The organism is Arthrobacter globiformis (genome assembly GCF_030815865.1).
GTDB lineage: Bacteria > Actinomycetota > Actinomycetes > Actinomycetales > Micrococcaceae > Arthrobacter > Arthrobacter globiformis_B.
Window position 1 is genome coordinate 4,270,457 of record NZ_JAUSXI010000001.1, and the last position, 114,947, is coordinate 4,385,403.

At 64.8% G+C, this 114,947-nt stretch carries 101 protein-coding genes and 6 pseudogenes (2 of these 107 running past the window's edge); 54 read left to right on the forward strand and 53 right to left on the reverse strand.

All coding sequences use genetic code 11. The annotated features are described in order from the left end of the window. The 4 genes from QFZ33_RS19870 to QFZ33_RS19885 form a co-directional block, all read right to left on the reverse strand. Window positions 1–1,725, reverse strand: the 5' portion of a protein-coding gene (locus QFZ33_RS19870; RefSeq protein ID WP_307030238.1) for a PhoX family protein. 357 nt of this gene lie to the left of the window's left edge; the window shows 1,725 of its 2,082 coding nt (coding positions 1–1,725); its start codon is at window positions 1,723–1,725; the stop codon falls past the left edge of the window. A gap of 194 nt (window positions 1,726–1,919) precedes the next feature. Continuing rightward, window positions 1,920–2,918, reverse strand: coding sequence for an o-succinylbenzoate synthase (locus QFZ33_RS19875; RefSeq protein WP_307030240.1), 999 nt, complete (start codon window positions 2,916–2,918; stop codon window positions 1,920–1,922). Window positions 2,919–3,040: 122 nt separating this feature from the next. Next, window positions 3,041–4,432, reverse strand: coding sequence for a sensor histidine kinase (locus tag QFZ33_RS19880; protein ID WP_307030242.1), 1,392 nt, complete (start codon window positions 4,430–4,432; stop codon window positions 3,041–3,043). Next, a complete protein-coding gene (locus tag QFZ33_RS19885) occupies window positions 4,425–5,999 on the reverse strand; it encodes a BTAD domain-containing putative transcriptional regulator (protein ID WP_307030243.1) in 1,575 nt (524 codons plus the stop codon). The genes QFZ33_RS19880 and QFZ33_RS19885 overlap by 8 nt, the downstream gene beginning before the upstream one ends. Window positions 6,000–6,486: 487 nt before the next feature. Between QFZ33_RS19885 and QFZ33_RS19890 the strand changes: the two genes are divergently transcribed. The 4 genes from QFZ33_RS19890 (at window position 6,487) to QFZ33_RS19905 (ending at window position 9,819) form a co-directional block, all read left to right on the forward strand. Further along, complete coding sequence (locus QFZ33_RS19890) at window positions 6,487–8,160, forward strand: sensor histidine kinase (protein WP_307030245.1); 1,674 nt, start codon at window positions 6,487–6,489, stop codon at window positions 8,158–8,160. Continuing rightward, on the forward strand, window positions 8,157–8,858 hold the full coding sequence (locus QFZ33_RS19895; protein WP_307030247.1) for a response regulator transcription factor: 702 nt from the start codon (window positions 8,157–8,159) through the stop codon (window positions 8,856–8,858). Before QFZ33_RS19890 ends, QFZ33_RS19895 begins: the two co-directional genes overlap by 4 nt. A gap of 114 nt (window positions 8,859–8,972) precedes the next feature. Further along, on the forward strand, window positions 8,973–9,446 hold the full coding sequence (locus QFZ33_RS19900) for a hypothetical protein (RefSeq protein WP_214846427.1): 474 nt from the start codon (window positions 8,973–8,975) through the stop codon (window positions 9,444–9,446). Between the two features lie 55 nt (window positions 9,447–9,501). Then, complete coding sequence (locus QFZ33_RS19905) at window positions 9,502–9,819, forward strand: hypothetical protein (RefSeq protein ID WP_307030249.1); 318 nt, start codon at window positions 9,502–9,504, stop codon at window positions 9,817–9,819. A 126-nt stretch (window positions 9,820–9,945) separates the two neighbouring features. On the opposite strand, the gene QFZ33_RS19910 is transcribed toward QFZ33_RS19905, so the two are convergent. Further along, complete coding sequence (locus QFZ33_RS19910; protein WP_307030251.1) at window positions 9,946–10,341, reverse strand: hypothetical protein; 396 nt, start codon at window positions 10,339–10,341, stop codon at window positions 9,946–9,948. 63 nt (window positions 10,342–10,404) lie between these two features. After that, window positions 10,405–10,578, reverse strand: coding sequence for a hypothetical protein (locus tag QFZ33_RS19915; protein ID WP_307030253.1), 174 nt, complete (start codon window positions 10,576–10,578; stop codon window positions 10,405–10,407). A gap of 125 nt (window positions 10,579–10,703) precedes the next feature. On the opposite strand from QFZ33_RS19915, the gene QFZ33_RS19920 reads away from it, so the two are divergent. The 7 genes from QFZ33_RS19920 to QFZ33_RS19950 all read left to right on the forward strand — a co-directional run bounded on the left by QFZ33_RS19920 (window position 10,704) and on the right by QFZ33_RS19950 (window position 17,163). Continuing rightward, window positions 10,704–11,666 carry a phosphatase PAP2 family protein gene (locus tag QFZ33_RS19920; protein WP_373427301.1) on the forward strand — a complete coding sequence of 321 codons (963 nt, stop codon included), beginning with the start codon at window positions 10,704–10,706 and terminating at the stop codon, window positions 11,664–11,666. Window positions 11,667–11,863: 197 nt separating this feature from the next. Beyond that, on the forward strand, window positions 11,864–12,721 hold the full coding sequence (locus tag QFZ33_RS19925) for a class I SAM-dependent methyltransferase (protein ID WP_307030255.1): 858 nt from the start codon (window positions 11,864–11,866) through the stop codon (window positions 12,719–12,721). Then, a complete protein-coding gene (locus QFZ33_RS19930) occupies window positions 12,718–13,989 on the forward strand; it encodes an aminotransferase class I/II-fold pyridoxal phosphate-dependent enzyme (protein WP_307030257.1) in 1,272 nt (423 codons plus the stop codon). The genes QFZ33_RS19925 and QFZ33_RS19930 overlap by 4 nt, the downstream gene beginning before the upstream one ends. Beyond that, the gene (locus QFZ33_RS19935) at window positions 13,986–14,570 is read left to right on the forward strand and encodes a carboxymuconolactone decarboxylase family protein (protein ID WP_307030259.1); all 585 of its coding nucleotides are present in this window, start codon (window positions 13,986–13,988) and stop codon (window positions 14,568–14,570) included. Before QFZ33_RS19930 ends, QFZ33_RS19935 begins: the two co-directional genes overlap by 4 nt. Before the next feature lie 549 nt (window positions 14,571–15,119). Then, window positions 15,120–15,485, forward strand: coding sequence for a hypothetical protein (locus QFZ33_RS19940; RefSeq protein ID WP_307030260.1), 366 nt, complete (start codon window positions 15,120–15,122; stop codon window positions 15,483–15,485). Window positions 15,486–15,544: 59 nt separating this feature from the next. Continuing rightward, a complete protein-coding gene (locus QFZ33_RS19945; protein WP_307030262.1) occupies window positions 15,545–16,129 on the forward strand; it encodes a hypothetical protein in 585 nt (194 codons plus the stop codon). A gap of 356 nt (window positions 16,130–16,485) precedes the next feature. Beyond that, window positions 16,486–17,163, forward strand: a complete 678-nt coding sequence (locus QFZ33_RS19950; protein ID WP_307030264.1) for a hypothetical protein — start codon at window positions 16,486–16,488, stop codon at window positions 17,161–17,163. Window positions 17,164–17,275: 112 nt separating this feature from the next. Here QFZ33_RS19950 and QFZ33_RS19955 read toward each other — a convergent pair whose 3' ends face one another. Then, entirely contained in the window at window positions 17,276–18,487 is a 1,212-nt protein-coding gene (locus tag QFZ33_RS19955) for an MFS transporter (RefSeq protein ID WP_307030266.1), read from the reverse strand. Between the two features lie 214 nt (window positions 18,488–18,701). Here QFZ33_RS19955 and glgX point away from each other — a divergent pair, with 214 nt between their 5' ends. The 4 genes from glgX to QFZ33_RS19975 all read left to right on the forward strand — a co-directional run bounded on the left by glgX (window position 18,702) and on the right by QFZ33_RS19975 (window position 23,173). Then, window positions 18,702–20,867: a glycogen debranching protein GlgX gene (gene glgX, locus QFZ33_RS19960; protein ID WP_307030268.1), complete on the forward strand. Its 2,166-nt coding sequence runs from the start codon at window positions 18,702–18,704 to the stop codon at window positions 20,865–20,867. 206 nt (window positions 20,868–21,073) lie between these two features. Further along, window positions 21,074–21,325 (forward strand): hypothetical protein, encoded by a 252-nt coding sequence (locus QFZ33_RS19965; RefSeq protein WP_307030270.1) that lies wholly within the window; start codon window positions 21,074–21,076, stop codon window positions 21,323–21,325. 246 nt (window positions 21,326–21,571) lie between these two features. Then, window positions 21,572–22,501 carry a hypothetical protein gene (locus tag QFZ33_RS19970; RefSeq protein ID WP_307030272.1) on the forward strand — a complete coding sequence of 310 codons (930 nt, stop codon included), beginning with the start codon at window positions 21,572–21,574 and terminating at the stop codon, window positions 22,499–22,501. 9 nt (window positions 22,502–22,510) lie between these two features. Then, window positions 22,511–23,173 carry a class F sortase gene (locus QFZ33_RS19975; RefSeq protein ID WP_307030274.1) on the forward strand — a complete coding sequence of 221 codons (663 nt, stop codon included), beginning with the start codon at window positions 22,511–22,513 and terminating at the stop codon, window positions 23,171–23,173. Between the two features lie 207 nt (window positions 23,174–23,380). Here QFZ33_RS19975 and QFZ33_RS19980 read toward each other — a convergent pair. Then, a pseudogene (locus tag QFZ33_RS19980) lies at window positions 23,381–25,364 on the reverse strand (amino acid transporter). Window positions 25,365–25,775: 411 nt separating this feature from the next. Between QFZ33_RS19980 and QFZ33_RS19985 the strand changes: the two are divergent. Both QFZ33_RS19985 and QFZ33_RS19990 read left to right on the forward strand, forming a co-directional pair. Next, window positions 25,776–27,314, forward strand: a complete 1,539-nt coding sequence (locus QFZ33_RS19985) for a TrkH family potassium uptake protein (protein WP_307030277.1) — start codon at window positions 25,776–25,778, stop codon at window positions 27,312–27,314. After that, window positions 27,307–27,999: a potassium channel family protein gene (locus QFZ33_RS19990; RefSeq protein WP_102971311.1), complete on the forward strand. Its 693-nt coding sequence runs from the start codon at window positions 27,307–27,309 to the stop codon at window positions 27,997–27,999. The genes QFZ33_RS19985 and QFZ33_RS19990 overlap by 8 nt, the downstream gene beginning before the upstream one ends. Window positions 28,000–28,032: 33 nt before the next feature. Here QFZ33_RS19990 and QFZ33_RS19995 read toward each other — a convergent pair whose 3' ends face one another. Then, window positions 28,033–28,407, reverse strand: a complete 375-nt coding sequence (locus QFZ33_RS19995; protein ID WP_307030280.1) for a hypothetical protein — start codon at window positions 28,405–28,407, stop codon at window positions 28,033–28,035. 185 nt (window positions 28,408–28,592) lie between these two features. Then, window positions 28,593–29,414 (reverse strand): hypothetical protein, encoded by an 822-nt coding sequence (locus tag QFZ33_RS20000; RefSeq protein WP_307030281.1) that lies wholly within the window; start codon window positions 29,412–29,414, stop codon window positions 28,593–28,595. Window positions 29,415–29,805: 391 nt separating this feature from the next. Between QFZ33_RS20000 and QFZ33_RS20005 the strand changes: the two genes are divergently transcribed. The 6 genes from QFZ33_RS20005 (at window position 29,806) to QFZ33_RS20030 (ending at window position 34,526) form a co-directional block, all read left to right on the forward strand. Beyond that, a complete protein-coding gene (locus tag QFZ33_RS20005) occupies window positions 29,806–29,982 on the forward strand; it encodes a CsbD family protein (RefSeq protein ID WP_307031918.1) in 177 nt (58 codons plus the stop codon). 298 nt (window positions 29,983–30,280) lie between these two features. Beyond that, the gene (locus QFZ33_RS20010) at window positions 30,281–30,523 is read left to right on the forward strand and encodes an Lrp/AsnC ligand binding domain-containing protein (RefSeq protein WP_373427361.1); all 243 of its coding nucleotides are present in this window, start codon (window positions 30,281–30,283) and stop codon (window positions 30,521–30,523) included. A gap of 352 nt (window positions 30,524–30,875) precedes the next feature. Next, complete coding sequence (locus QFZ33_RS20015; protein WP_307030285.1) at window positions 30,876–31,655, forward strand: hypothetical protein; 780 nt, start codon at window positions 30,876–30,878, stop codon at window positions 31,653–31,655. A gap of 170 nt (window positions 31,656–31,825) precedes the next feature. Next, a complete protein-coding gene (locus QFZ33_RS20020) occupies window positions 31,826–32,467 on the forward strand; it encodes a hypothetical protein (RefSeq protein WP_307030287.1) in 642 nt (213 codons plus the stop codon). Window positions 32,468–32,469: 2 nt separating this feature from the next. Further along, the gene (locus QFZ33_RS20025; protein ID WP_307030289.1) at window positions 32,470–33,177 is read left to right on the forward strand and encodes a class F sortase; all 708 of its coding nucleotides are present in this window, start codon (window positions 32,470–32,472) and stop codon (window positions 33,175–33,177) included. A 302-nt stretch (window positions 33,178–33,479) separates the two neighbouring features. Next, complete coding sequence (locus QFZ33_RS20030) at window positions 33,480–34,526, forward strand: glycoside hydrolase family 3 N-terminal domain-containing protein (RefSeq protein WP_307030291.1); 1,047 nt, start codon at window positions 33,480–33,482, stop codon at window positions 34,524–34,526. Window positions 34,527–34,615: 89 nt separating this feature from the next. On the opposite strand, the gene QFZ33_RS20035 is transcribed toward QFZ33_RS20030, so the two are convergent. Further along, the gene (locus QFZ33_RS20035) at window positions 34,616–35,581 is read right to left on the reverse strand and encodes a polysaccharide deacetylase family protein (protein ID WP_307030293.1); all 966 of its coding nucleotides are present in this window, start codon (window positions 35,579–35,581) and stop codon (window positions 34,616–34,618) included. Between the two features lie 48 nt (window positions 35,582–35,629). Beyond that, window positions 35,630–37,160 (reverse strand): annotated as a pseudogene (locus tag QFZ33_RS20040) (purine-cytosine permease family protein). 226 nt (window positions 37,161–37,386) lie between these two features. Here QFZ33_RS20040 and QFZ33_RS20045 point away from each other — a divergent pair. From QFZ33_RS20045 to QFZ33_RS20065, 5 genes and pseudogenes are all read left to right on the forward strand, one after another. Then, a pseudogene (locus QFZ33_RS20045) lies at window positions 37,387–37,605 on the forward strand (PucR family transcriptional regulator ligand-binding domain-containing protein); the annotation flags it as partial. A 493-nt stretch (window positions 37,606–38,098) separates the two neighbouring features. Continuing rightward, window positions 38,099–38,827 (forward strand): PucR family transcriptional regulator, encoded by a 729-nt coding sequence (locus tag QFZ33_RS20050; protein WP_307030295.1) that lies wholly within the window; start codon window positions 38,099–38,101, stop codon window positions 38,825–38,827. Window positions 38,828–38,833: 6 nt separating this feature from the next. Beyond that, a pseudogene (locus tag QFZ33_RS20055) lies at window positions 38,834–38,968 on the forward strand (cupin domain-containing protein); the annotation flags it as partial. 453 nt (window positions 38,969–39,421) lie between these two features. Further along, entirely contained in the window at window positions 39,422–40,117 is a 696-nt protein-coding gene (locus tag QFZ33_RS20060; RefSeq protein WP_307030297.1) for a maleylpyruvate isomerase family mycothiol-dependent enzyme, read from the forward strand. 225 nt (window positions 40,118–40,342) lie between these two features. After that, entirely contained in the window at window positions 40,343–41,749 is a 1,407-nt protein-coding gene (locus QFZ33_RS20065; RefSeq protein WP_307030299.1) for a cation:dicarboxylate symporter family transporter, read from the forward strand. A gap of 320 nt (window positions 41,750–42,069) precedes the next feature. On the opposite strand, the gene QFZ33_RS20070 is transcribed toward QFZ33_RS20065, so the two are convergent. Then, a complete protein-coding gene (locus QFZ33_RS20070) occupies window positions 42,070–42,276 on the reverse strand; it encodes a hypothetical protein (RefSeq protein WP_307030301.1) in 207 nt (68 codons plus the stop codon). A 118-nt stretch (window positions 42,277–42,394) separates the two neighbouring features. Here QFZ33_RS20070 and QFZ33_RS20075 point away from each other — a divergent pair, with 118 nt between their 5' ends. Beyond that, entirely contained in the window at window positions 42,395–42,826 is a 432-nt protein-coding gene (locus QFZ33_RS20075; protein WP_307030302.1) for a hypothetical protein, read from the forward strand. A gap of 102 nt (window positions 42,827–42,928) precedes the next feature. Here QFZ33_RS20075 and QFZ33_RS20080 read toward each other — a convergent pair whose 3' ends face one another. Beyond that, complete coding sequence (locus tag QFZ33_RS20080) at window positions 42,929–43,387, reverse strand: hypothetical protein (RefSeq protein WP_307030304.1); 459 nt, start codon at window positions 43,385–43,387, stop codon at window positions 42,929–42,931. Window positions 43,388–43,544: 157 nt separating this feature from the next. Between QFZ33_RS20080 and QFZ33_RS20085 the strand changes: the two genes are divergently transcribed. Further along, window positions 43,545–44,096 carry a dihydrofolate reductase family protein gene (locus QFZ33_RS20085; protein ID WP_307030305.1) on the forward strand — a complete coding sequence of 184 codons (552 nt, stop codon included), beginning with the start codon at window positions 43,545–43,547 and terminating at the stop codon, window positions 44,094–44,096. A 35-nt stretch (window positions 44,097–44,131) separates the two neighbouring features. Here the strand turns inward: QFZ33_RS20085 and QFZ33_RS20090 are convergent, their stop codons facing one another. Further along, window positions 44,132–44,692 (reverse strand): NADPH-dependent FMN reductase, encoded by a 561-nt coding sequence (locus QFZ33_RS20090; RefSeq protein WP_307030307.1) that lies wholly within the window; start codon window positions 44,690–44,692, stop codon window positions 44,132–44,134. A 406-nt stretch (window positions 44,693–45,098) separates the two neighbouring features. Here QFZ33_RS20090 and QFZ33_RS20095 point away from each other — a divergent pair, with 406 nt between their 5' ends. From QFZ33_RS20095 to QFZ33_RS20105, 3 genes are all read left to right on the forward strand, one after another. Further along, window positions 45,099–46,460 (forward strand): MFS transporter, encoded by a 1,362-nt coding sequence (locus QFZ33_RS20095; protein WP_307030309.1) that lies wholly within the window; start codon window positions 45,099–45,101, stop codon window positions 46,458–46,460. Window positions 46,461–46,495: 35 nt separating this feature from the next. Continuing rightward, window positions 46,496–47,752, forward strand: a complete 1,257-nt coding sequence (locus QFZ33_RS20100; protein WP_307030311.1) for an aminopeptidase P family protein — start codon at window positions 46,496–46,498, stop codon at window positions 47,750–47,752. A 172-nt stretch (window positions 47,753–47,924) separates the two neighbouring features. Continuing rightward, on the forward strand, window positions 47,925–48,767 hold the full coding sequence (locus QFZ33_RS20105; protein ID WP_307030313.1) for an IclR family transcriptional regulator: 843 nt from the start codon (window positions 47,925–47,927) through the stop codon (window positions 48,765–48,767). A 67-nt stretch (window positions 48,768–48,834) separates the two neighbouring features. Here QFZ33_RS20105 and QFZ33_RS20110 read toward each other — a convergent pair whose 3' ends face one another. Beyond that, the gene (locus tag QFZ33_RS20110) at window positions 48,835–49,137 is read right to left on the reverse strand and encodes a helix-turn-helix domain-containing protein (protein WP_307030315.1); all 303 of its coding nucleotides are present in this window, start codon (window positions 49,135–49,137) and stop codon (window positions 48,835–48,837) included. A gap of 65 nt (window positions 49,138–49,202) precedes the next feature. Here QFZ33_RS20110 and map point away from each other — a divergent pair, with 65 nt between their 5' ends. Further along, window positions 49,203–49,979 carry a type I methionyl aminopeptidase gene (gene map, locus QFZ33_RS20115; protein ID WP_307030317.1) on the forward strand — a complete coding sequence of 259 codons (777 nt, stop codon included), beginning with the start codon at window positions 49,203–49,205 and terminating at the stop codon, window positions 49,977–49,979. A gap of 46 nt (window positions 49,980–50,025) precedes the next feature. On the opposite strand, the gene QFZ33_RS20120 is transcribed toward map, so the two are convergent. Continuing rightward, window positions 50,026–50,517: a nucleoside deaminase gene (locus QFZ33_RS20120; protein ID WP_307030318.1), complete on the reverse strand. Its 492-nt coding sequence runs from the start codon at window positions 50,515–50,517 to the stop codon at window positions 50,026–50,028. A gap of 195 nt (window positions 50,518–50,712) precedes the next feature. Then, on the reverse strand, window positions 50,713–52,080 hold the full coding sequence (locus QFZ33_RS20125; RefSeq protein WP_307030320.1) for a M23 family metallopeptidase: 1,368 nt from the start codon (window positions 52,078–52,080) through the stop codon (window positions 50,713–50,715). Window positions 52,081–52,663: 583 nt separating this feature from the next. Between QFZ33_RS20125 and QFZ33_RS20130 the strand changes: the two genes are divergently transcribed. From QFZ33_RS20130 to QFZ33_RS20150, 5 genes are all read left to right on the forward strand, one after another. Then, window positions 52,664–55,882 (forward strand): bifunctional cytochrome P450/NADPH--P450 reductase, encoded by a 3,219-nt coding sequence (locus QFZ33_RS20130; RefSeq protein ID WP_307030322.1) that lies wholly within the window; start codon window positions 52,664–52,666, stop codon window positions 55,880–55,882. Between the two features lie 342 nt (window positions 55,883–56,224). Continuing rightward, window positions 56,225–56,791: an RNA polymerase sigma factor gene (locus QFZ33_RS20135; protein WP_307030324.1), complete on the forward strand. Its 567-nt coding sequence runs from the start codon at window positions 56,225–56,227 to the stop codon at window positions 56,789–56,791. Beyond that, window positions 56,788–57,624, forward strand: coding sequence for a hypothetical protein (locus QFZ33_RS20140; RefSeq protein WP_307030326.1), 837 nt, complete (start codon window positions 56,788–56,790; stop codon window positions 57,622–57,624). The genes QFZ33_RS20135 and QFZ33_RS20140 overlap by 4 nt, the downstream gene beginning before the upstream one ends. Window positions 57,625–57,742: 118 nt before the next feature. Further along, the gene (locus QFZ33_RS20145; protein WP_307030328.1) at window positions 57,743–57,979 is read left to right on the forward strand and encodes a hypothetical protein; all 237 of its coding nucleotides are present in this window, start codon (window positions 57,743–57,745) and stop codon (window positions 57,977–57,979) included. 13 nt (window positions 57,980–57,992) lie between these two features. Further along, window positions 57,993–58,898: a diacylglycerol/lipid kinase family protein gene (locus QFZ33_RS20150; protein ID WP_307030330.1), complete on the forward strand. Its 906-nt coding sequence runs from the start codon at window positions 57,993–57,995 to the stop codon at window positions 58,896–58,898. Between the two features lie 9 nt (window positions 58,899–58,907). Here QFZ33_RS20150 and QFZ33_RS20155 read toward each other — a convergent pair whose 3' ends face one another. Both QFZ33_RS20155 and QFZ33_RS20160 read right to left on the reverse strand, forming a co-directional pair. Further along, complete coding sequence (locus QFZ33_RS20155) at window positions 58,908–59,471, reverse strand: GNAT family N-acetyltransferase (protein WP_307030332.1); 564 nt, start codon at window positions 59,469–59,471, stop codon at window positions 58,908–58,910. A 35-nt stretch (window positions 59,472–59,506) separates the two neighbouring features. Then, window positions 59,507–60,148 (reverse strand): ABC transporter permease, encoded by a 642-nt coding sequence (locus tag QFZ33_RS20160; protein WP_307030334.1) that lies wholly within the window; start codon window positions 60,146–60,148, stop codon window positions 59,507–59,509. Here QFZ33_RS20160 and QFZ33_RS20165 point away from each other — a divergent pair. After that, window positions 60,147–60,566 carry a hypothetical protein gene (locus tag QFZ33_RS20165; RefSeq protein WP_307030336.1) on the forward strand — a complete coding sequence of 140 codons (420 nt, stop codon included), beginning with the start codon at window positions 60,147–60,149 and terminating at the stop codon, window positions 60,564–60,566. The two genes, QFZ33_RS20160 and QFZ33_RS20165, sit on opposite strands and share 2 nt — an antisense overlap. On the opposite strand, the gene QFZ33_RS20170 is transcribed toward QFZ33_RS20165, so the two are convergent. Then, window positions 60,563–60,784, reverse strand: a complete 222-nt coding sequence (locus tag QFZ33_RS20170) for a helix-turn-helix domain-containing protein (RefSeq protein WP_307030338.1) — start codon at window positions 60,782–60,784, stop codon at window positions 60,563–60,565. The two genes, QFZ33_RS20165 and QFZ33_RS20170, sit on opposite strands and share 4 nt — an antisense overlap. Continuing rightward, window positions 60,784–61,233, reverse strand: a complete 450-nt coding sequence (locus QFZ33_RS20175) for a DUF2975 domain-containing protein (RefSeq protein WP_307030339.1) — start codon at window positions 61,231–61,233, stop codon at window positions 60,784–60,786. Before QFZ33_RS20175 ends, QFZ33_RS20170 begins: the two co-directional genes overlap by 1 nt. Before the next feature lie 145 nt (window positions 61,234–61,378). On the opposite strand from QFZ33_RS20175, the gene QFZ33_RS20180 reads away from it, so the two are divergent. Continuing rightward, window positions 61,379–61,972: a hypothetical protein gene (locus QFZ33_RS20180; RefSeq protein ID WP_307030341.1), complete on the forward strand. Its 594-nt coding sequence runs from the start codon at window positions 61,379–61,381 to the stop codon at window positions 61,970–61,972. A gap of 136 nt (window positions 61,973–62,108) precedes the next feature. Continuing rightward, complete coding sequence (rox, locus tag QFZ33_RS20185; protein ID WP_307030343.1) at window positions 62,109–63,551, forward strand: rifampin monooxygenase; 1,443 nt, start codon at window positions 62,109–62,111, stop codon at window positions 63,549–63,551. Between the two features lie 22 nt (window positions 63,552–63,573). Here the strand turns inward: rox and QFZ33_RS20190 are convergent, their stop codons facing one another. After that, entirely contained in the window at window positions 63,574–64,173 is a 600-nt protein-coding gene (locus QFZ33_RS20190; RefSeq protein WP_307030345.1) for a dihydrofolate reductase family protein, read from the reverse strand. 436 nt (window positions 64,174–64,609) lie between these two features. Between QFZ33_RS20190 and QFZ33_RS20195 the strand changes: the two genes are divergently transcribed. Further along, complete coding sequence (locus QFZ33_RS20195) at window positions 64,610–65,350, forward strand: hypothetical protein (RefSeq protein WP_307030347.1); 741 nt, start codon at window positions 64,610–64,612, stop codon at window positions 65,348–65,350. A gap of 290 nt (window positions 65,351–65,640) precedes the next feature. Here the strand turns inward: QFZ33_RS20195 and QFZ33_RS20200 are convergent, their stop codons facing one another. From QFZ33_RS20200 to QFZ33_RS20210, 3 genes are all read right to left on the reverse strand, one after another. Continuing rightward, on the reverse strand, window positions 65,641–66,915 hold the full coding sequence (locus QFZ33_RS20200; protein ID WP_307030349.1) for a S1C family serine protease: 1,275 nt from the start codon (window positions 66,913–66,915) through the stop codon (window positions 65,641–65,643). 251 nt (window positions 66,916–67,166) lie between these two features. After that, window positions 67,167–67,580 carry a hypothetical protein gene (locus QFZ33_RS20205; protein WP_307030352.1) on the reverse strand — a complete coding sequence of 138 codons (414 nt, stop codon included), beginning with the start codon at window positions 67,578–67,580 and terminating at the stop codon, window positions 67,167–67,169. 604 nt (window positions 67,581–68,184) lie between these two features. After that, window positions 68,185–68,502 carry a hypothetical protein gene (locus QFZ33_RS20210; RefSeq protein ID WP_307030354.1) on the reverse strand — a complete coding sequence of 106 codons (318 nt, stop codon included), beginning with the start codon at window positions 68,500–68,502 and terminating at the stop codon, window positions 68,185–68,187. 311 nt (window positions 68,503–68,813) lie between these two features. Here QFZ33_RS20210 and QFZ33_RS20215 point away from each other — a divergent pair, with 311 nt between their 5' ends. Continuing rightward, window positions 68,814–69,020: a hypothetical protein gene (locus QFZ33_RS20215; protein ID WP_307030357.1), complete on the forward strand. Its 207-nt coding sequence runs from the start codon at window positions 68,814–68,816 to the stop codon at window positions 69,018–69,020. A gap of 390 nt (window positions 69,021–69,410) precedes the next feature. Here QFZ33_RS20215 and QFZ33_RS20220 read toward each other — a convergent pair whose 3' ends face one another. From QFZ33_RS20220 to QFZ33_RS20245, 6 genes are all read right to left on the reverse strand, one after another. Then, window positions 69,411–71,612 (reverse strand): S8 family serine peptidase, encoded by a 2,202-nt coding sequence (locus tag QFZ33_RS20220; RefSeq protein ID WP_307030359.1) that lies wholly within the window; start codon window positions 71,610–71,612, stop codon window positions 69,411–69,413. Between the two features lie 973 nt (window positions 71,613–72,585). Next, entirely contained in the window at window positions 72,586–74,106 is a 1,521-nt protein-coding gene (locus tag QFZ33_RS20225) for a polysaccharide pyruvyl transferase family protein (RefSeq protein ID WP_307030361.1), read from the reverse strand. Window positions 74,107–74,244: 138 nt separating this feature from the next. After that, a complete protein-coding gene (locus tag QFZ33_RS20230; RefSeq protein WP_307030363.1) occupies window positions 74,245–75,033 on the reverse strand; it encodes a glycosyltransferase in 789 nt (262 codons plus the stop codon). Then, a complete protein-coding gene (locus QFZ33_RS20235) occupies window positions 74,945–75,235 on the reverse strand; it encodes a glycosyltransferase family 2 protein (RefSeq protein WP_307030365.1) in 291 nt (96 codons plus the stop codon). The genes QFZ33_RS20230 and QFZ33_RS20235 overlap by 89 nt, the downstream gene beginning before the upstream one ends. 201 nt (window positions 75,236–75,436) lie before the next feature. Then, the gene (locus QFZ33_RS20240) at window positions 75,437–80,305 is read right to left on the reverse strand and encodes an S-layer homology domain-containing protein (RefSeq protein WP_307030367.1); all 4,869 of its coding nucleotides are present in this window, start codon (window positions 80,303–80,305) and stop codon (window positions 75,437–75,439) included. Between the two features lie 243 nt (window positions 80,306–80,548). Next, a complete protein-coding gene (locus tag QFZ33_RS20245) occupies window positions 80,549–81,652 on the reverse strand; it encodes an acyltransferase family protein (RefSeq protein WP_307030369.1) in 1,104 nt (367 codons plus the stop codon). Window positions 81,653–81,856: 204 nt separating this feature from the next. Between QFZ33_RS20245 and QFZ33_RS24045 the strand changes: the two are divergent. Then, a pseudogene (locus QFZ33_RS24045) lies at window positions 81,857–82,330 on the forward strand (flagellar basal body rod C-terminal domain-containing protein); the annotation flags it as partial. Between the two features lie 77 nt (window positions 82,331–82,407). Further along, window positions 82,408–82,956: a hypothetical protein gene (locus QFZ33_RS20255; protein ID WP_307031991.1), complete on the forward strand. Its 549-nt coding sequence runs from the start codon at window positions 82,408–82,410 to the stop codon at window positions 82,954–82,956. 300 nt (window positions 82,957–83,256) lie between these two features. On the opposite strand, the gene QFZ33_RS20260 is transcribed toward QFZ33_RS20255, so the two are convergent. From QFZ33_RS20260 to QFZ33_RS20290, 7 genes are all read right to left on the reverse strand, one after another. Next, window positions 83,257–83,736, reverse strand: coding sequence for a hypothetical protein (locus QFZ33_RS20260; protein ID WP_307030371.1), 480 nt, complete (start codon window positions 83,734–83,736; stop codon window positions 83,257–83,259). 48 nt (window positions 83,737–83,784) lie between these two features. Continuing rightward, window positions 83,785–84,390 (reverse strand): signal peptidase I, encoded by a 606-nt coding sequence (locus tag QFZ33_RS20265; protein WP_307030373.1) that lies wholly within the window; start codon window positions 84,388–84,390, stop codon window positions 83,785–83,787. A gap of 97 nt (window positions 84,391–84,487) precedes the next feature. Further along, a complete protein-coding gene (locus QFZ33_RS20270) occupies window positions 84,488–85,099 on the reverse strand; it encodes a TasA family protein (RefSeq protein WP_307030375.1) in 612 nt (203 codons plus the stop codon). A gap of 739 nt (window positions 85,100–85,838) precedes the next feature. Next, a complete protein-coding gene (locus QFZ33_RS20275; RefSeq protein ID WP_307030377.1) occupies window positions 85,839–87,554 on the reverse strand; it encodes a choice-of-anchor G family protein in 1,716 nt (571 codons plus the stop codon). Then, window positions 87,551–88,180 (reverse strand): hypothetical protein, encoded by a 630-nt coding sequence (locus tag QFZ33_RS20280; RefSeq protein ID WP_307030379.1) that lies wholly within the window; start codon window positions 88,178–88,180, stop codon window positions 87,551–87,553. Before QFZ33_RS20280 ends, QFZ33_RS20275 begins: the two co-directional genes overlap by 4 nt. 28 nt (window positions 88,181–88,208) lie before the next feature. Continuing rightward, the gene (locus tag QFZ33_RS20285) at window positions 88,209–88,847 is read right to left on the reverse strand and encodes a signal peptidase I (protein WP_307030381.1); all 639 of its coding nucleotides are present in this window, start codon (window positions 88,845–88,847) and stop codon (window positions 88,209–88,211) included. Window positions 88,848–88,866: 19 nt separating this feature from the next. Next, entirely contained in the window at window positions 88,867–89,574 is a 708-nt protein-coding gene (locus QFZ33_RS20290) for a hypothetical protein (protein WP_307030383.1), read from the reverse strand. A gap of 514 nt (window positions 89,575–90,088) precedes the next feature. On the opposite strand from QFZ33_RS20290, the gene QFZ33_RS20295 reads away from it, so the two are divergent. Continuing rightward, window positions 90,089–90,232, forward strand: a complete 144-nt coding sequence (locus tag QFZ33_RS20295; protein ID WP_307030385.1) for a hypothetical protein — start codon at window positions 90,089–90,091, stop codon at window positions 90,230–90,232. Between the two features lie 174 nt (window positions 90,233–90,406). On the opposite strand, the gene QFZ33_RS20300 is transcribed toward QFZ33_RS20295, so the two are convergent. Next, entirely contained in the window at window positions 90,407–90,844 is a 438-nt protein-coding gene (locus QFZ33_RS20300) for an acyltransferase family protein (protein ID WP_307030387.1), read from the reverse strand. 727 nt (window positions 90,845–91,571) lie between these two features. Between QFZ33_RS20300 and QFZ33_RS20305 the strand changes: the two genes are divergently transcribed. Continuing rightward, entirely contained in the window at window positions 91,572–93,287 is a 1,716-nt protein-coding gene (locus QFZ33_RS20305) for a VCBS repeat-containing protein (protein ID WP_307030389.1), read from the forward strand. A gap of 65 nt (window positions 93,288–93,352) precedes the next feature. Here the strand turns inward: QFZ33_RS20305 and QFZ33_RS20310 are convergent, their stop codons facing one another. The 3 genes from QFZ33_RS20310 to QFZ33_RS20320 all read right to left on the reverse strand — a co-directional run bounded on the left by QFZ33_RS20310 (window position 93,353) and on the right by QFZ33_RS20320 (window position 97,767). After that, on the reverse strand, window positions 93,353–94,000 hold the full coding sequence (locus QFZ33_RS20310; RefSeq protein WP_307030391.1) for an FG-GAP repeat domain-containing protein: 648 nt from the start codon (window positions 93,998–94,000) through the stop codon (window positions 93,353–93,355). Continuing rightward, window positions 93,951–95,471, reverse strand: coding sequence for a hypothetical protein (locus QFZ33_RS24050; RefSeq protein WP_373427302.1), 1,521 nt, complete (start codon window positions 95,469–95,471; stop codon window positions 93,951–93,953). Before QFZ33_RS24050 ends, QFZ33_RS20310 begins: the two co-directional genes overlap by 50 nt. Window positions 95,472–95,634: 163 nt before the next feature. Further along, window positions 95,635–97,767, reverse strand: coding sequence for an FG-GAP-like repeat-containing protein (locus QFZ33_RS20320; RefSeq protein WP_307031919.1), 2,133 nt, complete (start codon window positions 97,765–97,767; stop codon window positions 95,635–95,637). A gap of 265 nt (window positions 97,768–98,032) precedes the next feature. Here QFZ33_RS20320 and QFZ33_RS20325 point away from each other — a divergent pair, with 265 nt between their 5' ends. Continuing rightward, the gene (locus QFZ33_RS20325) at window positions 98,033–98,158 is read left to right on the forward strand and encodes a hypothetical protein (RefSeq protein ID WP_307031993.1); all 126 of its coding nucleotides are present in this window, start codon (window positions 98,033–98,035) and stop codon (window positions 98,156–98,158) included. Between the two features lie 572 nt (window positions 98,159–98,730). Here QFZ33_RS20325 and QFZ33_RS20330 read toward each other — a convergent pair. Continuing rightward, window positions 98,731–99,897, reverse strand: a pseudogene (locus QFZ33_RS20330) (S8 family peptidase); the annotation flags it as partial. Window positions 99,898–101,329: 1,432 nt separating this feature from the next. Here QFZ33_RS20330 and QFZ33_RS20335 point away from each other — a divergent pair. Both QFZ33_RS20335 and QFZ33_RS20340 read left to right on the forward strand, forming a co-directional pair. Continuing rightward, entirely contained in the window at window positions 101,330–101,698 is a 369-nt protein-coding gene (locus tag QFZ33_RS20335) for a hypothetical protein (protein WP_307030395.1), read from the forward strand. Window positions 101,699–102,556: 858 nt separating this feature from the next. After that, window positions 102,557–103,495 carry a hypothetical protein gene (locus QFZ33_RS20340; protein WP_307030397.1) on the forward strand — a complete coding sequence of 313 codons (939 nt, stop codon included), beginning with the start codon at window positions 102,557–102,559 and terminating at the stop codon, window positions 103,493–103,495. Window positions 103,496–103,518: 23 nt separating this feature from the next. On the opposite strand, the gene QFZ33_RS20345 is transcribed toward QFZ33_RS20340, so the two are convergent. Then, window positions 103,519–103,710, reverse strand: coding sequence for a hypothetical protein (locus QFZ33_RS20345; RefSeq protein ID WP_307030399.1), 192 nt, complete (start codon window positions 103,708–103,710; stop codon window positions 103,519–103,521). A 153-nt stretch (window positions 103,711–103,863) separates the two neighbouring features. On the opposite strand from QFZ33_RS20345, the gene QFZ33_RS20350 reads away from it, so the two are divergent. Further along, window positions 103,864–104,709: a hypothetical protein gene (locus tag QFZ33_RS20350; protein WP_307030401.1), complete on the forward strand. Its 846-nt coding sequence runs from the start codon at window positions 103,864–103,866 to the stop codon at window positions 104,707–104,709. An 11-nt stretch (window positions 104,710–104,720) separates the two neighbouring features. On the opposite strand, the gene QFZ33_RS20355 is transcribed toward QFZ33_RS20350, so the two are convergent. From QFZ33_RS20355 to pdhA, 8 genes are all read right to left on the reverse strand, one after another. Continuing rightward, window positions 104,721–105,341, reverse strand: a complete 621-nt coding sequence (locus tag QFZ33_RS20355) for a hypothetical protein (RefSeq protein ID WP_307030403.1) — start codon at window positions 105,339–105,341, stop codon at window positions 104,721–104,723. Window positions 105,342–105,477: 136 nt separating this feature from the next. Further along, on the reverse strand, window positions 105,478–106,719 hold the full coding sequence (locus QFZ33_RS20360; protein WP_307030404.1) for a MinD/ParA family ATP-binding protein: 1,242 nt from the start codon (window positions 106,717–106,719) through the stop codon (window positions 105,478–105,480). A 266-nt stretch (window positions 106,720–106,985) separates the two neighbouring features. After that, window positions 106,986–107,138 (reverse strand): hypothetical protein, encoded by a 153-nt coding sequence (locus QFZ33_RS20365; protein ID WP_307030406.1) that lies wholly within the window; start codon window positions 107,136–107,138, stop codon window positions 106,986–106,988. A 427-nt stretch (window positions 107,139–107,565) separates the two neighbouring features. Continuing rightward, window positions 107,566–107,829 (reverse strand): hypothetical protein, encoded by a 264-nt coding sequence (locus QFZ33_RS20370; RefSeq protein ID WP_307030408.1) that lies wholly within the window; start codon window positions 107,827–107,829, stop codon window positions 107,566–107,568. Window positions 107,830–107,923: 94 nt separating this feature from the next. Next, entirely contained in the window at window positions 107,924–108,739 is an 816-nt protein-coding gene (locus QFZ33_RS20375) for an MBL fold metallo-hydrolase (RefSeq protein ID WP_307030410.1), read from the reverse strand. A 329-nt stretch (window positions 108,740–109,068) separates the two neighbouring features. Then, a complete protein-coding gene (locus tag QFZ33_RS20380) occupies window positions 109,069–110,601 on the reverse strand; it encodes a dihydrolipoamide acetyltransferase family protein (protein ID WP_307030412.1) in 1,533 nt (510 codons plus the stop codon). A gap of 3 nt (window positions 110,602–110,604) precedes the next feature. Further along, window positions 110,605–111,717, reverse strand: coding sequence for an alpha-ketoacid dehydrogenase subunit beta (locus QFZ33_RS20385; RefSeq protein WP_307030413.1), 1,113 nt, complete (start codon window positions 111,715–111,717; stop codon window positions 110,605–110,607). Beyond that, on the reverse strand, window positions 111,714–112,988 hold the full coding sequence (pdhA, locus tag QFZ33_RS20390; RefSeq protein ID WP_307030415.1) for a pyruvate dehydrogenase (acetyl-transferring) E1 component subunit alpha: 1,275 nt from the start codon (window positions 112,986–112,988) through the stop codon (window positions 111,714–111,716). Before pdhA ends, QFZ33_RS20385 begins: the two co-directional genes overlap by 4 nt. A 160-nt stretch (window positions 112,989–113,148) precedes the next feature. On the opposite strand from pdhA, the gene QFZ33_RS20395 reads away from it, so the two are divergent. Both QFZ33_RS20395 and wecB read left to right on the forward strand, forming a co-directional pair. After that, a complete protein-coding gene (locus QFZ33_RS20395; RefSeq protein WP_307030417.1) occupies window positions 113,149–113,613 on the forward strand; it encodes an Lrp/AsnC family transcriptional regulator in 465 nt (154 codons plus the stop codon). A gap of 311 nt (window positions 113,614–113,924) precedes the next feature. Continuing rightward, a protein-coding gene (gene wecB, locus QFZ33_RS20400; protein ID WP_307030419.1) for a non-hydrolyzing UDP-N-acetylglucosamine 2-epimerase crosses the window boundary here: on the forward strand, window positions 113,925–114,947 show its 5' portion. The gene runs 126 nt beyond the window's last position; the window shows 1,023 of its 1,149 coding nt (coding positions 1–1,023); it begins with the start codon at window positions 113,925–113,927; the stop codon falls past the right edge of the window.

Sequence of the window (114,947 nt, forward strand, 5' to 3'; positions counted from 1 at the left end):
CGAGACCTGGTCGGCCGGGAAGCCGGAAAAGTAGGTGACGTCGCCGGTGGAGGGATCGCCGCAGACCATCAGCAGGTTCCACGTGAACTTGGTGGAGGTCTGGTCGCCGGTCTCCGTGATTTCGACGATGTGGCCGTCGCGGTTTTCGTTGCGCGGGTTGACCTCTGTGGCGCCTTCCTTGCCCGGCTTGCCGCGGTCCGAGTTGTTGGTGCAGGCCACGTAGACCTTGCCGGTGTGCAGGCTGGGCTGGACGTCTTCGCAGCGGTCCATCTTGGTGGGGCCCACCTTGTCCGCGGCCAGCCGCGTGTACACGAGGACTTCCTCGACGGACATGCCGGCAACCATGGACCTGCCGCCGACCACCAGGGGCAGCCATTCGCCGGTGCCGTCGAAGGAGCCGTCCGACGGAACCGAGCCCTTGCCGTCAATCTCAGCGGCCGGGGCGCTGCCGGCGAACTTCGCAACGTAGAGGTCGCCCTCGGAGAGGAGCGTCATGTTGTGCCTGCGGTCGCCCTCGCGGTACTTGGCCTTGGAGACGAACTTGTAGAGGTAATCGAAGCGCTCGTCGTCGCCGGAGTAGGCAACCACGTGGCCGGACTCGGCCACGATCACGTTGGCGCCCTCATGCTTGAAACGGCCCAGGGATGAGTGCTTCTTCGGCGTGGACGTGGGGTCGAACGGGTCCACCTCCACAATCCAGCCGAAGCGGTTGGTTTCATTTTCGTAGCCGGCGTTGTTGGCGTTGAAACGCGGGTCGTCCAGCTCCCACTGCCGCGCCGTGGCCTTGTTGGTGAGGCCGTAGCGCTTGTCCGAGGCGGACGTGCCCGGAGCGACGAAGTAACCGTTGAAGTTTTCCTCGCCCGAGAGGATGGTGCCCCACGGGGTGGTTCCGCCGGAGCAGTTGCCCAGCGTGCCGTTGATCCAGCGGCCCTCGGGGTCGGCCACGGTCTTGACCAGGTCCGAGCCGGCGACGGGCCCGGTCAGCTCGTAGCTGGTGCTGTTTAGGTAGCGGCGGTTCAGCGGGGCGCCCTGGACGTAGCTCCAGGGCTTGTTCTTGTTCTTGCGCTCCAGCTCGACGACGGTGAGGCCGTGGGCAGCCGCACCCACCGCCCGCACCTGCTCGGCGGGCATGCTGGCAGGGAACATGATGTTCTCGTTGGTGTATTCGTGGTTCGCGAAGAGCAGAGCGCGCCGGCCCTTGCTGCCGGGGATCTCGAGGATGTCCGAGTAGTCGTTGTTGTAGCCGAACTGGCGCTCCTGTGCTGCTGCGGTCTGGTTGCCCAGCTCGAGCGCCGGGGCGTCCTTGAAGATGGGGTCACCCCAGCGAATCACCGGCTGCCAGGTGAATCCTGCCGGCACCGTCACGGCGTCAACGTCGGACGCAATGGAAGGGATGGCGGTGAACTGCAGCTTGGACGCGCCCGGGCTAAAACCGTTTCTGGCGGCGGACAGTCCCGTCCCGCCGTCGGCGACGGCCTTCTCGGTGGACGTCACGGCACCGCCGAGGACGACGGCGAGGGCACCGGCGGCGCCGAAACCCAGGGCGGCGCGGCGGGACAGCGTGGTGGAGGCAATGTCGCGGAAGTAGCTGTTGGAGCTCGTGTTGCAGACGTCGCCCGCGCAGGCGTTGTCGCACTTGAGGGCGCAGGTGACAGGGCTGCGCTTGCCTTTGGTGTGGCCGAGCATGGGCAGCAGGGCGAACTTGCGTCCGGAGATTTCAGACATGGGAGAGAGACCTTCCAAGGGTTTAGATGCGGCACCGCCACCCTGCCAGGGAAAGCCAACCGGAAGCCGACACTCAGATGAAGATCCGGTGAACTCGGCACGCGGATGAGGAAGCGTTCCGGGAAACCCTCAGGACATGAGGAAGCGTCGCCGGAAAACCCGCAGGACCTGAGGAAGCGTTTGTTGGGAGGGGGTTAGGCCGGGGCCGGGAGCGCGGCGTACGCGCGGCGGAGCCGGGCGAGCCACCATTCCCGGCGCCCGGACGGGGCGGCGTACTGCTCAAGCAGCCCCTCGTCGGCGACGGCATCGCGCAAGGTGATGGCGCCGTCGTCGGCCACCAATGGTTCGGTAATCACGTCCGCGGCGAGCAGCGAAACCGTTCCCAGCCCGCATGCATAGGGCAGTTCCGGCAGTGCGGCAGCGAGCGCGAGCCCGGCACGGATCCCCACGGAGGTATCCAGGGCGGAACTCACGACGGCGGGCATCCCCGCCTGCGCGACCAATTCCAGCGCCCGCCGGACTCCCCCGAGCGGCGCCACCTTCACGACGAGGAGATCTGCCGCACCTGCCCGCGCCACCTTGAGGGGATCGTCTTCCTTGCGGACACTTTCGTCGGCCGCGATCAGCACAGCCACGCCCGCCGCACGGAGCCGCCGCCGCACCTCCGCCAGGCCCTCAATCTCCGGCACGGGCTGCTCGGCGTACTCCAGCCCTACTTCGGCCAGCCGGGTCAGCGCCGCCACCGCCGCCGGAACGTCCCAGCCGCCGTTGGCGTCCACGCGGATGGCAGCGTCCGGAAGCGCGGCACGGACAGCAGCGACGCGGGCAGCGTCGTCGGCGAGCGTCTGGCCGCGTTCTGCCACCTTGACCTTGACGGCGTCCACGCGGCCGAATCTGGCCAGTATCTCGGGAACTCGCTCCGCTTCAATGGCGGGCACGGTCGCATTGACGGGGATGCTGGTCCGCAGGGGCTCCGGGAAACCGTGCCAGCCGGCCTCGATGGCGGAGGCAAGCCAGCGGGAGGCCTCGGCGTCGCCGTACTCGGGGAACGCGCCGAACTCGCCCCATCCCATCGGACCGCGGAGGAGCAGCGTTTCGCGTTCCAGGATCCCGCGGAACTTCACGCGCATGGGCAGAACCACCACGCGGGCGCTTTGCAGCAGTTCCTCGAGGGGCGGGTGCGGGAGAGGCATGAATTCACTGTACCGGCGTGCCCGCCACCGATCGGCCAAGGCGAAAACCAGCGAACAGAACTACGCCGGCCCCTACGCCATTGGAGGGGTCGGCGGCCTTTGGGTGGCGGTTCATCTGGGAGTCATACCGAGGGGACCGGTTCCTGTTCGTGCTCGACGACGGCCGGAACCTTGGTGCCCCCGACTCCGAAGCGCGCGATCACCGTGGTGCCCCGTCCGGGAGCGGAGATCAACTGGAGCGTGCCGCCGGCCTCGCCGATGGTGTCCTTCATGATGCGCAGGCCGAAGTGTCCTTCCGGCGACCCCTGGCTCTGGTCGAAGCCGCAGCCGTCGTCCTGGATGCGGATCTCCGAACGGCGGCGGTCCTGATGGAGATGGAGCTCAGCCCTCGTCGCTTTGGAATGCTTGGCGGTGTTGGCCAGGGCCTCACGGGCCACCCGGTAGAACAGCGCCGCGCGGTCCCGGTCCAGCTCACACTTCTCCGGCAGGTCCAGCTCCAGGCTGATCCCGCGTTCTTCGAGCGGATCGCCGAGCCGGGCAAGTGCGCCGGAGAGGCCGAGGCGGTTCAGGTCCGGCGGGTACAGCTCGCTGGTCATAGCCCGCAGGCTGCGGACGTTGTCCTGCAGGATCCGCCGGGCGTCGGAGAACAGCGCACGTTGGCCCACCGGGCTGTGCAGTTCCTCGGACTCCATCACGTAGGACAGCCCCGAGAGCTCCTGGATCACCTCGTCGTGCAGGTCCCGGGCAATGCGCTGGCGCTCGAGCTCGGAGGCTTCGATGGCCCGGCGAAGCAGGCGGCTCCGGCCGGCTTCGTAGGCCTGGATCCTGCGTGCCAGCTGGACTGCCGGGAACAGCTGGGCAAGCTGGAGGACTGCAAGTGATAGCAGGAACGGCGGGACCATGCCGAACAGAACGGCAGCCTGCTCCTGGCGGACACCGTCGTCGTCGTAATAGGTCTCAAACACCAGCTTTTGCCCGTCGGGGGCAGTGACGGGCACGTAGACCTCCACGAGCTCGCCGTTTTCGACGTTGGGCGTGTTGACCTCGTCCTTCTGCATCTCGAGGTTGGCCGGGACGTCCCCGCCGTCCAGGATTTCTTGCGCCTCGTGCGGCAGGCCGAAGGTGTGGCCGATGAGCTTGAGGTCGTCCGAGTAGACGATGCGCCCGTTTTTGTCCCAGAGCCTGATCTCGAATACCGAGGACTCCCCCATCCAGGGGCGGAGGCGCTCCTCCAGCCGGTCAACCGCGGTGGGCTCGCCGGACAGGACTTCCTCGTCCAGCAGCGGCCCCACCACGTTGTTGGCCAGGTGGTCGGTGGCCTCCTTGGAGTTCTCCAAAGCATGGCGTTCCGCCTCGGACCAGATCCAGAAGGCCACCGGGGTGGTGACCACCACCAGGGCAACCAGCCCCATCAGCAGGAACCTCCGGACGGCCTTGAAAACCTCGGAATTGTGGTAGGCCGGCGATTCGAACGGGCGGAACAAGGCAGGTTTACGGAGCGATGGTCTAGCCATTGGACGGCTGCTCGAGCATGCCGCGCCGTGACGCTTCCATGACCGATTCCAGCTGCGAGTGGGTTCCGAGCTTGGCGAAGATCGCCTTCACGTAGCCGCGGCAGGTGTTGAGGGAGATGTCCAGCTTGCTGGCCACTTCCTTCGACCCGTGGCCACCGGCCATAAGCCGAAGCACATCTAGTTCCCGGGGGGTCAGGACGGGTCCGCCGGGCTCCATTTCGCGGGCCACGGGGGCCGGAGCGGGGGTGGACATGCCCAGCTGCGCCACCAGGGAGGGGTGCACAACCATGTTGCCTGCCCGCGCGTAGCGGAGGGTGTCCAGCAGGGTGGATAGCGATCCGCCCTTGGGCAGGAAGGCGCAGATGCCCATGGAGGCGGCGGTCCGCAGCGCTTCCGGCGTCGGGTCGCCGGTGAGCATGACGATCCGGGTGTTCGGGGCGTCAGCCAGGATGCGGGCAGCGGCGGTGAGGCCGTCACCGTCGGGGAGGTGGAAGTCCATGATCACGACGTCGGGCTTGAGGGCGATGCTCTGCTCCACGCCGCTCTTGGCGGTGGTGGCCGAGGCGACGCTCCGCAGGTCGGGCTCGCGGTCGAGGGCTGCTGTCAGCAGTTCGGTGAACGTGCTGTGGTCGTCGATGGTCAGGATGCTGATTTCCCGGGTGACTTGGGAAGTTGCCGGGAGCTGAGCACCCGAATCATTGAGGTCCATGTCATCCTCACTGGCGGCTGTTGCCTGGAGCAGCCGGGCGTGCGCTTCCCGAAGCTGGCGTCCGGGGAGGCAGCCGATCTCCTGGTCCATGACCCGGCGGCAGCGCCCGTAGGCCCGCAGTGCTTCCATGTATTGCCCGGATTCTTCCAGGCCCAAGATCAAGGCGGTCCAGGCTCGCTCGTTGATGGGATCGTCCACGAGCAGTTCGCTGGCGAGGGCCACCGCGCGCTCCGGGTGTCCGACGGCGACGGCGGCTTCAGCGGCCCGTGCCTTAATGCTCGCGACGCGGGCTGAGTGGAGCGAACGCTCTTCCTCTGCCCAGCCGGCCATCAGCTCATCCCCGAGCAGTGGCATGGAGGCGATGCCGAGGGCCTTCTCGAGCAGCCGGAAGGATTCCTCGGGTGAGGCGTGCCCGGCCTGCTTCAGAAGCTCGTCGAACCGGTCAAGGTCCAGGTCAACCATGCTGCGGTCGATCATGTAGCCTCCGGTGACTGTGCGGAGGGCTCCGCCCTTGCCGCTTCCGGGCTGAAGGTGGCGGCGCAGGACGCTGACGTAGCTTTCCAAAGTGGATAGTGCCTCGGACGGCGGCTGGCCATTCCACAAAACTTCGATCAGGTGGTTCTTAGAGACCGGGGTCCCCAGCTTGAGCAACAGGATTTCAAGGACCTGGCGGGGCTTGGGCCCGCCGAGCTCGTGGGATCCGATCTCCACGCCGCCGCGGCGGACACGGAGCGGCCCCAGGATGTTGATGGACAACTTCGTCGTTGTTCCACCGGTGTCTTCCATTGAGTTCGGAAGGTACTCGTCGTCGTTAACCCTCCGGGTCCAACGAGTATCTTCTGCAACAGTTTGTACCATTTTGTGCACCTACTATTCCCCATGAACTGCATTCCCCATGAATGGCTTGGATTCATACTTGTCACTCGGGCAAGTATGGGCACGAGTAGCGAGTACTCGAATTTCGGCGGGGCCACTACTTGGTTGGTTTCGCACCAAGTGGCCCATCACCAGGTTGGGGTGGCCCGCGGCTCCCCTGGAACCCCTTGCCGGGAATGCAGCGGCACCGCAAACACCAAGTTTTTCCCAAGAACCCGGGGCTAGATTCGTATTACCGCAGTAATAGCGGTGTGATTGCGATCCTCGTCCCCGGAGGACCGCCGAATCAGCGTGAAATGGGTGATCGAATGAGACAGACCATGGCCGGGCCGGGTACAACCAAGTATTCCGAGTACTCGGCGATGAGCGTCTTTGCCGACGGCCCCGGATTCGAAAAAAATTTTGCGTGGCCGGCCCTGCCTCGCGACGTATTACGTGCATCACACATCAGATTCGGCCAGGTGGACCAATGAACACGGCGGGCGCACTGCGCACGGAAGTACGTTCCGTCCGCTTCCGGCTGCTGGCCACGCTGCTCGTCTTCATGGCTGTGGGCCTGTTTGTCGCCGGCGCCGCCACCCATGCCGCCCAGCTGAACAGCCTCAATGACCGCGTCAACGCCGAGCTGCAATTGCCGCGCAAGAACCTGGACGAGCTCGCCAAGCGCGGCCAGCCCAATTCCGGCGCAGCTTACGCCTCCCTGAACAACCTCTTTACAACTTATCTGCGCAACGGGGCCCCCGGGGGCTACGAGTCAGTGATGACCGTGGTCCGCGGCCGCGGCGTCATCCTGCCCGCCGGAACGCAGCCGACCAATCTCAACACGGCCGCTATCACCGGCAACATGTGGGATTGGAGTGTGCCCCGTCAGACCGTAATGCGGGACATCGACCTCGACGGCCGGCAGGTCCGCCTGGCCATTACATCGGTGTCCCTCGCGGGTGGCCGCCCAGACCAGGGTCTTCTGATTGCCTCGAGCGAGATCGGAGCCCAGCGCGCGGAGGTTTTCGGTTCGATGTGGACCTTCGCTCTGGCGTCCATCACCACGCTCGCAATGACCGGTCTGGTGGGCTTTCTGGTCACCGGGCGGCTGCTGCGCCCCGTGCGGCGGCTCCGCGAGGCCACAGAGGCCACCACATTTGAGGACCTGACCAAGCGGGTGGAAGTGCCGGACAGCACCGACGACATCGCTCAGCTGGCCATGAACTTCAACCGAATGCTCGAACGGCTGGAGTCCGGATCCGACAACCAGCGCCGCTTCATCCACGACGCCAGCCACGAACTGCGCACCCCCATGACCATCATCCGCGGCTACCTGGAGCTGCTCCGGGCCGGGGACCCCGACGACGTGGACCAGACCCGCGAGCTGCTCCTGGACGAGCTCGACCGGATGCAGGAGCTGGTGGATGACCTGCTGATACTTGCCGGCAGCGGACGGCCCGACTTCGTGACGCCCGGCTGGGTGGAGGCGGATGACCTCCTGGAGGACGTCTTGAACCGCGTCCGGGTCCTCGGCGAGCGCCAGTGGCGGCTGGAGGCCAGGCCCGGCGGCCTCATCCGCGCTGACCGCCGCCGACTCACCCAGGCGCTGGAGCAGCTCGCCGCCAACGCGGTCAAACACACCTCCGCGTCGGACCGGATATCCATTGGCGGCGCCTGGGTAGAGGACGACGACGGTGCTCCCCAGGGCGGGCGGGCAGTAGTTGTGCGGGAGCTGGAAGCGCGGGACTCCGCATCGAGGGAGCTGGAAATCTGGGTCTCGGACACCGGCACCGGCATTCCGGCGGACGAGCATGAGCGCATATTCGAGCGCTTCGGCAAGGGCCGCAACTCGGCGGCCATGGAAGGCTCGGGCCTGGGCCTTTCCATCGTCAAAGCCATCGCCGAGGCACACGGCGGCACTGTGCTTCTGGAGTCGGAGGAGGGCAAAGGCAGCCGCTTCGCCCTCCGGATACCCTCCGGCGGCATAGATGAGAGCGATGAAACGGATGGCTCCGCCGCCGCGGACACCGGCGGCGGCACCGAGGGCTTCGACGCCAGGGATGATGCGCGACCCAAAAAACGGCGCGGCGGCGGCAAACCGAAGCTGGCCGGACCGGCGTCGGGCATTGAACTGGCCATCCGGACGGGAGGTACGCCTTGACGCGGATCCTGATCGCCGACGACGAGCCCCGCATTGCGGCCTTCCTCGCCAAGGGCCTCACAGCGGCCGGCTACACCACCACCCAGGTCTTCGACGGGGTGAAGGCGTTGGATTACGCGACGTCCGGGGAGTTCGACCTCCTCATCCTGGACATCACCATGCCGAGGATGGACGGTCTTACCGTCCTCAAGAACCTCCGGAACATGCACTCGACGATTCCAGTGATCGTGCTGACGGCGGCGGACAGCCTTGAGAGCACTGTGGCGGCGCTCGACGGCGGTGCGGACGACCACATGACCAAACCCTTCCGGTTCGAGGAACTGCTCTCCCGCATCAAGCTCCGGCTCCGCGGGGCGCAGGTCGTTCCTTCCGCCCCGACGTTCGTTTGCGGCGACCTGTCGCTCGACGTGAACCTCCGCACGGCCGAGATCCGCGGCCGCGTGATCGACCTGTCCGCGAGGGAGTTCGTCATGGCGCGGACATTCATGGAGAACTCCGGCAAGGTGCTCAGTCGCGAGCAGCTTCTGAGCCGGGTGTGGGGCTACCACTTTGAGGGGTCGTCCAACGTGGTGGACGTATACGTACGTTACCTGCGGCACAAGCTCGGCGCGGACCGCATCCAAACCGTCCGGGGTGTGGGCTACCGTCTCGTGTGCCTTGCCGCTGATGACACGAACGGCCATGGCGATCCGGTTTAAACCCCTTAACCGCGCTAGACTCGCCCCCGCCCGGCGATGAGAAGACTCTCATCTGCGTCTCATCCCTGCCTCACCTTCACACTTCAAAGTGAAGACACGAAGGAGGGCCGGCCCATGAAGAAGTGGTCGTTGCTGAGCATTCCGCTGGTGGGTTTCGCCGGAATAACTGTCTGGGCGCAGGCCGTTGCGGGGGCTCCGACAGGTACGGAACCCGGCGTGACTGTTACCGAAGGGGCCCCCCGCCACTCGGTCCAGAAGCTTGACGGATCCACGGAAAATCGGCGGCTGTCGCCAGCCACCGGCCCCACTGCCTCACCCAAGGCCACGTCGCCGGCGCTTAAATCGGCTCCGAACGATGCCACCTCCTCCCCGCTCTCCACGAAAGCAGCAAAACCGGCCCAGACGGCGCCGGCGCCCGATGACCCTTCCGCCGATTCCACCGAGGAGTCCGGCGTCGAGTTTGTGGAACCGGCCCAGGTCACTTCCCCGGTATCGGCACCCACCGACGATTCAACGTCCTCGAGCCAACTCGATGACAAAGGCGGTCTCTCCAGCAACAACGGCAGGAGTGGCAGCAGCAATGGCTAGGCGTACCCCGCGGCAATCCGAAGAAGCAGTTTCTCCCCGCAAGAAGGAGCCAGTGATGCACACGGAATTCCGCGACCTGTATGAACCCATCCCGCCGGAACGATGGGGGTCGACGGTGGACGCCCCCTTTGGCCAACCCACGACTGTTATGGTGGACGACTCAGAGCTCCATCAACAGGTCCTGGATATCATCCACAACGTGCTCGCCACGGCTGATCCGCGATCGGAGGTCCGACGCCGGCTCCTGCGCCATCTGGCAGAGAACCCCGGACATCCCGAACAGGCGCTGCTGGACCACCTGCGGGACCGGAACCGGCGCGGCGGACGTTCCGCACACAGCGGCCGGGCTGCAACAGCGGATCCGCACGTCTAGCAGACGAACAGCGCAGCACAGGCTGCCCCACAGACCGGGTACCCGCCGCGGCACGGGTACCCGACGTATGTCCGGCCCGGGTTGGTTATCGGGCTTGGTCCACCCAGTCCCTCAGAAGCCAGTCCCTCAGAAGAGCAGCAGCACGAAGCCACCGACGGTGCTCACGATGCCCACTCCGGTGAGGATCCAGCCGAGGACCAGGATGACGTTGTCGTGCTTGGGCGGTTTCAGGCCCCAGCGTGAAGGGTGGCAGAGGTCGTAGTGGAGCTCCACCTGGGTGCCGGCCACGAGGCCCCGCGCGACGTCGGAGTCCACCAGGGTCTGGCGCGAGACGTTCTCCTGGTCGGTCCAGCGAAAGCCGGTGAAGCCGCCGGCGGTGTAAACCTCACCCGTGGTCTTGGTCCAGGCGCAACGGCGCCGTTCGATAATTAGTCCCCACGCGAGCAACGGCACGCCGGGGAGGAAGCCCACCCACGTCATCATTTCCAGGATGGGGCCAAGTACATCCACGAGACCGCCCATGCACCAACTTTAGCCGTCAGCCAGCCTGCGTTTAGCCCCCGGGACAGCCCCCGGTTCAGGGCGTCAGCTGCCGGTTTCCTCGGGGTGCTCCCGGGCGCGCTTCGCTTCGGGGGTCTCGCCTTGCTGCGGGATGAAATCCGGGTCCAGCTTGGTGCTGAGATCGGTTTCGTCGCGGTCTGTTTCTGCGCGACCGGACTCTTCGGAAACAGCGCGGGACTCGTCTGGTTTTTCGGTCATGCCCCCAACGTAATCCCCCTGCCCAATGGAGTCGAGCATCCGGCAGGGCCGGGAAGGCCGGGCGAACAGCATGCACCCACCGGCCGGACAGGCGCCTCCCAGCAAACTGTGACACCCTTGTGACGATGACTTTCCAGCTCAGGGACCCCCGCCGTAAGAAGCAAGGCCGCCAGCAGCAGGGCCGTCAGAAGCCCCGCCGGCCTGCCGGACGGATGCGCCTCGCGGCGGGCACCGGCTTCCTCTTCGCCGTGGCCACCCTGGCCTGCGCCACGGGGCTCGCGGCCACCTACTACTACTTCGTCCGCACCACGACGGGCCAGTTCATCGACGAGTCCGCCCTGGTGGAGGCCGTGGAAATACACGGGCCCGCGGGCAAGGTCACCACCCGGTTCCTGGACTGGCTGCCCACCATCTCCCTGCTGATGGCCGCCGTCGTCGTTCTTCTAGTAACGGTGATTCACCGCCGATGGCGGGCCGCAGGCATTGCCGTGGCGGCGTGCGTCGCGGCGAACATCGCAACGCAGGTACTCAAGGACTTGCTGCCGCTGCGGCCGTTCCGGGGCGTAGAGACGCTGGAGCTGAACTCGCTGCCGTCCGGTCACACCACGCTGGCGGCGTCCGCGGCGGCGGCCGTGTTCCTGATGTCGTCACCGCGGTGGCGGCCGCTGGCCGGCTTTGTCGGCGGTACGTTTGCCATCGCTTCCGGGATGTCCACACTCGTGAACCAGTGGCACAGGCCGGCGGATGTGGTGGCGGCGTTCCTGGTGGTGGGCTGCTTCATGATTCCCGCGGGCTGGCTGATTCTCCGCAACGACGGCCACGAGTGGAACGTCTGGGACGGATTCGGCGGGCACTGGGGTTCGGCGCGGCTGTGGATCGGGCTGCCGATGGTGCTGGGGCTGGCCTCGGCTGCGGTGTCCGTGTATTCGCTGGTCATGATCGCTCCGGGCATCGGCCACGAGGGCAGCACCACCAACTACTTCTGGGCGGGCATCTCACTGATCGTGATCTCCGGGTACCTGGCCACCGTGGCCACGACGTCGCTGTTCGCGTATGCCGTCCGACGCCGGGACTCCCCTGGGCGCTGACCCCCCGCCCCTGTTCCCACCCAAGTAAGTAGCAGCAGAGGGCGTTCTGAGCCCTGGGAACGCCCTGTGCTGCTACCCAGTTGGGGTGGGCGGCCTTTACAACCGCAGCCCGGGAAGCCCACAATGAGTCGCACCACAGCCTCCACTGATTCAACAGTGCGCTGAAACTGGACCTGCGAAAGCAGAGGTGCGCGGAAATGAACGACCAGGCCGGGGCGGACAAAGCCCTGAAGGAAAAGCACCGGGCCATGTGGGCGCAGGGCGACTACCCTGCCCTCGCCAGCGAGCTCATAGCGGATCTGGGCGCCATCCTGGTGGAAGCCTGCAACATCAAACCGCGCCAGCGCGTCCTGGATGTCGGCGCGGGCGCCGGCAATGCGGCCATCCCCGCGGCCATGATGGGTGCCCGGGTTATAGCCAGCGACCTCACCCCGGAGATGTTCGATGCCGGCCGGCGGCAGGCTGCCGACCGCGGTGTTGAGCTCGAGTGGGTGGAGGCCGACGCCGAGAATCTCCCCTTTGCGGACGCCGAGTTCGACGTCGTCATGTCCTGCCTGGGCGCCATGTTCGCCCCGCACCATCAGGCGAGCGCCGACGAACTAGTGCGTGTCTGCAGGCCGGGCGGGACCGTCGGGCTGCTGCACTGGACCCCGGAAGGCTTCATCGGCCAGATGTTCGCCGCCATGAAACCCTTCGCGCCGCCCCCTCCGCCCGGCGCGGAGCCTCCGCCGCTGTGGGGCAGTGAGGACCACGTCCGTGAGCTGTTCGGCGACCGGCTGGGCAACATCCGGGCGCAGAAGCGGACCGTTGCCATCACGAGCTTCCGCCAGCCTGAAGACTTCCTGCACTATTTCAAGTCGCACTACGGCCCCACCATCTCCGTGTACAAGTCTCTGTCCGGCGACGACGGGAAAGCCAAGGCCCTGGACGACGCCCTCACGGAACTTGCCAGCACGTACATCGAAGCCCACGGCGATACGCCCGCCCAGATGGAATGGGAGTATCTGCTGCTCACGGCGAAGGCCAATGCCAAGCCCCAGGTAACCGGGCTGTGACGGACTCCCCCGCCTCGCGCCGCGCCCTTGAGGTGGCCTCCATTCCGTCCTTCCAGAGGATCAGCGAGCACCTCAACCATTCCACCTACGCCCGCCGCAAACATCTTCCCGGCATCTGCGACTTCACGCTGGGCAACCCGCACCAGATGCCGCAGGACGCCTACGTGGACGCCCTCCGGGACGCGCTCCACCCGCACGACGACCAGTGGTTCGCATACAAGACCAACGAGGTGGATGCCCGGGAGGCGGCAGCGGAGTCGCTGAGCCGGCTGCTCGATGTTCCGTTCGAACCCGAGGATCTGTACCTCACCACCGGCGGCTTCACCGCAATCGCCCTCGCGCTGAAGGCGGTTACCGACCCTGGCGACGAGGTCATCTACAGCCTGCCGCCCTGGTTCCTCTATGAACCGCTCGCTGTGGAGGCCGGACTGGTCCCGGTCAAGGTCCGGATCGACCTCGAGACCTTCGACCTCGATCTGGCGGCCATTGAAGCGGCCATCACGGAGCGGACCCGTGTGGTGATCATCAATTCGCCGAACAACCCCACCGGCAGGATCTACCCGCCGGAACTCCTCCGCCGGCTGGCAACCCTCCTCGACGAGGCGTCGGCGCGGATTGGGCGGCGGATCTACCTGGTGTCCGACGAGCCCTACAACAGGATCGTCTTCGACGGCGCCCGCTTCCACAGCCCCGCGGAGTTCTATCCCTACACACTGCTGGCCTATTCGTACGGCAAAACGCACTTGTCTCCGGGCGAGCGGATCGGCTACCTAGCGCTGCCGCCGAGCATGCCGGACCGCAAGGAACTCGGCAGGTCAGTAGAGGCGATGCAGTTGGCCATGGGCTGGATTTACCCCAACGCCGTGCTGCAGTACGCGCTTCCGCGGCTGGAGACGTTCACCATCGACGTCGGCCAGCTGCAGCAGAAGCGGGACCGGCTGGTCCAGGAGCTGGGCGGGATGGGATACCAGCTCCGGCCGCCCGAAGGCACCTTTTACCTGTTCATCCATTCCCCCATTCAAGACGACGGGGCCTTCACCGAGGCGCTCGGCCAAGAGGACGTCTTTGTGCTTCCGGGCGTCCTGTTCGAGACACCGGGGTTTTTCCGGATGTCCCTTACGGCCAGCGAGGACATGGTGGAGCGCAGCCTGCCCCACTTCCGGGCGGCCATCGAACGGGCGGGGCAGGACCGCCCCGAAGACGCCGAAATCAAGCTCCCCACGGGCCTTATCCCCATCATTCCAGCCAACCCAAGGAAACTGCCATGACCGTCCTGCGGACCACTCCGGAAAGTGAGGCGACCGGCCTCACCGCCAAGATTTACGACGACGATGTCCAGTCGCTAGGCTACGTCACCACGCACACCAAGACCATGGCGGTAAATCCGGAAGCTTATGAGGCGTTCGAGGCCCTCCTGGGCACGATCACAGCAGACATGGACCTCCGCCGTTACGAGCTGGTCACCCTGGCGGCAGCAGCAGCCATCGGATCCACGCACTGCAGGTTGGCCCACGGACGCAAGGCCCTGAAGACAATTCCGGAGGCGGAACTGCTGCTGATCGCCCGTGATTTTCGGAACGCCGGGTTGCCGCCGGCTGAAGTAGCCATGATGGAGTACGCAGAGAAGCTCAGCAGTAATGCTGCGGAAATGACCAAGGCAGACGGCCTCAGGCTTCGCGAGCACGGCTTCAGCGACAAGGAAATTATGGACATCACGCTGGCGGCGGCGGCTCGGAACTATCTGAGCCGTTCCGTGCTGGCCCTCGGCGTCGAGCTCGACCGGCCTCCCACATTGAGCTCAGAGTTGCAGGACGCCCTCTTGGCTTCGATGGAAACGCGCCGGGCCTAGCTGTATTACTGAATTACCGACCGGTCTGCCGTTAGCAGAACACAAACTACGGGACACTGATCCCGGCGGCGGTGCCGCCGGGAGTCACCGTCTTCCATAAGTTCGGGCTGCTGACCGGCGGCGGCGGGTCCCCGACAGAGTTGCGGGTTGCGGGCCGACGGACCCTAAAGGATTGGGGTTGCCGGCCCGGCACGTCAGGGGGGTGCAGTGCCGGGCCGGCCAGCTGGCTGAACGACCACTCGCGGCTGTGGCTTCGGACCAGATGGAAAAAGAGTGCCAGCGGTTCCTAGGGAAATCCCATTCAACCTTGGAGAACCGAGACCCCCCAATCCGGCGACGGCTACCCGCGTGTTCGCACGGCGAGGCCCGTTCCCGGCTGGGGGGACCTCGCCCTCTTCGGCGGTCCAAGGTTCACCGGTAAATCCACCATGACCTGGCGCAACAATTGCGGCAGACGGTACTTCCCCTCACCGGGATTGCCGGCAACGCCGCCGGTCTCAGCGCATGCCGGAAGGGCCCGCGGGGCGGCGCAGGTGGAAGGTGAATAAGATGATGACAACGGACCCGTACTCAGGCGGTGACAGCCACTGGCAGTCCCGCAAGCCGGAGAGGCTGCCTGCTCATCAGGCTGCCGGAGGACCCGCAGCAGTTACAGGAGGGACACGTTCCGGCGAAAAGCCCCTTCAACAGCCAGCGCACGATCCCGCCGCAGTCACCCCGCGGCGGCCCGCCCAGTGCGCTCCCCAGGGCGGCATACTGCAGCGCCAACTGATGCGGCTCATCGGCGAAATCCTCGGTGACGAAGGTCTGAGATCGGACCTCCGGTTGTCACTGCTCAGGCACATCTCCGAGCATCGAGGTCACCCCGAACAGGCAATGCTGGCGCATTTGCACGAGATCCAGGACAAAGGATGATGCCCGCCGCTTCCTGACTTCCCAACACGCAATTTTTCCAACGACCCCTGGAGTGGTCCATGAAAACCAGAGCAGCCCTCGCGCTTTCCGTGGCCGGGATCCTCGTGACCGGATCCGCCGCCCTCGCCGTCAATACGCAGGTACTGAGCACCACGCCGTCTGGTACCGGCAACGCGAACAGCGTCCTCCTGCCGAACAACTCCAGCAGCACTGCGGCACCGATCGCCGCCGTCAGCGCGAAAGCTACGCCGAACGTAACGTCCGTGGTGGACGGCGGCAGCACAGTTCCCGCCCCCGCGAAGACTACCGGGGCGCCGGAATCCGGTGACGGCAAGGGCGGCCGGCGGACGACGCCGTCGCCGTCGCCGTCACCGTCGTCCGAGCCTGGTGACGCTGGGGACCATAAGGACGGCACTGCGACGCGTACGTCCGACGCCGGCCCTGCCGTGTCCCAGCCCGGCGGCACCTTCGGTTCCCCGTCAGGGGGCACCGTCGCTGCCGGAGATCCCGCCGTCGTCGCCGCCCAGCCGGGCGACGACAAAGGCGGCCTGCGGACCGTGCGGGAACCGGGCCATGACAAGGGCGGGCAGCGCAACGCTTCCGAGCCCGGAGAAGACAGCGGCGGCCACGGTTCGGACGACTAAAGCGCAATTTACCTCGGGGCGAAAGCCCCCGTAGCGGGCCTTCTGCACTCAAGCGGGAGGCCCGGTCGCATTACCCGAAATAAGCCGGAATTTAGAACCGCCACGCCGCGGAATAGGAAACTCGTTCTTTGTCTAATCCACAAATCAACCTGTATCGTATTCATTTAGGTAGACCGAAATTCCTCTGGAGCCACAACCTCCAGGGACCTCGCCCTGCATCGCAGCGCGCCAGCCACTCTCGGCCCCAAAAAAATCCCCAAACAACCCAGCAATTCCGTGCTGTCCGGAACTACCCGGCCAGCCCAGCTCCCGGCACCATTCTCAGGGGAGCACAACAGTGATGAAAGGCCGGCTTTATGTTCGCCGACACCCGCACCACCTTGACCCGCCCTGAAACCCGTACCGCGACAAACTCCGCACCCAGGTATCAATCCCAGCGCCGTTTCCCGGCCCGCCGTAACCGCGCCGCACTGAGGACTCCCACGTCCCGCAAGCAGACCGTCCGGCTGTTCCTGCTGGGCGTCCTCTGCACCGCCGGCTGGCTCGCGTCCCTGCTTGCGGGGCACTTCGCGGAGTTCGGTCCGGAACTGCACCGCATCGGGCTTGCCGCCCACATCCTCGCCCTGGTGCTGTCCTTCGGCACCATCCTCGTTGTCGACTGGCTGGGCCTGCTGTGGCTCATGGGCAAGGTGCACATGCACGAATCGCCCAAGCTCGAGGCCGCGGCCAAGCCGCTGATCTGGGGCGGCCTGGCACTTCTGCTGGCCTCCGGAGCCCTCATCCAGCCCGACATCACCAATCCTGTGACCGCCGTGAAGCTCGGCTGCGTGCTCGTCCTGATGCTGAACGGCCTGAGCATCGCGCCGGCCATGCACAAGATGTTCGCGCTTCCGCGGGAAACACGCTTCAGTGAACTGGGCCGCCGGCTGCGCCTCAGGCTGCTGATCGCACTCAGCATCTCGCAGGCGTGCTGGTGGACGGCTGTGCTGATCGGCCTCGTGAATAGCACGCTCCGCCGCTGGACGGGGATGTAACCCAGAAGCCGAACGGCCCACACTCCCCTGCGCAGGCCGCCAACTAACTCGCAGTTGTTGTCGTTTTCGAGGCTGAAAACGACAACAACTGCGAGTCAGTTGGTTAGGTATGTCAGTAGTTGCGGCGGTGTTTGAGTCTGGGAAGCACGACGGCGAACACGCCTGCCGCCGCGAACCCCAGTACCCCGGTGGCCGTCACCCCGGCGCCGAGGGAGGCAGCGGCAGTCACCGCGGAGAGGAGCACCGGCCCGCCGGTGGAGCCGGCGTCAGCCATGAACCGCCAGAGGCCCAGGAACTGCCCGCGGCCGCGGTCGGGCGAGAAGTCGGCACCCAGCGTCATCACCAGGCCCGAGCTGATGCCGTTGCCGAAGCCGATCAGCAGGGCCGCCAGCAGCAGGCTGGTGAACCCGGCGGTCAGCGGGATCAGCACCAGCGCGGCGCCCATGATCAGCGTGGACGGGATGGCCACCCACTGCCGCCCGCGCCGGTCCATCACCTTGCCCGCGGGATAGAAGACCAGCATGTCGATCGCACCGGAGAGCCCGTACACCAGCGAAGCATGGGTGGGGTCGAGGCCCAGGTGGTCAGCCCACAGCGGGATCACCACCTGTCGGGAGGCGCGCAGGGCGCTGAGCAGCAGGATGCCCATTCCGGCAGTCAGGAAAACGCCCGCATATGAGACGGCCACGCCGCGCAGTGTGGGTTCCGGGCCGGCCTTGCCATCAGATCCGTGCACCGCCACCAGGTCGGGGACTGCCACGGCGAGGACGGCTGCCGCCGCCATGCCGGCCACGCCCACCCAGTACGCGCCGCTGATGCCAACGAATGCCATTGCGGCGGCGCCGATGAACGGCCCAATGAAAGTTCCGATGCGGCTCACGCCGCCCAGCGTGGACAGGGCACGGGCGCGGAACTCCACGGGAACAGCTTCGGTGAGGTACTTCTGCCGGGCCAGGCTGAAGACGGCAGCGGACATCCCGACGACGGCCATCGCCACCGCGAGCAGCCAGAGCCCGTTGCCAATCACCAGCGACAGCCCGCCGGCCACCAGGGCGAGCGACCCCGCGGCGGCCGCACCCACGATGGACCACCGTTCGCCGAACTTCAGAGTGATCATCGACGCCGGCAGGTTGAAGAACCACGCGCCCAGCCCCATGAGCGTGACGATCAGAGCGGCCACGGCAACGGATGCGCCCAGTTCACGGGCGGTCAGCGCCACAACCGGCAGGATGGCGCCCTGGCCAGTGCTGAACAGGAGGGCAGGGCCGAACGCCGGAACAGCGATGCCGCGAAGGCTGAAGGGCGGCGGGCTGTTCGGAGTCATCCCCATCATCGTAGGCGGGGGCCGGGGCGGCCCGGCGAAAACGCGGGCTCCACGAGGCCAGAATCACAACGATTTGATTTACAAGGCGCCCGGACCTGAATCGAGCTTGGCGAAAGTACTAGGTGTGCTTAGCCTTGAGTCAGGGCGAGGCGCGCGGACCCCAACTGGACATCGAGCATGGTTCCGAAACAACTGAACAGCCGCAGGAGTAATCATGGAAGTCTGGCCGGGCAGCGCGTATCCACTGGGTGCGACCTTTGATGGGATGGGGACAAACTTCGCGCTCTTCAGCGAAGCGGCCACCGCCGTCGAGCTGTGTTTAATAGGTGGCGACGGCACCGAAACGCGCGTCGAGCTCCTCGAAGCAGACGGGTATGTGTGGCACTGCTACCTGCCCCAGATCCAGCCCGGGCAGAAGTACGGATACCGGGTCCACGGGCTCTATGACCCCGCCAGGGGCCAGCGCTGCAACCCCAACAAGCTGCTTCTGGACCCCTATGCCAAGGCCGTCGCCGGGCAGGTGCACTGGCACCCGGCCATGTTCTCCTACAGCTTGGGAGACCCCTCCTCCCGCAACGATCAGGATTCGGCGCCGCACACCATGCTGGGCGTGGTCATCAACCCGTTCTTCGACTGGGCCGGGGACCGGCCGCCCCGGATCCCCTACCACCGCTCCGTCATCTACGAGGCGCACGTCAAGGGTCTCACCGAGCTGCACCCCGAGGTGCCCAAAGAGCAGCGCGGCACCTATGCCGGCGTCGCCCATCCTGCCGTCATTGCGCACCTGCAGCGGCTGGGCATCACGGCCATCGAGCTCATGCCGGTGCACCAGTTCGTCAATGACGGGACGCTGCAGGAGAAGGGCCTGAGCAACTACTGGGGCTACAACACCATCGGCTTCTTCGCACCGCAAAACACCTACAGCTCGATCGGCCAGATGGGCCAGCAGGTCCAGGACTTCAAGGCGATGGTCCGCTCTCTGCACCGTGCGGGGATCGAGGTGATTCTCGACGTCGTCTATAACCACACGGCGGAAGGGAACCATCTGGGGCCCACCCTGAGCTTCAGGGGGATCGACAACGCCGCGTATTACCGTCTGGTGGAGGACGACAAACAGTACTACGTCGATTACACGGGCACCGGAAATACCCTGAATGTCCGGCAGCCCCACTCCCTGCAGCTGCTGATGGATTCGCTGCGGTACTGGGTCACCGAGATGCACGTGGACGGGTTCCGCTTCGATCTCGCCTCCGCTTTGGCCAGGGAGTTTTACGACGTCGACCGGCTCTCCACGTTCTTTGAACTGGTGCAGCAGGACCCGATCGTGTCGCAGGTGAAGCTGATCGCGGAGCCGTGGGACGTTGGCCCGGGCGGTTACCAGGTGGGCAATTTCCCGCCGCAGTGGACGGAGTGGAACGGCAAGTACCGCGACACCGTGCGTGACTTCTGGCGGGGAGAGCCGGCCACGTTGGGCGAGTTCGCATCGCGGCTGACCGGCTCCGCCGACCTGTACGAGCGGTCGGGGCGGCGGCCGGTGGCGTCCATCAACTTCGTCACGGCGCACGACGGCTTCACCCTCCGGGACCTGGTCTCGTACAACGAGAAGCACAATGAAGCCAACGGCGAGGGCAACCGCGACGGCGAATCGCACAACCGCTCGTGGAACTGCGGCGTGGAGGGCCCGACGACGGATCCGAACGTGCTGGCGCTCAGGGCCCGGCAGCGGCGGAACTTCATCGCCACCATGCTGCTGTCGCAGGGCGTGCCGATGATCGCGCACGGCGATGAACTGGGCCGCACCCAACAGGGCAACAACAACGTCTACTGCCAGGATTCCAAGCTCAGCTGGGTCGACTGGGACGCCGTCGACATGCCGCTCATGGACTTCACTTCAGCCGTGAACCGGCTGCGCGCCCAGCACCCCACGTTCCGGCGCAGCACATTCTTCGACGGCCGCCCGGTGCGGCGCGGCAAGGGCGAGAAACTGCCGGACATCGTGTGGCTGAACGAGGACGGCATGGAGATGCTCCCCGAGGACTGGGGCCGCGGCTTCGGCCGGACCATCGGCGTGTTCCTCAACGGGGACGGCATCCAGGGCCGGGACGACCGCGGCCGCCGGATCACAGACGTGAACTTCCTGCTGTACTTCAATGCGCACGACGACGACATCAAGTTCACGCTCCCGGCCGTTGAGTTTGCGGAGGCCTGGGACATGGTGATCAACACGGCCGGCACCGGAGTGGAGCGCGGTCCGATCGACGCCGGCTCGGTGCTGAAGGTGGCCGCCAAGTCCATGGCAGTCCTGCGCGCCCGCGGCCTGAGCCAACCCGAACCCAACCTCTCCATAGCCGCCGGCCTGCAGTCCCCCGGCCGCGCGTAAACCCTACCTGCCCCAGACCCTTCCTCACCTCCCGTCGCCTAAACCCAGACCCTTCCTCACCTCCCGGCGCCCGCCGGCCGACGTGAAAGCGGGTCACGCGGAAATCACCCGGTGGAAACCGCCCGGCAATGTGGCGGCCCCATTCTGAAAGGGCGCCAGTGGCGCAACAGGATCAAGGCGCTGATTGCGCCAGGACGGAGCCCGCCATGGCTGAATCGGCCGCATCCGACGGATCACCCGGGCGCATCACCGACTGCCGAAGCCTCTCCCCCGGCGACGTGGTGGAGGCCCGCTACAACGGCCGTCTTTACTACGAGGGAAAAGTGACGGAAACGGTGCCGGTCCTCGGCATGTTCTGGATCCTCGAGACCCGGACCGGCACCCGGAAGCTCCTTGACCCGCTGGCCCTGCACGTGGTCCGGTTGGCGGCAGCTGAGGGGACCGGCCCCACGCGCTGACGAGTCGGTGACGTTTGCCACAACCCGCATTGCTCTGTATTTTTAGCCTCACAGCGATCTTTCGGGCGGCATTCAGGTAGAAACTGGGGTCTCGCCGTCGTACTTCGGATGATCAGCAGTACGAGCGTCTCTCCTGCACGGCCCTGCCGGACTCTTCGGGGTCCTCTGCCTTGAGCCGCTCTGCCGCGTGCTGAAACCGCCGGGGCCGTCCGGCGGCCGCTTCGTGTATTAGGGGACGCACAAACTATGACCGCTGTATCTAAATGGGTCGCTGCCGGTTCGTCGGCAGCAGTTTTCGCCGGCGGCCTTTTTCTGGGAGCCCCAACAGCCGCCGCGGCACCCGGCGACGCCGCCTGCCAGCAGGCCTTCACCCAGTATGAATCCGCGCTCGCTGCCCGGGGCATCACCCAGGCAACCGTTGCCGATCTCGAGTCCACATTCGACTCAGCGGCGGCCGCGGAAGCTGCGTACATGCCCCTTCAACAGGTTGTCGACGACGCTGAGGCTGCTCTGGCCGCGGCCGAGGCGCAGCTCGCTGCCGACGAGGCCGCCAAGGACGCCGCAGAAGAGGCACTGGAGGAAGCCCAGGCTGCCGGTGATCCCGAGGCGATCGAGGCCGCGCAGATCGCTCATGACGCGGCGGACGAGGCTCGTGGAGACTCGAGAGACGCTGTAGAGCGGCGGGAGTCGGAGTTGAACGCCGCCCTGGTTTCACCGGAGCTCATCCAGGCACGGGACGCCTTGGATGCAGCGGTCGCCAACTTCGAAGCCTTGCTGGCAGCCGTCTCGCTCGACGAAGCTTCCGCCACCAACCTCATGGGCCTTTTCGAGGCGTACCTGACGGCCTGCAACCAGGACTCCCCCGGCGCTGATCCCGCTGCTACGCCGCCGGTCACCCCGCCTGTCGCTCCGCCAGTCAACGCACCGGGAAGCACGCCGGCCGATGCACCGGGAAGCACGACGTCGGCAGTTGCCGGTGCGGTAAGTGTGGCTCCCGCCGGGGGCGGCACCGCCGCTGTAGCAAAGAACAAGGGCCTCAACGTACAGACCGCGGTCGAAGCCGAGCCGAGCGTTGATCCCGGACTGGCGCTCCTGGCCGGGCTCCTCGCGGCGGGAATCGCTGTGCCGACAGGGGTCGCCATGAGGATGCGTCGCATGGAGCGCACCCGCAAGTAGGCACATCACGTGATAGCACCCCTAACGTCCGGCCAGCGCCGGCCCAGCCGCTGGCGCTGGTTTGCTGTGCCCTCCGTCGCCGCCGCGGGCTTGGCAGCCGCTCTCTTCCTGGCCCCGCCGAACGCTGTGACCCCGGACGGTGGCGGCAGCACCGCCGTCGTGCCTTCCGCCGCTCCTGCGGTGGCGGGTTCCCCGAGTGCCGCGGCCGTTGCCCGAAAGGCGGGTCAACCGCGGGCCGCAGCGCCGACGGCGGTGTCGATCGAGGCTGCTGATCTGAATGTGCGGGTCCTGCCGCTGACGCCCAGCGCGGACGAGATGGCTTCGGAGTCGCTGGTGCCGCCGCTGACCCTCGATGCCTACTGGCTCACCAGCTATGGCGTGCCCGGCACCGGCTCCGCCAACACGACGTACATCGTGGGGCACAGCTGGGACGACAGGGATGCCCCGTTCAACCGCCTCAGTGATGAGAGCCTCATTGGCAAGGCGGTCACCGTGACCACTGCGGCGGGCACACTGAAGTACGTCGTGGATTCGGTGACGACGCACGACAAGAACACGCTCAAGGACAGCGACATCTGGAACGTCGTGCCCAACCGGGTTGTGCTGATCAGCTGCTACACCGAGGACCCGTGGGGCAAGAACGTGGTGGTCACGGCCTCCCCTGCCCTGTAGGAACGCCTCCTCAGCTTTCGTCGCCTAATCCCGGACGCTTCCTCAGCTTTCGTCGCTTGTTCCCACACGCTGTCTCAGCGGCAGAAGCAGTCCTATTCATCATTGATGCCGGGACCCTTGATCTCGACAGGCTCGATCAGCGGTGAGGAAGCATCCGCAAAAAACCCGACGAAAAGTGGGGGAGGGTGTGCGGGAGGAGCAGCCGGGCTAGCCGACGTGGATGCCGGGGCGGCGGGCGGGGTCGGGCTCGTTTTCGCGGATGATCTCCCGGACCACGGGGGCGGTGTCGCCGCGGCCCAGGAGCAGGTATCGCATCAGGTGAGCCAGGGGGTTGCCCTCGGCCCACTCGAAGTACGCGTGCGGCCGCACCCCCGGTGGCGTCGCGCAGGGCCAATAGGATCGCGGCGATGGCGTTGGGCGCGGCCGGGCTGGTGGCACGCAGGATACGGTGCCCGGCCACCTCGACGCCGCGCACCTCGAGGACGTCACTGAAGCCCGACGGGTCCGTGACGTCGATCTCGAGGAACATCACGTCGGCCGTGCCGGGCACGGGGTTGTTCTCCCGCTGCGCGGCCTCCTTCTCCGCGTACTCCGCGGCGTCCCTGGCCTGCGGGCGGTTGGCGATGATGTTGATCCGCCCGTCGTAGTCCAGCGTGTCCGTCACGAAGCGCCGCGCTGCCTCGTCGAACTCGATCCGGTCCACCCGCAGCTCGGTGGTCCGGGAGACACGGGACACCAGCGACACCACCACGATGCCCAGGATGAAGAACCCGGAGATCGCCAGGCCGTCCGGCTTCTCGATCACGTTCTCCACCAGCGCGTACAGCATGACGAGGGTCAGGAGGGTAAAGCCGACCGCGGCCCCCCGCTTCTTCTTGCGCGCGGCGGAGATGCTTACGGCCACCGCGCCGGAGACCATCATTGCCAGGATGCCGGTGGCATAGGCGCCGGCCTGGGCGTTGACGTCGGCCTTGAAGCCGATGGTGATGAGGATGCTGATGGCCGTGTACACCAGGACCACGGGACGCACCGCGCGCGACCAGTCGGGCGCCATGCCGTAGGAGGGAAGGTACCGGGGCACGATGTTGATCAGCCCGGCCATCGCGGAGGCACCGGCGAACCACAGGATCAGGATGCTGCTGATGTCGTAAACAGAACCGAAGCCATTGCCGAGCCGTTCATGCGCCAAGTAGGCCAAAGCACGGCCGTTCGCCGGCCCGCCCTCCTGGAACGCCTCGGCCCGGATCAGCACGGTGGTCACGAAGCTGCTGCCGATCAGGTAGACGCTCATCACCACGGCCGCCGTCGTGAGGAGCTTGCGGGTATTGCGGATCCGGTTCTGCAGCATCTCCTCCGGCGTGGCACCGGGCGCCTTCACCAGTGGCATCATGCTGACGCCGGTCTCGAAGCCGGAGAGGCCCAGCACCAGCAGCGGAAACGCCAGGACCGCCGGGCCGGCGATGTTGCCAAAACCGCCGCCAAAGGAGGTGAGTTGCGACATCCAGGCGGCGACGGCACCCGGCTGGGTGACGGCGTCGTAAATTCCAGTGCCGATGACGACGGCGTTGAGCAGCAGAAAGACACCCACCAGCGGAATGGCCACGGCCACCGCCTCGGAGAAGCCCAGCAGGAACACCCCGCCCAGGATCAGCAGCATCACCACGGTGATGGGCACCGCCTGGCCTTCGAGGAACGGCGGCAGGTAGGGGTTCTCCAGCATGTGCACGGTGGCGTCGGCCGCGGACAGGGTGATGGTGATGATCCACGACGTCGCCACGAACCCGAGCAGCACCAGCACGAACACCTTCCCGCGCCAGAACGGCAGCAGGTTTTCGAGCATGGCCACGGACCCCTGCCCGTGCGGGCTCTCGTGCGCCACCCGCCGGTACATCGGCAGCATGCCCAGCAGCGTCAGGCCCACGATCAGCAGCGTGGCCAGCGGCGACAGTGCACCGGCGGCGAGCGCGGCGATGCCCGGCAGATACGACAGCGTGGAGAAGTAGTCCACGCCGGTCAGGCACATGACCTTCCACCAGCTCTGCTGATGCCCGGTGCCCTCCCCGGACTCCGGCCCCACCGGCTGGTGCACCTTGTGCTCCAGCAGCCACCGCGTGAGCGCGCCGCCGGGGCCATCTTCCCGCTCTGGGTTGGGCACGCTGGCCGGAACGGAGTACTGGGCAGGTGCGGTCATGAAGTGTCTTTCTGGATTTGCGGGAAAGGCCCCGTCGTCGGGCCGCTGGAGAGCGACGGGAGGGCGGCCGGGGAGCGCTCACGGGTTCCGCCGTCGGACGGGCGGGACGGTGTCCGACGGCGGGGGCTACTTCGTTGCTCTGATGAGCCGGTAGATCATGTAGCCGGTTGCGCCGATCCCGAGGATCAGCCACAGCAACGGGGCGCTTTGGGTCAGCATGGCAGGACACGGCCTTGTGTGCTTGAGGTGGCCACGGGGTCCTTCGATTCATATGGGCAGTTTGCTGATGACCACGGGAGCCTAGCATCGGCCGGATTCCGAAAAGCGCCAAGACCGGGGATCTTAACGCTTTCTTAACGCCTCCCTCTTCATACCGGCCTCGGGGAATTCCGCGGTGGTAGCGTGACGCGTATGCGCGACGTTCCTGCCCCGAAGGCCCGGCCTGCAGGCAGGAACGCCCCGCCGGCAGGCAGGAGGTCCCGGCCGGCAGCGAAAACTGCCAGGCGCGCGGCCAAAAATGCAACGAAAACTGCCAAAACCAACCGGAAAGCGGCCGGATCGGACCGCGGGTTCAGTGGGCTGTGGCCCGCCGGCTCGAAGGTGTTCCCCCGCATCCTCAACGTTTTCGCGCCGCAGCACCCGGCCCAGGTGATCGTGCTCGGGTTCGCCGGGGCTGTCGCCGTCGGCACGATCTTTCTCATGCTGCCCATCTCGCGGAACGGCCCGGAGGGCGCACCCTTCCTTACTGCCTTGTTCACCTCCACGTCCTCGGTGTGTGTCACGGGGCTGATCACCGTTGACACGCCGGTGTACTGGAGCGGCTTCGGCAAGGCGGTGATCATGGCCCTGATCCAGATCGGCGGCTTCGGGGTCATGTCCTTCGGCACGCTGCTGGGTGTGCTCATGGCCCGCCGGCTCGGCCTGCGCTCACGGCTTTCAGCGGCCGCGGAGACCAAGAGCACCGGCTTTGGCGACGTCCGCCAGGTGCTGCTCGGCGTGCTGACCATCAGCGTCACCGTGGAGATCGTGCTCGCCGGCATCCTGGCGGCGAGGCTCGTTGCCGGCTACGGCTACGAGCCCGGGCGTGCGCTGTGGCACGGCGTCTTCCATGCGGTGTCCTCCTTCAACAACGCCGGATTCGCTCTGCACACGGACAACCTCATCGGCTTCTCCGGGGACCCGTGGATCTGCCTGCCCATCGCCGCCGCTGTGATCATCGGCGGCCTCGGCTTCCCGGTGCTGTTCGAGCTGCGCCGGCAGTACCAGCGGCCCATCCACTGGAGCATGAACACCAAGCTGGTCCTGGTGGGCACCGCGGTACTCCTGGTCAGCGGCACGGTCTTCCTCACCGCCGTCGAGTGGTCCAACCCGGCCACGCTGGGCGGGCTCAAGCCCGGAGAGCGCATCCTGGCCGGCTTCTTCCAGTCAGTCATCACCCGCACGGCTGGATTCAACAGCATAGACATCGGACAGATGCACCCCGTGTCCTGGATGGGCATGGATATTTTGATGTTCATCGGCGGCGGCCCGGCCAGCACCGCAGGCGGCCTGAAAATCACCACCTTCGGTGTGCTGTTCTTCATCCTCCTGACGGAACTGCAGGGCGGCACGGCCGTAAACATCTTCGGCAAGCGCCTCTCCCGGGCGGTGCACCGGCAGGCGATCGCGGTGGTTCTGCTGGCCCTCGCGCTGGTGGTCGGCTCCACGATGTTCCTGATGCTTATCACGGACTTCGGCCAGGAGCGGATCCTGTTCGAGGTGGTTTCGGCGTTCGCCACGGTGGGACTGTCCACCGGCATCACCGCCGCCATGCCGCCGGCCGGGCAGGTGGTGCTGATCCTGCTGATGTTCATCGGCCGCCTCGGCCCGGTGACGCTCGGCGCCGCACTGGCCCTCCGCGAACGCCCGCTGCTCTACGAATACCCCAAGGAAAGGCCCCTCATTGGCTAAGAACTTTTTCTCCCGGCCCGCCGAAACAGCGGCGCAGGCGGACTCGGTGGTGGTGATCGGCCTGGGCCGCTTCGGCGGGTCGCTGGCGCTGGAGCTGGAGGCGCAGGGCACCGAGGTGCTGGGCATCGACTCCAACGAGGACACCGTGCAGTCCTACAACGGCCGGCTGACCCACGTGGTCCGGGCGGACTCCACCAAGGAAGAGGTGCTGCGCCAGCTCTCCGTCCACGAGTTCGATCGCGCCGTGGTGGGCATCGGCAGCGACATCGAGGCGAGCATCCTGACGACGTCGCGCCTGCTCACGTTCAAGAAGCCGCAGATCTGGGCCAAGGCCATCAGCGAGCCGCATGCCGAGATCCTCAACCAGCTTGGCGTGGACCACGTGATCCGCCCCGAGCACGACATGGGCAAGCGCGTGGCCCACCTGGTCCGCGGCTCGCTGCTGGACTACGTCGAGTTCGAGGACGACTTCGTGATGATCCGCACCAGCCCGCCCGCTGAGGCCCGCGACCGTCCGCTCGGCGTGCTGGGCCTGCGCGACAAGTACGGCATCACCATCGTGGCGGTCAAGCGCCCGGGCGGTATCTGGGGCCACACCACGGCGCAGACCGTCCTGTACGACGACGACCAGATCATCGTGCAGGGCAGCAAGACCCAGGCGGAGCGGTTCAGCAACCTACCCTGACGCTTACCGCATGGCAGGTTATCGCATGGCCGGTTACCGCGTGGCCGGTGCCTCAATAAAGACCACCTGGCTCAAGCTTCTGACAGGCCTCCGACTCCGGGCGGCAGGCTTGCCGACGGCGTTAGCCGGGATCCCGGCGTCGGCCGCCCTGGGCTTGCCGGTACCGTTGGAAAGCCCGACGGCGTTAGCCGCCTTTGCGGTCTGGATCCGCCGCACGCTAAGCTGCTCGAGGTCCAGCAGCCGGCGCGTGCCGGTCCGGGCGTCGATGATCCAGAACAGGCCGATGTCCTGGAACGTGCTGCTCACGGTCCCACGGTGAGCCAGCCGTCCCCGGTGCCAGGCCTCGATCTCGTCGCCTACAGCCAGCTCTGCACTGGACCGCACTTCAGGCTCCACATCTTCGTTCACGGCCGGTCCCCCTCCATTGGAATGTTGATGGGACCAGCCTGCACCACGATGTTTTCTAAAACGTTTCGCGCTGGTGCTTGGAGTGTGTCTGCGCTGTTTCCGGCGCCGCCTGCGAGCGCACCTTTGGTTGGCACGTTCGCGTTGCAGACGGTGTTTCCGTTGTAAACGGTGCCCCGGCCTCTGGATTAGTCGTCGGAGCCCCAGGAGGGGAAGTTGACGCCCGGAGGACCGCTGACCACGGCTGTGATGCGTCCACCCGGGGAGACAATGCAAATTCGGTCAATTCTGGCCTCTGTGTCAACGCAGCCGCTGAGTAGCTTGCGCCCGTCGGGCGACCATACGGCCTTGAAGAATTTCAGGTCCGGGGTTCTCGGCTGGATCACCCGAAGTCGGTTGCCATCCGGATGGACCGAAAGGATCGATCCGTAGTCTGGGGCCTTCGTGTTTTCGGGTTCGATGTTGAACGTGATCGAGCGGCCGTCGGGCGACCAGTCCGGGTGTTCCAGGCCTGGGCGTGGCGAGACAACCTGATGCAGCCCTGTTCCATCTGAGTTGATGACGTAGATAGCCTCGAGTTGCCCCTCGGGGCTGTCGCCGGTGATGCGTCCGAAGGCTATTCGCGTTCCGTCGGGCGAGAATACCGGTTCGACGTCCAGGGCGTTGCGGGTGAGCTGCTTTGGACTGGATCCGTCAGCGAGCATTATCCAAATTGACACGCTGAAAGTTGGTTGGCCGAACGGAAACGCGTCGTACACGATGGACTTGCCGTCGGGTGACCACTTGGGGCATTCCTGTACGCCGGGGGCCGTCGTGAGGGCTTTTCGGTTCCGTCCGTCGGGCTCGATCGTGGCGATGTGGACTCCGGCATCGTCAATGAAGTCGAACGCGATCCGGTCTCCGTCGGGGGCCCAGTCCGAGAAATTGGCTTGATCCTGGGTCAGACGCCGTTGGTGGGATCCGTCAGAGTCGGCAGTCCAGAGACTGAAACCGTCGATGGCCGGGTCCAAGCGCCCAAATGCTATGTCTCCGTTTTCGGGTTTCCGCTCCTGGTCAGCCCTCGACGCTGTCGCAGGCATGGGACCTATGAGAGACAGCACCGCCGCAAGCACAGTGATAAGGGCAGGCTTGGTACGCATGCGCTACTCCTTCGACTAGGCCCCGTCTTGGCCGGGGCGCCACTGTATCGAAGGAGGCCTCTTCGTCTGCGCAAATATCCTCCGCCGGGCCGCCTTAGTCAATACTCTGGACAAACCGCAAGCAGCGGTTATCGCCTAGCTCTCAAAGTTCTTGCAGCGCGCATCCGCGTTAAGGGCAGGAGCCTTCCGGAGCCGCCGCCGATAAACTGGGAGTGGCCGCCGCGGCAGCGGGCCGCCCCGGCTTTCCCAACAGGAGGTCATGATGGGTTTGGGTGACAAGATCCACAATGCCGCCGAGAAACTCCACGGCAAAAGCAAGGAAGCAGCCGGACGCGCCACCGGTGACAACCGGCTCAGGGCTGAGGGCAGGGAGCGCCACATCAGGGCCGACCTCAAGCAGGCCGGCGAAAAGATCAAGGACGCCTTCAGGAGGCACTGACCCAAGGTCCCGCTTCAATGCTCGAGGCCCTGTCCGGTAAGAGCGGACAGGGCCTCGCCGCGTCTTCGGCAGCCCTGCTACCGGAGAGCGGCGAGGGTCGACGCCAGCGCGACGTGGACGGCCGTTCCGGCAAGGACACTGACCACGGCGTTCCCGCGCCAAAGGTGCAGCCCGGCTGTGACGGCGAATCCTGCTGCGACCGCGATGGTCGTCGGGGTGAGCGAGGTGGGAGGGAGTCATCGCCGGATACCGTGCACTCATCGACCCAGTCGCCGCGGGCCGGAGCTTCTGCGTCATCATATCGGTCGAGATCACCATGACCGACCGTCAGACCGTTGAAGACTTCGAAACAGCTGTCGCAGCGCTGGAGGAAGTAACGGAAGTCCGGCGGGTCTACGGAGTGCCGGACTATATCGTGAGGGTCGACGTCGCAGACGGCAACGAGTACGAACGGTTCCAGACCCAGAAGATGACCAAGCTGCCCGGAGTCCATCGCATCATTTCCCATCCGATGATGAAGCTCATCAAGAGCCGCTACTGAGCGGCACGGCTACCAACCAGGGCAGGCGTTAAAAAACCGTTAAGATTCCGCCGCGGCCGGCGTAAATGCTGTTGGGGCGAAGCGCGGCACAGTACCTTTGATCCAATGCCGTCCTGCGATGGCCCCCAACACCGCAGGGCGGCATTTCCATGCCCTCGGGCGAGGGCCCCACCTGCCGAAAAGTACGACGGCGGCACTCCCGACGCCGCCTCTGCCCGTGCCCGATCTCCCCCACACCAAAGAAAAGTAAGCCACCTCACTATTTCACCCATCCGGCCCCGGCGCTGCTCCGAACTGCCTGTGTCCCACCTACGGGAGATCCACCACCACTCGCACGAGGAGAACGCTTCCGATGAATAAGACTTTGCGACTTTTGGCCGTCCCCACCCTCGCACTTGGCGCGCTTGCCCTCTCCGGCGCACCGGCCATGGCCGCCGACGGCGACCAGGCCTACCAAGCCACGCTCGGCCAGCTTAACGGCAGCTCCGCCTCGGGCACCGTCACCCTACACGTCACCGGCAACCAGGCCCACGTGGTCCTGAATGTCTCCGGCCTCGCCCAGACATTCAACAATGCGCCGTACCCGCACGTGCAGCACATCCACGTCGGTGCCAAGGGCCAGTGCCCCGGCCCGGCGGCGGACACCAACGGCGACGGAGTCATCTCCACCACCGAAGGCGGACCGTCCTACGGCAAGATCGGCACCACGCTCTCCACCAGCGGGGACACCAGCCCGGCGGCTGGCCTGGACCTCAAGGTTGCAGGCCAGGGCGGCGCCTACACGATCGACCGCAGCTTCCCGCTCAACGCCGAGACCAAGGCAGCCCTGCAGAACGGCACCGCCGCCGTGGTGGTCCACGGCCTGGATCCCGCCACGTTGAGCGCCGCCGGCCAGGCTGCCAAGAGCGACCTCGTGCCCAGCCTGCCGCTGGCGGCCACATCGCCGGCCCTCTGCGGCACCCTCGCCGTCGGCCAGATGAACATGCCGGTGGGCGGCGCTGACACCGGCGTTGCGCAGACTCCGCAGAAGAACGACGCCGGTGTGCTGGCTTTGGGCGGGGGCCTCGTCCTTGCTGCCGCTGCGGGAGGAACGTACATCGTTCGCCGCCGCAAGGCGGCCGACGCCGCGTAGGTTCCCGCCCGGACCGCGCCCGGCGGCAAACCGGATCGGGCACGGGTTCCGGCGGCCGCGGACGCCTTGGGGGCGCCCGCGGCCGCCGACTCCTGCCCTATCCGCCCCCGTTGAAGAGCCCGTCACACCGCACCGGTCACGCCGAAGGACCACCAGGACAGGACGCGAGAATGAGCAGAAAACTGAAAGCCCGCACCCACACCATGGCGTCTTTGGCCGTAGCGTCGCTACTGCTGTCCGGCTGTGCAGCAGCCGTGGGAAGCACCAACCCTGTTGAGTCGGCAGCAGCAACAGCGCCAGCACCGCAGTCCGAAGCACGGGCGCCGGCGGGCGCAGCGGCCACGCACGCCCGCGACCAGCACGCAGCAGCCCAAACGGCCGGCCCGTCCGAGGCCTCCAAAATGATCTGTGCGCAAGAAGCCAAGGAGGACATTTCCTCCATCCTGGCCCTGCAGCAGGCACCGCACACCGTCGACAACTGGTCGGACAGCACCTACAGCTGCACCTACCACCTGGCCGGCGGCCCCCTCGTGATCTCCGTGAAGGAATCCCCGGACCCCGCCGTCACGCGCAAACACTTCGACGCCCTGCAGGTGAAGCTCAACGCGGAACCCATCAAGGGCCTCGCCAACCTCGGCTTCCCGGCGGCCCAGACCGCCGACGGGTCGGTCGTCTTCCTCAAGGACAACAGCACCCTGCACGTCAACGCCACCGGGCTGCCCGCCGCCGTCGGCCCCCAGAAAGTGTCGCGCACGGATTTCGCCTACCAGGTGGCCACCACTATCCTGGCCTGCTGGAAAGAACACCACTGAGCATGTACTCCCCTAACGCCACGCCTCCCTCGCGCCGCCGCAAGAATCCGGCGGCCGCCCTCCTGTTTCTGGGCGCGCTCGTCCTGAGCGGCTGCGGAACGGCGGCGCCGTCGTCGGCACCCACCGCCGGAACGCCGTCGGCAACGCAGTCCGCTGCTTCAGCGCCAGGGTTACCGTCACCGGCCGTAAGTACGACGCCGGCAGCCGCCCCGGCGGCAAAGGTCCCCTCCCCTGTCCGGCCCGCTCCCGCTCCGGCTCCCGTGACAGTCACGGTGCCCGCCATCGGCGTGCAGACGCCGCTGGTGAAGCTGGGACTGCGGAAGAACGGGTCGCTGGAGGTGCCGCCGGACGGGCCCGGCGCGCCCGCCGGCTGGTATTCGGGATCGCCGTCACCCGGCGAAACCGGCCCGGCCGTGATGCTGGGCCACGTTAACGCCACCGACGGCGGCCCCGGTGTCTTCGCCAACCTCCGCGGACTGAAACCCGGGACCGAGATTATCGTGCGGCTCGCCGACCGCAGCACCGCCGTCTTCGCCGTGACCAGGGCCGCGGCCTACAGCAAGAACAGCTTCCCCACGCTGGAGGTCTACGGCAACACCAAGGGCCCGGAGCTGAGACTCATCACGTGCGACGGCTACGACCCCGCTTCCGGTCTGTTCAACGACAATTACGTGGTCTACGCGAAGCTCAAGGCCAAGCCGGCGGGCTGACGTAACCGCTGGTGGCTCCGGCAGGGCGGAAACGGCGTACGCTCATTGATATCTGAGTGCCCCAGAAAAGCCGTGTGACCATGCATCATCTGAGTAAATTGGCAGTTATAGGAGCCGCGCTTTTGCTCGCTCTGTCTGCAGCGAGCGGCCCGTCCCAGCCCGCAACAAGCAAGTCCGTTTCAGCAGCAAGGGCCGACTTCCTGCCCGCAATGCCGCAGCCCGCCATAAGCCAGCCTTCAACAGGCCAGCCCGCAGCTGTCCCCCGTACCGTCCGCAAGCCCGCCGTCCCCCATACTGCCGCCGTGGCGGCCGCACCCACCCCGGCGCAGCAGCTCGCCCGGCTCACACTGGCGCAGCGTGTCGGCCAGCTGTTCATGGTGGCGGCCACGGCTACCGGCGCGGACGCCAACACCATGTCCGGCCTCACCAGGTTCCACGTCGGCAACGTCTATCTTGCGGGGCGCAGCCGCGCGGGCACTGCGGCGACGGCCGCCGTCGTGCGCCGGATGACAGCAACCGTGTCGGCGGCCACCACGGGCGGCATCCGCCTCGCGGTAGCGACGGACCAGGAGGGCGGCTTCGTCCAGGTCCTAAGCGGCCCCGGCTTCTCGGCGATCCCCACAGCGCTTGCCCAGGGAACACAGGCGACGGCGGCCCTCCAGGCAAACGCGCGCGTGTGGGGAAGCCAGTTGCGCGCGGCCGGGCTCACCATGAACCTGGCACCGGTTTTGGACACAGTGCCGAGCAGACAATTCGCCCCGCGCAACGCGCCCATCGGGTTCTTTGCTCGCGAATACGGGTTCACGCCGCAGGCGGTCTCAACCCACGGCGGCGCCTTCGCGGCCGGCATGCGACAGGCAGGCATCGCCCCCGTCGTCAAGCATTTCCCTGGTCTGGGACGCGTTGTCCTGAACACGGACACAAGCCGGAACGTCAAAGACACCGTCACCACGCGCACCGACCCTTACCTGATGCCGTTCCGGACCGCGATCCAGTCGGGCGCCCGATGGGTGATGGTCGCGAGTGCCTACTACACGCGCATCGACGCCGGCCACATCGCGCCGTTCTCACCGCTGATCATGCGGACGATGTTGCGCTCGGACCTGCACTTCACCGGCGTCGTCCTGTCCGACGACCTGTGCAACGCGGCGCAGCTGGCTCCGTGGGCCCTGGGCACCCGGGCCACGAGCTTCATCCATGCCGGCGGAACCATGCTGCTGTGCGCTAACCCCCGCGCCATTCCCGCCATGTACACCGCGGTGCTTCAGCTTGCCCAGCACAATCCCGCCTTCGCCGCGGAGGTCAACGCCGCCGCGCTGAAGGTGCTGACGGTTAAAGCCGGACGGTAAGCGGTAAAGCCGGACGGGAAGCGCGAACGGACACTTGGCGCCCTTGCCTGAAGGGCCTCAAGTTTCCGTTCGCGCTCGACCAAGCCGCGCTAGCTGAGCGCCGGCACCTGCACCTGCCCCGGCTTGAAGCGGGCGCCGGAGCCGGGGTACGTGGGCACGTCGATCCGGGCGTGCGTGTGGACCTCACTGACCGTCGCCTTGGTGTGCTCCGCGATCCGCTCCAGCGTGGTCACCCACATGCCATCCATCGCCTTGACCCGCTCGATCAGCCGCTCCAGGGCCACCGCTTTGGACGGCCGGCCCGAGATGAACGGGTGGTTGGTGAGCACGAAGCAGCTTCCCTGCGAGTGGTGCGCCTCCGCCTCAAGCGTCCACATCTCCAGCACCTTCGCGGGGCTTTCGATCACGCCGCTGCCGGTCACGCCGGGATAGAACGCGTACTGCTCCCAGTCGTCGAGGGTCCAGTCAACGGGGATCTCCACGATGTCGCGGGTGTCGCCGGCGCCGGAGGGAGAACCCGAGGCGACAGACATCCGGTACGGCGCGTCGCCGTCGAGCAGGCTCGAGTCGTAGAGGAAGCCGCGGTCCGCGAGCAGCGCCGGCGAGTGCCAGTTCAGCTCCCACCACGGCGCCCGGTACCCCACGGGACGGATCCCGGCGACCTTCTCCAGCGCCTCCAGTCCCCGGTCCATGTAGCTAGCCTCGGTAGCGGCGTCGATCCCCTGCATCGGCTCGTGCAGGTAGCCGTGGTGCGCAACCTCGTGGCCGCCGTCGACGATCTGACGCACAACGTCCGGGTAGCTTTCTGCCGTGAACCCGGGGATGAAGAACGTCCCGTGGACCTCCTGCCGCGCGAGGATCTGCAGGAGTCGGGGCACCGCAACCTTGGGCCCGTACGACTGGTGGCTCATGAGCGACATGCGCCGGGTGCTGGTGGGGTCGTGCGCAATGACGCAGGATTCGGCGTCGACATCGAAGGTGAAGGACGCGGCGGCGGTGAAGCCGGCGGGCCAGATGATGGGGTGCTGGGAATCCGCAAAGGTGCTGGTGCTCATGCCGGAGTTCCTTTCGTCAGAGGGCGAAGTGGAGAGGTACAGAAACGTTTAGAGTTCGACGGCGGGAACCGGCTGGGGTGCCTGGGCAGCGTCAGGCGCGCCTGCCGTGGAGGCGGTGCCGCCGTCGGACGTCACCGTCACGTACGGCCAGTGCAGCCGGGGGCCGAGAACCGCGTAGACCGCGGCGCTGGTGAGGCCGCCGGCCAGCCAGGAGAGGTCCCAGCCGCCCAGGGCAACCGCAATGGGGCCCTGCATCACCGGAACCAGTCCGTACATGAACAGCCAGGTGGCCACGATGCCGGCGAGCAGCGCGGTCACGCCGGCCCAGTTGACCACGGGCAGGCGGCGGGTGCCGACGCCGTCGAATAGCCGTTCCACGTTGCCGGGCCAGCGCTTCTCAAGCCAGAAGTAGTGCACCAGCATCACGCCGCCCCAGGCTGCCACCCAGGCCACCAGGCCGATCAGCCAGGCGTCCAGCACCGCTGCGAAGTCCTCCTGGAAGATGAAGTAGACCACGGCGATGAGCGAGAAGACGCCGACGAACAGGTTAAGTTTCCGGCGGCTGATGGTGATGTCGAGCGCCTGCGTGGCCACGGAGAACGTGTAGATGTTCAGGATGTTGGTGGCGATGGGCCCGTGCAGCACCATCAGGAGCACGGGCAGGGCCATGGCGCCGAAGTTCTGGACGATGAGCTTGCCGGGGTCCGACCTCGCCACTGTTGGTGGCGAGGCTGGCGCCGAGGACGCCGAGCCAGACGACGGGGATGAACTGGCCCAGGACGGAGGCCAGATAGACCTTCTTCTGGGGCACCGAGGTACTGACAAAGCGGGAGTAGTCGGCGGCGTAGGTGAACCAGGTGATGCCCCAGCCGATGCCGATGGCCGTCATCACGGCGCTCATGGCGGCGATACGCTCGGAGCCTTCCAGGATGTTGCCGGCGGGGCCTGCGTAGGTCCAGTCGATCTTGAGGCCGAACCACGCCACGGCGGACATGACCGCCAGGATGATGATGGTGGGTGGCACTGTCCATTTTTCGAAGGCGGCGATCGCCTTGTAGCCGAACCACGCGATGGCAACCTGGGCGGCCATGATCAACGTGGCGACGCCGATCTTCCAGGCGTAGTTGTGGGCCGCAGGGTCCACCCAGCCCAGCGTGCCGAAGAGTGCCATGACCAGATCGAGGATGATCCAGGTGTTGACGGCGCACCAGCCCACCACCAACAGCGCCTGGATGGCGGCCGGCAGGTAGTTGCCGCGGCGGCCGAACGCGGCCCGGGCCAGGACCATGCCGGTGGCGCCGGTCTTTTGGCCGAGCAGGACGAAGCAGCCGAAGAGCAGCATGCCGATCAGGTTGCCCAGGACCAGGACGGTGACGGTGTCGGCGAACCCAAGGCCCAGGTTGATGCCCAGGGCGCCGAGGACCCAGTTGATCGGGGCGAGGTTGGCGCCCGCCCAGATCCAGAACTGGCCCGACACTTTGCGGGTGCGCGCGGATTCGGGAATGGGCTGGAGCCAGGCTTCGAAGTCCTCGGCCTGCTCCATTGCGGGCTCGGACTGCGGTGTTGAGGAGTTGTGCATCGGAAAAGCCTCCGTGTGAGGAAGAAGAGCCTCCGTGAAGAAGGGATGGATTAAGCGTATGTGCACCACATCACAGCAACAAGATACGATCCGTCTAAGAGAATCCCTTTCCTTATGACGGAGTGTCATGTTCCTCGAAGAAGTCCTGAATCACCGGAGCGTCCAGTCGGCTGACCCGCTCCTGCGCGCCGCAGCGTCCGCCGTCCAGGGCAAGCAGGTGCGGTGGGTGCACTCAAGCGAGGTCCTGGACATCGCTCCCCTGCTCCGGGGCGGCGAGCTCCTCCTCAGCGGCGGGCAGGCTCTGGCCACGGCCACCGATGAACGGCGGGTGGACTATATCCGTGAGCTGGCGGGGCGTGGCGTCGCCGCCCTTGCCATCGAGACCGGCGCGGACCTGCCGGACATCCCTGAGTCGATGCTGGTTGCTGCCGAGTCCAACGGCCTGCCGCTGTTCGAGCTGCGCAAGGTGGCTCCCTTCGTGGGCATCATGCAGGAGATCAACTCGATCCTGGTTGGCCAGTCCGTGGAGCTGCTGCAGCGCGGCGACGAGATCAGCCACGCCATGGCCGCCGAACTCGCCCACGGCGGCGGCTTGGACGAGGTGCTCGCTGTACTCGCCGGAAAGACGGGGACGAGCGTGCGGCTGGTGTCGCCCGCGGGCCTGACGCTCGGGAGTGCTGGAGCGGCCGGCGCCGGTGGCGCGGGCGGTGGTCCGGGAACCGCCGGTACGGGGACCGTGAGTACCGGGACTTTGAGTACGACGGCGGTCGACGTTCCGGTCCGCGGTGTGCTGGCAGCGCGGCTGGAGCTGGAACTGCCCGAAGGTATCGACCCGACGTTCATCCGGGTGGCGGGCGAACGGTCGGTCGACATTCTTGGCCTGGGCGCTGCTGCAGCGGATGCCGCCGGGCCTGAAGGAACTGGCGGGAGCGGAACTGATGCGCGCCGTGCATTCCGGCGCCCAGCCATGGCGGCTGGAGCAGCTGGGGGCGGCGGCGGGCTTCGCCATCGACGGTCCGGTGGCCGCCGTCATGATCCGTTCCGCCGCATCGGGCAGGCTCCGCCCGGCGCTGGACACGATCCTGGCAGGGTCGGTTCCGCATGCCGCGAGCTACGCGGACAAGCTGGAGCTTATCGCACTGGCCGGCCTCCCCGGCGAGGGAACCCGGTCATCGCGGACTTCGCTGATCGAGGCGCTGGGCAGCCTCGATGTCCCGGAAGGTTCCGCGATCGCCGTCGGACCTCTGGGGCAGGGCATCGGCGAGGCGGCCTGGTCCATGACGGAGGCCCGCCGGACGCTGGACCTGGCCCCGCGGACTGGGCGTGCTGGGCGTCCCGCCCGGCAGGTGCGGGACGCGGACGCGTTTGGTGCCGAGCGCCTGGCTGCCGAGAGTATCGACGCCGGTGCCCGCCGCGACTTCGTCCGCCGGACGCTGGGGCCCATCCTCGAGCACGACGAGCAACGGAACTCGCAGCTCGTGCATACTCTGACCGTGTGGCTCGACTCCGGCTGCAACACGGCGCAGGCGGCACGCGAGCTGCATCTGGAACGGCAGTCGATGTACCACCGGCTGCAGCGCATCTTCGAGCTCTGCGGCGGCGACCCCCGGGGAACCGGCCGCCTCGTGGGCCTGCATCTGGCAACCCGCCTCGCCCCGCTCCCCTAAGCACCCATCGAGGTCCACCCGGGTCAGACCCTGTACACCCCGCCGGGTGAGGAACACTGGCACGCTGCCGCGCCTGGCTGTTTCATGGCGCACATCGCCATGCTTGAGAACGGGGACGACCCCGCCACCACCACAAACTGACTCGAGCACATTACCGACGACGAATACAACGGCGCCCAGTCCTGACCGTTCCTCAAGACCGGCCTTGCGGACTTCCTCGCTGCGTACCGCGAGGCCCACGCCGAGGGTCGCACCGGGGCAGGAGCTGGCGTAATCCTGTTCGGTGCCCGGCCTCCCGCAATAATCAGCCCGATTGAAGGCGACTCTCGAGACTGAAGACAAACGCTCCTTCAGATCCTGTCGCTTCAAGCCGAACGCTCCCGCAGAACCCGTCGCTTACGCGTCGGAATTCTGTTTCAATGCCGCCCGCGTCCACAGGACCCGTTAACGCTCAGGAGAATTGGCGCAATTGGATGCACTGAAACCGTGCGGCCTGGCGCTTGAAGAATCCCACTTCTACCCCATCATCGGCGCTCGATGTCGCCTCGCATGAATCTACCTGAGGCCCGCTGGTGGTCTGGATATGCTCGACCCATGTTGCCCGAACGCTACCTTGCCGAACTCGCACACCTCCTGGGCTCCCTCGAAAGGCTGGCTCGCCAGCCGGAGAACATGTTGCGCCGTTCGGTTCCGGCCTGTCCGGGCTGGAGTCTCGATGCGCTTTTCGGGCATCTCGGCTCGATAGAACGATGGGCTGCTGCCGTGGTCCGTGCCGGCAAGTACGTCCAGGAACCGGCCCCGCCTGCAGAGAAGGCAGCAGCATGGTTCCTCGAAGGGGTGCCTTGCTTCCTGGCCACGATGACTTCCCTGGATCCCGTGGCGCCGTGCTGGAACTTCGGCCCTCCCCCGCATACGGCCGGATTCTGGTTACGCCGGCAGGCCCACGAACACGCGATCCACCTCGTCGACGCCCATCAGGCATCCGGCTTGGCGGATCCGGAGTTCGCCGAGGGCTTCCTGCTCGACGGCGTCGACGAGGCCCTGGCAATGTTCGCCCCACGGCAGCTCCGGCTGAAGCGGATGACCGACCCAGGGCAGGCCGTGACCTTCCGCATACCCAACGGCACGGCATGGACTCTCGGCAGCGGGGACATCGCGGCATCAGTCACCGCAGCGCCACGGGAAATGTATCTGGGCCTCTGGGGACGCTCCAGCCTTTCAGACGCCGCCATACTCGACGGCGACGTCGGCCTTGCGTTACGTGTCATCCGTGGTCCGCTTACGCCATAAAGGAACCACTTCCGGTAAAGGGTGAGTGAGCGCTCCGAAAAAGCCGGTCAGAAGTGAGAGAGCATTTGCACGTGTAGGGCCAGGCCTATGGATCGCAACGCGAGATGGTCATTTTTAATCTTTCCGCATTACGGATTTATCTTTCCGGAAACACGGGTTTCCTAACGTGGGATGTGATCTTGCGGCATTCAGTGTGCCGTTGTCCTTCAACGAACAGGCACAGGCATGAACATCACCGGGCCCACCGCAGCACCCCCTGCGAAGAAGAAGCCGCTTTATAAGTCCCTTTTCTTCCAGATTCTGGTGGCAGTCGTGGCCGGCATCCTGATCGGCCACATCTGGCCGGACATCGGTGCAGGCCTCCGGCCGCTTGGGGACGGCTTCATCCAGCTCATCAAGATGATCATCGCCCCGTTGATCTTCCTGGTGATCGTCACCGGCATCGCGGCAGTCAGCGACGTAAAGGCGGTAGGCCGGGTAGGCGTCAAGGCTCTGGCCTACTTCACGGCCGCCACCCTTTTCGCCCTCGTTTTCGGCCTTGCGGTGGGGAACCTGGTCCAGCCCGGTGCCGGCCTAAACATCGATCCGGCGTCGCTCTCCCAGGACGCCCTCAACGCCAAAACCGCCACAGCCCCGCCCAAGGACGCGGGCGCCTTCCTTCTGGGCATCATTCCCACCAGCGTGATCGGCGCCTTTGCCAGCAACAGCCTCCTGCAGGTGCTGTGCTTCTCCGTGTTCTTCGGCGCCGCGATCGTCGTCGTCGGCCGTGAACGCTGTCTCCCCGTGATCACCCTGATGGAAACGGTGCTGGAACTGTTTTTCAAGATCATGAGCTGGGTCATGCGGGTAGCGCCGGTGGGCGCATTCGGCGCCATGGCCTTCATCATCGGCCAGTACGGCCTCGGCTCCCTGAGTACCTATGCACTGCTGATCGCCGCCTGCTACGGTGCCGCGATCATCTTCATCGGCCTGCTGTTCGTGGTGGCCTGGGTGTACCCGCGGGTGCCGCTGTGGCAGTTCTTGAAGTACACCCGGGAGGAATTTCTTCTCGCCCTGGGGACCGCGTCCACCGAATCCGTGCTGCCCCGCATCATGACCAAGCTGACGAATGCCGGCTGCTCCCGGGCCACCACCGGCTTGGTGGTCCCCACCGGTTACTCCTTCAATCTGGACGGCGCGGCCCTGTATCTGTCCATCTCGCTGCTGTTCCTGGCGCAGGCCTTCGGCTACAACCTGGATCTTGGCCAGCAGCTCGCCGCCCTGGGTGTCCTCATGCTGACCTCCAAGGGCATGGCCGGCGTGCCCGGGTCCGCATTCCTGGCGCTCTCCGCCACCGCCGGTGCCCTGGGGATCTTCCCGGTAGCCGGCGTCGCGCTGCTCCTCGGCGCCGACCGGCTCATGGACTCCATGCGGGTGGTGGTGAACCTGCTGGGCAACTGTGTCGCCACGTTCGTGGTGGCCAGGTGGGAGGGCCAGTTCGACCGCGCCGCCATGCTGCGCGCCTTTGCCGGCGAGATGACGACGGCGGATGCTGGGCCGGAGTCAATTGGCGCCGGAGTGCCGGGTAGGCCAGCGGCGGGGACCGACGTCGAACTTTCGTCTGCTGCCGCTACGCCCGCAGCCGTGCGATAGCGGCCTGCTCCCTGTCGTGCCAGTGCAATTTCGTCCCCGGTCATCGCTGCGAATCATAGACCAGGCGCCCTTGCACGGGTAGGCGGCCATGGGCGAAGACGTCGCCAGGGTGAACAGCGCGAGGATTCCGACGGCGGCGAGCCGCTCCAGAGGGCCGCAAGGCCCCCAAAGTGAGGAAGCGTTGGGAGTTCGACGACGAAACCTGAGGGAGCGTTGGAAAAAACCCGACGAAAGCTGAGGGAGCGTTGGATACGCAAGGGCCCGGCTGCGCTTAGCGCGGCCGGGCCCTTCACGTATTGAACTATGGAATTGGTGCGTCGTTACGCGCGGTGGGTGGCGTCGGACTTCTCCTGCTCGCCGCCGTCCACAGAAGCGTGGTGATGATGGCCGGGGTGGTGCTCCTCGTACTCGATCTCCAGCTCGTCGGCAGAGGTGAGGCCGTTGGGCAGGTCCACGGTGTGGCGGGGGCCGGTGTAGGTGTGCTTGACCCGGAGGGCGCCCCCCGGCCGGACCCGGTTGGGCGCCAAGAAAGACCTTCTCGCTGGCAGAGGACGCCATTTCCAAATTCGAAACCAGAGTTCGAAAGTTCTCTAAATCAGAACCGCCGTCGCGTCGAGGCAACACCAAGCCTGAGGGGGCAGCGCTATGAATCGTTACTCAGTTCCGCTGATTACAGCCGTACTGGGCGGGTTGCTTCTCACCGGTTGCTCGGCCCCATCAGAACTCAAGGCACTCGACCGCCCGGCGACGGCGGAAGACCGGCTCCCGGACGGAGTCGAGGTCAGCGATGTCGAGAATCCGGAAAATGTCCGCCTGCTCGCGGTTGATGACGGGGTCAAGTACTTCGCCGTAAGAAAGCAAGAATCCCATGCGGCATGCCTGATAGTTGTTCCGACCGCCACTCCCCCGATGTGGGGATCGAGTTGCTCGAGCCCGGTGACCGACGGCGAGATCGTCAAGGTCGATGTCCGCGGCGCCGGGTCCACCATGCTCGTCACCGACGGCTACGACACGAACCAACTGCAATCAGAGGGCTGGAAAAAGGTCCACGACAACCTGCTCGTCGCCCGCGGCTAGCCCGGCCAGGACGCTCCCTCAGATCCTGCCGCTTCCACCCTGACGCCCCCTCACATCCTGCCGCTTCCCTCTGGACGGGTCCCGTCGGATTCTGAATGAGCGCTATGGATTGACTGTGGCTCTCACTACCGAGAAGAGCCTGGCGTAGTTCGGGCACACGCTCAATTTCTCATCAGCCGGAACACGCGCACCGTCCAGTGCCACGTTCTCCCCCTCGGACAGGGATGAACCATCCGGCAGAGCAAGTGATTCGCCCCTGAAAGCAGTGCCTTCCGGGAAGACCAGCGTTGTCGTTTCTCCGTCGCGAGTGCGCACCACGATGCATCCGGCCACGTCCGCCGCCAGGCTGCCGATGAGCTGGCCGCTTTCCTCGGGAGCGGACGAGACTCCGGCGTGCACCACGGCCTTCTTACCTCCGGCACTTTGCACCACCGCCGTCGGCATTTCCTGCTGAACTGACGGCTCGGCGGACGCGGCTGCGGGTTCCTCCTGCGGCGCCGAACATCCAGCAAGCAAAAGCGCGATCGCCGCCGCAAGACCGAAGGCAGCCCGGTGCACCATCGCTGCCCCCTTAAGATTCGACGCCGATCCCTGGCCCCCAGCATAGGATACGGGCAACGGCCGCTCGTCAGCCGCCGCCGGCTTAAGTGCGAAAAACCTTCCCCCGGAGGCCGTCGCCGAATACCGTAATGCCTGACGACCCTATTTGGAGGCACCGATGCGCAAAGTGACCGCCGGACTGTTCCACTCCGTGGACGGCGTAGTGCAGGACCCGTTCAAGTTCCAGTTCGACAGCTTTGATGAGGACCTTGGCAAGGGACTGACCAAGATGATCAACACAGTGGACACGGTCGTCCTCGGGCGGGTCAGCTATCAGGAATGGGCGGGCTACTGGCCGAACGCTTCCCGGGACGAGGACTTCGCCGCGTTCATCAACCCGGTGGAAAAGTTCGTCGTATCGCGCACCCTGTCGGAGCCGCTGGAATGGGAAAACTCGCACCTGATCGAGGCACCGCTGGAGGAGTTCGTATCAGATCTTAAAAAGCGCGACGGCGGCGAGATCGCCGTATGTGGCAGCATTTCAGTCACGCGACAATTGCTGTTCGCCGGCCTCCTCGATGAGTTGACCCTCATGACGCATCCAGTCGTGGCCGGCAGCGGGCGGCGGCTGTTCGAGGACGGCGACCCGCTGACCAGGCTGGAACTCAAGGACCAGTACAGGACCAGCAAAGGCAACGTCGTCAGTACGTACATCCGTCGCACCGACTGACGCTTGGACGCCTCCTGCTGCCGGCACCGGCACGGTCAGGTTCGGAGCGTCTTGAGTGCGGTGGACCAGGAGATGAGCTGGTCGAGCAGCGGCTTCAAAGCCTCTTCAGCATCATCGCTCGGCGTGAAGACGGTGTAGTTCTCGAACTCTGACGCGAAAGGCAGTGCCACCTGGGCCCGGACGCCAGCCATTTGCAGTTCGGCCGTGATCAGGCGGAGATTTTCGACGGCCCGCACTCCCCCGGCACTTCCGTAGCTGACAAATCCCGCGGCCTTGTTGTTCCACTCTGCGTATAGGAAATCCAGCGCGTTCTTCAGGGCACCGGGAACGGAGTGGTTGTATTCGGCGGTCACAAAGATGAATCCGTCGAAGCGCGAAATCACCTCCGCCCACACCTTCGTGTGTTCGTGTGCGTACTGACCCATCGAAGGCGGTACGGGCTCATCCAGCAGCGGAAGGTCGTAGTCCGCCAGATCAAGCAACTCGAAGTCCGCGCCTCCCCGGGCACTGGCCCGGGAGTACACCCACTCCGCCACCTGCCGGCTGCGGCGCTGCGGACGCGTACTCCCGATGACCACCGCTATCTTCACCATCATTCGATCCCCTTCATTGCGGTGATTCCTTGATACAGCGGCGGAGGCCGGGAAGCCATAGCCAGGATCTTCACCTGCAGCAACGACTGAGGAAGCGTTCGGGAAAAACCTGCAGGACGTGAGGAAGCGTTCGGGAAAAACCTGCGGACGTGAGGAAGCGTCAGGGAAAAGACGCCCAAAAGTGAGGGAGCGTTTCATCTCGACGTGCCCGCATCGCGGCTTGCGTCGCAACGTCGTTGCAGCTAAAGCAACGCCCTCGCGCGCGGTCAAGAGCACAATTCGGCGCCCGACTTGACGGTCCTCGCGAGAAACAGGAGTAAACCGCCTATTGACGGTGAGCTGGGTCACGCCTATCCTGGTGCAACAGTGTTGCAACAGAAGCAACCCCAAAGTTCTCATTGGTGGACACATGGAACACCCGATAACCCAATCGGCCGGAGCAGCAAAGTCGCTGAGCTCCCAGCCCGCAAAAGAAGCACCCCACACCGGCGACGAAGTCAGCAAGGACACCCGACGCCGGGTCATCACCGCGAGCTTCATCGGCAACTTCGTCGAATGGTTCGACTACGCCGTCTACGGCTACCTGGCCGGCATCATTTCCACGGTCTTCTTCCCTGAAGCAGACCGCCAGACAGCACTCCTGGCAACCTTCGGCGTCTTCGCCATCTCCTTCTTTGTCCGCCCCCTGGGCGGCTTCTTCTGGGGCCACATCGGCGACCGGCTGGGACGGCGGAAAGCACTGTCGCTTTCGATCGTCATCATGTCCGTGGCCACTTTCTGCATTGCCCTGATCCCCGGCTACGGCACCATCGGCCTTCTGGCGCCGGTGCTGCTCCTGCTGGTCCGCGTCGTTCAGGGATTCTCCGCATCCGGCGAGTACGCCGGCGCCTCCGCCTTCCTGGTGGAGTACGCACCGGCACATCGGCGCGGACTCTATGCCGCCGTCGTACCCGCAAGCACCGCGGCGGGCCTGCTCCTGGGCAGCCTGCTGGCCGCGCTCCTTACGAGCGTCCTCAGCGAATCCCAGCTGCACGACTGGGGATGGCGACTGCCGTTCCTGCTCGCGGCGCCCATGGGCCTGATCGGCCGGTACATCCGCACCAAGCTCGAGGACACCCCCGCCTTCCGCGCCCTCGCGCAGGAGGACCACGGCACCAAAAAGCCCGCCCGGGACATGTTCCGGAACAACCGGAGGCAGCTGATCATCGCCACCGGCGCGGTGCTGCTGAACGCCGTCGGCTTCTACGTCATCCTCAGCTACATGCCCACCTACCTCTCCGAGGAACTGGGCTTCGGAGCCGGGGAATCGTTCCTGGCCACCACCATCGCCCTGGCCAGCTACATCGGCTTCATCTTCCTCACGGGCATCGCGTCGGACAAGTTCGGCCGCAAGAGGATGCTGATCACCGCGTCCGTGCTGTTCATGCTGCTGACTGTGCCGGCGTTCATGCTCCTGAATACGGGCAACTTCCTGGTGATCGTGCTGGTCCAGATACTCCTGGGCGGCATGCTCACCCTCAACGACGGCACCCTACCCAGCTTCCTGGCCGAACTCTTCCCCACGAAGACCCGGTACAGCGGCTTCGCCGTCAGCTTCAACCTCTCCAACGCCCTGTTCGGCGGCACCGCCCCGTTCATGGCCACGCTCCTCATCGGCCTCACGCACAACAATCTGGCCCCCGGCTGGTACCTCGTGGCCGCCTCACTGGTTTCCCTCATCGCAGTCCTGTTTGCCGTGGAGACTTCCAAGAAGCCCCTGCAGCAGCACTGACAACACCCACCCGAGAAAGAAAAGGAAAGAACAGAATGACCATTACCGAGAATGAAGCTGTCAACGACGTCGCCAAGCTCGAGCGCCTCAAGGTCCTTAACAACGGCGAGAAGGTCTCGCTGACCTTCTCTGACGCCGAGTTCGAGCGCCGCATCGCAGGCCTGCGCAGCATCATGGCAGAGAAGAACCTGGACGCCGTCGTCCTGACCAGCTACCACTCGATCAAGTACTACTCCGACTTCCTGTTCACCTACTTCGGCCGCTCCTACGCCATGGTGGTCGCCAAGGAGGACACGGTCACGGTCACCGCAAATATCGACGCGGGGATGCCCTGGCGCCGCAGCTACGGCGAGAACCTGGTGTACACGGACTGGCGTCGGGACAACTACATCCACGCCATCCAGGAAATCCTGCGCACCCGCGGCATCAGCGTCCGCCGGCTCGGCGTCGAGGACGACTCCCTGCCGCTGGACAACCGCAACAAGATCCAGGCCGCGTTCGGATCCGCCACCCTGGTGGACGTCGCACAGGCCGCGATGCGCCAGCGCATGATCAAGTCCGCCGAGGAAATCGAGGTCATCAAGCACGGCGCCCGGATCGGCGACCTCGGCGGCGAGGCCATCCGCAACGCCATCACCGCCGGCATCACCGAGTACGAGGTGGCGCTCATCGGCACCGAGGCCATGGTGCACGAGATCGCCCGCACGTTCCCCAACTCGGAGATCCGCGACACCTGGGTCTGGTTCCAGTCCGGCATCAACACCGACGGCGCGCACAACTGGGCCACCACGCGGAAGATCCAGGAACACGACATCCTGAGCCTGAACTGCTTCCCCATGACCTCCGGCTACTACACGGCTCTGGAGCGGACGCTGTTCTACGGCGAACCGGATGCCCGTTCGCTCGACCTGTGGAACATCAACGTCGAGGTCCACCGGCGCGGCCTGGAACTCATCAAGCCCGGCGCCGTCTGCAAGGACATCGCCGCCGAGCTCAACGAGATCTACGTCTCGCACGGCCTGCTCGCCAACCGCACCTTCGGCTACGGCCACTCCTTCGGCGTCCTCAGCCACTACTACGGCCGCGAAGCCGGACTTGAGCTCCGCGAGGACATCGACACCGTCCTCGAACCCGGCATGGTGGTCTCCATGGAACCGATGATCACGGTCCTGGACGGCCAGCCCGGCGCCGGCGGCTACCGCGAGCACGACATCCTGGTGGTGGGCGAGGACGGCGCCGAGAACATCACCAAGTTCCCGTTCGGCCCTGAGCACAACATCATCGGCGCCTAACACCTGGGTAACTGGGGCATGCCCTCCCCCGCCGTCCGTTGTCAGCAAGGCTTTTGTTTTAGCAGCCTTGGGTTAAGTACGACGACGGCGGACGGCCGGGAGGGCATGCCCGCCCCGCTTCCGCATGGCAATAAGAGCGGACGCACGACAGCGAAGAAATATAGTGAACACCATGACTCCCCCGGCAACATCCGCAAATCCCGTCCCCGACGCAGGCAAAGACGCAGGCAACGGCGACGCCCGCGGCGCCTCGGTGATAGTCAACGCCATCGCCGTGCTGCGCAGCTTCACCGCGGACGAGCCCATGCTGGGCGTCACCGAGATCGCCAGCCGGGTGGGCCTGCACAAGAGCACTGTGTCGCGGATCCTCTCCACGTTCGAGCAGGAGCACCTGGTGGAGCGGGACCCGGATACGCGCCGCTTCCGCCTGGGGCTGGGCCTGATTGCCGTAGCTGGTCCCCTGCTGGCCGAACTCGAGGAACGCCGCGTGGCCTACCCCGTGCTGCGGGAACTCACCGAACGCACCGGCGAAACCAGCGCGCTGATGGTGTGGAACGGCACCGAGTCCATGTGCGTGGAGCAGATCGCGAGCCGCCAGCAGGTCAAGCACACCACCCCGCTGGGCGCACGCTATAACGACGCCCTGAGCGCCTCGGTCCAGATTTTCCTCGCCGCCGAACAGCCCGAGCGAGTGAGCGCCCTGCTCCGCAGCGGCACCGTCACCCTGCCCGGCCTCGACGACCACTCCGTCGAGGAGTACCTGCAGCGGCTCGAGGAAGTCAGCAGGCGCGGCTGGGCAATCAACTACGGCGAGACGTCCATCGAGGAAGTCGGCATCGCGGCACCCGTGTACGACCACCGTGGCGACATCGTAGCTGCGGTGCTCGTCCCTGCGCCCCGGTTCCGGGTCTCCCCCGATACGCTGCAAAGCCTCGGCGAAGCCTGCGCCGCAGCGGCCCGGCAGGTCACCCAGCGCCTGGGCGGCGTGGCCCCGAAGCAACGCCGCAGCGCGTAGGCGGCACCGCCCCAAGGCGGAGGCAGCATCTTGCCCAGTGCTGCAGCGCAGCTACGGGATTGTGGGCCTACGAGGCCAAACGCTCACGTGCGTTGTGTCCAGAGCCGGCCGGTTCAACACCGCGTTCGGGCTGGTTGATTTCGGCCCAGACTGCATCGAGTGAGAGGCCCAGGACATCGGCGATCGCAGCGATGGTCGGGAAGGCTGGGGTCGCTACGCGGCCAGACTCGATCTTGCGGAGGGTCTCCGGCGAGACACGTGCATCCAGCGCGGTCTCGAGCATCGAGCGGCTTCCCCTGGCGCGGCGCAACAGGGCACCGAGGCGCTCTCCGCGCTCGACCTCTGCTGATGTAAGCGGCAACCTGACCATGGCTCCAATTCTAATACCGGGATAATATGGCCGGTATAGTTATTGGTAGATGAGAAGGGCACAGCATGATCGAGATCCTGAACCCCGCCGAACTGGCCCGAGCAAAAGAGTCCGGCGCCTTGGTGGCTGACATTCTGCACACGCTGAAGAGCCGCAGCGAGGTGGGCACGAACCTCCTGGAAATCGACCGCTGGACCCAGAGCATGATCCGCGAGGCCGGAGCGGAGTCCTGCTACGTCGACTACGCACCGTCCTTCGGACGCGGGCCGTTTGGCCACTACATCTGCACAGGTGTCAACGACGCCGTGCTCCACGGGCTGCCACGCGACTACACGCTTGCCGACGGCGACCTGCTGACTCTCGACCTCGCCGTCTCCAAAGGCGGAGTCGCTGCAGACGCCGCCATCAGCTTCATCGTGGGCAATTCAGAGCCCGCGGAAAGCGTCGCGATGATCGACGCGACCGAACGGGCATTGAGCGCAGGGATAGCAGCTGCCGGACCCGGAGCCCGCATCGGCGACATCTCCCATGCCATCGGCTCGGTCCTCAGCGAGGCGGGGTACCCGATCAACACCGAGTTCGGCGGTCATGGCATCGGATCAACGATGCACCAGGACCCGCACGTTCCAAACACCGGACGGCCTGGCCGCGGGTACAAACTGCGCCCGGGCCTGATGCTCGCACTGGAGCCGTGGGTCATGGCGGACACGGCCCAGCTCGTCACTGATGCCGACGGGTGGACGCTCCGGAGTGCCACAGGCTGCCGGACGGCTCACAGCGAACACACGATCGCTATCACTGACGATGGAGCCGAAATCCTCACCTTGCCGAGGCACAACTAGCCACTTGAAGGAGCGCAGGCCTCGGGCCCCTTCATATTGTCTGGTCCTACTCGACGATGTCCTCGGCGATGTCCTCTGCCCACAGGTCCGGGTTGTTCTCCTGAAAGGTGCGCATCATGTCCACGCAGCGCTGATCATTCAGGACCACCACCTCCACGCCACGTGACCGCAGAAGCTCGAATTCGCCGTCGAACGTGTGCGCTTCACCCACCACCACGCGGGGAATTTTGAACTGAATAATGGTTCCGGTGCACATGGCACACGGGGCGAGGGTGGTGTAGAGCGTGGTGTCCCGGTAGCTCTTCTGCCTGCCGGCTGCACGAAGTGCGGACATCTCGCCGTGCGCGATCGGATCGCCGTTTTGGACTCGTTCGTTGTGTCCGCTCGCGATGACCACGCCATCACGGGCGAGGGCTGCTCCGATGGGGATGCCGCCTTCGCGGAGGCTTTTATGGGCGGCTTGGTAGGCGGCTTCGAAGGCGGTGTCTGCGGCTCTGTGTGGCTGCGGGGAGGCCGTTTGCTGCTGTTCGAGGGTCATGCGGCCATTTTCGCAGGCGCAAGACCGGGTTCTAAGCGTCCGACCCACTGATAGCTCGGCTTCAGCAGCTCAACAGTCTTGGCGCGGTCTTGCCACCCGCCACGACAAGCTCGCACTCACCAATCGTGGCGGAGCCGTTCCACAAGCCACCATCATCTGGCTAACAGCTCCAGGAGACAGCTCTGGGAGCCCTTTCTAAGGTGCTTCTGTCTCAGTGGCAGCCGGCACAGCATCCGGTACAGCCGCTAGTGCCGGAGTCGTGGCCGCGGGAGCCGGCACAACAACCGGAGCCGGTGCTGGCGCTGGGGTAACCGTGGGTGCCGGCGCATCAACCGGAGCCGGAGCGGGCGTAACCACGGGAGCCGGTGCGACAGCCGGTGCCGGAGCCGGCGTAACCACAGGAGCCGGCACAACAACCGGAGCCGGTGCCGGCGTAACCACAGGAGCCGGCACAACAACCGGAGCCGGAGCCGGCGTTACTACGGGAGCTGGCGTTGCCGGCTTGGGCGCAACAACCGGAGCCGGAGTTGCCGGCTTAGGCGCGGCCACCCTCGGTGCCGGAACCGGCTTTGCCGGCTCGAGCTTGGGCGCTACAACCCTCGGTGCCGGAACCGGCTTCGCTGGCTTGGACTTGGGCGTGGGCGTGGCCACCTTCGGCGCCGGAGCCGGAGTCACCGTCTTGGGCGAGGCCACCCGCTGCACCGGAACCGCGGCCCGCCAGGATGAAGGCTGCGCTGCGGAAACAGGCATGGCGGCAGCTGAGGAGGACCTTGCCGCCGAACCGACAACGGCAGGCGATCCGTGTTCATCGTTCACTGCGGCATGGCGGGCGCTGGCCTCCACCGGAACAGCCCAGGAGGGCGTCTCCGTAGCGGTGCTGGGTTTCCGATAGTCGGTCATCTTGATGTTGGCGACGGGCCCCGAGTGACGCAGCCGCAGCAGAGTCCAATTGTCGGGGTCCGTGTGTTTGCCGTTCAAAATGGTTTCGAAGTGGAGGTGGCATCCGGTTGATGACCCGGTGGTCCCGACCCTGGCGATGAGTTGCCCTACTTGGACCGACTGGCCGTTCTTCACACCGATGCTCTCAAGGTGGTTGTACGTGGTGATCAGGCCGTTGCCGTGATCGATTTCCACTCTGTTGCCGCCGCCCCACGGATGCCATCCCACAGCCCGCACCACGCCGGCATCCGCTGCATACACGCGGGTTCCGCATGCCGCGGAGAAGTCCTGGCCCCAGTGAAACTCACCAGCCGAGCCGGTGATGGGACTCGTCCGCAGCCCAAAGTGGGAGGTGGGGGTAAGGACCTCCAACGGCGCCATCAGGTTTCCTGCCGCGGGGCGTCGCACCGTGCGTGAAGCGGCATGGAGTTTTTGGCTCACTGGCTTTGCCGCCGTAAAGACCACGGTACGGGTGTAGGACACGAAGGCGTCCGCGGAGGCCGAGACGGCACCGGCAGTTGAAACGGAGGTGCCTGAAACTGAGGTGCCTGCAGCCGAAGCAACGGCAGCCGAGGCCACCATGGCCGATCCGAGGGGCACGCCGACGGAGGTGTCACCGCGCATGCCGGCCGGCACCTGCCCGGATGAAAGACCGGACGAAAGAACCGGGCCAGTGCCCTGGAATCCAAAAGCATAGACCGCCAGGAACGCCGCGCCCGCGCCAATGCGAACGGCACGACTCAGGACGGGACGACCCAGAACGGCATGACATAGGTCCTGAGGCGTGCGCCGGACAGTGGCAGGTGCCAGATGCTTTGACATTAGATCTCCCCATAAAAGGCCGCCGGATGCTGGTGGATGGCGGCATGCTCCTAACATGGGAGCATGCCGGGCGGGCCAGCGAAACCGATACGGCCGCATATGTGGATAAGCTCAGAAAATCTTGACCGGGCCTTTCCCGAACTGCGCAAATCTTCAGCTGACGTTGAGCAATCCGGTGCGGCCGCAACCCTAACCCTCACCAGGAATCAGCCCGAGAAAATACCCGTAGTCCCCGGCATCCAACGGGAGTATCCTGGGTCGAGCCCGGCCCGTGACGCCCGGCCAGCCCCCTCCAGAAAAACAGCAAGCACCGGCGCCCCTCCCGGCAACAGGAACCAACAAAACTAGCGCACAAGTGTCAATGTAGACCGCCCAGGAGGGCCCCGTGCCTGCGCCCAGCAACCCCAGCAACCCCACCCACAGCGCCCAAAGCAACAGCACCACCCCCATCCCCCAGCCGCCGCCGAAGCCCCTGGTAGGCAACCTGCCCGATATTGACACCAGCCAGGGTGTCATGGGCCTGGTGGAAGTGGCCGAGGAGTACGGGCCCATCGTCCGCATCCAGGTGTTCAACCGCGGCATGGTGGCGCTTTCCTCCCAGGAGCTCGTCAACGAGGTCTGCGACGAGTCCCGCTTCGGCAAGGTGCTCGGAGTCTCACTCCGCGAGGTCCGCGACTTCGTGGGCGACGGCCTGTTCACCGCGGAAACCGAGGAACCCAACTGGCAGAAAGCACACCGCATCCTGATGCCCGCCTTCGGCCCAAAGGCATTAACCAGGATGTTCGCCGGCATGGACGACGTCCTCGAGCAGCTGCTGCTCAAGTGGGAGCGGCTCGGCCCGACGGCGAGGATCGACGTTGCGGACAACACCACGCGGCTGACCCTGGACACCATTGCCCTGTGCTCGTTCAGCTACCGGTTCAACAGCCTCTACCGGGACGAGATGCACCCCTTCATCGGGGCCATGGTCCGAGCCCTGGTGGAGTCCAAGGACAGGTCCACGCGGCTGCCGGTGCAGAACAAGCTCATGATCCGCAAGCGGCACCAGCTCGACGAGGACAACGCGCTCATGCTGGAGGTGGCCGAGCAGCTCATCAGTGACAGGCGCCGCAACCCCAGTCCGGAAGGCAGCGAGGACATCCTGGACACCATGCTGAACGCGGCGGACCCGGTGACCGGCGAGCGCCTGCCCGAGGACAACGTCAAGATGCAGATGGTCACCTTCCTGGTGGCCGGGCACGAGACCACCAGTGGCCTGCTCACGTTCACCATGTACGAATTGCTCCGGAATCCGGAAGTGCTGAGGAAGGCCCGTGCCGTGGTGGACGAGGTCCTCGGCACCGAGGCGGCACGGTTCGAGCACCTGCCAAGGCTGGGGTACCTGGACCAGATCCTCAAGGAGACGCTCCGGCTGTGGCCCACCGCCCCGGCGTTCAACGTGGCGCCGTACGAGGACACCGTGATCGGCGGCCAGTATGAGGTCGCCAAGGGAACGCCCCTCATGGTCCTGATCCCGCAGCTGCACCGGGACAAGGCGGCGTGGGGCGAGGACGCCGAGCTCTTCAACCCAGATCGCTTTTCCCCCGAGCGCGTCGAGTCCATTCCGGCCAACGCGTGGAAGCCGTTCGGCAATGGCCAGCGCTCCTGCATCGGCCGCGGGTTCGCCCTGCAGGAGGCCATGCTGTTCCTGGCCAAGGCCCTGCAGCGCTTCGACATCACCCCCGCGGATCCCAGCTACGAGCTGCACATCAAGCACACCCTCACCATGAAGCCGGAAGGGCTTTACATACACGTACGACGGCGGGACGTCCGGATAGGCGCAGCGGCGAGTGCCGCCGTCGTACAGGAAAAAACAGCGGAAACGCCGGCGGGTGCTGCCGCCAACGGCGTTCCGGTGCGCGTGCTGTACGGGTCGAATGCGGGGACCTCCCGTGACTTTGCCCAGCGGATAGCGAACGACGCCGGGCGGCGGGGCTACAGCCCCAGCATCACTTCGCTGGACGACGCGGCCGGCGGGCTGCCCACGGTGGGACTGGTGGCCGTCGTCGCCTCCTCCTACGAGGGGATGCCACCGGACAATGCCAAGAAGTTCATGACCTGGACCGCGAGCCTGCAGCCGGGCACTCTGACCGGGGTCCGGTACACGGTGTTCGGCAACGGCAACAGGGACTGGACGCGGACCTACCAGGAGGTGCCCAAGGCCATCGACGCGCGGCTCGAGGCGGCCGGGGCGGAGCGGATTTACGAGCGCGGCGAGGCCAACGCGCGCGCCGACTTCTTCGGCGATTTCGAGGAGTGGTACGCGGGATTCTGGCCTGCGGTGGACGGCGCCCTCGGGCAGAAGACCGCCGCCCCGGCCGGGGAGCCGCAGCTGGAGGTCCAGTTCGTGGGCAACGTCCGGGATGCGCTGCTGCGCCAGAATGAGCTGGCGGTGGGCACCGTCGTCGCGAACCGGGAGCTGGTGGACATGACAAAGCCGGGCGCACGGTCCAAGCGGCACGTGGAGATCGCGCTGCCGGAGGACATGAGCTACCGGACCGGCGACTACCTGGCGGTGCTGCCGCTGAATCCCAGCGACCTGGTCCAGCGGGCCCTCACGCGGTTCAGCCTGGACTACGACTCCCACGTGGTGCTGGCCATGGAGCACGGGGACACGTTCCTGCCCACCGGCACACCCGTGGCCGTGGGCGAGCTGCTGAGCAGCTATGTGGAACTCGCGGGTCCGGCCACCCGGCCGCAGCTGGAGCAGCTGGCCGAGGTTGCCGGGGATCCTGCCGAGCGCGCGGAGCTGGAGGCCCTGGCGCAGGACCGGGAACGGCATGCGGCGGAGATCGTGGACAACCGCATCTCGCTGCTGGACCTGCTGGAGATGTACCCGTCCTGCCAGCTGCCGTTCACGTCGTTCCTGCAGCTGCTCACCCAGCTGACCCCGCGGCGGTACTCGATCTCGTCCTCGCCGCTGTGGAGCCCCGACCACGCGACCCTGACCTTCGCCGTCGTCCAGGCCCCGGCGTGGTCCGGGCGGGGCACCTTCGAGGGGGCCGCCTCGACGTACCTGGCCCAGGCGCGGCCCGGGTCACGGGTGGCGGTGCAGGTGCGCCCGTCCAACGCGGCGTTCCATCCGCCGGAATCGCTGGCGGTGCCGGTCATCATGGTGTGCGCCGGGACCGGGCTGGCGCCGTTCCGCGGCTTCGTGCAGGACCGGGCACTGCGGGCACAGGCCGAGGGGATCGAGCCGGCACCTGCCCTGCTGTTCTTCGGCTGCCGGGCACCGGACACCGACTTCCTCTACGCGGCGGAGCTCGCGTCCTGGTCGGAGCAGGCCAATCTGGATCTGCGGCCGGTCTTCTCCAAGGCACCCTCGGACGGGCAGAAGTATGTCCAGCACCGGCTGTGGGCAGACCGGGCGGACGTCAAGGAGCTGGTGAAACAGGGGGCCACGGTCTACGTCTGCGGCGACGGGAAGAACATGGCGCCGGAAGTCCGCGAGACCTGCGCGCGCATCTACCAGGAGGCCACCGGCGCGTCTGCGGAAGACGCCGACGCGTGGATGGACGAGGTGGAGCGCAGCCACGGCAGGTACGTGGCGGATATCTTCACGTAAAGGGGCGGGTTGCGTCGCGTCACGAGTTGCGCAGGGACCAGGAACGCCCACGACGCAGGGCATCAGCCAGCCGGGTAACCGAGTGATGCGACTCGGCGGTCCCGACGCCCGAGAAGGACCCCGCCTGCCATAAAAAGAAGTGAGAGCGTTTGCGGCGACTTCACGGAGCCTGCGCCCATCTGTGACACCGATGAACTGCTCGTCGAGCCAGTCGGCAGTCCTTTTCCGCTCCTCATCGCGCTCTGATCGGGCAACGGACCGGATGCCACCATTTTGGTGTTCATATCCTGTATAGGTCGCCGTTTGCGACACACTTGGTTGCGTGGCGGACAGGTACAGGGCATGAGTCATCTTTCGCGTGTTCCTGACCCGGAGCACACCTTCCGAGTGCTGTACGAAGTGATCTATCCTGACGTGCTCAGATTCGTTCAACGGCGGGCACATCCGGATCATGCCGAGGACGTCGCGGCTGACGCGTTCCTTGTTGTCTGGCGTCGCCTCGATGAGGTACCGCGCATCCATGAGGACGCACGGGCATGGATTTTCGGCATCGCCCGGAACATTCTGCTGAATGCACACCGAGGCGAACAGCGGCGCCAAGCACTTGGCGTGCGGCTGGCGGATGCCACAACCCGGCTGCACTTGGATGAGGACACTCATGCAGTGATGAGCCGCGTGGACCTGAGCCGTGCATGGCGCCTCCTCTCCGAGGTCCATCAAGAGGCTCTCGGCCTCACTGTCTTCGAAGACCTCACGGCACCGCAGGCAGCTGCTGTGCTTGGCATCTCACCTGTCGCGTACCGCCTGCGAGTGAGTCGTGCCCGCAGAGCACTCCGGCTTCATCTCGAACACCTACCAGAGCCCGCTGGCACGCCGACGGCTTCCCTTGGAAGGACAACCACGCCATGACCCGAAACCAAGACATTGACGCCCTGCTTCGTACCCTCGACGCCGCTGACCCGCAGCGCTCCACAAACGCACACCGCGTCCGCCCCGACCTGCAACGCATCCTGGCCACCGACACAGGGCAGGAACCACAACAGCAGTCCGCACCCTCAGGTGTTATCGACAAAACGCGGTCAGCCAGACGGACCGGCCGGCCCGTTCGAAGGTTCGCAATCGTCGGCGGAATGGTGGCTGCCGCCACCGCAGGCCTGATCGTCCTGCCCTCCCTTTCAGGTGGCGACCTGGCCTTTGCCAGCTGGACCCCCGCACCGGCCAGCATGAGCGAGCAGGACCGCGCCGCCGCCGCCGCCGACTGCCGCTCATCCCAAAAGGGGACGGGCGGCGGAATGTACGCCGCTGACGTCGTGTCCGCTCAGCTAGCGATCGCTGAGCGCCGCGGCGTATGGACCACAGTCGTACTGTCGGGAGCCGGCGGGTTCTCGGTCATGTGCATCACCGACGACTTCGCGAGCCTCTTCACCAAGGGCATGATCGGCTCGATCGGAAAACCAGCCAATCAGGCCTCACCAGGGCCTCGCGAGCTTATCGCCACGGACTTGGGAACCGGCAGCATGAGTGCCGGTTACATCTCCCTGGCTGCAGGCGCGGCAGGTTCAGACATTGCGGAAGTCAGCTATGTGAGCCGCGCCCACCAGAAAGTGAAAGCAACGGTATCCCAAGGGCGGTTCGCTCTCTGGCTACCCGGCGACGAACTGCAGGACGCGGCGTCTAACGGCGTCGAAGTCGAAGTGACCTACCGTAACGGCACAAAAGGAACCAGTCACTTGACCCTTTAAGCTATGCAAACTGTCGTGGCCCGCTTCCGGCTCCCGGCGGGGCAGCAACTGCAGATGTAGGGTTGTGCTGACGAACAGATACCGCCCGTCCAACACGAGGAAGCCGCGAGGTGCAGGTGTGAACGAGTACGAGGCCTCACTGGTCATCAAGTCGGGAGCGGAACTGCTGTCATCGGCTTCCTCCGACCCCCGCTCGGAGGAAGGCTATAAGGCGGTCAGAGCCAATATCTCGGAGGCACTGGACCGCATAGCGGAGGCGCTTGCGAACTTCGAGGCCGGTTCCGGAACGCCGAGCCGTTCAGCCGGCTGGGTCCAGGACCTTCACCGCGTAGCGGACGACCTGGTGGATCGATAAGGCTGAAGGGCCGATGACAGCGAGTGGACCTGAACAGGCAACCGCAGCCCGCTTTGACCGGGCTGTCCTGATTTTCAACCCGGGTAAGCCCGGCATGACCGCCAGGATCGAGGAGCTGCAACGGGATCTGGCCGCCGGAGTGCCGGATCTGCAGATTGACGCGCTGCCGACGGAGTTTGCCGGGCACGCACGGGACCTTGCACGGTCCGTGGCGGCCACCGGGTCCCCGCTCATTGTTTCGGTCAGCGGCGACGGCGGGTACAACGAGGTTGTCAACGGGGTGATGGACGTCCCCGGCAACAGGGCGGTGTGCACCGTGCTCGCGGCAGGGAACGCCAATGACCATCACCGGAGCATGCCCACAAGGCCGTTGCCGGAGGCTGTCCGGGGAAGCAGGATCCGGCACATCGACCTGCTGCGCATTACGTTTACCGAGGAACAGCAGGTACGGGTTCACTACGCCCACTCCTACATAGGCTTCGGGCTCACACCATTGATGGCGATCGGCATCGAGAGCGGCGGAAAGGGCAAAATCCTGGAACTTCTGTCCGTCGCCCGCACGCTCTCTCATTTGAAGCCGTTCGAGCTGGTCCGGGCTGACGGGGCCACCGCCCGCTTCGACAGCCTGATCCTGGCCAATATTTCGCGGATGGCCAAGTATGGGACGGTCAGCGAGTCGGACGGCCCCCACGACGGCCGGTTCGAGGTTGTGACGCTCCCCCACTCCGGGCGCTGGAAGATGGCCCTGATGACCCTTCGGGCCGTGACGCTGGGACTCGGGAACCAGCCAAGCGTCAGCAGCTACGCCTTCACCACGCGGGATGCTGTTCCTTGCCAGATTGACGGCGAGGTCAGGCATCTTCCCGCCGCCACCCATGTTCTGGTGGAAAGCGCCAAGGGCGCCCTGGCCGTTGTCTGACCCAGCGGATCAGCGGCCAACGCCCAGGGTCCATTCACTCCGGGAGATCGCGTACTCGACGCCGTGTTCATCGCCCGGGATGAACACGGGCCAGTCAGCGACGAAGGAACGGATAAGGCGCATTCCGGACTTCTCCATCACCCGTCGCGAGGCGGTGTTCACTGCCATGGCGTTAGCAACCACCCGCTGCACGCCGAACTCGGTAAACCCCTTGGCGATCAGCGCCCGGGACCCCTCGGTGGCGTAGCCCTTTCCCCAGGCCTCGCGCCGCAGCCGGTAGCCCAGTTCGGGCTGGTCAGGCGGATCGCCGGGGGCGGGCCGGTAGTGGAACCAGCCGAGGAAATCTCCGGTTGATTTCTCGACGGCGGCCCAGAAGCCATAGCCGGGGAATTTCCGGTAGTAGCCAAGGAACGCCGGCAGCACCTCGTCTTCAACCTCTTCCCGGGGCGTAGGGGCACCGCCGGTGATGTACCGCATCACGCGCGGATCGCCGTCGAGCTCCAAGAGCAGGTCCGCGTCGGTGGGAGTGAACTGCCTCAGCATCAGCCGCTCGGTCTCCAGGAAAATGAGCATGCGGACATTCTCGCACCGGGGCGGCAGCAAACGCCCTACTTGGCAGTCAGTTCCTTCCGGCGGAACGTCCCGGCGATGGAGAGCTTGCGGCCGTATTCGATGGAGCCGTAGCGGAACAGGTGCACGGCCAGGCGCAGGATGAGGATCCCGACGATGAACACCTCGACGATCACGACGGCTGATTCGACAGCGCCCAGCGTTCCGAAGCCGTTGCGGAGCAGCGCGGTGACGGGGGCGGTGAGCGGGAAGTAGGTGAAGACCTGCACGATCAGGGCTGTGGGGTCGCTGATGATGAGGCTGACGGCGTAGAAGGGCACGAAGATCAGGGCCATCAGCGGCCCGAAGATGGTGCAGGCTTCCTTGGCCGTGGGCATGATCGCGCCGATGGCCACGAGCACGCCGGTGAACAGGGTGAACCCGCCCAGCAGCAGCAGAGCGCCGGTGATCATCTGGACGGGCTCGAACACCAGGGAGGACAGGTCGAAGTCGGGCAGTGCTACTGAGTCGCGGAAGAGGAAGTAGCCCACGGCGATCGGTGTGAGGAACACCGCCACCTGAAGGAGCCCGACGGCGAACAGGGAGATGATCTGACAATTTCGGCCGTCCCGTTTCCTGGCTCGATTTCCGCCCGGGAAAGTCTCGTCAGCACCCCGGCCCCACGAGTACCTTTGTGCCATGACGGAGGACTTTGACCTTTACGCGGACGAGTCGCAGGAGACCGCGGATGATCCGCGCCGAATCGGGTACTGGTTTTTCAGGGCGCTGCATGACAGGGAAAAGAACCTGGACGACCTTCATCTGATCGTGACCCCGGAGTCCCGGCCGTTGTGGGGATCCTTCGAAATCGCCGCCGCGCTGCTGGACGCCATCGAGGACCCCGGCATGCTCCAGGAAGCCGTCTACGCCCACGGAGATCTCGAGGTCTGCTACATGCGAGTTATCCGGGAGGCCAAGGAAACTACGTTCATCACACCGGCCACAATTCTGGATGACCCGCTGCTGATCACGCTCGTGTGGCGGCCTGACCACGGCCGGTGGATGGTTCACGGCTTCGGTGACATGGTGCACCCGGACAGGGTGCCGCGCGGGGCTTAGTCGCCGGCACCATCGTCGTCGACCCACTCGAGCAGGTCGCCCGCCTGGCAACCCAGGACCCGGCACATCGCGTCCAGGGTGCTGAAGCGGACCGCCTTGGCCCGGCCGTTCTTCAAAACCGCCACGTTGGCCGGGGTGATCCCGACCCGCTCGGCGAACTCCCCCACGCTCATCTTGCGTTTGGCCAGCTCCACGTCGATGCGCACCACGATCGCCATCAGATCACCCCTTCCATATCGGCCCGCAATGACGTCGCCTGCCGCAGCAGGTCCCGCATCACCACGATCAGCAGAACCAGCACCGCACCGATCAGCGTGACGCCAATCAACACCGCAGGCATCCCGGGATCGCGCAGCTCGGGGGTGAAATAGATGTACGCGATGAGGGAGGCGGCCATGGCCGCCAGCAGCAGCCACGCTGCGACGAACGCCCACGTGATCACGTCCACCCACCGCATCGAGGCCGCGGTGAAGATCCGGTCACGCTGGACCAGGGTCAGCAACCGCCAGATGCACACGATCACAACCTGCAGGCATACGGCTTCCAGTTCCCAGAACAGCAGCATCGGCCATCGCCAGGGATCCGCCCTCGGCCCCTCCTCGGTCGTGAAGAGAAACTCGCCGGGGAACGACATGACCTGGGCCACCAGCAACCCGAGGAACACCATTACCAGCAGGACCCTAAGCGGGAGGACCAATCGACTAACGATAGACATGGCCTGATGGTCCGATTTTTTCTATCGAAAGTCAATATGACGTACCATTTTCAGTCCTCCGCACTCCTGAAGGCCTTCGAAGCTAGACTGACAGCCGATGAAGACTGGGGAAAATCTTTCAGGCCGATTGAACGTGCCGCTGCTGCGCCAGGCAGCTACCTGTTGCCTGCTGCTCGCCGCCGTGACAGCGTTAGCAAATTTGGGCGGCTTGGTATTGGTAATCGCGGGAGGCGTGCTGCCTGGCTGGGCTGTTAGCACCATGCTGCTCGTAACCTCGCTGGCACTGCTCCTCATAAGCCGTCGCGCGGCTGGAGGAGGGAGCAGGACGCGCCGAACCGTGCTCATTAGCCTGTTGCACCGGCTGGTGGTCTTCGGCGTGGGATTGAGCAGCTTGACCGGGGCAATGGGCGACTTGAGTGCCACCTACCACGTACTCGAACCAGAGGGTCCGAACGGCTGCCGGCCCGTGGCGCGCGAGTATTCTTTCCTCTTCGCGGGCAGCGGTGAAGTATATGCGGTCGGTCGCGGCGGAATCGGGTCACGGGTGAGCTCTTGGACTGCGGACGACGGCTACGAACCAATCGCTGACGGCTCCTATCGTCTGCGCTGGGAGGCTGACAGCGGCATCCTTAGACTCATGGGCGGGATCGATCCTGTATGGCCGGCGATGCACGAGGTCACATGCGGTTGAACCCGCACATGCGAAAGGCAAGGAGAACCGATCTCCTTGCCACTTTCAGGATATAGCCCGCCAGGGGGCTTGCCGCAAGGCCCCCACCCTCAACCAGAATGGTTGGCCGCGGCTAAATTTTGGATTGGGGTTCCACATGATCGATGTAATCATTAGCGGCGGCGGGCCAACCGGGATGATGCTGGCCAGCGAGTTGCGGCTGCACGGCGTGGACGTGCTCGTACTGGAGAAGGACGCGGAGCCGAGCGTGGCGGTCCGCTCGCTCGGCCTGCACCCGCGCAGCATCGAGATCATGGACCAGCGCGGCCTGCTGGACCGGTTCCTCGCACAGGGGCAACAGTACCCGGGGGTCGGCCGCTTCGCCGGGATCGACAAACCCCTGCCGGCGAACCTGGACACCGCACACGCCTACATCCTCGGCATCCAGCAGCCGGTCACCGACCGCCTGCTGGCGGTGCGCGCCGTCGAACTCGGTGCCCAAGTCCGCCGCGGCTGCGAGGTGACGGGCGTCGAGCAGGACGACGACGGGGTGAGCGTCGGGCTCGCCGACGGCACCGGGCTCCGCTCGCGCTGGCTGGTCGGCTGCGACGGCGGACGCAGCCTGGTGCGCAGGCAGCTCGGCATCGGCTTCCCCGGCGACCCCGCCACGAACGAATGGATCCACAGCGAGATGGAGGTGACAACGCCGCCGGACGAGCTGGCCGGGGTGGTGGACGAGGTCCGCAAGACCCACAGGGGGTTCGGCGTCGGCCCGGCCGGGAACGGGCTGTTCCGCGCCGTGGTGCCGGCGGCCACGGTGGCCGAGGACCGCTCGGTGCCGCCCACGCTGGAAGAGCTAAAGACCCAGCTGCGGGCCCATGCCGGCACCGACTTCGGCGTCCATTCACCGCGCTGGATAACCCGGTTCACCGACGCCACCCGTCTGGCCGAGCAGTACCGCGCGGGCCGGGTGTTCCTCGCCGGCGATGCGGCGCACGTCCACCCGCCGCTGGGAGGGCAGGGTTTGAACCTCGGCATCCAGGACTCGTTCAACCTCGGCTGGAAGCTCGCTGCCGAAATCAACGGCTGGGCGCCGCCAGGGCTGCTGGACACTTACTTCGCCGAGCGCCACCCGGTCGCCGAGGGCGTGCTGACCATCACCCGCGCCCAAAGCGAACTGATCTCCCCCGAGCCCGGCCCCCAGGCCGTGCGCCGCCTGCTGGCCGAGCTGATGGACTTCGACGACGTCAGCCGGTTCCTGGCCGAACGGATCGCCTCGATCGGGGTCCGGTACGACTTCGGCGAAGGACCGGAGCTGCTCGGCAGAAGGCTGCGCGACATCCCCTTGTCAGGGGGCCGTCTCTACGAGCTCACCCGCGAAGGCCGCGGGCTCCTGCTGGACCAGACCGGCACACTCTCCGTAACGGGCTGGACGGACCGGATCGACCTCATCGCGGACACCAGCGGGGAACTGGACGCGCCCGCAGTCCTGCTGCGGCCGGACGGCCACGTCGCATGGATCGGCGAAGACCAGGACGAGCTGCTCCCCCAGTTGGAGAGATGGTTCGGCGCCGCCTCCGGAGGCGGCGAAGAGGATTGACTCCGACGACGGCGGCTGGCTTTTATGCCGACGCCGGGCGGTATCGCAGTAAGGCGTTGCTGGATCCCGGGAACGCCCGGACGTCCAGCAAGGAAAGGTTTGCGGGCCGGAGGAACAAGGGCAGGCCTGCGGTGAGGGCGCCCGGACTAACGGTCAGATGCAGTTCGTCGATAAGCCCCTGGGCCAGCAGGCCGTTCCACATGATGCGGCTGGCGAAGATCAGGATGTCTCCAGTCCCGTAGAGTTTTTCCTGTTGCAGCCACGTGCCCACTTCGTCCCGTCGGACGACCGTCGTGGTGGCGGCCCAGGGGTGGTCCGCGGGGACATCCAGGGAGTCCGACACCACGACCTTGGCTATGCGATTGTAGAGGCGGCTCGTTTCCCGGTTGTCGGAACTCAACGCGCGGTTGGTGGGGTCCTCGCCAGCGTCAGCGATGGCGGGCCAGTAGGCGCCGAATCCTTCAAAGGATGTTCGGCCCAGCAGCACCGTTCCCGCCGACCGCAGCCGTTCAAGGTTGTAGGCGTCGAAAGTCTCATCCATGTTCAGCACCGTCGGGTTCCCGCTTTGGTCCGCGTAGAAGCCGTCCAGGGAGACGATGTTGTTGACAACAGTCCGGCGCATACACGAATCCTAGACGACGCCACGATCCCTTTGGCGGCCGGCAGCGGACTTGGCTAGGCAGGCCTGTCCCGGAGGGTGGACGTAAGACCACCGCCACCGGCCGGTTCAAGTCTCCGCCGCCGTCCTTGGAAGAAGGATGGAGTTCCTTGGGAGATCCCAGGGAACAGCGGTTTGGAATCCGAACCCAAGGTGCCTCAACCACAGCGGCGAGGGGACTTCTTTGGTAGGCCCTTGGCCAGATTCATAGGGTCCCGAAGTGTTTCCCTAAGGTGTCGCTGCCAAGCTGTCGGCATCTGGCTGGGGAGTTAGACCGTAACTCATTCCAATCAGTATGCCGGGTTCGGCAGAGCAGCCCGGCGGCCAACTCTCGCTTCAGGACGTGCAGGCCGCCTAGCGGCCGCGTCGCTGATGCCGCATCACGGATTGGACTGCGGAAATGCCTATCACCAGCAATGTCGCTTGGGACACGCGACTGGAAACCTTCAAGGGCAGGGACACTGCCCAGTACATCGAAACAGTCATGGCAATGGCCAGCCGCTGCGCTGCCTGCCGGCTTCCACTTGGCGCCGGCGCCGCCGTATCCCTGACTGTCGATATCACCGAAAGCCACGATTTGGAGGGCATGGTGTCCCTCACCTTCGATCCAGCTGTCTATCACCTGCAGTGTCAGGGGCCTGCCCTGAGGTTGCTTCAGTCGGCCGACTTTGGCAGCGATCTGACCTCAGTCGGTGCGCGTCTCGTCCTGGCCGGAGGCGCAGGAAGCGAGAGGAGTATCCCCGTGCTTGCCTACACCCTGACACCGAGCCTGGTCTTCGGAGCGCCCGGCGGTGAGATGACGTCCGCCCTGGTTTCAGCCCTGCTCAACCATGGGTTCCAGATGTCGTTGACCGGCAGCTATGGGGAGATCGTACGGCGATCTGTTCCCGCGCGGGACACCTGCACCTGCTCGGTGAGCGACGGCGGAGCAATTGCGCTGCATGTGGACGGAGAACTCATGCATTCCCAGCAGCTTGATCAAACGGACGTCGGCGATGCCCTGTGGCTGGAAGGAACCGCGGCAGGCCGCGTCCTGGTCATAAGCGGCGACAACCTAGTTTTCACAGACACCGGCCTGGAACTGGGCGTTGCGGCGCGCCTCGGCACACTGGTCACCGGCATCGTCCCGGTGATCGCGTGACCACGCGCGGGATGGCGGTCGTGGACCGCGAAGCCGGCGCCCCGTCCGCTCCATCAGTTCGGGAAGGACTCCTGCAGTTTCAGCTCAGGCGCCTCATCGGTGAAATCCTCTCCCAGACGAACCTCGAACCCCATATCCGCGCGTCACTGCTGCGACACACCGCATTGCACCCCGAGAATCCTGGGCAGGCGCTGCTTTACCACCTGCAGGATGTCCACGCGCCGGACGACTTGTCAGCTAGTGGGCGCCACTCCCCCATGGAAGCGGCGCCCGGTGTATGAAGGCTCGGCCTAGGACGCCGCGCCCAGGGTGATGTCCGCGGTCTGCTCCTGGCCGTCGCGCTGGAAGGCGATCTTCACGGTGGATCCGGCGGCCTGCTCGCGGGCGGCCGCCGTCAGCTCAGAAGCGTCGGTGACGGTCCGGCCGGCCAGGCCGGTCACCACGTCGCCGGCCTGCAGCCCGGCCTTGTCCGCCGCCGACCCGGAGGTCACCGAGGCCACCTCGGCGCCGGCGGTGAAGTCCGACGACGACCCTGACGTTTTGTCCTGAACGGACAGTCCCAGCTGGCCATGGGTCGCCTTGCCCGTGGAGATGATCTCCTCCGCCACCCGCTTCGCTTGGTTGATCGGGATGGAGAAGCCGACGCCTATGTTGCCGCTCTGGGTGGACGAGGAGGACGACGATCCCGCCGATGCAATGGCCACGTTGACGCCGATGATCTCGCCCTGCCCGTTGACCAGCGCGCCGCCGGAGTTGCCGGGGTTGATGGCTGCGTCCGTCTGGATGACGTTGATGCTGATGGAATCCTGCGTTGAGGATCCCTGGGACGTGGCGGACGACTCCGTCTCGATCGTGCGGTTCACGGCGGAGACGATGCCGTCGGTGACGGTGCCGCTGAGTCCCAGGGGTGCGCCAATGGCGATGGCGGTGTCACCGACGTTGACACCAGAAGAGTCACCGAGGGTTGCCGGAATCAGTCCCTGGGCGTCGATTTTGATGACGGCGAGGTCGGACAGCGGGTCCGTGCCCACGATGGTGGCCTTGTAGACCTGGCCGTCATTGGTGCGGACCTCGACGGCGGCATCCGCCACCGCTCCGTCCAGGGTCACCACATGTGTGTTGGTGAGGATGTGGCCCTCGGTGTCCAGGATGATGCCCGAGCCGGTGCCCCCTGAACTGCCGGACCTGACGCTGATGGTCACCACGCTGGGCGAGGCCTTCTGCGCAGCAGCGGTGGCGGCGTTAACGCTCTCCGTGTTGTTGACGATGACCGGGCTAATGGCTGCCTGCGCCGTGGTGGTTGCCTGTGCTGGCGCGTCGGGCCACAGTGCAAAAACCCCGGAAGCCACCCCGCCGCCCAGAAGTCCCGCCGCCACGAGGCAGGTGACGAAGACCGCGGGACCAACCCGCTTCTTGTCCCGCGGCCGGACCGGCGGCACAGGCGGCGCAGGGCTCACAGCGCCAAAAGCCGAAGGGGAAGTGGCAGGAGGAATACTGGCGAGAGGGGCCGTCCCCTGCGGATCATCGGCGTGAGGGACAGGATTGTGGCTGGTCTCCGTGTACATGTGTGGCTCCTCAAGGGTACCGCTCCGATGATTCCCGGAGCTTTCTCCCTAATCCTGTCCACCAGGCCTTTGGCCCTTCTGTCGCGGTGCTGTGATGAAGCTGTGAAGCCCGCGATGGGGCATGCACGGCAGAAGCGGCCTCCGCAGGCGCGCAGGAGACCGCTTCCTTTATTTTGATTCCGAGGAAACGCTGGTGAGAACGTCCCCTCGGTATCAAACCTATTTGTTCCGTACCGGTCGGCTACGCGGGGCTAGCCGTGCCGGGGCGGGGTATAGCTCCCACCATTGTTGCCGTGGCCGCCATTGTTGCCGTGGCCGCCATTGTTGCCGTGGCCGCCATTGTTGCCGTGGCCGCCGTTGTTGCCGTGGCCGTGGCCGTGGCCGTGGCCGTGGCCGTGATTACCGTGGTGACGCGGCTTGTGGTGGTGGCGCTTGTTCCATTCGCGATTGTGCCCGTCGCAGTCCTTGCCGTTCCTGTCGTACCCCTCGTTGTCGTAGCCCCATCCGTCGTAGCGATGACTGTCGTACTTGTTGCTCTGTGTGGACGAATAGGTCGTCTTCGACCCGGTATCCGCAGAGGCAGCTCCAGCAGTGAGTGCCGCGCCGCCAAGGGTCAAGCCTGCGGCGATAACGGTGGTGCTGATAAGGCGAGATGCTGTGTTCATTGGAGTTGTTTCCTTGCGAGTTGTTATTCATAAGGAGCCGTAGACCAGAAGGGTGTGCGGCATTGCGAATGTGCGTCATCTGGGCGCACTTCACCTTCCAGGTGCGATCTACGGTTGTTTATCCAAGCGATCGGTTACGGCGAATCAGCGCCACACTTGGATAGTTTTCCCATGGCCGTGAAACATCAGGCGATGAACAACTTTGTGCCTATTGCTTCCAAGAGCCCTGGTTGCGAGTGAGCACATATTGTGCCCGGCGGGCTACCTGTTCAAAAGCAGTGGAGCGGTCAATGCTGACTTGAACCAATGGACTGAGCGGTAGCCCGAAACTTTCTGCTTTCCCCGGTGTCCTGGGGCTGATAACTACGCTACCGGTGAATTCCGATATTGAAAAGGCCTAATTTATTGTTTCGGCGAACTTTTCTTTATTACGCAAACTCCGCGCAATCAGGGCGTGCATCATCATCATGTCGGGTCAGTTGAAAAAGCGCATGCCCTATTACCAAGCTCTATTTGCGTGCGACTTTCTCATAATGCCTCATACATGAATAAGCCATGATGACGCAGCGGAATTAACCGGCCGCGCCAGGCCTGCTGTGCGGGATTAGCGCTGGGGGTAGATGGGGTGGACTGGATCCTTGGGATGCGGGTACTTGGGCAGGTTGCCGCGGCATTTGCCCTTGTCGTGATGCTTGCCTTTGTCCTTATCCCAGTGCCTCCAGTGGCCGCTGCAGTCCTTGCCCTGGCGGTTGTGGCCGGCCTTGTCAAAGCCGTCTTTGTCGTAGCTGCTGTGCTGCGTGGACGAATAGGTCGTCGTCGGCCCTGCGTCCGCAGAAGCAGCTCCAGCAGTGAGTGCCGCGCTGCCGAGGGTCAGGCCCGCGGCGAGCGCAGTGGTGCTGATAAAGCGAGATGCTGTATTCATTGGAATGGTTTCCTAGCGAGTGGTTATTCAAAAGGAACCGCAGAGCAGAAGAGCCCGCATCATTGCGGCGCTCTACGCTTGGGCGCAGTACACCCATGGGTGCTGTCTACGGTTATTTATCCGAGCGTGCCATTATGCTGATTCGGTGCAGCACCTGGATACTTTTCCCATGCCGGTCAAAACATCAGGCCGTGGAATACTTTGTGCCTATTATTTTGAAGAGCCATGGTTGCAAGCGGCACAATTCATGCGCTTGGGTGGGATACCTGTTCAAAGCAGCGGAGCGGTAACTGTGACCGGAACCAAAGGGGTTGAACAGCTCCCCCGCCCTTTCAGTTTTTCCCGATGAAAGCGGCGTGGGAACCACTCTACCGACGGATGCAGAACCTGAAAAGGCTTTTGTTTTTATTACGACTATATTCTTTTATGAGTACTTCTTAACAAAAGGCGCAGCCTATATGCCGCATCGCTTGGGATTCCTCGCCAGCGCATTCCGCGTGGGTCAGACACCACAATGAGGCAAGCATCCGGACACGCAAGTTCGGGATCTTTCATGCTTCTGCTTTTATTGTGGCCGCACCTCACCGTGCAGCTGTAATGAAAAGTGGGCGCGGACTCTAATACTGGTCTGTCCGCGCAGAGGCTCCCCTCTGGCCCTACCGCGATTGTGCCCCTGTGGCTAGAGGACTTTCGGATTACCTACACTAAGTGACGCGCAACTAGAGCGCACCCACAATAACTACTCGTTTTTCGGCGTCGCCCACTACTTGTTGCCTCGGGCACGCAGTGACCAGCAGGTATGCCGTCATGCGCTCACAAAGAGGCAGGCAAATGCATCGAAGCGTGACGACCGTAGGTAACATGACTGGCCTCAGGGCTGAGGCACAACTCTACGTTCTCGCTGAGAACTACCCCCAGCCACCGCCCATTCGGACACGCGGGTACCAGCCGGCGGAGCCGGTGCCGGTGCCGGCGTACAGCCAGAGGACCCCGTCGCTGTCGACGGCGAGGACGTCGTTCCTGCCGTCACCGCTGAAGTCGCCGCGGCCGGCGATGGTTGACATAGTGTTCCAGCCGCCGCCCACCCGGACGCGCGGCAGCCAGCTGCTGCGTCCGTTGCCCGGGTACAGCCAGAGGGTACCGGCGCTGTCGCGGGCAAGGAGGTCTGCTCTCCGGTCGCTGTTCATGTCGCCCGCTCCCACCAGGGCGGTCATCACGTTCCAGCCGCCGCCCACCCGGACGCGCGGCAGCCAGCCGCTCCGGCCGTTGCCCGGGTACAGCCACAGAGTTCCGGCCGTGTCCCTGGCGAGCACGTCGGCCTTGCCGTCACTGTTCATGTCGCCCGATCCCACGAGCGAGGTCATCACGTTCCACCCGCCGCCCACCCGGACGCGCGGCAGCCAGCCGCTCCGGCCGTTGCCCGGGTACAGCCACAGAGTTCCGGCCGTGTCCCTGGCGAGCACATCGGCCTTGCCGTCACTGTTCATGTCGCCCGATCCCACGAGCGAGGTCATCACGTTCCACCCGCCGCCCATGCGGACGCGGGGCAGCCAGCCGCTCCGGCCGTTGCCGGGATACAGCCACAGCGTGCCGGTGCTGTCCCTCGCCACGGCGTCGGCCTTCCGGTCGCCGTTCAGGTCCCCGGTGGGCACCAGCATGGTGATGCGGAGCAGCGCCGCGGCGGCATCCAGCAACCCGGCGCCGCATCCCTGCGGGCAGCCGCCGGGGATGGCCCTGGCAGTGCGCTGGAGGCGTGCTACGACGGCCGCCGGTGTCGCCGTCGGGCCCATCTGGGCCATGAGAAGTGCTGCGGCAGCGGAAATGTGCGGTGCTGCTGCGGACGTCCCTTCCGCGTAGGCGTAGTTCTCGATCTCTGGCGTTGAAGGATCGTCGTGCGTCAGGGACGGGATCCCGCCTGACGGATCAGCGGACATGTCGCCCCCGGGGGCGGTGATGTCGACGCCGGGCCCGAAGTTAGAGTACGGCGCCAGGGCGCCGCTGGGGCCGCTGGCGGCGACGCTGACCACGTTCCGGCAGTTGGCGGGGGTGGAATTGGAGGCCTGCGTCATCTCGTTGCCGGCTGCCGCAACCACAACGGATCCCCTGGCCGTGGCGGTATCAACCGCGTCCTGGAAGGCCTGCGGGCATGTTGGCAGCAGTCCGCCGAGGCTCAGGTTGATCACCCGGGCCGGCGTCAGGTTGGGCGGCACTCCGTCCACCGGGGCTCCAGATGCCCAGAGGACGGCATCCGCGATGTCCGAAGTTTGCCCGCCGCAGGGTCCCAGCACGCGGACCGGCAGAATCTTCGCTTTGGGGGCGATGCCCGCGATGCCCTCGTTGTTGCCTGCGACGGCGGCGATGATGCCCGCCACGTGTGTGCCGTGCCAAGAGGACGGCATTGCGGCTGATCCGTCAGCGCACTGCCCGATGTCTGTCGAGTCGCCCATGTCCGTGGCGTCGGGGTCACGGCCGTCGTCGTTGTCGCGGGCATCTTCGGAATTGGTGATCATGTCGTAACCGGACAGCATGTTCGCGTCCAGGTCAGGATGGCTGGTCTTGCCGGTGTCGACGACGGCCACCACCTGGCCGGCACCCTGGGTGACGTCCCACGCCCGGGTGGCTCTGATGCCGGCGGTTTCCGAAAACAGGTTCCACTGGAGGGGGTAGAAGGTGTCTTGCGGGTCGGCGGCTTTCGCCTGCAGCTTGATGTCGGGTTCGGCGTAGGCGACGGCAGGGTCCGCGCGGAGCGAGGCGAGCAGTTTCTCAGCATCGCCGTCGCCCAGTTCCTTGCTGGTGCGCACCACACGCGCTCCGCCGGCCGTGGCGCGGAGGTCCTTCGCCGTGGCCCCAAGCCTGGCGGCCGCCGTGCTGAAGGACCGGGCGCGGAGCGCGGATCCGGACCGCGCCGGGTCCTTGAACTTCACGATGAACTGGTCCGTGGGCGGGGTGACAACCGAGGGCGTGCGGGGGATGGAGGGCAGCGGCGGTGTCCGGTCATCGGCCGCCGATGCAGGGGGCACGATGACGGCAGTGGCCACAAGAGCGGCGATGCCGGCAGACGTCATGAGGGCAGAAAAGCGTGTTCGGCGCATGACAAACATCGAGACCATCCTGTCCGGCGTCCTTCAGGCGCTGCCGCCGGGACGCAATCATGGAACGCGGCCCCCGCCGCGTTCAGGACGAGTCTACCGGGGGTGCTAGAGCGATTGCGAGGTGGGGTGCAGTTGCCAGTGAAATGGAAAATTGGGCTGGTCAAGGCGAATTGATTCCCGAGGCAATCCTCTGCCGGTAGCCTGCGCTCATGACGGGCGGCTCAGCCAGGGGAAGCAATGAATACGAGTGGCAATCGGGGCCGCCCGATTCACTTGAAGGTATGCCACCGCAACGTCAGCGCCTAGTCGCTTGGGGCCTACTTTGGTTCCTGATTTTAGGGTCAGTAGTTGGGGGCATACGTAGTTGGCTCGGCTTGTCCGAACCTTGGCGTTCTTTGCTAATCACCTTCGTTCGCGCGGCAGTCTTTATCCGACTTATCCGAGGAGCAGTGCTGGAAGGTCGGCAGCTTCGGGGCGAAGGCATCGATCTGCCGTCGCTACCGGTCAGCCGAAAATCGCTGATCGTCAACCTTGTCTTTGTGATGGTGCTGTGGACTGTTTACGTTGGCTGGGTTTCGAGCTTGAGAGAGCCGGTGTTTCCGTTGCTGGGTCGCAGCTGCCCTCATGCTTGCCTGGATTGCTGAACTAATCGAAGGGCCGGGAGCTGGCGGCACAGCTTTGCTCGTCATGGGGGTGATTCTTGGGGCATACTACGGTGTGGGGATGAGCCGTAACGACTTAGCCCGAGTGGAACAAGCTCCCAGGACCTGATTACAGGCCGGAAGCCTAATGAGCACAAGCCTACTACGGCCTTGTCACATGACGCTCTGAAGGCAAAAGCGGACCCAGATAAAGATCGTGATCAGCCGTGACACCAATATCGACGTCTGCCACCTGGCGCGGAGGGGCTCCCTCGGTTGAATCGTCCCGCTAGCGATGGCCCTGGATCAAGCCGTCTTAGTCGTCTTGCATCACGTTGACATGCCCATGTTCAGGGCCGTCGGCCCCTGAGCCGGCCCACGACATGGGCGCTTCGACGGAGCACCGACGCCATTCTGAATGACCGCGAGGAAAAAATGGCGTCGCGTTCACGACTTAGTTCGGCGTGGCTTCGGGCAAGAGCATCGCGCTCGGACCTTACATCGTCCAGTTCGGTCCATAGGCGCCCGATGCTGCCGCTCAGGGTGCGGAACAGGGTCCGCTGCTCCCTGGCCTCCCGGGACCAGGAGCCTTTTGCGGTCAATTGGGTTACTTCGGCCAAGCCGGCGGGAGTTTCCGTTTGCGCGCCCGTAAGCACCGCAGCCACGCCGTCCCACCACTCCTGCTGGCTTTGCACAGCGCCGGGGAGCGCCTGCGCGAGATGCTGGCGGACTTCCTCGCGTCGCAACCAAGCCTCCGATATCCCACTGTCCATTGCCCCGGATGCAAGGCTGGGGAGGGGAAGGGACCAGTCCCCCAGCCCCCAGTTCCCCATGGCTCCGTGCAAGCGGACATCTGAATAGGCATCGTTGGATACGGCGACCACTGGCACCCCTGCTGCCAGACCGAAGACAGCCGGGTGGTAGCGGTTTGTCAGTACGAGTTGGGCCGCTTTGGTGATTGACGCCGCTTCACCCACCGGGAGCACGGGGAGAGTCGTGAGGCGGCCGCTGCGGGAATTCTCGATGAGGATTCGGTGCGAATCATGGTCGCCACCCGAGTCGTCGGACCCGAGGGGACCCATGTGGGGAAGGAGGTACACGGGGAGACCGGTCAGATCAGCGGCACGGTCGAGGATCGCGGCCAGCGCCGGGAGGTTGTTGCTTCCTTCCCGCCACGCGTCGGGGCCGAATGTAGCCGCGATGTACTGCCCATCCGGCAGTTCCGTTCGCTGCGGGCCAGTCTGCGCATCCACCTGGTCCGACGCAGGACCCATCTCAATAAAGCTTCCGTCGTCGAGAACCCTCACCAATCTTTCAGGTTCCAGGCCAAGTTCCAGCCCCAAAGCGTGGGACGAGGGCTCGCGGGCCCCTACGAGGGTGGCGGAGACCAGCAGCTCCTGAAGAACGGTACGGTCCTGCGGCAGCAGCGCGGGCCCGAACGTCTGGCCACTGACCACCAGTGGCTTCCCCAACTGTTTCGCGATAAGCGCGACGGCGGCACGTTCATACAGCAGCCAGCCGAACAGGGAGTTCATGTTGCCCCCGCCGGCTATCAGCACGCCGTCGGCCTCCCCGATCGCTTCGATCACTGACCAAGTATGGTCGGCGGAAAGCAGGGCCGACCGGTCACCAGCAGCGGCCCGCCGGACCAAATCGAGATGGCGGGCCCGTTCCGCGGGCGGCCAGGGAAACTCGACGGTATGGGCAGCGCCCACCCCGTAGAGCCGCGATGTCTGTGCCGGGTCGCGGGACAGCAGGACAAACTCGGCGTCCATCCGCTTTTTCAGCTCGTCCACAGCGGCGACTGTCATGGCCTCGTCCCCTACGTGGTACGCAGCCTGACCGAGATCCCCTTGCACAACAATCTTCACTTAGATGTCCTCTTCTGGCCCGCGGCGCATGGATGGTCGACGGCAGGCTGATACACACCTGTCCCATGGACAGGGCCAATAAGATTTGAAACAGGCGAAGAACCGGGCACAACGCCCGGCTCCTCAGTGGGCTGGCCCCTACCTCTGAAGCAGGCGGTCCTTCAGCCGGCGGTAGCGACGGCGCAGCAGACTTACGAGGCTCGCGTCGCTGATGGCCTCCTCCAGCAGGCGAAGCCGCTCCTCGGACCGGGCGGAGCGGTCGATGAGCTCCCGGAGCAGCCCCTCGGAGTAGTTTTGGCGGTTGTGGAAGTGATGCGCTTCCGTGTCCTGGTGCTTGGTGACGTACAGGAGAGCACCCAGGCCGGCCTCGGAAACGTGACTGCGCAGGTGCTTCTCGCGCACGGCGCGGTCGAAGTCCTGGTGCGCGGTGTCCGAGACAATGACGCTGTTACCGAGGTCCCCGGTGGATTCGCGGCGCTGGTGCCAGAAAGCCAGTGGCTCGCCGTCGATGAAGCCGATCCGGTGTGACTGCAGAACCCGCAGCTGGAACTCCCAGTCGCCCACCACGTCCAGGTCCTCGTCAAAGTAGCCGACCTCGTCATGGAGCGCCCGGCGGTAAAGGAGCGAGATGGGCACGCACCGGTTGTGCCGCAGCGTGTCGAAGAGTGTGATGGCGCGGATGTCCGCGCAGAAGATCTCGCGGCTGATCTCCTCGACGCCCGCGCCGACGATCCGCTCATAGACGATCTCGGTGCGGACGGCGGCCCCGGCGTCATCCGTGGCGTCCAGGTGCGCCACGGTGCGGGCGAGGAAGTCCGGGTGCCACTTGTCGTCGTCATCATGGACAGCGATGTAATCGGAGTTCGAGGCCTTGATGCCGGCGTTGGAAGCCGCTTCCATGCCCCGCCCCACCTCGTGGTGGATCACCAGTACCCGGCTCGCCAAGTTCGTCGCTGTACTTCTCGACGACGGGGTCCACTTCGCTGGTCCGGCCGCCGTCGTTGACCAGCACCAGGAGCCAGTCCGTGAAGGACTGGGCCAGCACGTCGCGGATGGCACGGTCCAGGAGCAGGGAGCGGTTCCTGGTCCGCATGACGATTGCCACACGGGCGGAGGGCGTGACTGTCATGGCTGTATTGACCTAGCGTGAGGGGGATGATGTCACTTGAGGATATCCGACGGCAAGCTGCCGCACATTCGAGGAAGAGTCCGCGACCGAATATTAACCCCAGCGCCGAACGTCCAAGACATGTATGTCTCCGCGACACATATTCTGCATACGTAACACCCCGCAGAACCGGAAGGCTTCCCCTGCGGTTATTGGTCAGGACTAGGGCACGGGCTCTGTCCTCACTTGGACGGGCGAATAGGCAGCAACCGTCGTTCCGTTACCGAGCTCGCCGTAGGAATTGCCGCCCCAAGTCCACAGGTATCCACCGTCCAATATGGCGGCCCCTCCACCCGGCGCGACATCGACGCGAATCGTACCGGCCAAGCCTGGTAGCTTCCGCGGTAGGTACGAATCATCACTACCGCCCACACCTAGTCGTCCGCCATCATTCCTGCCCCACGCCCAGACTGTGCCGTCTATGCCGACAGCAAAGGCACTCATGTCGAGAGATGCAATCTGTTGGACCACCCCCAGACCATCCACTTTATTGGGCGTGAAGTCGCGCAAGGTTGTGGCCGGGGTAGCTCGTTGTCCCCGCTGGTTAGAACCCCACGCCCAAACTGTTCCGTCCTTGGCAAGAGCAAGGGTCCCGCTACCATCCATGACCGCATCCTCGATGGCCGGGAGCCCTTCAACGAGGCGAGGTGCTAGTTGCGTCGACTGAGTTGTTTCGAACGGCGCCATTGTACTATCCCCCCAGCACCACACCGCTCCGTCTGATCCGATAGCCGTCAATGCGCTGCCGTTGATCGCTACCTTATTGACCCCGACTGGCCCAACGACCGTGTTGGGCACTCGTGAGTCCGTCGTGGTGCCGTCGCCAAGCTGGCCGAAGTAGTTCTCCCCCCAGGCAAGGAGCGACCCGTCAGTGCGGATGGCGACGGCAACCCGACCATCGCTGGAAATGCTGCGAACGGCTGTGGCCCCCGCGACTGGTATGGGCGTGGAACGGGCAGTAACTGTTCCATCGCCCAAGAGGCCCGTTTCGTTTTGGCCCCAGGCCCAGACCGAACCGTCAGTTCTTATTGCAAAGACCGTTTCCAGCCCGGCGACGTCGGCCACGGCGGAAAGGCCCTCGACTTTGACCGGAGTAGCTGATGACCGTCCGAGAGGGTCTGACCCCCAAAACCATAGCGATCCATCAGTTTTGATCGCATATACAGCCCGGTTGAGGACGCGCAGCAACCGGACGTCCGCGATTCCGCTAACTTGCCGTGCGAACAGCGACCCGGTTTGACTGTTGTTGGCCTGCCTCCCACCCCATTGCCAGACGGTCCCGTCGTTCTTGAGAGCAACCCGCGACATCCAGCCACCAGCGACGACTTGAGCCTCGGAGAAGGCTCCGCTGACAGCAATGGATATAGGCAAGACCGTCTGTGTCTCGGCCCCCTCGCTGTCAGCCACCGCAACGGTCACAGACCTGGTTCCTTCCGCGGTAGGAGTTCCGCTAATGGTGCCTGTTGCGGCGTCGAGTCTGAGTCCTGCCGGTAGCGTCCCCAAACTGACCCGCCAAGAGTAAGGAGCTGTTCCTCCTGTAGCGGACAGTTGGACGGAGTATGTCCTCCCTGCGGTGCCCTGAGGTAGCTGGGTATTCGTAATGGAAAGCTTGGGAGCTTCCGCGGGCAAGTCGGCACCGGGGAAGGTGGTGGCATAGTCCCATTGCCAGGTTTTGATTCTCCAGGTGTAGTTGCCACTGACGATTACTGCGTCGAGCAGTTTCTTTTCAATGATGGGAACGGTGAGTTCGACGCCGATGATGACGTCGCCTCTGATGTAAAGGGACGCGTCGACTCTGTTTCCGGTCGTGGCCATGGTGATCGATGCGGAGGCACCCGCCTGCGCACCGATTGTCAGGGTAGGCCCGGCGAAGCCGTAGATTAGGAGACTTGCCTTGAGGGTGGGTCCGAATCCGGCCTCGATCTTTCCGGTCACAGCGGCCGTGCCGTTCGGCCCGAACACCGGCGTGCTGAATTTAGTGACCGGGCCGGTGTCCACGCTTCTGAAACCGCCGTTGGATGAGTAGCGGACGCCGAAGTCCTGGCTGCGCTCAACCCCAAGATCCACCGTCAGGGACGTCGCAGCCGAAAAATTGGCTTCGAGGTAGACGGTGCCGCCCGGCCTGATCACGACAGGAATCGTGAGGACCATGAAGGTGATAGGCGCCATCTTGAGTGTGGCGAGCTCGTGTTTCATGCGGTTGTTGGTGGCGGTTTTCAAGAACGCACTCGCTGTGGCCTTTGCGCTCATCTCCGTATGCACGATCGTTGAAAATTCTTCAATTTGCACCTGGGGCCCGCCCCAACCCCAATGAAGGTTGGTCCTAAGGGTGAAGGTCAGAGTGAACCCGACTTTCGCTTCACCGCTGAGTGAGACTCCGGCTGATGAGGCGATCGTGGCCTTGGCCTTCTGAATCGTCGATTCGGGCGTCTTGCCGAACGATAGGCAGCCTTTGACGGCGTCGCAGGTAATCGTGTCCTTCAACGCAATGTGGCTTGCGAATTGGAGGCTTTCGTCGATTGTCACCGCGAGGGGCGCTATCCCGGCAGGCCGGAGTGATTGCGCCGTCATTCTTGCCGGCGCCGCATTGAGGGGAACAACTTCGGCATCGGTCCAGCTGGATGTGGCTGTATCGGTGTAGGTGTCCAGGGACACGTCTGACCCGGTCTCTACCGTTGCAGCGGCAATTCCTTCGTCCTGCACCGTGAGTCCCGGGGAGTTGTCGCCGTCGGCCCCTGTTTCAGCGGTGGCCAGTCCCCTGCTGCTATCCAGGGGCACCTCCTGGCTGAAATCAACCTGCAGGAACACATCAGCCAGCGTCGCCGGGGTAGTCGTTGCCACGGTGGAACTGCCCACCTGGTCAACGGCCGATACTTGCCGCAGCAGACCGTCCGGGGCTGCGGCGCTGGGTCCTTCGACGATGATCTGGCCAACCGCCAGGTCCGGGCTGTTGGCCACCGTCACCGAGGTGGGAGTGACAGACTGCACGGGGTTCACCGCCTCGTCCAGCTGCACCGCATCAGGTGAAATGATCTGCGTGGAAACTGTCGGTAGAACGGCGTTCACCAGGACGCTGGAGGAGCCGGTGTGCCCCGCCCTGTCCGTGGCGCTCACCGTGAAACTTACCTGGCCACTCTGCGGAAGGCCCGTCTCGAAAGACCAGCGGATGCCCCCCGCGGTCTGCTGCACTTTCGGTGTTCCTACCGCAGCCCCGCCCACGGTTACCAGCATTGCCGCAACGTGGGCCGTGGACGACGCCACCGTGCCTTCCAGCACGAGCTTCCCGGTCTCCCCGAGATCCACGGTGGCCGAAGACGCGGGGGAAGTAATGCTTACTTCCGGCGCCGGACCCGAGGCAGCGGGCGGCGCGGAGAGTAGGGTTCCCAACGGTAGAGCGACGGCGGCAGCAGAGCCGGCTCCAATCCTTGCCGTCGGCTGGCCCTTTCGCAAGGGAATGAAAGCCAGCTGAGGCTGGGCGCCTCGTCCGGCGTCGATCACTGCACCTCCAACCCCGGGAGTGGAACCCGGAGCGACATCGAGGACGCTGGTGGCCGCACCGGCGGATTCTGCAGAAACCAGCATCAGTGCTGCTTCGCTGCCGGCAGGGCCCTTTAGAGGAATCGGAGTGCCCGCCGACGTGGCCGTGAACTTTTGGGGTGTTGGTGCGCTAGCGGGGACAAAGCTTCCACCCACGTTCACGTTCGGCGCTTCCTGCGCGGCATCGGTGACGTACCCGCGGACGTCCATCCGCAGCGATCCCGTGCCTGTGCGCAACGAGGCACGCGCGGTGCCGGCCTCGGACGGTAGCAGCATCGTCGTAATCGACGTCACTCCAGCCCCGACGGTCAGGTCCTGATCATCGAGCCTGAGAACGTCCGGGGCTGCCAGAGTGACGGTTGCGGTAACGAACACAGCCCGCACCTCGGAGGCCGGCACTCCTCCGGTTCCTGTGAGGCCGACGTCGAAAGGGGCTGCCGAAAGCTGCGAGCCGGCGAGCTGCCGGTCCGTGTCAGCGCGCGTGACCGGCGCAGGCAGTGCGATAGTCGATCCGGGAACCGTCCCAGCCCCGTCAAACGTGGCGATGAGTTGAATCGTGACCTGTGTGTCGTTCGAAGCGGAGACGGCGACTGCCCCGTTAATCAGCGGCGCCAGGACGGTCGTGGAGGCAGAGGTTCCCGAGGGAACAGTGAGGGCGGGAGCGCCAGTCACGCTGACAGTGACGGCGTCCTTGGCATCCTTCACCGAAAGCCGCACCAGGCCGGCGTTGTGGCCGGTGGCCAGCGGGCCGAGATGCACGGTACTGGCGGTCCCGGCAGCAAATGGCCGGGCGCGCACCAGGAACCGGTACATGAACGCCGCCATCGCATCGCGGTTGACTGCCTGCAGCGGCCGGAAGGTGCCGTCCGCCCACCCGGTGGAGACCCCGGTGGAGGCAAGCCAGCCGATTTCCGTGCTGAACGCGCGGCCCGCCGGAACATCCCTGAAACGGGTTCCGGTCGAGGCGGGGGGCGCGGGTTTTCCGGCGAGGCGGTACATAAACGCGGCCATCGCGTCCCGGTTCACGGGCTGCACCGGCCGGAAAGATCGCCGGTTACCGGGCTCCGCCCAACCGGTGGAGATGCCCTCGGCCGCCAGCCAGGTGATCTCCTTATAGAACAGGTAGCCGGGGGCCACGTCCATGAAGGGCGACACCTTCGGGGGCGTGAACGCGGGTTTTCCCGCCAGCCGGTACATAAAGGCAGCCATGGCGTCCCTGTTGACCGCGGTTATCGGCTTGAAAGTGCCGTCCGGCCAGCCGGTCGAGACACCGGATGCGGCCAGCCAGCCAATCTCCCGGGCGAACGCTGCACTGGTTGGAACATCCTTGAACGTTTTGCCGGCCGCACCGTCCTGAGGGTACTGCGCGTCGGAGTAGACGGCCGCCGGGGCAGCCGTGTCAACGACCGCTTCGGCCGCGAGATCAACTGCACCGGCAGAAACCGCTCCTGACACGGCCAGAGCCACGGAAACCACGCCGGCACTGAAACCCACGAAGGCTCGCCTGAACGTCGCACGGAACATGATTCCCCCAAATCGGCGCCGCTCAAGGGCGCAACAGCAATCCAAGCAGACCCTCTACCGGTCCGAAGTCCCAGGCGGGCCCGGCAACCTTGTGAAAACGGAGAAGAATCGGGATCAGGCTACAGCTCTCACAACCACACCCATAAGCCCAAACACCGGGAATCCAAATATGACGTGAGGGCCTCCGACCCGTTAGCCGCAGTGGCGCCGGTCCTACTGGCCCACCAAAGTCTTCTCGGGCTCAGATGTATCCGCGACAGGGCCGCCACGTGAGCCCCTGTTCCTGAGTCTGGCCTCGACTGGGCGCTCAAAGAAGGTGTAAGCGGCGCCGGCAAGCGGTATGGACACCGCAATTGCGACGACGGCGAACATGACACGCTCGGCCAGGCTCACCGGGCCGAGTTCCAGGGCTGTCCGCAGTACGAGCTCGTGAACCAGGTAGAGCGCGAAGGACCACTCGCCCAGTTTCACCATCACAGGGGCGCTGGCGAACGTGGGGCGCCCCCCGCAGCGGTCACGGTCCGCATAGGCCGCAATCAGGAGGGCGAAGCCCGGGATGCAGAGCGCACCTGCCAGCGGCCCGGCCGTATGCCACGGCGCGATGCCGTCGACGACTTCGAGAATCAGGAAGGAACCGATGGCCGCGGCAGCACCGACGCCCACGCCGAACCTGGGCTTCCAGCCATTCCCCATGGCGATGGCCAGGCACACACCCACAATGAACTCCGCGATCCGGAACGCCGGGAACGTGTAGAACAAGGCTCCCCAGTCGAAACCGGGGACGACGGCCAGCAGGACGGACACGAGTGAAACAGCGGCAACGAAAACCGCGGCGCCGACGCGGAAGAGTCTCCCCGCTTCAAGGCGTGCAAGCCGCACCGCCAGGAACGGGAACACCGCATAGAAGAACGCTTCACAGGACAGCGACCAGGACACCCCGTTATAGGCGTAAACCCACTGCTTGTCGCCGAGCCAGCCCTGTACAAGGAGAAGCGAGGTCAAAAGCTGGGGAACGGACTGGTCCCCTTGGGTGGTGAAAACCAGGAGGACGGCGGCCAGGGCCGTGAGCGCATGCAGCGGCCAGATCCGGGCGAACCGGCGCCAGTAGAACTGCCGCTTGGAGGTGCCCGCTTTCATGGACCAGGCGAGCACGAACCCGGACAGCAGGAAGAAGAACGTCACGCCCGTCTGCCCCATGGACACAAGCGGGTACATCTCGGGCACCAGCGTCACTGACGCGTGATACAGGACCACGAGCATGGCGGCTATGAACCGCAGTCCTGTCAGTGAATCCAGCCGGGTACGCGAAACGTTCATCCTTTACTCCATGTGTGACGGCAATGAACGGACTAGTCTACCGGGGCGCCAGGTCGGCCAAACCACAGTCGGCACCACCGGCCAGCAGTTCTTCACAACGGACGGAACCGGCCGCTGGCGCTGAAAGTGCTTCCCACCGACGCGCGCGGGATCGCCGCGCGGAACCCCTCCGCCGGAGCCTTGGACGGCAGCATCGCGGACCAAGTGGCCCAGCTTGGCAGTGGCTCCAATTCTCCGGACGCGTTCTGGACCACCGTCGTTACGGGCATCGGCGTCCAGCCCCGCGGCGCACAGCAGCACGCAACTCTGGCCGACGCCGCGCACGCTTCCGCCGCTTCACTCCGTGCATCCGGCGCGTCCGTCAGCCTGGACGAGGAAAACATCAGCCTTCTGGCCAGCCAGCACGCCTACAAGGCCGCCGCGCGCGTTATGACGGCGGTTGACGAAGCACTGGACGTATTGATCAACCGCAACTGGACTGGTGGGACGCTAACCATGCTGAACCGGGTAACTAACAACACCGTGGCTATGAACTCGCAGCGCAACCTGCACTCCTCACAGTCGCGGCTTGCCGCGCTGCAGGACCAGGCCATGACGCTGAAAAAGATCGCACGGCCCTCCGACGACCCCGCCGCCGCCGGGGCGGCGCTGCAGACGCGCGCCGAGCTGACCGCCGTCGGGCAGTACGGGCGCAATATCGATGACGGCGGCAGCTGGCTCAATGCCACGGATGCCGCCTGTCCCGGACCACGAACGTGCTCAACCGAGTCCGCGACCTCACCGTCCAGGCGGGGAACGGCGCGCTCAGCGGAGTGGCGAAGGAGGGCATCGCCGTCGAGCTTGAGAGCCTGGACAAGGAGCTCCTGTCCGCCGCTTACACCAAGCACCTGGGCCGCAGCCTTTTCGCCGGCACATCCGACGCCGCCACGGCGTTCAGCACTGCCACGCCCCCGGTATTCGCGTGTGAGGCCGGGACGGTGGAACGCAGGATCGGGCCGGACCAGACCGTGCGGGTGGACACCGACGGCGCCGCGCTCTTCGGCGACGGCGCCACGTCAGTCTTCGCAACCGTGGCCTCGATTGTTGATGACCTGCGGCAGGGCAAAGACGCTATGGCGCGGCTTGACCAGATCGACGGCGGCCTCAAAGCTACAGTGAGCGGACGTTCCGATGTTGGCGCCCGCCAGGCTTTGCTCGAGCGCGCCGGAAACACAAACACCGAACTGGAGGCATCCTTGGAAGCACGGCGATCAGATCTGGAAGTTGCCGATCGTGGCAGCGCCATTTTCTGCTGCGCGGCATAGACGGGGCGTACGGACTCTACGCCCTTGAGGCAGCCGCAAGGCCGGAGCTGCGCGTGTTTGTGGCCGACGCTTCCCTCTACGTTCTCGATTACTCACCCAGCTGCCGGCCGAGTCGCTGGATGAACTGCAGCTAACCGACACCGCCCGGCGCACCACGCTGGTGGTGGTCAACCCCGCGTCTGGAAAGCCCACCGTCGACCCAGGCACCCATAGTCCTGAATGACCAAACAAACCGCTGCACGCAGGTAGTGCTCGACGGCCGGGACTATCCTCTCCGGGCGGAACTGTCCTCGGGTTAGGCTACACGCAGCTCGTTTTGGTAACGGGCGCCGTTTGCGTGGCGCTGAGTGACGTCCACGTGTTGGTTGCGTTGAACGTTCGATTGGCCTTGATGACGTACGTCCAGCCGGTCGCCGCATCGCCGTTGGTGAGCACCACGGTCACCGTTCCGCCGGTGGCCGGCACGCCGGGGCCTGAGCCCTCCAGTTTTTTGTTGGGGCTGTACACGAGCAACTCATAGGACGTGGCGCCGGATGCCGAGCCGAAGGGTTTTATTGAGATGACGTTTGTGTACTTGCGGCTGCCGCCGCTTCCCGTCATGACGCATTGCGTGGTCGCATCCTGCCCGGGGACCGGAGTCCCCAGCATTGCCACGGTGCTGGTCAGGGGTGCGGCAGTACTTGAGGTAAAGGCTGCGAAAGCCATGGCAGGCACACTGACAAGGAGGGCTGCAAAGGTCACAACTGCGGCGATATATGCCGTCACTTTGTTGCCTCGCACCGTTGATCCTTTCCGTGAGTGGGCCTGTTCCTGCAGGGAGTGCAGTGGTTACCGCACGGCCTCGGGCTTTTCTTCCGGCTTCCGCGACCAAATGGAGGCCAGGACGCCGACCACCAGGACACCGGTGGCGCCGTAGAGGAGCACGCTGCGGGTCACGGGTTCACGGAGGGTCCGGATCACCGTGCCGAGATACGGGACGGTGGCGACGTGCCGGTAGACACGGTTCCCGGAGAGAACGGCCTTCCACGGGTCCACCCCCGGATTGGCGTCGCCCTTGGTCTGCACGGTAGCCACGCCCCCCGCCGTCGTCATCTCCACGATTCGGTGGGTCTCCACCCGGTGGTCATCCACCGGAATGCTGTAGGTGATGACGTCGCCTATGCGGAGCTCCTCCACCGGCACGGGCACGGTGACCACCACGTCGCCGGGGTTGATGCCCGGGGACATGGATCCGGTCAGCATGGTGGAGGTCTGGTAGCCAACGAAGCGGGGGCCCACGGCCAGGAACAGGAACGCCACGGCGGCGGTGACGAGGACCAGCGTGAAAACGGCCGAGACGACCCTGTTTCCGATGGACCGGCTCTTGCCGGCGGCCGGCGACTGCCGGGCCCGCTGCTCCGCGTCGAGGCCGTCAAGGTGCGTGATGGCGGTCATGGCCGTGTCTTCCTTCTCAGTTCTCTGTTCCTGGCCTGCATGGACATGCGCCCGGGTGCGGCGGCCCCCGAAGGACCGGGCCGCACCCGGGGGTCTGCTACTTGACGGTGGTGCCGCGCTGGGTGGCGGTGAAGGTGAAGTTCACGGTGGACGTGGCGCCCTGGAACGTGTCGCCGGCGGTGGAAGGCAGTGTCTGCGTGACCAGCAGGTTGTCATTCTGGCCGCCGGTGAGGGAAGCCAGCTGCGACAATGCGATGTTGGAGCCGATTACCGGCCGGCTGGCGAGTACGGACTTCTTGGTGCCGCCACAGGTGTAGGCGGCGCCCTGGGCGCCGGCGGTCCACGCCTGGTCGCAGGATTCGATGACGATCTGCAGGCCGTTGGCGGTGTCCGTGGTCAGCACCGAGGAGACGGTGGGGGCCGTTGTGAGCGTCAGCGCGGCCAGATCAGCGGTGCCGGAGTTGTTCAGGGTGATGAGGCGCTGGACCTTGTCGCCCGGGAGCAGGCCGGTGGCGGAGAGCTGGAGGTTGTTGGAGCCGCCGTTGGCCACCATGTCGATCTTCATCGTGGCGTTGGTGACGGTGGTGCTGGCCTCGGTGGAGGACGTAAAGGCACCGTACGTTCCCATGCCGGCAACCGCGGCGGCTGCGCCGAGGAGCGACGCGCTGGCGATGAGCTTGCCGGTGGTGGTTTTCAGGTTGAGACCCATGACATTTTCCGATCAGTAGCGTTGTTGTTCTCCGTGGTGCTTTGCACCGTGAGGCTGCTTTTGCACCCTTCCGGGTTCGTATGAACAGCATGCTGCCTAAAGATCAGGTTTCCTGCCGGACGGTGTCAACGTTCGATCAAGAGTCTGTCAAGGCTGAGTCAACAGGGTTCGTCACAGGCAGCAAGGAGCCCAACGGCCCCCCACAAATGCCGTTGGGATCCTGCTGCCCCTAAGAGGCTAAGCCAGTCCGCTGCGGTGCGGTCATTACGTAACGGCCGACGTCGGAATATGTCACCGGAACTGGGGACATCGGAAGCTTTGTGACGGTTGCCCGCCAATTGTCGAGCGCCCGCGATGCAAGGCGAACAATTGCGGCAGAAACGGCGCGCCAACAGCTTATCGCCGTCGTCCCTGGCAAAAGGGGGAAGCCACAGTGAAACAGCCGCGCGCAGCAGGAAATTCGTGCCAACCCGGCACCCGTCACCGTCGTGGGGACGGCACCCACGGTCGGTGCCCTTCTAGAAGCCCGACCGGGAATCTGTGCTATGAGGAAAGCGGCGGCAACGAAAGAGCTTCCCCACGTCAAGAGGTGAAAGCCAGTACCACCAGGAATGGGACCATCCCATAGAAGAACGCTTCGCAGGAGATCGACTGGTTTCAATCAGCGGCAGCAGCGAGGCTGTCGCTGATTGAACGATGCAAGAGCATCTAGCCCCCTCACATAAACCTAAGCACCGGTTCAACCGACGCCGGCGGGCCGGAAGGCGACGGGGCCAGCCGACGCCGTGGCGAAGTAGAGCTCCGCGGCGGTGCCTACGGCGCCAACCCTGAGCGCAGAGACCTTGTATTGCCCTGCACCTGCTCTGCCGGCTTCCGCGTTCCCTGTGGGAGCGCCGGGCTGATCAGGCTGTACGTTCACCGTCAAGCTGAGGGCATTGGCTAGCGGGGCCAGCGCGGTTCCGGCCTCCGCCGCGACGGGCACGACGGCGGAGCGGATCGCGGCTTCCGCCATTGGAAGCAGCCCGCCAGCTGTGAACAGCCCCTTCTGGAGGGCGCCAGCCACCACTTCCCCAGTCCCGTCTAACAGGGCGGAAGTGACGGAACCGAGAAGGTTCAAACCCACAGTGCCCAGGACCTCCGTGGACAAGACTGGTGCTGGTGGAGACCCGGACGCAAACGCTTCCACCGTGGCGTCATTGTGGAGGGTAACCACGGCCAGCGGGACACCGGCGAGGGTCAGCGGGACCTTGGTGTCCACTTCAACGGAGGTTGCGTTGACTGCTTTCTTCACTTCGCCGGTCAGGGAGTCGCCCCACTTCTGCAGGAGCACCGAAGTGCGCTGGGTCAAGTCCTGTACCGCGGCGTCGTCCAGCACCAGTTCGGTGTTGGGTGCGCGTCCGTTAAGCCCTGCTGGTCCAGGCACGAGCTTGGAGAGGTCAAAGGACATCCGGGAGTTGGCCAAGTCCACCGTCACCACCCCATCGGTCAGGGTCTCCCCCAACAGCTGGCGGGCGGCTGTCAGATCCGGAGGGCGGAACGTGATTTTGGTGGTAACGGATCCGACGCCCAGCCCGCTGCTGTCTGGCACCAGGCCCTTCACTCCCGCCTTGATGGCTGTTGCCAGGGAACCCGTCGGTGAGGAGAGCGCGTCGAGGTCCCCGGCGGTGCTATCCAAAATTCCGGAAACGCTCGTGGTCAGTGGCTTGATTGAGTCCGCAGAGAGGTTCAGCCGGAGGCCCGCGATTCCGTAGCTGCGCGTGACCACCGGGCTCGGGTTGAGCGCGGGCCAGCCATTGTTCAGCATGCAGGCGTCAACCTCGGAGGAGCTGGCTAGAGCACCGACGTCGAGGGTCATGGCAGCCTGCGATGCCGGTATGAACGACGCCAGGTTGACGCTGGCCGCGGTCGGCGTGCTGGCGGAGCCGTTGGCAGTTCCAGTCCCGTCAATGGCGCCTGACTGGTCACTGACCAGGCCCGCGGCCCCGCCGGCCTGGCCGCTTGCCTTCGCCCGCGCCCACTGGGTGTAGGCCCCGGTGCTTCCGGCTGGCTGGTTCAGTCCCACCGCAGCTGAGAGCAACGGAGAACCGAAGGCTCCGGCCTCCAGAGCGGACGTGAATGTTACGGGATCCACGCGTGTAGCGGTTGCCGGATCCACGAAAACGGCACCGGCAGTGTTCCGAAGCGAAATGCCGTGGACTGCTGCAAGCGTGTCCAGGTCCTCGCCGCCCAGGGAGCCGGACAGCTCGCGTGCTGCCGATTGTGTCTGGAAGAGCGTGGTTGTGCTGCAGTCGCCAGCCACCATGACGCCCGCGCCCGCGCTGACGTACTCGTCGTCCGTCCACGCGGCGAGGGTTCCGGAGGTGGCAGTAAGCAGGCCCATGGTGGCGACAGAAAACACCGCGAGCGGTGCCAGTCTTCGCAGCCGACCGGCCATGGCACCCGTTTGGGCTTTCACTGAAACCTCCGACGGCGGCCCAGCAGTACCGCTGCACCTGCGGCAGCCAGCACGATTCCGGCGCCGAGGTAACCGAGGATCTGTGCCCCGGTAGTGGCAAGCGGCTGCGTGGATGTCTCGTCCCCGCCGGCCACAACACCGATGCCGAATTTCAAAGTTCCCGTGTCGGGGCCGGGCTCGAAGCCTGCGGAGCCTGGGCGTTCCAAGGTGAACAGCACCCACGGGGCGTCGGCGGTGGTGAAGCTGCCGAGAGGGTAACTGAACGTCCCGGCAGCGGCGAAGCTGTCTGCGGACAGGATACGGCGTTCGCCCGCCGGGCAGCTCAGCCGGGCGTTATTGCCGCTGGTTCCCTGCCACTGCATAGGGCAGGAGCGGGCGCTGACCCGGTAGGCGCCGGGCCCTGCCGCGAGGGAGCCTGCTGCCTGCAGCTGGACGGTTGCCGAGGCCGACGCCGGGCCGTCCAGAACCACGCCCACCTGCCAGCTGAACGACTGGCCGGCGGAAAGCGCCGGAAGGTCCAGCGGGTAGACCGATGAGGTCAGACGAAGCATTCCCTCTCCCCCGGTTTCCGGCACGGGCAACACGGCGTCAGCCGCGGCGGCGGGGCCGGCACCCGCGAGCAGCATGAACAGAACGGTGCCCGTTAGCACGGCGCTACCGCAGCGCGGCCGTCCCAACTGGCACCTCCCCGGCCGGTTCCGCTGCGCCGCCCTCGGAAGACCCGCCGTCGGACGTTATGAGTTCCTGCCGCGGCCAAAAGACCCAGCCCACGAGGCCAGCCAGCAGGACAGTGCTGCCGCCAATCGCCCAGGGTGAGCGCGCGCCCATCACCCAAGAGCCGAGCTCGGGAACGGCGAAGAGCATCGTGCGGGCTGACTGGACCCGGTATTCCACCGGGTCCTCCGAGGTGTTGGCGTCGCCTTTCAGGATCAGGACGGCACCGTCAGCCGACGCGGCGTCCGGCATGACGGTGACCACGCGGTGGGTGACCGGAACGGAGCCTGCCGTCCGCTGGACGGTCGCAACGTCGCCGGGTTTGAGGGACGACGCCGGGACCTCGCGAACCGCAGCCAGCGCACCCACCGGATACGACGGTTCCATGGAGCCGGTGCGGAACACGACGAAGCTCACCTTGAATAACACGGAGGCGAGGATACAGGCGATGCAGGCCGCGCCGAGCACGGACAAGACGGTCAGCCCCAGGGACCCTGCACGTCCTGCGGCCCGCCTGTAGATTCCACGCCGTGAGGAGGCACCGTCGGACTCGAGGCGGTGCCTGGGACGGGTACCCATGGGCAAGTAGCCGGACCGGCTAGAGTCCCACCGAGCTGGTGAACTTCCACAGCGGCACAACGTTCTTGCCCTGCAGTGAGGTGTCGTCTATGCCAGCTGGCAGGGTCATCGCGAAGCACAGGTTCACGGGTGCCCCGGCCTTACCGGCGTCACCTGCGGGGAGGGTAAGGGGAACGTTGCTGGTCTGGCTTAGCGGCTTGTTCGGCCCCACCAGGACCGTCCCGGCGGACTTGTCACCGCCGGCGCTGCAGTTGGCAGCGTCGAGGCCGGTCCAGGCCCGGTAAACCAATGCGTTGTATAGCGCGGTACTGTTGGCGTTCCCGATGGCAGGGTCGGTTGCCTGAAGGGCGTCCGTCAGTTTTGCCGTCAGCGTTTCGGATCCGGCCTTGGCGCGGAGCTGGAACGGGGCGTAGACAGTGTCACCCGGCAGCATGCTTGCGGCGCTCACCGTGAAGTCGAGGCCGCCACCGTTCGGGTTCGGCTTGTGAGTCCATGACTCCTCGGCAAACGGGGCCAGGGTGTTCTGTTCCATCGCGTAGGTCTTGGTACCGGGGGTGTCGTTGGGTCCGGCACCACCGAAGACCCACTCGTTATCGGTCCAGGCCGCGAGCGTGAATGCGGCCCCTACTCCGAGGACCAGTCCCGAGGCCAGAAGGGCGCGGACTTTTCCGGGGCGCCCAGCAGATGTCGACAGTGCGGCGGCGCGGACAGGCATGATTTCCCCCATGAACGGTTGGCTTGGACTTCCGGTGCGGAAGCTGTAACCACCGTATGGTTGCTGTGCGCAACTTTCGATCAACATCGGATCAACAAAGCCCAAGGATTGGCACAGCAAAATCTTGAGGTCAAACGATGTGGGCGTACCCGGCATGGGAGTCACTCCCGTGACTCCCGGGCGGGTGCACCTGAACCGGGCGGGCACGCTGGGCTACTCGACAGAGGGAACAGTCACCCTCGGGCGGATGCTCCAGTCGCTGCCTCAGCTTGTGGCTCCGCGAAGATACCCTTCTCGTGGGACTGAGGGGACTGAGGCGTATCGGCCACCGGGCCGCGCGCCCCCTGTTGTGGCAATGACCGCCCATTCTATCCGCGCCGATGGGCGCCAGCGGCCAACTGTTTTCTTGCGCTAATCGTGACGAAGTCCTGCTTCCTCGCTGGGGGTAGCCGCCGCAGACCTTGATCCGGGCAACGCAGTATTGGCTACAGACAGCCAACCAGCAGCGAAGACGAAGGAGCCGAAAGTGGCAACGAAAGCAGAGAAAAAGGGTTACCGCTACTGCGATTTTTACTGCTTTATGTCCCTGGCGGACTTCACCGCCTACATGGCCCGCGACGACGACGAGAACAGCTTTTCAATCAGCGGCAGCAGCGAACCTGCACACTAGTTGGCTTTTATCCCCGGACCTACCGGTAACCGGCAACAATCGCGGCAGCGATCCCCTTGGACGCACGCCGTGTCTCCGGCTTCAGGTGGTCCAGGGTCATCGTCGGCCACCCCCGTCGTGTGGCACGGCGATCAGCAAGTGACCCGACCCGACTCGGACTAGTTATGCCTGGCGTTAATTGGCCACCAGACTATTCTCAGGCTGAGGTGTGTCCGCCGCCGGGCCGCCGTCCGAGCCCCTGTTTCGGAGCCGGGCCTCTACAGGACGCTCAAAGAAGGTGTAGGCGGCGCCGGCAAGCGGGATGGACACAGCAATTCCGGCGACGGCGAACATGACGCGCTCGGCAAGGCTCGCCGGGCCGAGTTCCAGGGCTGTCCGCAGAACGGGCTCGTGGACCAGATACAGGGCGAAGGACCATTTCCGCAGTTTCACCATGGCCGGGGAACTGGCGAACGTGGGGCGCCCTCCGCAGCGGTCACGGTCCGCATAGGCACCAACCAGGAGGGCGAAGCCCGGGATGCAGAGCGCGCCCGCCAGCGGTCCGGCCTGATGCCATGGTGCGATGCCGTCGACGACTTCGAGAATGCACGGAGCCGCTGGCGGCGGCAGCACCCCACACCGAACCTGGGCTTCCAGCCTTTTCTCATGGCGATGGCCAGGCACACACCCACGATGAACTCTGGATCCTGAACGCGGGAAACGTGTAGAACAGGGCTCCCCAGTCAAAACCGGGGACAAGGCCAGCAGCACGGACACGAGAGCAACAGCGGCGACGAAAACCGCGGCGCCGACGCGGAAGAGTCTCCCCGCTTCAAGGCGTGAAAGCCGTACGGCCAGGAACGGGAACACCGCATAGAAAAACGCCTCACACGAGAGCGACCAGGACACCCCGTCATAGGCATAGACCCACTGCTTGTCCCCGAGCCAGCCCTGCATAAGGAGCAGCGAGGCCAGAAGCTGGGAAACCGACTGGTCCCCTTGAGTGGCGAAAACCAGGACGACGGCGGCCAACGCCGTGAGCGCATGCAGCGGCCAGATCCGGGGTACATCTCGGGCACAGCGTCACCGACGCGTGATACAGGACCGCGAGCATGGCGGCGATGAACCGCAGTCCTGTCAGCGAATCCAGCCGGGTATGCGAAACGTTCATCCTTACTCCGAGTATGACGGCAATGAAGCGTCAAGTTCACCGGCGGAAAAATAGCACCGCATTTCGCTCGAGCCTGAGGAATTGCGTGGGCGACAGCGCCGCAACAAATGGACCGCCGTCAGCCCGGCCAGCGGCAACATCACGGTGGTCCTGGCAGGCAGGGCCACGCTGGCCATCTTGGTTCTTGTCATGCTGCATGCAAAGGAAATGGGCGGAAGAATGCACGCACCGCGTACCGCGGAGATTACCGCTATCATTCGGAAAGTCATCAATGAATTTGTCCCGCGGAAGCCTGCGGTCATTTGGGGGATCCTAATGCTAAAACGACTCGTCGCCACGTTGTTTGCCACAGCCCTGGTTGGCGCCGGGCTCGCACCCGCTGCCGTTGCAGACGCCTCGGGCTGTACCCGGAACGGAGAATTCGAGGCCATTTCGTATACATGCAGCGGACAGAACATCGATCTGTCTCAGGTGCCCACTGATGCAACTAAGCTGCGCACCAGCGGGCACGTTCAAGACTGGACCGCTCTTGGAAATCTGACGTCCCTAAAAAGTCTCAGTATCGAAGGGGCCATGAACGATGACGTCGCAGCCATCCATAACGCTGCTCCTTCTGTTGATGGGATCAGCCTGGAGGGGCCTGCGATCACGGACCTCTCCCCTCTCTCCGCTCCGGCAATGTCGTGCTCCGATTCGAAGCCTTGCGTGTCCGGGATCAAGCTAGTGATCCCGGGCGTGAAGGACATCTCCCCGCTGTCGAATCTGAATTCCGGGGGATGTCTGCCTGTGGATTGCGTGCGCTTTCTCACAATCGATGCACCTGCCGTTACCGATTTCTCACCATTGGGTTCCATCCAGAATCTCAGCTCACTGACTGTGAGCGCTTCCTCGGACGCTCGTGAGCAGCACGTCATTTTGTCGGCGTTCCCATTGCCGAACTACAAGGGGCTCAACGGTTCGCAGCTGATGGCAGCCCACGATCCCGGCTGGCCTTATCCGCAGCACACCCTCCAAGGCTCGACAGCTCGCGCAACCTATTACGCAGAGGGGTGGGTCGATTACTTCGTCTGGCCTCTCGCGCAGTCAACCGGTTCCACGACCCTTGAGACCTACGGCACCAAGGTGGAGGCCTCGGTCTCACGAACCTACACTGTCACCAAGCCCGCCAGAGGTGACTTCAACGGTGATGGCAGGTCGGACCTTCTAGCGAAGGATTCCACGGGGGTCCTATGGCTCTATCACGGAACCAACAAGGCCACCCTGCCAACGAGAACGCGCTTGGGCGCGGGCTGGAACTCGATGACCATGATCGCGAGTCCCGGAGACTTCAACGGGGACAGCAGGGCAGACGTTCTGGCGAGGGACACCGCGGGTGTTCTTTGGCTGTACCCCGGGAACGGCAAATCCGGGTGGGGCACGAGAGTTAGGTTGGGGGCCGGATGGAACGTCATGACCGCCCTCGTCGGCGCCGGGGACTCCAACGCTGATGGCAAGGTCGATCTGCTGGCGCGCGATTCTGCCGGAGTTCTCTGGCGCTATCCAGGCAACGGCAAGGGCGCACTGCTTCCGAGGATCAGGATCGGCGCGGGCTGGAACACGATGAATTCCATTGTTGGTGGAGACTCCATGGGAATCGACCACATCGCCGACGTGATCGCGAGGGACTCAACTGGAACCCTGTGGTTCTACCGCGGCAACGGCCAAGGTGGGTTCCTTCCCCGCAGCAGGCTGTACACCGGGTGGAAGGGCATGACCGCCATAGCGAGCCCAGGTGACTTGGGCGGCGACGAAGACTCCGACCTCTTGGCCCGCGATGCCAGCGGAGTTCTGTGGCTGTACCGCAATCCTGGCCTGCCAGCTGTCCGCATCGGGGGCGGCTGGGCTGGCATGAAGGCCATCGTCTGATTACAGGAGGGCTTACGGGGCTCTGCCCCGGTCTGCACAGCAGACAGACCTTAACTCCTGCATCATCAGCTGATCGAGGTCATCACGTTCCAGCCGGCACCGATCCTCGTTCGCGGCCCGTATTCGCCCCGGCCGTTTCCAGGGTAGAACCACAACACACCGCTGCTGTCCCTGGCCACCACGTCGGCCCAGCCGTCACCGATCCAGCCGGAGTTTCGCAGCCTTTCGCTGTTGAAGTCTCCGGTGCCGACAACCGCCGTCATGGCATTCCAACCCGCACCCACCCGCAGCGGATAACGCAAGCCGCCTGCGCCATCCCCTGGGTAGAACCACAGCACGCCGTTCCGGTCCCGGGCCAGCAGGTCAGCCCTGCCGTCCCGCATGCGGTCCTCAGCTGGCGTGATGGCAGTCATGGGGTTCCAGCCGCTGGTGACCTTCATCCGGGTGGGAAAGGCGCCGTCGCCGTTGCCCCGGTATGACCACAGCGCACCCCCGCCGTCCCGTGCCAGCAGGTCCGCTTTGCCGTCGTCGTCAAAGTCTTCGGTGGCGGCGAGGGCCGTCATGACGTTCCAGCCGCCGCCAATCCGCGCCCGGGTCCCGAACGTGCCTTTGCCATTGCCCGGATAGAACCACAGCACGCCGCTGCTGTCCCTCGCCAAGGCGTCAGCCTTGCCGTCGGTGTTCAGGTCCCCGGCGCCGGCGATCACGGTCATGACATTCCAGCCGCCGCCCACCCTCGTGCGCGTCAGAAAGGCGCCCTTGCCGTTGCCCGGTAGAGCCAGAGCACACCGCTGCCGTCCCTGGCCAACACATCGGTCCGGTCGTCGCCGTTGAAGTCATTCCGCATAGCGGGATAACCGAAGGCCGGTCCCCGGCCCAAGTCATATCGGGCCCAGCCGTACAGTCCCGACGGCGCTGGCTTGACGGGTCCCATCCAAAGTGGTTGATCCAGCCCGTTGCAACCAGGTCCCCGTCAGGTGCCAATACCGCACCAGCCACGTACGCACCCCCTTCGGAGAAAGCCGACATGACCACCCCGCCTGTGCCGAAGGTTCTGTCCAGAGTCCGGTCTGCATCCAGCCGCATCACTGCGAAGGAAGTCACTCCGTGCAGCGTCTGGTTTCCTGTGGCCAGCACTCTGCCGGCTCCGTCGATCTGGAGGCTGACGATCTGCATATCCAGGGGAGGCGAAGATGTCTGAAACTTCCCGTCGGCACCGTACCCGCTGATCCGCCAGTCCTGGGCCACAACGGTCCTTCCGTCCGGAGAGACCGCCACCTCGTAACCTGTGGAGGCAAGGGGAACTGAGCCGGCCAGGCCGAAGGTAGCATCCAGCCGTCCGTCGGGCAGGAAGCGAAGCAGGCGCCCCTGGAAGCCGCCAACTCCTCCCGCCACGACCACTCGTCCGGCACCGTCGACTGCCATGTCTTCTGCAGCCCAGCGGATGTCGGGGTTTCCAGGATCCGCCGGGAACTGGTCGAAGCTGGATGCCAGGACCCCTTCGGCCGTGTAGCGCCAACCTGCTATTTTTTGTCTCAAGGTGTCACCGTCGGACATCTGCACGGCCCCGGCCACCGCTATGGTTCCATCCGCAGCAATGCCGACGTGGCTGAATATAGGTTCTTGCCAGGGATTGTTGTCGTTGCTGCCGCCAGGAACTGCAACTCCGGACGCGCCAAAGGTCTCTTCCAGAGCACCTCGCTCGTCCAGGCGCATCATCTGATGGCGGCTCAGCACCAGTACTTTGCCGTCGTCCTGGACTTCTACGTCCAAGACGTCCGGGGGTACAGACATCGTCCCGTCATCCTGGAATCCGTCGTCCGACACGTCCGGGAGGGACGTAAACATCACCACGCCGCCTTCGCCGAAAGCCGGATCCAGTTCCCCGTTCGGAAGCAGACGGATCACCAGGACAGGGGGCAAGGACAGGTCCTGGAGCAACCCAACGGTCACAGTACGCCCGTGCGGATCTACGTCGGCAGCAACGGCCCCCACGCCTCCGCCGCCCAGATCGAGCACGGCTCTTCCCCGCTCGCCAAAGGAATCGTCCAAGTAAGGCGTATCTGCGGCTACGGCCGCGGGCGGAGCAACAAGACCCGCCACCGCAAGCGCTCCTGCGCACAGCAGTGCGAGAAGGCCGTTCCTCAGCGAGTGAACCGGCGCCGATAGGTCAGAAGCGAACATGCTGTCCCCCAAAGCATCCGCGGGCTGTTATCAACGAACAGTAACAACGGCGCGGCCCGGCAACCAACGCACTTCGGCAGGAGTGCAAACTAATACCCACAACTTAACGCGAACGGCCCCTGCGCGGTGTCGCGCAGGGGCCGTCACGATCTGACGCTGGCGGTCAGTTCCAGCCGGCGCCCATGGATGACCGGCCCAGCCAGTTTCCGGCACCGTTGCCCTTGTACAGCCAGAGCACGCCGGCAGCATCGATTGCCAGGGCATCGGTCCTGCCGTCGCTGTTGAAGTCGCCGCGGCCTGCGATGGTGCCCATGGCATTCCAGCCACCACCGGTGCTGGTCCGCGACGCGAAAGCGCCCCGCCCGTTGCCGCGGTAGACCCACAGGATTCCGCTCCGGTCGCGAGCCACAATGTCAGCCTTGCCGTCACCAGTCAGGTCACCGGGACCGACGACGGCGGTCATCACGTTCCAGCCGCCCCCCACCCGGCTCCTGGTCAGCCAGCCGCCACGCCCGTTCCCCGGGTACACCCACAACGTGCCAGCCGTGTCCCGGGCCAGAACGTCCGACTTTCCGTCACCGTTCACATCACCCGGCCCGACAATCGAGTTCATGACATTCCAGCCGCCACCCACCCGGATCCTGGCCAGCCAACCGCCGCGCCCGTTACCCGGGTACACCCACAGCGTCCCGGCAGAGTCACGGGCGAGCACATCGGCCTTGCGGTCCCCGTTCAGGTCGCCTGCTCCGACGAGCGAGTTCATGACGTTCCAGCCGCCGCCCAGCTTTGTGCGTGCGAGCCATCCCCCGCGCCCGTTGCCCGGATACAGCCACAAAGTTCCGGCGCTGTCGCGGGCGATCAGGTCGGCCTTCCCGTCGCTGTTCAGGTCACCCGCGGGTACAACCAAGGTCATGCGGAACACGGCCTTGAACGTCGCGGACCAGGATGCAACCGCGCCGGCCTTCAGGACGTAGTCCGTCTTAGCTTTCGCGGTGACGCTGACCGTTCCTGCCCCGGCATAAGTCCCGGCAGCAACCGCCTTGCCGCCGACCAGATACTCGACACCCTCCATGACGGGCACCGTGTAGGTGTCCTGAGCGGTACCGTCCTTGTCGGTGAATACAACGGCAGCCGGTGTCACTTCGAATGGGGTCGCCTTGAACGTCGCCGTCCACTCAGTGACCGCACCGGAATTGACGACGTGATCGGTCTTCGCCCGTGCCGTCACAGTTACGGTGCCGGCGCCCCGGTAGGAGCCCGCTTCGACGACCTTCTCCCCGACCAGGTACTCCACACCCTCAGTCTCGGGAACGGTGTAGGTGTCCTCCGCGGTGCCGTCCTTATCTGTGAACACCACCGCAGCCGGTGTCACCTCAAACGGGGTCGCCTTGAACGTCGCAGACCACTCCGTCACAGCACCGGCCTTCAGGACGTAATCCGTCTTCGCCCGCGCACTCACCGTCACCGTACCGCTACCCGGGTGGGCGCCGGCTTCGACGACCTTGTCCCCGACCAGGTACTCGCTGCCCTCAACGGCCGGGATCACGAAGGCATCCCGTGCCGTGCCGTCCTCGTCCGTGAACACCACGGCCGCCGGGACCACCTCAAACGGGGTCGCCTTGAACGTCGCCGTCCACTCAGCGACCGCACCGGCCTTGACAACGTAGTCCGTCTTCGCCCGCGCCGTCACCGTCACCGTACCGCTGCCCGGATGGGCGCCGGCTTCAACGACCTTCTCCCCGAGCAGGTACTCCACACCCTCAGTCTCAGGGACGGTGTAGGTGTCCTCCGCTGTGCCGTCCTTGTCGGTGAACACCACCGCCGCCGGGACCACCTCGAACGGGGTGGCCTTGAACGTCGCGGACCACTCTGTGACAGCACCGGCCTTCAGGACGTAATCGGCCTTCGCCCGCGCACTCACCGTCACCGCACCGCTACCCGGGTGGGCGCCGGCTTCAACGACCTTCTCCCCGACCAGGTACTCCACACCCTCAGTCTCGGGAACGGTGTAGGTGTCCTCCGCGGTGCCGTCCATATCCGTGAACACCACCGCAGCCGGTGTCACCTCAAACGGGGTCGCCTTGAACGTCGCCGACCACTCCGTCACAGCACCAGCCTTGACCACGTAATCGGCCTTCGCCCGCGCACTCACCGTCACCGCACCGGAGGCCGGGTACGTTCCGGCTTCGACGACCTTGTCCCCGACCAAGTACTCCACACCATCCGTGGACGGGACCGTGTAGGTGTCCTCAGCGGTTCCATCCTTGTCCGTGAACACAATGGTTTGAGGCTCCACGTCCTGCAGGATAGTGGATGTGGCCGCACTGGTGCGTGTCTCACTGCGATAGCCGAGTTTGGTGCCGGTGATAGTTACATGCAAGTTGTGCCCGCGATCTTCGGTGCCAACCTCGTATGTGGCGTTTGTTGCACCTTTGATGGCAGATTGTGAGTGGAACCACTGGAATGTGTGTGTCACAGGCGAAGGCGTCCAGTCGCCTAGCTCCGCTATCAGAACGCGCCCGACGCGAGGCGTGCCAGTAACGACAGGCACAGGAGAACCCGTGAGCAGGCCAGGCGCTACTGCGCTCGTTGACGGTGAAGTAGCAGATACGCTGTCGGCCTTGGCACTGCTGCCGGTGACCGTGACTGCCAAAACAGCACCTAAGTCTGACGGCGGAACGCTGTAGGTTACCTCGGTAGCGCCTTGAATTTCGACGCCGTTCTTGGTCCATTGGTAGGCGAATGCAACGTCCTCGGGTACCCATTGCCCTGTCTCAGCTGTCACAGTATTGCCCACAGCTGCGCCACCCGTAACCGTTGGTTCACCGGGTGAAATCGAAAAAGACTCGATTGGTCCAACGGGGGCTGAAATCCGGGAAGCCGTAACGTACCGGCTCTTCGTACCCGTGACCTTCACGCTGATCAACTTGCCGAGTTCAGAGGCACCGGGGGTGAACGACGCGCCTATCTCATTCGGCAGAGGATCCCCGTCCGCTAACCACTGATAGCCAAGCGTGACCGGCGCCGGTCCCCAGGTCCCCGGCTCCACCGTCAAGGTACGGTTGACTGCCACAACGCCAGTCACGGAGGGCGAGCCAGCAGTCAATTCCGGATCAGGCCGAACTGCGGCTCCGGCGTTGACGATGGGAAGGGATGGCGGGCAGACGGTCCCGATGATGCAGGGGGAGCCAGAGAAGCGGACGGTCGCTTTTAGTCTTTCTTCAATGTAGGACGGGGTCGCCTTCTCACCGAGATTGGCCACCAACATGGCAGCAACGCCTGCCACGTGCGGGGCCGCCATAGACGTGCCTTGCGAGAAGTAGTACGCCTCCGCTCCCGGCGATGTCACGCCTTCGTTCAGAGTGGACGCGATACCGTTTGATGCACTCCAGCTCATGTCCCCGCCGGGGGCCATGACGTCAACTTCTGGTCCGTAATTCGAATACGGGGCGCGCTGGGCGTTGCGCGTGCTGGCGCCAACGGTAATTACGTTTTGGCAATTCGCGGGGCTAGATTCAGCTGCCGGACGGTTCTCGTTACCAGCGGCGACTACCACTGATGCCCCGCGCGAAACGGCGAAATCTATGGCGGCCTGGTAGGTCTCAGAGCACGTGCCGCTGCCGCCAAGACTGAGATTGATGACTTGGGCGGGGTTAATGTTTGCGGCGGTCCCTTCAACCAAACCTCCTGCCGCCCAAATGATGGCGTCAGCAATGTCAGAGGTGTATCCGCCGCAGGCTCCCAAGGCCCGTATCGGCAGAATTTTTGCCTCCGGCGCGACGCCGGCTACGCCACTGTTGTTGTCTGTCACCGCCGCGATAGTTCCGGCAACATGAGTACCGTGCCAAGAAGACTGCCCGGCTACAGAGCCGTCATAGCACTGGCCAGCCCCTTTCCAGTCGCCCGGATCGCGAGGATCCGCGTCCCGCCCATCGCCGTCCCGCGTCAGGAACGGATTCCAGATCATGTCGTAACCCGGCAGAACGTTCGCATTCAGGTCGCTGTGGTTCGTGATGCCAGTATCAACGACGGCTACGACGACGCCTTCGCCTTTGCTGACCGTCCACGCTTCCGGCACTCGCATGCCACCTTGCGATTCAAAGAAATCCCATTGAAGCGGAAAAAAGGTGTCATTGGAGGTCTCGATGGACATAGGCCTCATGACCAGGTCGGGTTCTGCGTATTCCACATCCGGGTCAGCCCGAAGAGCACCAAGAAGTGCTCGGACCTGATCAGTGGACAGCTTCCGGTCGGCCCGAAGTACACGCGCTCCGGACGGTGTCGCACGCAGATCCTTCAGCGCAGCGCCGACCTTTGATCCTGCGGCAGCATAGGAACGGCCACGCTCAACCGCACTTATTCGTGCTTTATCCTTGTACCTGACGATAATCTGCTCCGTCGGTACATCCGCTGACTGGGGAGACATCGGTATGGCGGGCAGTGTTGGCTCGTCGGCCACGGCTGGAGGGGCGAACAGTCCGCCGCCGATGAGAGCGCCAACGGCGGCCAAAGTTAAGTGCGGGAAAAACCGTGCTCGCGGCAGGCCAATCAATAGAACCGTCCTAAGGTCGTGCGTCGACCACAGACGAGTCACTACGCGGGATGGGGGCCGCGTCCCCCGCGTCCATGTTGAATTGTAGCTATAACTTCAAGCTTCAATTTCCATGCAACAACCCCATGCGCCCTCTGTGGCCGGGCGGGTTAGCCGTTGCCGTCAGTGAGCACTGGTCCCCCAAGTAGTGCGGGACGCTATTTAGTGGCTGGATCTGGACCTGATGATCACGGCGGAGAGGCCACTTGCAGCGGCCAACGATCCGAGCATTACTGCTAGTGCCCATGCGTATTCAAAGATAGACATTGCCACACCCTTTCAGTTGTGATGCGGCGACACTACCGGCGCGAATCGGCGCCCCCTGAGAATGAGCACAGCGTGCTGGATCAAAATTTGGCCACGAGGTCTGCCCGGACGCGGCGGCAAGGAGCCCAACGGCCCCCCCCATATAGCCCGTTGGAATCCTTGCGCCTGCTGAGAGGCTAGCCAGTCCGCCGTGGCTCGGTCAGTACCGTACCCGGCTGATGGCGGAAGTTGTCACCGGAAGTGGGGACAGCGGTGAGCTTCGTGACGGCTGCCGGCAATCCCCCGTCGCCGGTGGGCAAAAGGTGGTCGCCGCATCCGTTTCGCGTCCGACGGCGGCACTCACGTTCCGGAGATGACGGTCACCTCCGATTCGCCTGAGCAATGCTTCTGCCGGGCGGCGTCGTCCGTGCGGTTGTCGAGGCAGCCTCCGAAGCGGTCACCACCTCCCGCCGCACTCCGGGCGGGCCGCTGCGACGTCTACCTCGCCGGGCGCCGCAGCGGGCGGACCGCGTGCGTCACAGTCACCGTCCGTGACACTGGGAACGGCTTTGACCCCAGAATGGTTTCCGACCGCCGGCTGGGGATCCGGGCATCCATCGCCGGCCGCATGGAGGCCGAGGGCGGATCCGCAACCATCACGTCCGCCCCGGATGCAGGCACGGAAGTACGGCTGGAATGGGAAGGGACGCGGCCTGATCCGGAAGATTTCCACCCGGATAAGGATCGTCCTGTGCTCTGTGTTCGTTGCCGTCCACATCTGCCTTGGGCTGCTGAGCCTCGATTTGGTGACCGCCGGCTGGCCGGTGCTGCTGGCCATGGCCATCTACGTAGCGGCCGTCGTGGTGCTCCTGGTCCCCCGACCGGGCCGGCTTCCGCTGGGCGCTGTGGTCACGGCCCTGGCCGCGGTGGGCGCCATCGTTCTCCTCGTTGGCAGTGCACTCCCCCGCAGCACCTGGCGGGGTATGCGGCCTGGCACCTGTCGGCCAGCTACACGGTGCTGGTGGTGGTCAACATCCGCGGCCGGGTTCTGCTCTCGCGGATCGGCGTGCTGCTGTCCGCCGCGTTGGTTACGGTGTGGGCGTCGGGGACCAAGATGGGGCTGGTGGGCGGGCCGATGCTGAACATCGCCACCGTGGACTGGGTGCTGGTAAGCGCCGACATCGTGCATCTGCTGCGCACGAACGACCGCAAACTGACCCAGTACCGCAGCGACGCCCGTGCCGCTGCCGATTGGCACGCCGCCGAACAGGCCCTGAACGTTGCCCGGACCCAGTGGCTGGAGCACGTGCGGAAGGTCGCAGGGCCGGCGCTGGCCCGGATTTCAGACCCTGCTCACACGATCACCGAGGACGAGCACCGGGAACTGTAGCTCATCGAGGCCCGCTTCAGGGACGAAATCCGCGGGCGGATTCTTGCCCCCGGGGAGGTTCTGGAGGCGGCCTGCAAGCGCGGGAACGCGGCGTAACGGTACAGATTCTGGATGATCGCCGGCGGGACCTTGAAGCGCGGACGCTTGCGGCCGTTTCCGCGAAGGTGGCAAGTGTCCTCGACGAGGCTCGATCCGGCACGGTCACGGCGAGGGCCAAGCCGCACGGGGCCCCTTGGCTGTGACGATCTTCGCGGCCAGCGAGGAGGCGCCGGATGAGCCCACGGTCGTCGAGTTCCCGGAGCGGTCACCATACTCCGGGTTCGCATCGCGTTCCAGTGGGCAGGTGCCGTCAGCGTGTAAGTGCCATCCAAACGACGGCAGCCGTCACCGCGGCCAGGGTTCCCAGCCCCGCGTGGGAAAGGGCCTGCAGTCGGCGCTTCTGTGCCCGGCACCGCTGAAAGCGGTCACGATTCGGGTTCCCCATGTCCCGACGCTAGGTGGGAGTCCTTGGATTTACCTTGCGGCGAAAGGATGAGCAGTTAATTGCCAATGGAAGTGCCCGAATTCATGGGCAGAGCACACAAAACCGGACAATAGGAGGAAGAATGGAACGAGGGGGTACTTGTCAAGACCCGACGTCGCAGGCGCTGGTACGGGACCACGAGCATGTCGGCGATTATCGCTCCCGTCCCATCGTGCCCGGCTGCCGGCGCCATTCGTCCAAGGACGATTCGGTTAGCGGGTAGGTATACCGGCCCTCCTTCGGGGCCGAACCTGGCAGTTACTGCCACGATTGCAACGGGGGTTGCGGCAACCGGGATTCCGTCACAGAAGGACGCCGGGGACACGTTCAAGGGCGTGACGCAGCGTCTCAACTTCGGGGACACCGCAGCCGCCAAGGGCTCTGTCGTCAACGTGAACCACTATGGCGACGGCACCGGGAACACCGCGTCTCCGGGGCAGACGTATGGACTGGACATTCACAACTACCCAGGTTCACAGTCCGCCCTTGTGATCCATCAGTATTCATCCCTGGCGCGGGCGATTGCCCTGGACAACACTGGCACACAGCCGATGGTGGAGATCCACAACACACAGAACCTCGTCCTGAATCCCGGCTCTGACGGAACAGGCGACTTCATCCTGCTCCGCGACCACGGCACTGCCGTGTTCCGCATCGACAAAGACCTTGTGTTCCGGCTCGGCGGCACGAAGGTGCCCACGTTCCTGCACACGGCGGCTAAGGCGCTCAGCGTCCAGACTGCCAGCGGCTACAACGGCGACACGATGGACATCACCAAGGCCGGGACGGGGAGCGGGAACGGGCTCAAGGTCAACAACTCCGGGACCGGGATCGGTGTCTACATCGCACAGACCGGCGCGGGGAAGGCCCTGCAGATCGACGCGAACACCGCATCTAACGCGGGCGTGTTCACCAGCCTCATCCAGGGCTACGACTACGGACCCAGCTTCTCGACCGCCGCAGACAGTGGCGTCACCCTCACCGTCACCAAGAACGGAACGGGCGCGGGCGCGGTCCAGCAGATCGTCAACAAGGGCACCGGCGATTCCCTGCAACTCCGTGACGCGTCGGCGCAGAAGTTCACCGTCTCCGCAGTCGGTGGAATCACCGTCATCAACGGCGTATCTGTCAACATCATCGCCGGCACCGGCTCGCCCGAAGGCGCACGTTCGGCTCCGGTGGGATCCGTGTACCTCCGCTCGGACGGCGGCGCAGCGACCTCGCTCTACATCAAGGAAACCGGTACCGGCAACACAGGATGGGTGGCTAAGTAGGTGGATTTGGAAATCGAGAACGGTCACGGAGAAATCAGCTTCAGGCTGGACGGGTACTTCGGTGAATCTGGATTAACGATCGACAACGTGCCAAAGCCCCGCGATGGGATCATGATCAGCACCGACAAGGACGGGAACATATACAAATGCAAGTAACCCTTGAAGAAGCCTACGCAGAAGCCTGCCGGGTCATCGGAGAGCAGATCGTCACTCAACGACTCATTGCTAAGCAGTCGGAAAGCGACGACAGCACGGCCGAGCATTAATTGTTCCGGCGCAGTTAACTGTTGGTACAGTCTGGTTAATTTTGTGACCAGACTGGGGGACCAATGTCAGTGCATGGGGACGCGCATGATGCGCAAATAGATATGGGCAATGAGCCTGGTACAGGCCGGCGGGGGCTCGTCCGGATGGGCATGGCGGCGGCAGTAGCTGCCGCCATCTCCGCGCTTGCGATGCCTCAAAAAGCCGCAGCAGCGGACACGCCGGACACGTACGTCCTAGCCAACCGGGACGCTGCTGACAGCTATCAGATCGTGTGGCGGCGCATCAACTTCAGCGACACCAAAGACGCCAAGGGGTCCGTGTTCAACATCGACCACTGGGGAACGGGCGCGGGAAACACCAAATCGCCAGGACAAACCTACGGCTTGGACATCCATAACTTCCCCGGCGCGGAACGTGCCCTAGTCATCCACCAGTATTCGAGTGTTGGCCCAGCGGTTCACCTCGATAACACCGGGAGTAAACCCATGGTGGAAATCCACAACACGCAAAACAACGTGATCAACCCCGGCTCCGATGGGACCGGGGATTACTTCTTGCTGCGGGACCACGGCACCGCTACCCTGCGGGTAACCAAGGATCTTCAGTTTCGCACGGAAGGCGCTCCGCCGTCCGGCGCGAAGGGCATCCTCATCTATAACGCGGTCACCAAACCGCTGTCAGTCCAGACGCCGGCCAACACAGTAGGGCTGGAAGTCGTCAAGACAGGCCCGGCAGGCGGCGAAGTCCTCCGCGTGGACAACCGCGGTACAGGGAAGACCGCTTCCTTCAAGAACGCGACTGGCGAAGTGTCCGGCATCAACCCCAACGGCGAGTACGAGAACAACGTTCCCGGGCAAGGCCTAATCCTCAAATCACCCAACGGCACCCGCTTCCGGATCACGGTCGCTGACGACGGAACATTGAGCGCCACGCCGGCCACCCCATAGGGGTCAGACAGCTAGTAGTGGGAGGCCCCGCACTTTTCGCAGATGCGGGGCTCTCTCCCCTTTTGAAAGGCAGGCCGCTTTTGCTGGCGGACTACCGCTGCCAGGCTGAGTGCGGCGAAGTTAGGCCAGCTAGGCCCGCCGCCCTGCTTGTCCCTGTGCGCGATGAAGTGCCGGGCGTGAGGACGTGCCCTGACCAAGGCCGGGCCCCATTCGTCCAATACCCAGTCCTTGAACACGTATCTCTTGCTGACATAGAGCCCGAGGACGTCGTACAAGGCCAGGGCCCGGTTGATCTTGTCGTATTTCGTTGCATCCTCACGCATTAGACGTGCGGGGTCGTCCTCGTTTTCGATCTCGTTGTGCAGCAGGCGCCGGCCCTCCTGCACCTCGACGTCGACCAGCTTGTCGTGGATATTCAGGAAGTTTTCTTGCTTGGCTTTCAGCCAATTGAAGAACAGGGCGCCGGACGCAATAAGGACGGCAGCGATCGACAGTGAGGCTGTCAGCCAGTCCTTGACCAGCAGTGAGGAATCAGGGTGCGCAGCGGCACCCACGAAGGCTTGGATTAGGTAGCAGAGGAGGAAGCCGACAGCGACGGCCGTGAGGATGGTGATCGTCCAGATTATTCGCACCGATGAAGTTTACGGGCCAAAGAAGCTGCCGGGACTGTCGTCTAGCAGAGGGTCGGATAAATCCGGTTATGCTCCCTCATCGTTCTTGGGGGCGGGGTCACACCTCAGGAGCCATTGGCTTTCGCGTGAGACCGACCTACCGATACCCATCCACGATCGCAGCAGCGATCTCCTTATAAGCCCGCCGCGTCTCCGGCTTCAGGTGATCGAGGGTCACCAGGTCGCCGTCAGCCACTCCCCTGTCGTGCGGCACGGCGATGAGCTCGCGGCACATCCCGGCGAGGTGCTCTTCGATCGCGTCCTTGTCCACCCGGTTGGACACCTCGTCCTTGTCCGTGATCACCACGATTGCGTTGCGCGCCAGGTCCTCATAGCCGTGGCCGGCCAGCCACTGCAGGGTGCTGCGTGCGCGCTTCGCACCACTCACCGCGTAGCCGGCGGCGATGATCAAGTTATCTGCGGACTGCAGGATCCCACTCATCGCATTGTGCGTCACGCCGGTGCCGCAGTCCGTCAGCGCCACGGAGTAGTAGCTGGAGATGAGCTTGCGGATCCTCAAGTATTCCTCGGCGGTCAGCGAGTCAGACACCTCGGGGTCCTGCTCACCAGCGATGAGGTGCAGCCGACCGGAGTGGTGCATGTAGCGCGACAACTCAGTCAACGAGTCGACCGAGTCGATGTTCTTGAGTAGGTCCGTAATCGTCCGGGGCGTGGCCTTCTGGTAGATGCCCTCCCCGAGGGCGCGCTCCACGAGGTCGCCGGAGTCCGGGTTCGCGTCGATGGCGCAAGGCGGGTCCCCACGGAACTCGGCCAAAGTGAGGCCGACCCCAACAGTGGTGGACGTCTTGCCGATCCCACCCTTCAGGCTGAGCACAGCGGTGTTGAAACTGCCCTGCAGCTGCCGAGAGATCCGGCGGGCCACCTCATCTTCCTCGCGTTCCAGAGCGCTCGGGCCGAGGTTCCAGGCGCCGCCGGTCGCCCGGTACAGGAAGCCCCGGAAGCCCTTCTTCGGGCGCGGCTTCTGCTGGCGGACAAACGACGTCGGCAATGCGGTGGCGTCCGCAACCGGCACCTCAGGCTCCGGGAGGCTTTCCGGTACGTTCGACGGCGGTGCTCCCGCAGGCTGGCGGGCCGGCGTCGGCGGAGCCGTCGGGGCGGGAGGGGTGTCGGAGAGAGCGTCGGCTGCCGCGGCAGCTTCCGCCCAAGAGGAACTGCGGACAGGACGGGGTGGTGCGGTGGGCTCAGGTGTCACGGCGGGAAAGGTTCCTGTCCAGGCGTCGGAGCCGTCGTCATTGCGGCGGCGGAAGCGGCGGCGGAGCTCGGGCTGCTCCTCGTCGGGGCTGGCCTCGGCTAATCGGTTGTCCGCTGGCTTGGGCATGGTCGTTCCCCCCGGGCTCGCAGCGGCGTCCCGCTGCGGTGGTCGATTGGTCTCGTTCAAATAGCCATTCTAGGCGCTGGCAAAGTACCTATTGATCAGCGACCTAGCTAGGGCGTTCGTCGCGGCGCCAGAAGACACGGTTTCTCAGCTGTGAATGAGGGCTGCCACAACAACAGCGGCAGTGATCGTTAGCAGAATGCCCAACGCCAGGTAGCCCCACCATTTGGGTCGACTGCGGTGCGGGTTGATGTCGACGTACGGCACGGCTATTTCCGCCCACCCGGAACGGAAGAGGCTGCCGCCGGGGCAACGGCAACTGCCCTGCGCTTGAGCCGGAGCATCCAGTAGAGCCCGGCGAACGGAATCAACAGGCTGCCCAGCAAGCCGGACAGCGCGAGAACGAAATCGGTGACAGCCACGGTTGAGACCTCCGTAAGCGGCAGCTCCTTCGACACAACCAGAGCGACCAGGCTCAGGGTGCGACAAAGTGGCTGGGAATGGACCCCCCATTTTCGGGTCGTTCGCCAGCCTACTTAGCACTTAAGGGCGCTGTCCAATTGGACACGCCCATTGGTGCAACCACTATTCATCTATTGCGCTTCATGCCTCTGCCCCTAGCGCCGGAGGGCCAGCGTCACCACCACCGCAGTCGCCACTGCCAGAACCGCCAGCCCGACGAATGACAGTGCGCGAAGCTGACGGCGGCGTACTTCGCGCCGCGATTCCCGACCGTGTCGGCCTCCCCCACGGAATCCCATGGCAGAGACGCTACGGACGGAAACTCAAGGAAAGCGCAAGCAAAGATCAAGGTTTGATCAAGATGTAGTGCTTCCCACCTAAATAGGCCTAGATGCCGTCGCCGCCATCAGTGGCTGCGTTGTGGTGGTGCAATCTCCGCCGCAGCCGCTGCGGGCGCCGGCCCTGCCCCGAGTGACGCCCGGGAAGCGGCGACAGCGGCTCTACGGGCAGACCGGACACTGCGACCCTAGTGGGCTCCTGCGCACGCGGCATGTCCTGCAGGTCGAGCCAGGAACGCTCGGGGAACGGGTCATCGGCCACGATGTGTGTATCAATGAAACGGCCGATGACCGCGCTGATTCCGGTATTCATGACCCAAACCTAAAGTGGCGCAGGTCACACTCCCAGCGTAGTAAATACCTGTGTTTCCCTGCGTCCGATACCCGGACAGCAGCGAGTACTTGGTTCAATGCTGCGAGCGGGTTTCTTGTAACCGTTTGATGAACCAGCGCGACTGCTCCGGGCCGTACGGCAGCACGGGGATGGCCTTGGTGGCATCAGCGGGCGTGTCACGGATCGACTGCCGGGCCTGACGCACAGCGGTGGTCATCGTGTCGGCCATGGTCTTGACGAACCGGTCGCTGCAGGGTTCGCCGTGCCCCGGGACTAGGAACTCGTAGCGGTGCCGGAGAGCCGAGAGGTGCCGGAGCGCGTCGGCCCACTCCTCCGGGTACGAAGCTTCGAAGGACGGGTGCGAGCCCTGTTCCACGAGGTCGCCGGCGAACAGGGTGGTGGTGGTACCCACCAGGAGGTCACCGTCTGTATGGCCGCGGCCCAGGTGGAACAGCGTTACAGTCTGACCACCAAGGTCCACGAGTACGGGCTGGTCGCGAACAATCGCATTGGGGACCACGATCTCCACGTTCTCACCGACGCCGACGGCCATTTCCGGTTCGGTCTCGGTGACCTCGCTGCGTTGGGCGTCGCCGTCTTCACCGATCTCCTCGGCGCAGTTCTCGTGCGCCCAGAACTCCTCGACGCCAGCCTCGGCGAAGACCGCGTTGCCGAAGAAGTGGTCGTAGTGTGCGTGGGTGTTTACCACCACGAGCGGCAGCGGGGTCTTCTCCCGCACGGCGTCCAAGATCTCCTTGCCTTGCCTCGGTCCGCATCCGGTGTCGATCACCATAGCCCGTTCGGTTCCTACGATCAGGCCAGTGTTGAGCTTTGAACCTTCAGTCACCAGCACATAGTTGTCCGCGCCGACGTCGAGCCATCGTGACATTGTTTCTCCAAAAATCTGCGGAGCATCTGCGATCTTCTGGCCTCGATTGTACTCATCTAGCTTGGGATTATCAGGGAAGCGCTATAGCGCCAGACCAGAGGGACCCAGCGCGTGGCCGCAAATTCACTCATTCGAAACACCGAGCTAGGTATGATCTGGCCATGGGGACTAAACAACAGAAGCACTTCTGCGAGACCTGCAACACGATCACCAACCACGTCACGTCATACAAGGATGACGGAAGGGCACGAGGCTCTCGTAAGGTGCAGCGACCACTCAGACACAACGCTGTGAGACGCGTGGTCACCTGAATGCCGACGCATTCCATGCTACAAATCGGCCAGTAGTGAAGTTGGGGACTCGATCGCATCCGCAACATAACGAAGGAATCCGGCGGCCGTACCGCCATCGCAGACCCGGTGGTCAAAGGTCAGCGTCAGCTCAGTGACTTTGCGAACGGCAAGTTCGCCTTCGACGACCCACGGCTTGTCGATAATCCTGCCAATGCCGAGGATAGCCACCTCCGGATAATTAATGATTGCCGCAGAACCATCCACGCCAAACACGCCATAGTTATTAAGCGTGAAGGTTCCGCTGCCCAGTTCGGTTGGGGTCGCCTTGCCCTCGCGCACGACGGCGGTCAGCCGCTTAATTTCTTCGTCGAGTTTGCTGGCACTCAGTTTCTCAGCGTTGCGGATCGAAGGGACCACCAACCCCCGGTCCGTTTGAGCGGCGAACCCTAGGTTCACCCCATCAAACGCCAGGATCTCCTGGGACTCCCCGCCGGAGGCGTCCTCCCTGCTGACGAAGCGCGTGTTCAGCTCCGGATACTTCTTCAAACCTGCTGTAACAAAGCGGGCGAAGAAGGCGAGCAACCCTGGGGTGTGGTGCGGGTCGGCCTTCTTGAGTCCCGCGCGCAGGTCGATCAGGGCCGTGGCGTCGACGTCTACCCAGACCGTAGCTTCTGGGATCTCGGAGCGACTGCGCGACATGTTCGCCGCCACCGCTTTGCGGACACCCCGGACGGGCGTCCAGCTGATGATCCCCAGCCCAGTGCGGGGATCGACGTTCGCGCTGGTCGAGCTTGTCGAGACCGTGTCGACGGGCTCAACCAGCGCACGCAGTTCGGTCTCGGGAGGCTGCGCTTCGACAGGCTCAACCACCGGGGACTTTATGGCGGCTTCGACGTCGCGGCGCATAATTAGGCCGCTCTCTCCAGACCCCTGCATGTGGCCGAGGTCCACACCATGCTCCTTAGCCATCCGGCGGACGAGTGGAGAAATAACAGCACCGAGCTTGCCGGGGACTCGAGTGCGCAGGAGGAAGGCATCGTCTGCGGGAGTTGTCAGTTTGGTTTCGGCCTCGTTCTTGGCTTCGACAGACTTGGTTTCGACAGGCTGGGTCTCGACAAGCTCGACCGGCGGAGTGGACCGCCGCGGACGGGTCCGGCGGACGGTTGCAGTGACACCCGGCGTTCCATACCCAATGAGGAGGTTGCCGGAGCCTGCCCTTTCTTCGGTGCGGTAGGTTTCGGCTGCTGTCCTTTTGGTTTCGTCAGGCTCAACAAGCGGGTTTTCGGTTTCCGCGATATTGATTTCGACAGGTTCAACCAGCGATGCCAGCGGAGAAACTGAGATGAGTGGCTTGCCGACGTCCAGGGTCTGGCCCGGCGCGCCATGCAGTTCAGCGACCGTGCCGGCGTATGGGGACGGGACTTCCACTACCGATTTGGCAGTCTCCACCTCGGCGATCGGCTGGTCTACACGGATCTCGTCACCTACGGCCACGAGCCAGTTAACGAGCTCGGCTTCGGTCAGGCCTTCGCCCAAATCCGGCAGGAGAAATACTTTCGTTTCCGTCATCGATCAGTCTTCCCACTGGAGGTTGTCAACGGCCTCGAGGATGCGGTCCACGCCGGGCAGGTAGTAGTGCTCGAGCTTCGGTGCCGGGTACGGAACGTCGAAGCCCGTGACGCGGCGGATCGGTGCGGCAAGGTAGTGGAAGCAGCGCTCCTGAATGCGGGCCACGATCTCCGAGGACACGGACGCAAAGCCGTGTGCCTCCGCGATGACAACAGCTCGGCCGGTCTTCCGGACGGACGCGGAGACGGTCTCGTCGTCGAACGGCACGATGGTGCGGATGTCGATGACTTCTAGCGAGCGTCCCTCCTCGGCGGCTGCGGCGGCCGCGGCGAGGGCCGTCGGGACGCAGGGACCGTAGGCGATCAGCGTCGCGTCCGTGCCGGAGCGGGCGATGGCGGCGTGGCCCTCGGTGGCGTTAGACCCGACGGCCTTTGCGTCGTACTCCTCGCGCAGTGCGTCGAGGTCCACCAGGTCCTTGGACCAGTAAAGCTTCTTGGGCTCCATGAACATCACGGGGTCATCCGAGTCGATGGCTTCCCGGAGCATGCGGTAGGCGTCGGCCACCGTGGCTGGCGTGTAGACCTTCAGCCCGGCAGTGTGGGCATAGTAGGACTCGGAGGAGTCGCAGTGGTGTTCCACCCCCCCGATGCCTCCGGCGTAGGGAATACGAATAACCATCGGCAGCTTCACCCGGCCCTTGGTGCGATTGTGCATCTTGGCCACGTGGCTGACGATCTGCTCGAAAGCCGGGTACGCAAAGGCGTCGAACTGCATCTCGATGACCGGCCGCATGCCATTGATGGCCATCCCCACGGCCATGCCCACGATGCCCGACTCAGCCAGGGGCGTGTCGAAGCAGCGCTGTTCACCGAAGCTCTTCACGAGCCCGTCGGTGATGCGGAAGACACCACCCAGCATGCCGACATCCTCACCGAAGACCAGGACGGAGTCCTCGGCGCGCATGGCGTCCACCATCGCAGTGTTCAGCGCCTTGGCCATGGTGACCGGCTGCGGTCCGGCATCCTCGGCGCTTGCCGCAGCGGAAGCAGCAGCCCGCGCGGTGGCCGCGCTTACGTTGCCGTTGGCCTCGGAGGAAGTGGTGATAGTAGGGCTCATTTCTTGGCCTCCTCTTCGGAAATTGCGCCGGCAGCATCACGGGCCAGCTCGTCGGCGAGCAGGGCAGACTGCTGAACGAGCTGCGGCGTCCGCGTCGCGAAGACATATTTGAACAGGTCCTGGGGATCGACGGGGACGTCCTCGCCGAGGCCGGTACGGAGCTGCGCGGCAACTGCCTCTGCCTTTTCGGCAATCCGGGCGTCGCCGCCGTCGTCCAGCAGACCCTTGTCAGTGAGGTACTTTCTCATCCTCGTGAGCGGATCTCGGGCGACCCACTGGGCAACCTCACTGTCCTGACGATAGCGGGTCGCGTCGTCGGCGTTGGTATGGGCCTGCATGCGGTACGTGTGCGCCTCGACCAGGAGCGGGCCCGACCCTTCGCGGGCAAGCTTGACGGCGCGGTCAAGCACGGCGAGGAGGGCGACGACGTCGTTGCCGTCCACACGTTCGCCGGCCATGCCGTAGCCGACGGCCTTGTGCGCGAGCGACGGAGCGACGGACTGGTGGGCCAGCGGCACGGAGATGGCGTACTGGTTGTTTTGCACGAAGAAGACGACAGGCAAGTGGAAGACTGCGGCGAAGTTCAGTGCCTCGTGGAAGTCGCCCTCGCTGGTGGCGCCGTCACCGCACATGGCCAGGACCACCGTGTCTTCGCCGCGCAGTTTGGCTGCGTGCGCGACGCCGACTGCGTGAAGCAGCTGGGTGGTGAGTGGTGTGCACTGGATGCCGACCTTGTGCTTGAGAGGGTCGTATCCCCCGTGCCAGTCGCCGCGGAAGATCGTCATGGCCTCGATGGGGTCCACACCGCGGGCCATGACGGCGACAGCGTCGCGGTAGGTGGGGAACATCCAGTCGCCCCCAGCGAGGCAGAGTGCGGCGGCCACCTGACACGCCTCCTGGCCGTGGCTAGAGGGGTAGACAGCCATGCGGCCCTGACGGACCAACGCAGAGTTCTGGTCATTGACCCGCCGGCCGACAACGAGCTGTTGATAGGCGGCCAGCAGTTCCTCGTCGCCAGGGAGCGGATACTCGTGGCCCGGTTCGGCGCCCTGCTCGGAGTTGTGTTTCAGGTTGCCGTCCTGGTCCACCATCTGGATCTGGTGGCGGGCCGGAAGCATGTAGTCCTCTGCCGTGATGCCAAACTTGCGCAGGGCCTCTGCCGCGGCGCCGGCCAGCCGTAGATCCTCGGCGTCGTCCTGCCCGGGCTGGCTCTGCGTCGTGTAGCTCGGAGTCTCTTGTTGAGGTGCCGTGTGGTCTGCGGAGATCGTCATTGGCCCATCCTTTTCTAGCCACTATTCGCTTTCAGTATGGTCCGGAATGATGTTTCGTATCCAGCATCAGCAAAAACCATGGAGAAACACGTCCTCCTCCCCTATTCTGAAAGACAAATCGTCAGTGTGAGCAAGATAACCGGCGGGGGTCGTAGACAAAATGGCGGAAATCAATGCGGAGCACGCCACTGTGCCGTTGGACGATGTGGACCGAAGCATCATTGCGGAGCTGACAAAGGACGGCAGGATGTCGGTGACGCAAGTGGCGGAGAATGTGCACATCTCGCGCGCGCATGCCTACACGAGGATTACTCGGCTGACCGGCGAAGGCGTACTGACGAAGTTCACGGCGCTGGTTGACCCGATCAAGGCCGGGTTTAAGTCGTCGGCTTACGTGACGCTGAAAGTGCGGCAGCATTCGTGGCGGGAACTGCGAGAACAGTTGCGGGCTATCCCGGAGGTCTATCACATTGCCTTGGTGGGCGGGGACTTTGACGTCATCCTGCTCGTTCGGGCCATTGACAACGTGGACCTCCGGCGAGTGATCTTCGATCAGCTGCAGTCCATGCCCGGAGTATTGGATACGCAGACTTTTTTGGTGTTTGAGGATATGGACACACGCTGAGAGCAACCAATAAGAGCATGTGAATGCACCGGTCCCACCGCAAACCCATAGAACCCGGACCGGCGTAAGCACCTTCCGCCCTGTCAAGGGTGATCCGTTCACATTTCGGGAACTCACCGCGATAGAAGGCTCAGGGCCGTGCGCGTCCGATCCTCTCGGCACCATTCAGGATCGGCAGGCCCCAGCACGATACGTCCCGGACTGCAGCCTTCTCGTTCACGCTCACTGCCGAATCATTCACAATGGCTCAGTTGCGACACCGCGTTGGTAAACTTGGCGATTGGTAGACACGAGCAGCCCAGGGGGAAAACATGCTAACAATTATGCCTATTTATGGCACCCGGCCAGAAGCCATCAAGATGGCGCCGATTGTCAGTGCGCTGCAGTCGACCGCCGACTTCAATTGTGTCGTTGCCGTCACAGGCCAACACCGAGCGATGCTCGATCAAGTAAACAAACTTTTCGGAATTATACCTGACGTTGACTTGAACATACACCAGCGGAATCAGTCGTTGAACGGCATCATGGCGCGAACGCTAGAAGGCATGGAGCAAGTTCTCGCACTTCATCGGCCAGATGCCGTTGTCGTTCAGGGCGACACTACAACTTCGACTGCCGGCGCCATCGCAGCCTTCAATAACGGCATTCCGGTCATACATGCGGAAGCCGGCCTTCGGAGCGGGGACTTATTGTCTCCATATCCGGAAGAGGGCAACAGGAAGCTGACCTCGCAGATTGCAAAACTGCACCTAGCTCCCACAACAATCAGTCGAGCCAACCTTCTTCGTGAAGGTATTCATGCTTCAGACATCGTGGTGACTGGCAACACTGTCATCGATGCCCTTCTAGCCACGCGAACTAAGAATGTCAGCTTCGACGACCCCCGGCTTGAAGAACTGTCAGAGTCAGGGCGAAGAGTACTCCTCGTAACCACTCACCGACGTGAGAACCAAGGCGAGGCTATGAGAGGCGTCGGGCGCGCAATTGCGGAAATCGCAAAGACGGAACCCGAAGTTTCTGTCGTTCTACCGGTCCACAAGAACCCGGTTGTTCGAGAAGCTGTACTGCCTCCGTTGGAGGGGCTGGGCAATGTCATTGTCACAGAGCCGCTCAGTTACGGGGAATTTACGCGCTTGATGTCTCTGTCCACCGTAGTCCTCACGGACTCAGGAGGAGTGCAGGAAGAGGCCCCGAGCCTCGGAAAACCCGTGCTCGTCATGCGCGAAAACACCGAACGCCCCGAGGCTGTGACTGCTGGCACTGTAAAGCTTGTCGGGACTGAGACAGCAAGAATAGTTGAGGAAGTACGGCGTCTACTAAACGATCCAGCGGCC

Coding starts and splice junctions, on each gene's coding strand:
- QFZ33_RS20395 (WP_307030417.1), top strand. CDS start 113,149: ATGGCGGAAATCAATGCGGAGCACGCCACTGTGCCGTTGGACGATGTG.
- QFZ33_RS20160 (WP_307030334.1), bottom strand. CDS start 60,148: ATGGCACAAAGGTACTCGTGGGGCCGGGGTGCTGACGAGACTTTCCCG.
- QFZ33_RS20245 (WP_307030369.1), bottom strand. CDS start 81,652: ATGAACGTTTCGCGTACCCGGCTGGATTCACTGACAGGACTGCGGTTC.
- QFZ33_RS20235 (WP_307030365.1), bottom strand. CDS start 75,235: ATGACAGTCACGCCCTCCGCCCGTGTGGCAATCGTCATGCGGACCAGG.
- QFZ33_RS20280 (WP_307030379.1), bottom strand. CDS start 88,180: ATGCTGCTCGCGGGTGCCGGCCCCGCCGCCGCGGCTGACGCCGTGTTG.
- QFZ33_RS20265 (WP_307030373.1), bottom strand. CDS start 84,390: ATGACCGCCATCACGCACCTTGACGGCCTCGACGCGGAGCAGCGGGCC.
- QFZ33_RS20165 (WP_307030336.1), top strand. CDS start 60,147: ATGACGGAGGACTTTGACCTTTACGCGGACGAGTCGCAGGAGACCGCG.
- QFZ33_RS19950 (WP_307030264.1), top strand. CDS start 16,486: ATGTTCGCCGACACCCGCACCACCTTGACCCGCCCTGAAACCCGTACC.
- QFZ33_RS20105 (WP_307030313.1), top strand. CDS start 47,925: ATGACTCCCCCGGCAACATCCGCAAATCCCGTCCCCGACGCAGGCAAA.
- QFZ33_RS20125 (WP_307030320.1), bottom strand. CDS start 52,080: ATGCGCGGTGACACCTCCGTCGGCGTGCCCCTCGGATCGGCCATGGTG.
- QFZ33_RS19885 (WP_307030243.1), bottom strand. CDS start 5,999: ATGGTACAAACTGTTGCAGAAGATACTCGTTGGACCCGGAGGGTTAAC.
- QFZ33_RS20195 (WP_307030347.1), top strand. CDS start 64,610: ATGCCTATCACCAGCAATGTCGCTTGGGACACGCGACTGGAAACCTTC.
- map (WP_307030317.1), top strand. CDS start 49,203: ATGATCGAGATCCTGAACCCCGCCGAACTGGCCCGAGCAAAAGAGTCC.
- QFZ33_RS20140 (WP_307030326.1), top strand. CDS start 56,788: ATGACCCGAAACCAAGACATTGACGCCCTGCTTCGTACCCTCGACGCC.
- QFZ33_RS19970 (WP_307030272.1), top strand. CDS start 21,572: ATGACCGCTGTATCTAAATGGGTCGCTGCCGGTTCGTCGGCAGCAGTT.
- QFZ33_RS20005 (WP_307031918.1), top strand. CDS start 29,806: ATGGGTTTGGGTGACAAGATCCACAATGCCGCCGAGAAACTCCACGGC.
- QFZ33_RS20155 (WP_307030332.1), bottom strand. CDS start 59,471: ATGCTCATTTTCCTGGAGACCGAGCGGCTGATGCTGAGGCAGTTCACT.
- QFZ33_RS20350 (WP_307030401.1), top strand. CDS start 103,864: ATGGGCAATGAGCCTGGTACAGGCCGGCGGGGGCTCGTCCGGATGGGC.
- QFZ33_RS19985 (WP_307030277.1), top strand. CDS start 25,776: ATGCGCGACGTTCCTGCCCCGAAGGCCCGGCCTGCAGGCAGGAACGCC.
- QFZ33_RS20060 (WP_307030297.1), top strand. CDS start 39,422: ATGTTGCCCGAACGCTACCTTGCCGAACTCGCACACCTCCTGGGCTCC.
- QFZ33_RS20020 (WP_307030287.1), top strand. CDS start 31,826: ATGAGCAGAAAACTGAAAGCCCGCACCCACACCATGGCGTCTTTGGCC.
- QFZ33_RS20080 (WP_307030304.1), bottom strand. CDS start 43,387: ATGGTGCACCGGGCTGCCTTCGGTCTTGCGGCGGCGATCGCGCTTTTG.
- QFZ33_RS20050 (WP_307030295.1), top strand. CDS start 38,099: ATGCGCGCCGTGCATTCCGGCGCCCAGCCATGGCGGCTGGAGCAGCTG.
- QFZ33_RS20370 (WP_307030408.1), bottom strand. CDS start 107,829: ATGAATACCGGAATCAGCGCGGTCATCGGCCGTTTCATTGATACACAC.
- QFZ33_RS20100 (WP_307030311.1), top strand. CDS start 46,496: ATGACCATTACCGAGAATGAAGCTGTCAACGACGTCGCCAAGCTCGAG.
- QFZ33_RS20035 (WP_307030293.1), bottom strand. CDS start 35,581: ATGAGCACCAGCACCTTTGCGGATTCCCAGCACCCCATCATCTGGCCC.
- QFZ33_RS19900 (WP_214846427.1), top strand. CDS start 8,973: ATGAAGAAGTGGTCGTTGCTGAGCATTCCGCTGGTGGGTTTCGCCGGA.
- QFZ33_RS20310 (WP_307030391.1), bottom strand. CDS start 94,000: ATGACCGTGATCGCCGGCGCCGGGGACCTGAACACCGACGGCAAGGCT.
- QFZ33_RS20015 (WP_307030285.1), top strand. CDS start 30,876: ATGAATAAGACTTTGCGACTTTTGGCCGTCCCCACCCTCGCACTTGGC.
- QFZ33_RS20210 (WP_307030354.1), bottom strand. CDS start 68,502: ATGAATACAGCATCTCGCTTTATCAGCACCACTGCGCTCGCCGCGGGC.
- QFZ33_RS24050 (WP_373427302.1), bottom strand. CDS start 95,471: ATGTTCGCTTCTGACCTATCGGCGCCGGTTCACTCGCTGAGGAACGGC.
- QFZ33_RS20270 (WP_307030375.1), bottom strand. CDS start 85,099: ATGGGTCTCAACCTGAAAACCACCACCGGCAAGCTCATCGCCAGCGCG.
- QFZ33_RS19910 (WP_307030251.1), bottom strand. CDS start 10,341: ATGGGCGGTCTCGTGGATGTACTTGGCCCCATCCTGGAAATGATGACG.
- QFZ33_RS19945 (WP_307030262.1), top strand. CDS start 15,545: ATGAAAACCAGAGCAGCCCTCGCGCTTTCCGTGGCCGGGATCCTCGTG.
- QFZ33_RS20190 (WP_307030345.1), bottom strand. CDS start 64,173: ATGCGCCGGACTGTTGTCAACAACATCGTCTCCCTGGACGGCTTCTAC.
- pdhA (WP_307030415.1), bottom strand. CDS start 112,988: ATGACGATCTCCGCAGACCACACGGCACCTCAACAAGAGACTCCGAGC.
- QFZ33_RS19955 (WP_307030266.1), bottom strand. CDS start 18,487: ATGACTCCGAACAGCCCGCCGCCCTTCAGCCTTCGCGGCATCGCTGTT.
- QFZ33_RS20085 (WP_307030305.1), top strand. CDS start 43,545: ATGCGCAAAGTGACCGCCGGACTGTTCCACTCCGTGGACGGCGTAGTG.
- QFZ33_RS20375 (WP_307030410.1), bottom strand. CDS start 108,739: ATGTCACGATGGCTCGACGTCGGCGCGGACAACTATGTGCTGGTGACT.
- QFZ33_RS20200 (WP_307030349.1), bottom strand. CDS start 66,915: ATGTACACGGAGACCAGCCACAATCCTGTCCCTCACGCCGATGATCCG.
- glgX (WP_307030268.1), top strand. CDS start 18,702: ATGGAAGTCTGGCCGGGCAGCGCGTATCCACTGGGTGCGACCTTTGAT.
- QFZ33_RS19940 (WP_307030260.1), top strand. CDS start 15,120: ATGATGACAACGGACCCGTACTCAGGCGGTGACAGCCACTGGCAGTCC.
- QFZ33_RS20305 (WP_307030389.1), top strand. CDS start 91,572: ATGCTGCATGCAAAGGAAATGGGCGGAAGAATGCACGCACCGCGTACC.
- rox (WP_307030343.1), top strand. CDS start 62,109: ATGATCGATGTAATCATTAGCGGCGGCGGGCCAACCGGGATGATGCTG.
- QFZ33_RS20135 (WP_307030324.1), top strand. CDS start 56,225: ATGAGTCATCTTTCGCGTGTTCCTGACCCGGAGCACACCTTCCGAGTG.
- QFZ33_RS20075 (WP_307030302.1), top strand. CDS start 42,395: ATGAATCGTTACTCAGTTCCGCTGATTACAGCCGTACTGGGCGGGTTG.
- QFZ33_RS19875 (WP_307030240.1), bottom strand. CDS start 2,918: ATGCCTCTCCCGCACCCGCCCCTCGAGGAACTGCTGCAAAGCGCCCGC.
- QFZ33_RS20205 (WP_307030352.1), bottom strand. CDS start 67,580: ATGAACACAGCATCTCGCCTTATCAGCACCACCGTTATCGCCGCAGGC.
- QFZ33_RS19925 (WP_307030255.1), top strand. CDS start 11,864: ATGAACGACCAGGCCGGGGCGGACAAAGCCCTGAAGGAAAAGCACCGG.
- QFZ33_RS20025 (WP_307030289.1), top strand. CDS start 32,470: ATGTACTCCCCTAACGCCACGCCTCCCTCGCGCCGCCGCAAGAATCCG.
- QFZ33_RS20170 (WP_307030338.1), bottom strand. CDS start 60,784: ATGGCGATCGTGGTGCGCATCGACGTGGAGCTGGCCAAACGCAAGATG.
- QFZ33_RS20065 (WP_307030299.1), top strand. CDS start 40,343: ATGAACATCACCGGGCCCACCGCAGCACCCCCTGCGAAGAAGAAGCCG.
- QFZ33_RS20220 (WP_307030359.1), bottom strand. CDS start 71,612: ATGGTCTCGATGTTTGTCATGCGCCGAACACGCTTTTCTGCCCTCATG.
- QFZ33_RS20090 (WP_307030307.1), bottom strand. CDS start 44,692: ATGATGGTGAAGATAGCGGTGGTCATCGGGAGTACGCGTCCGCAGCGC.
- QFZ33_RS20110 (WP_307030315.1), bottom strand. CDS start 49,137: ATGGTCAGGTTGCCGCTTACATCAGCAGAGGTCGAGCGCGGAGAGCGC.
- QFZ33_RS19935 (WP_307030259.1), top strand. CDS start 13,986: ATGACCGTCCTGCGGACCACTCCGGAAAGTGAGGCGACCGGCCTCACC.
- QFZ33_RS20380 (WP_307030412.1), bottom strand. CDS start 110,601: ATGACGGAAACGAAAGTATTTCTCCTGCCGGATTTGGGCGAAGGCCTG.
- QFZ33_RS19890 (WP_307030245.1), top strand. CDS start 6,487: ATGAACACGGCGGGCGCACTGCGCACGGAAGTACGTTCCGTCCGCTTC.
- QFZ33_RS20095 (WP_307030309.1), top strand. CDS start 45,099: ATGGAACACCCGATAACCCAATCGGCCGGAGCAGCAAAGTCGCTGAGC.
- QFZ33_RS20285 (WP_307030381.1), bottom strand. CDS start 88,847: ATGGGTACCCGTCCCAGGCACCGCCTCGAGTCCGACGGTGCCTCCTCA.
- QFZ33_RS19905 (WP_307030249.1), top strand. CDS start 9,502: ATGCACACGGAATTCCGCGACCTGTATGAACCCATCCCGCCGGAACGA.
- QFZ33_RS20175 (WP_307030339.1), bottom strand. CDS start 61,233: ATGGTGTTCCTCGGGTTGCTGGTGGCCCAGGTCATGTCGTTCCCCGGC.
- QFZ33_RS19965 (WP_307030270.1), top strand. CDS start 21,074: ATGGCTGAATCGGCCGCATCCGACGGATCACCCGGGCGCATCACCGAC.
- QFZ33_RS19915 (WP_307030253.1), bottom strand. CDS start 10,578: ATGACCGAAAAACCAGACGAGTCCCGCGCTGTTTCCGAAGAGTCCGGT.
- QFZ33_RS20180 (WP_307030341.1), top strand. CDS start 61,379: ATGAAGACTGGGGAAAATCTTTCAGGCCGATTGAACGTGCCGCTGCTG.
- QFZ33_RS20150 (WP_307030330.1), top strand. CDS start 57,993: ATGACAGCGAGTGGACCTGAACAGGCAACCGCAGCCCGCTTTGACCGG.
- QFZ33_RS20360 (WP_307030404.1), bottom strand. CDS start 106,719: ATGCCCAAGCCAGCGGACAACCGATTAGCCGAGGCCAGCCCCGACGAG.
- QFZ33_RS20385 (WP_307030413.1), bottom strand. CDS start 111,717: ATGAGCCCTACTATCACCACTTCCTCCGAGGCCAACGGCAACGTAAGC.
- QFZ33_RS20120 (WP_307030318.1), bottom strand. CDS start 50,517: ATGACCCTCGAACAGCAGCAAACGGCCTCCCCGCAGCCACACAGAGCC.
- QFZ33_RS20290 (WP_307030383.1), bottom strand. CDS start 89,574: ATGGGGGAAATCATGCCTGTCCGCGCCGCCGCACTGTCGACATCTGCT.
- QFZ33_RS19920 (WP_373427301.1), top strand. CDS start 10,704: ATGACTTTCCAGCTCAGGGACCCCCGCCGTAAGAAGCAAGGCCGCCAG.
- QFZ33_RS19880 (WP_307030242.1), bottom strand. CDS start 4,432: ATGGCTAGACCATCGCTCCGTAAACCTGCCTTGTTCCGCCCGTTCGAA.